The organism is Ancylobacter sp. SL191 (assembly GCF_026625645.1).
Taxonomy (GTDB): Bacteria; Pseudomonadota; Alphaproteobacteria; order Rhizobiales; family Xanthobacteraceae; genus Ancylobacter.
Window position 1 is genome coordinate 4498100 of record NZ_CP113056.1, and the last position, 113747, is coordinate 4611846.

A 113747-nucleotide genomic window follows, 5' to 3' on the forward strand; every position below is an offset into this window, starting at 1 on the left:
GCCGCAGCAGGCCCAGCGTCGAAATCAGCACCAGCGGCGTCCAGAGCATGGCATGGACCCAGAAGGGCGGAGCGAAGGCGATCTCCACCCAGAGCGCCAGCCCGACGACCAGCGAGCCGGCGAGCAGGATGATGAAGACCACTGGCCCATCGCCGGAGTCATCGAAGCTGTAGTCCAGGCCGCAGGACTCGCAGCTTGGCGCGACGGTGAGGAAGCCGTTGAACAGCTTGCCCCGCCCGCAGCGCGGACAGCGGCAGGTGAGCCCGGCCTGATAGGGCGAGACGCCCGAATGGAACGGTTGCAGGTCCATGTCCGGCTTCTACTCCGCTTGGCGTCAGAAGTGAAATCCCGACCATCGTCCCTGCCGCTATGCCGCAGGCAGGGCTGCCAGGGCGGCGACGGCTCATGCGCACACCCGCCAAAGAAAAGGGCGGCTCACGCCGCCCTGACCTCACGCGATGGGGGTCACCCTCAGGCAGCGGCAGCCGCCGCGCCCGCAGCGCCCCACACATAGATGAAGGTGAACAGGAACAGCCACACCACGTCGACGAAGTGCCAGTACCAGGCCGCCGCCTCGAAGCCGAAATGATGGGTCGGCGTGAAATGGCCCGCATAGATACGGCCCAGGCACACGGCGAGGAAGATGGTGCCGACGATGACGTGGAAGCCGTGGAAGCCGGTCGCCATGAAGAAGGTGGCGCCATAGATATTGCCCGAGAAGGCAAAGGCGGCGTGGCTGTACTCATAGGCCTGCAGCAGCGAGAAGATGAAGCCGAGGCCGACCGTGAGCCACAGGCCCCACTTGGCGCCCTGACGGTCACCATGCACCAGCGCGTGGTGCGCCCAAGTGAGCGTGGTGCCGGAGGTGAGCAGGATCAGCGTGTTCAGCAGCGGCAGGTGCCACGGGTTGAACACCTCGATGCCGGTCGGCGGCCAGTGCCCGCCGGTGAACTCGGCGCGGGTGTAATTGATTGCCTCGCCGGCGAAGAGCGAGGCGTCAAAGAACGCCCAGAACCACGCCACGAAGAACATCACCTCGGAGGCGATGAACAGGATCATGCCGTAGCGCAGATGGAGCTGAACCACCGGCGTGTGCGCGTGCTGGTGCTCGGCCTCGCGGATGATGTCACGCCACCAGACGATCATCGTGTAGATGACGCCGAGCAGGCCGACGATCATGACCAGCGAGGTGAGCTGGCCATGCATCCAGAAGACCGCGCCGACCGCCATGACGAAGGCGAAGACCGAGATGACGAAGGGCCACGGGCTCGGGTCGACGAGATGGTAGTCGTGGTGTTTCGCGTGGGCCTCGGCCATGGGTCGCGCTCTCCGTTCGGTCTTATTCTCGCGCCGTCACCGGGGTGGCGGCAAGGTGGCGTTCTGCTCGCATCACGTCGCGTCGCGCATTGTCCCCGGCACAGGGACACTGCGGGTCACAAGGGGGTCTTGCCCGCCTCCGGCTTGCCCGCGGCGACCGGAGCCGCCTTCGGGAAGAAGGTGTAGGACAGGGTGATCGTCTTGAGGCCCTTCATCTCCGGATCCTCGGCCAGCGAGGGATCGACGAAGAAGATGACCGGCATGTCGAGGCTCTCGCCCGGCTGCAGCGTCTGGTCGGTGAAGCAGAAGCACTGCATCTTCGCGAAATAGGGACCGGACTGCGCGGGCGTCACATTATAGGTGGCGGCGGCGGTGACGGGCGTCGTGCCCCGGTTCTTCACCCGGTAATAGGCGAGCTTCGTTTCACCGACGCGCACCTGCATGGAGCGCATTTCCGGGGCGAAGCTCCAGTTCAGGCCCGGCGCGACATTGGCGTCGAAACGCACCTCGACGGTCCGCTCCAGCGCTTCGGCCGGCGCGGCGGCAGCGACGACCGTCGCGCCGCCGAAGCCGGTCACCCGGCAGAACATCTCGTAGAGCGGCACCGCCGCGTAGGACGCGCCGACCATCGTGGCAACGAAGGCGACGCAGCTCAGCGCGACGATGCGGTGGCTGCGCGGCGTGCCGGCCCGTGGGGCGGGTTCAGCGGGGTGGATGTCGGGTTCGTTCGCCATGACGCCTCACAGCGGCCGGATCAGCACGGCCGGGCCGAGCTTCACGATGGTGACGACGTAGAACAGCACGCAGAGTGCCGCGAGAACAGCGGCGATGGCGACCGAACGCTGGCGGCGGCGGCGCTTCTGCTCGTCGGTGAGCACAATGCCGTCGATCTCCGGCCGGGGCCGCTTGTCCTTGTCCGCCATTACCGTTTCTCCCCGTGCCATGTGCTCACAGCCCGAACCCGGCCGGCGCGACGGCCTCGATGAGGAGGACGGCGAAGAGCAGGAAAAGATAAAGGATGGAGAAGGCGAAGAGCCGCTTGGCGGCCTGCTCCGCCGGAGCACCCTCGCGGCGGCGATAGACCTGGATGGCGAGCAACAGCATCAGCCCGCCAGTCACGCCGGAGACGATGCCATAGGCGAGGCCCGCCATGCCCAGGAAGAAGGGCGACATGGCCAGCGGCACAAGGATGAGCGTGTAGAGCAGGATCTGGCGGCGCGTCTCGGCCGTGCCGGCGACGACGGGCAGCATCGGCACGCCGGCGCGCGCATAGTCGGCGGACTTGTAGAGCGCCAGCGCCCAGAAGTGCGGCGGTGTCCAGAAGAAGATGATGAGGAAGAGCAGCACGCTCTCCAGCCCGATGCCGCCCGAGGCCGCGGCCCAGCCGACCATGGGCGGGAAGGCGCCGGCCGCACCGCCGATAACGATGTTCTGCGGCGTCCAGCGCTTCAGCCACATCGTGTAGACGACGGCGTAGAAGAAAATCGTGAAGGCGAGCAGCGCGGCGGAAAGCTCATTGACCAGCAGGCCGAGCACCAGCACCGAACCAACGGACAGCGTCATGCCAAAGGCCAGCGCCTCGCCCGGCGCCACACGCCCCGAGGGAACCGGACGGTTCTTGGTGCGGCTCATCACCGCGTCGATATCGGCATCCCACCACATGTTCAACGCGCCCGACGCGCCGGCGCCGATGGCGATGCACAGCAGGGCGGTGAAAGCGATCACCGGATGAACGTCGCCCGGCGCGCGCACGATACCCACAAGCGCGGTGAAGATGACGAGCGACATCACGCGCGGCTTCAGCAGCGCGACATAGTCCGACACCGACGCATAGTGCGGCGCCTCGAGCGGGCGCTGCTCCGTGCGGGTCAGGTCGTAATCGCGCGAGGCGAGGTCGGTCATCAGTTCACTCCGGCATCGCGCGGGGCGATGCGTCGCTGCGGGTCGGCACGGTGGAAAGGCACGTCCAGTCGGGGTGGGGAGCCTCCGGCAGGGAGATGCCGGAGGCCAGTCACGTCACATCCGGCCGATCACTTGATCTTCGGCAGGACGTCGAAGTGGTGGTAGGGCGGCGGGGACGGCAGGGTCCATTCCAGCGTGGTCGCGCCTTCACCCCAGGGGTTCGCACCCGCCGGCACCTTGGCGGCAAACATGCGGTACACGCCGTACAGGAACACCAGCACCGCGAAGCCCGAAATGTACGAGCCGATCGAGGAGATGAAGTTCCAGGCGTAGAACGCGTCCGGGTAGTCCGCATAGCGGCGCGGCATGCCGGCGAGGCCGAGGAAGTGCTGCGGGAAGAACACGAGGTTCACGCCCACGAAGGTCAGCCAGAAGTGCAGCTTGCCGATGCCTTCGCTGTACATGTAGCCGAACATCTTCGGCGCCCAGTAGTACCAGCCGGCGAAGATCGCGAAGACCGCGCCGAGCGACAGCACGTAGTGGAAGTGCGCCACGACGTAATAGGTGTCGTGCAGCGCGCGGTCGATGCCGGCATTGGAGAGCACGACGCCGGTGACGCCGCCGACCGTGAACAGGAAGATGAAGCCGATCGCCCAGAGCATCGGCACGCGGAACGAGATCGACCCGCCCCACATGGTCGCGATCCAGGAGAAGATCTTCACGCCCGTCGGCACCGCGATAATCATCGTGGCGGCCACGAAATAGGCCTGCGTCGAGGAGGAGAGGCCAACCGTGTACATGTGGTGCGCCCACACGACGAAGCCGACGACGCCGATCGCCACCATCGCATAGGCCATGCCGAGATAGCCGAAGATCGGCTTCTTCGAGAAGGTCGAGACGATGTGCGAGACGATGCCGAAGCCCGGCAGGATGAGAATGTACACCTCGGGGTGACCGAAGAACCAGAACAGGTGCTGGAACAGGATCGGGTCACCGCCGCCGGCCGGATCGAAGAAGGTCGTGCCGAAATTGCGATCCGTCAGCAGCATGGTGATGGCGCCCGCCAGAACCGGCAGCGACAGCAGCAGCAGGAAGGCGGTCACAAGCTGAGACCAGGCGAAGAGCGGCATCTTGTGCAGCGTCATGCCGGGGGCGCGCATGTTCAGAATCGTCGTGATCAGGTTGATCGCACCGAGGATCGAGGACGCGCCGGCGATGTGCAGCGAGAGGATCAGCAGATCCATCGCCGGGCCGGGGTGGCCGAGCTTGGAGGAGAGCGGCGGGTAGATCGTCCAGCCACCGCCGAAGCCGTTGGAACCGGCCGCGCCCTCAACGAACAGGGAGAGGATCGCCAGCGCAAAGGACGGCGGCAGCAGCCAGAAGGCGACGTTGTTGATGCGCGGGAAGGCCGTGTCCGGCGCGCCGATCATCAGCGGTATGAAATAGTTGCCATAACCGCCGATCATCGCCGGCATGACCATGAAGAAGATCATGATCAGACCATGGCCGGTGGTGAAGACGTTGAAGGTCTGCGGATCGGAGAAGATCTGGAGACCCGGCTCCTGCAGCTCGGCACGGATGCCGATCGAGAGGATGCCGCCCACGATCCCCGCCACGATGGCGAAGATCAGGTACATCACACCGATGTCCTTGTTGTTGGTCGAGTAGACCCAGCGCTTCCAACCCGTCGGATCGCCCGCGTGACCGGCTGCGTATGCCATGGAACCGTCCCTCATTCGCGCGCTTTCACACGCACCGAAACTCTGATTGCACGGGGCGACCGGCGCCCCGTGGGAGAGGCGCTCAACGCGCCTCGGCCGCGCCGGCCGGAACGACCTCGTTCTGCGCCACGACGCGGGCCGGCTGGTCGGCCGACGCGTACTTCTTCTTGGCATCCTCCACCCAGGTGGCGAAGTCAGCCTCGCTCACGACACGGATGGCGATCGGCATGAAGGCGTGGTCACGCCCGCACAGCTCCGAGCACTGGCCATAATAGACGCCTTCCTTGGTGGCCTGGAACCAGCTCTCGTTGAGCCGGCCCGGCAGGGCGTCGATCTTCACGCCGAAGGACGGCATGGCAAAGGAGTGGATGACGTCGGCGGCAGTGACCTGGATGCGCACGATCTTGCCGACGGGCACCACGACCTCATTGTCGACCGCCAGCAGACGCGGCTGGCCGGGCTGGAGGTCGGCGGTCTGCACCATCAGGCTGTCGAAGCTGAACTGGCCGTTGTCGGGATACTCATAGGACCAATACCACTGGTGGCCGGTCACCTTGACCGTCAGGTCCGCCTTGGGAATGTCGAGCTGCTGGAAGAGCAGCCGGAAGGACGGAATGGCGATGGCGACCAGGATCAGCACCGGCACCACGGTCCACACCACCTCGATCAGGGTGTGATGCGTGGTGCGCGAGGGCACCGGGTTGGCCTTCTCGTTGAACTTCACCGCCACGATGATCAGCAGCGCCAGCACGAGCAGCACCACCGCCACGATGATGGCGAGGAGGAAGGCGTGGAAGGAGTGCATCGTCTCCATCACCGGCGAGGCCGCGCCCTGCAGGTTGATCTGCCACGGCGAGGGCTGGCCCGTGCCGGCGACAGCGCCGCCCGTGGCGACAAGCGTCAGGCCCAGCGTGCCGACCATTGCACCGATAAAGCCAGTGGCGGTGCGTCCAGCGTTGCGGATCCACGATTTCATCGCGATCGTCACTCCCATCAACTCCCACTGTACCCCGGCTTCGGCACAACCAAGCCGCCCGTCGGGCCAGTGGCATTTGATCTTCATCAAACACAAAAAGAACACGCGGGCAACGCGCCTGGGGCCTTCTGCTCCTGCGACATGACGTCGGGTGCCTGGAACCGTTCTATCTGCAATGCCGCTGGGGCAAGGCTTGCTTTGCCGCATTGTTGACACGCATGTGATGCGAGGTGCCGCGCACCCCTCCTGTGCTGCTCATACGCAGCTCACGCACGATTCGCCTTGTCCCGCCGTGGCGATTCTTTAGAAGACTCCTCAGTCAGTTATTCGGGAGACAGCCCATGCGCGGTTTCGCGGCCCTCCGTTCGTCCTTTCTTGCGGCCTTCGCCGCCTTCGCCCTGATGGCGGTGGCTGGCGGTGGGGCGCAGGCGCAGGGGGTCGTGCGTTCGGTCCATGGTGAGTGGCAGATTCGTTGCGACACGCCGCCCGGTGCCCAGTCCGAGCAGTGCGTCCTGCTCCAGAGCGTGCAGGCCGATGACCGGCCGAATGTCGGCCTCACCGTCATCGTGCTGAAGACCGCCGACCAGCAGAGCCGCCTCCTGCGCGTCCTCGCCCCGCTCGGCGTGCTGCTGCCTTCCGGCCTCGGCCTCAAGATCGACGACACCGATGTCGGCCGCGCCGGCTTCGTGCGCTGCGTGCCCAATGGCTGCGTCGCCGAGGTCGTGATGGACGACAAACTGATCAACCAGCTCCGCAACGGCCAGAACGCGACCTTCATCGTCTTCCAGACGCCCGAGGAAGGCATCGGCATCCCGCTCAGCCTCAAGGGGTTCGGCGAGGGCTTCGACGCGCTTCCCTGAGGCGCAGCGATGGCACCCCCCTCACCCATCCGTCTCGTCATCTTCGACATGGACGACGTGCTGCTGCACTACGACGTCGCGGCACGGCAGTCTGCCATCGCCGCCTTGGCGGGGCTGACGGTCGATGAGGTGGCGCGTCTGATCTGGGACAGCGGCATCGAGGACGCCTCCGATGCGGGGCGGCTGTCGGCGGACGCCTACCTCGCCGCCTGCTCCCAGGCGCTCGGCATCCCCTTCGGGCGGGCGGACTGGTTCCGTACCCGCGCCCTCGCCATGACGCTGGACCTGGAGGCCATCGCGCTCGCGCAGGCCGTCAAGGACAAGGCCGCGCTGGCGCTGCTGACCAATAACGGCTTCATCATGGGCGAGCATTTCGACGCGCTGGTGCCGGAGCTTCGCGCCGTGTTCGGCCCGGCCATGCATGTCGCCGCCGAGTTCGGCACCAAGAAGCCGGATCCGGCGATCTATGCCCGCCTTGCCGCCCGCTACGGCGTCGCGCCCGCCGAGGCCGCGATGATCGACGACAAGCCCGTCAATATCGAAGGCGCCCGCGCGGCGGGCCTGACGGGCCACAGCTTCCGCAGCGCTGGCGAGCTGCGCTCGTTCCTCGCCGCTCTCTCTCTTATATAGAGGGACCGTCACCGCGAGCCGTGGACGCGCCAGTGCGCGTCAGCAGAAAACCCGCGCGCCAGCAGGAACCCCATGCCCGAGCTTCCCGAGGTCGAAACCGTCCGCCGTGGCCTCGCGCCGGTCATGGAGGGCCGCCTCATCCGCGAGGCCATTGCCCGCCGGCCGGACCTGCGCTGGCCGCTGCCCGAGCGCTTCGCCGAGCGGCTGACCGGCCGGCGCATCATCAGCCTCGGACGGCGGGCCAAGTACCTGCTGGCCGATCTCGATCCCGGCCCCGACGGCGAGGCGGAGGTGCTGGTGATGCATCTCGGCATGTCCGGCTCGTTCCGCATCGAGGAGGCGCACGCCCCGGCGCTGACCCCCGGCGACTTCCACGTGCCGCGCTCTCGGCTGGAGGTGCATGATCATGTGGTGTTCCGCCTCGAGGGTGGGCATGAGGTCGTCTACAACGATCCCCGCCGCTTCGGCGCCATGCTGCTCACCGCGCGCACGGCGCTGGAGAGCCACCCGCTCTTTGCCGCCCTGGGGCCGGAACCGCTCGGCAATGCCTTCGATGCGGACTGCCTCGCCCGCGCGCTGGCGGGGCGGCGCACGCCGATCAAGGCGGCGCTGCTCGACCAGAAGGTCGTGGCGGGGCTCGGCAACATCTATGTGTGCGAGGCACTGCACCGCGCCGGTATCGCGCCGGAGCGGCTGGCCGCCTCGCTGGTGACCGCCACGGGCAAGCCGACGGCGGCCACGCGGCGCCTCGTCGAGACCATCCGGCTCGTGCTGGAGGAGGCCATCGCGGCTGGCGGCTCCACATTGCGCGACCATGCGCAGGTCGACGGCACGCTCGGCTATTTCCAGCACACATTCCGCGCCTATGACCGCGAGCACGCGCCCTGCCTCACGCCGGGCTGCCGGGGCACCATTGCCCGGCTTGTGCAGAGCGGGCGCTCCACCTTCTATTGTGCATCCTGCCAACGCTAGGGAACGTCCATGGCCTATGAGAACATCCTGGTGGAGACCAATGGCCGGGTCGGCATCGTCACGCTGAACCGGCCCAAGGCGCTTAACGCCCTCAACGCGGCGCTGATCGCCGAACTGTCGCAGGCGCTGGACGGCTTCGAGGCGGATGCCGGCATCGGCTGCATCGTCCTCACCGGCTCCGAGCGCGCCTTCGCCGCTGGCGCCGACATCAAGGAGATGCAGGCGCTCGGCTTCCCCGCCACCTATACGGAGGACTTCATCACCTCCTGGGAGCGGCTGTCGCGCTGCCGCAAGCCGGTGATCGCCGCGGTGGCGGGCTATGCGCTGGGCGGCGGCTGCGAGCTCGCCATGATGTGCGACATCATCCTCGCCGCCGATAATGCGCGCTTTGGCCAACCGGAGATCCAGCTTGGCATCATGCCGGGCGCGGGCGGCTCGCAGCGCCTCACCCGCGCCATCGGCAAGGCCAAGGCGATGGAGATGTGCCTCACCGGCCGTCAGCTCACGGCGGAGGACGCCGACCGCTACGGCCTCGTCTCCCGCGTCGTGCCGCTGGCCGAGCTGAAGAGCGAGGCGATGAAGGTCGCGGACACCATAGCCGGCCTCTCGCTCGCCTCCGTGATGATGACGAAGGAGAGCGTCAACCGCGCCTTCGAGACCACGCTGGCCGAGGGCATCCGATTCGAGCGCCGGCTGTTCCAGGCGCTGTTCGCCACCGCCGACCAGAAGGAAGGCATGGCCGCTTTCGTCGAAAAGCGTTCTGCTTCCTTCACCAATGGGTAAAGGAAGCGTTGCCGGAGGGGCCGGGCCGGCGCTTACGTATTGACGTGGCGCCGGGCGCCGACTATAAGCCCGCCACTCGCGCGGGGCTCCTCCGGGTTGGCTCCGCTTTGTCTTTTGCAACCAAATTCTGGCAAGTAACGGTTCGTACCGGGCTTGCGATGATGAAGAGGACGGCCGATGGCCAATACGCCCTCCGCCAAGAAGGCGGCTCGCAAGATCGAGCGCCGTACCGAGGTCAACAAGAACCGCCGCTCGCGGATGCGGACCTTTGTGCGTAAGCTCGAAGACGCGCTCGCCACCGGCGATCGTGATGCCGCGACCACCGCGTTCAAGGTGGCCGAGCCCGAGATCATGCGGGCGGCCCAGAAGGGCGTGCTCCACAAGAACACCGCGTCGCGCAAGGTCTCCCGCCTTGCCAGCCGCGTGGCCAAGCTCGGCGCCTGACGGCACCCGACGCAAAGCAACTCCAAGTAGTTTGCAAGCCCGGCGCCCGCGCCGGGCTTTTTGCATTCCGGCGCTGCGCAACGCCTCCCCGACCGGGGCCGGGCCGCCTCTGTGCAGCAAGTTCACATGCCGCCACGCCGCAGCGCGGCACCGTCATGGCAGCGTTGCAAATTCGTCACATCACACCGTTGGATGTGGACGATTCACGGGATGCACAGGAGGCGCCGCTTGACTCGGTGAACCTCCCGACGCAGAGCCGAATCACCCCCGAAGGCCATCCGAGCCGGACTCGGGTGCGCAGAAATTCCCTATTTATTTCAACGTCTTGTATCCCACAGGCTAAGGCACCCCCGGAATCGCCACACCCGACCACCCCTCCCCGCCCGGGGGGTGAAAAATAGGTGAGGAAACACCCGTCATGGCGCCTCGGGGAATCTTGCAAGCGAGTCAGAGATTTGCCGACTGATGGAATAAATTTGGGCAGTCGATTCGCCCTCCGGGGCACCCCCTCACCCGCCAACGGCGTTGCACCACGGGGGGGCCCTGTGTATGGTGTGGTCATCCGGTTCTGCCGGACACTTCAGCGAAAAGTTGAGTTTAGGTTCAACTCATTCCGGCATGAGGAGGGTAGTTGCGTGGCTGTTTTACTACCCCTCCTCGCGGCACGGCCTCAGACGGCCAGCCATTACATGACATGTTCTGCGACAGGGGCAGACGCGTCAGGGGCAGACTTGGCGGAATGAGTTTTATCCGCGTTTGTTTCCAGTAGAATTTCAAAAAACGATATCTTGAGACGGGGACGGCAATACAATTGCCGCGAAGGGGCTGCTATGACTGCGCGAATGAGCGTGAGCGGAGATTCAGGATCAGGGCTGCTCCGCAGCCGGCCGGCATCGACCGGCGGGATGATCGAGTATCTGGATTTCTGCGCTTGTTCCCGGTCTCCGGAGGCAGGGCCTCCGACCTGATCGCGCCCTGTCGGGTCGCGCTGCTGATCTCATGAGTTAGACAGCCAACCGCGCCCCAGACGGCCATCACTTTCCATCGGCATCGCTTCTGGACACTCTCGGCCCTGCCGTGCTCGCACGGTGCTTCGGCCGTGGTGGGTCCATGACGTTGCCTTCCCAAGAACCGCAAAAAACCAGCGGAGCGACGATGTTCAAATCCAACAGCCTCCAGTCTTCGGACAGCGGAGCCTTTCCCGGTCCGGTCACGGCTTCCGGCCCCTCGGTCGATTTGGATACCGCACCCCGCGATGCCTGGGAAAAGGTGCGCCGGCGCCTGCGCGCCGAGATCGGCGAAGAGGTCTATTCGAGCTGGTTTCCGCGCCTCGAGCTGGACGGGATCTTCGGCGACACCGTGCGCCTCTCGGTGCCCACCCGCTTCCTGAAGACCTGGATCCAGCAGCACTATATCGAGCGCCTTTCCACGCTTTGGCTTGAGGAAATGGGCGTCGGCCGCGTCGACCTCATCGTGCGCACCGCCATGATGCGGGCGCCCAACGCGCCCGTCCGTGTCGCCGCCACGCCGATGATCCGTCCGGCCGCCGAGCCGCGCCTTGCCGCCAGCGCGCCCGTCGCGCCGGCCACCACCTCGGGCGACGTCGCCGGTGGCTCGCCGCTCGACCCGCGCCTCACCTTCGCGGCCTATCGGCTCGGCGATTCCAATCGCCTCGCCCATGCGGCGGCGCTCAAGGTCGCGGCCGCGCCCTCGGGCAGCGGTCCGGTGTTCAACCCGCTCTATCTCCACGCCGCCGTCGGCCTCGGCAAGACGCACCTCCTGCAGGCCATCGCCGCCGCCGGGCCGGAGCATGGCCGCCGCGTCGTGTACCTCACGGCCGAGCGCTTCATGTACGGCTTCGTCGCCGCGCTGAAGACCCAGTCGGCCATCGCCTTCAAGGAACAGCTGCGCGGTATCGACACGCTGGTGATCGACGACCTGCAGTTCCTGCAGGGCAAGAGCGTGCAGCAGGAGTTCTGTCACACGCTGAACGCGCTGATGGATTCCGGTCGCCAGGTGGTGATCGCCGCTGATCGCCCGCCGGCGGAGCTGGACGCGCTGGAAGAGCGCGTGCGCTCGCGCCTCGCCGGCGGCCTGGTGGTCGAGATCGCCCCGCTCGACGAAGAACTGCGCGTCGAGATCCTCGCCGCCCGCGTCGCCGCCCTGTCCCACCAGCATCCCGGCTTCAACGTGCCGCCGGATGTGCTGAGCTTCATCGCGCGCAATTGCGGCCAGAACGGCCGCGACCTCGACGGCGCGCTGAACCGGCTTCTGGCGCATAATCAGCTGACCTCGCGCGCCATCACGCTGGAGATGGCCGAGACCGCCGTGCGCGATCTCGTACGTTCCTCCGAGCCCAAGCGCGTGCGGGTGGACGACATCCTGCGCATCGTCGCCAAGCACTACAACGTCACCCGCGCCGACATCCTCTCGCAGCGCCGCACCGCCAATGTGGTGAAGCCGCGCCAGATCGCGATGTACCTCGCCAAGATGCTCACCCTGCGCTCCCTGCCGGAAATCGGCCGGCGCTTCGGCGGGCGCGACCACACCACCGTGCTGCACGCGGTGCGCAAGATCGAAGGCCTCGTCGGCAGCGACCGTGCGGTAGCCGATGAGATCGAGACGCTGAAGCGCCTCGTGAGCGACGAGTAGGCGCGAGCCCTCGTCGCCGGGGAGGCGGTATGCCCGCTATCCCCGCGACTATCCCCATTATTTCGCCGCATCGCAGCACCCCCCGCTTGCCTTGGCGGGGCCGGGGCGGCAATGTCGACGCCCCCGGCGGCGCGCCCGCGCCGTCCGCCCGGGGCGCGACGCGGGGCATGCCCTCGCCGGTGTGCCCCGTGCGTCTTCCGTTTCTCGTAATGCACGGGTGTCGCGGCCATGAAGGTCACTGTCGAGCGGGCCGAGCTGCTCAAGTCCCTCGCCCACGTTCATCGTGTCGTCGAGCGGCGCAACACCATACCGATCCTCGCCAACGTGCTGATGCGCACGGATGCGCGTGGCCTGGCGCTGCGGGCGACCGACCTCGATATCGAGATCGTCGAAACCATCTCCGCCGAGGTCGGGCAGGAGGGCGCCACCACGGTGCCCGCGCATACGCTCTATGACATCGTGCGCAAGCTGCCCGAGGGCGCGCAGGTTCAGCTTGAGACCTCCGGCGATCGCGGGACGCTCACCGTGCGCGCCGGCCGCTCGCGCTTCGCGCTGCAGACCCTGCCGGAGAACGAATTCCCGGACCTCGCCGCCGGCGAGATGACGCACCGCTTCACCCTGCCGGCCGGGGAGCTGAAGCGCCTCGTCGACAAGACGCAGTTCGCCATCTCGACCGAAGAGACCCGCTATTATCTCAACGGCATCTATTTCCATGTCGCCGAGGCCAATGGCCCGGTGCTGCGCGCGGTCGCGACCGACGGGCACCGCCTCGCCCAGGCGCAGACCGCCGCCCCCACGGGCGCGATCGGCATGCCGGGCGTCATCGTGCCGCGCAAGGCGGTGGCCGAGATCCAGCGCCTCGCCGAGGATGGCGATGCCGAGGTGACGGTGGAGCTCTCCACCGCCAAGATCCGCGTCTCGCTCGACCGCGTGGTGCTGACCTCCAAGCTGATCGACGGCACTTTCCCGGACTATGGCCGCGTCATCCCGGTCGGCAATGACAAGACGCTGGTGGTCGACAAGGCCGAGTTCGCCTCCGCCGTCGACCGCGTCTCCACCGTCGCCAGCGAGCGTGGCCGCGCGGTCAAGCTCTCCATCGCCGATGGCAAGCTGACGCTCTCCGTCACAAACCCGGATTCGGGCAGCGCGACGGAAGAGCTGGAAGTCGAGTACGGCTCCGAGCCGATCGATATCGGCTTCAACAGCCGCTACCTGCTCGACATCACCTCGCAGATCGAAGGCGGCACCGCCGAGCTCAAGCTCGCCGATCCGGGCTCCCCGACCCTGTTGCAGGATCCCGAGAAGCGCGGCGCGCTCTATGTGCTGATGCCGATGCGCGTGTGAGCGCGGCCGGGGGCCCGCGCGCCCGCATCACCCGGTTGCAGCTCACCGATTTCCGCAGCTACCACGCCGCGGAAATCCGCGCCGGCGATGGGCCGGTGGTGCTGATCGGCGCCAATGGCGCCGGCAAGACCAATCTCCTCGAGGCCATCTCGCTGCTCTCGCCCGGGCGCGGCCTGCGCCGGGCGAACCTCGACCAGTTCGCCGCCCGCGTCCCCGATGGCACGCGCGCCGCCGGCTGGGCCGTGTCGGCCCGTGTCGACGGCGCCTATGGCGAGGTGGCGCTCGGCACCGGCATCGAGGCCGGCGGTGAGGAGACGCGGGCCCGCCGCTGCCGCATCGACGGCGAGACCGTCGGCTCGGCCACCGCCTTTGCCGCCCATCTGCGCGTGGTGTGGCTGACGCCGGATATGGACGGACTGTTCACCGGACCACCCTCCGAGCGACGCCGTTTTCTCGACCGCCTGGTGTTGGCGGTGGATGCCGAGCACGGCGCCCGCGTCAACGCGCTGGAGCGCGCCCTGCGCTCCCGTAACCGGCTGCTGGAAGAGCCGGGCACCGACCCGCGCTATCTCGACGCCGTCGAGCAGGAGCTCGCCGCGCTGGCCATTGCGGTGGCCGCCGCGCGGCTGGAAACGGTGCGCCGCCTCGCCGCCGGCATCGCGCGCGGGCGGGACGATGCCTCGCTCTTTCCCTGGGCGAGCGTCGCGCTGGAGGGCGAGGTGGAGCGCGCGCTGGCCGAGCGCCCGGCGACGCTGGTGGAGGACGAGTACCGGCTGGCGCTCGCCGCCACCCGTCCTCGCGACCGCGCCGCCGGCCGCACGCTGGACGGCCCGCATCTGTCCGACCTCGCCGTCGGCCATGGGCCGAAAGGCATACCGGCTTCCCTCGGCTCCACCGGCGAGCAGAAGGCGCTGCTGATCGGCCTCGCCCTCGCCCATGCCCGCCTCGTCGGCGAGATGGCGGGGCTCGCGCCCGTCATGCTGCTCGACGACGTCGTGGCCTATCTCGACCCCGCCCGCCGCGCCGCGCTGTTCGAGGCGCTGGAGCGTCTGGGCGGGCAGGTGTGGATGACGGGGGCCGACCCCTCCGCCTTCGCGGCGCTGGGGGACCGCGCCGAGCGTTTCCTCGTCACGCCGGGCCGGGCAGAACGCGCGCCCGCATAGGTGGCCGGACAGCCCGTCGATATGAGCACTTGACCTCCTTCGCGCGTGCGCGCACGTAGTGCGCCATCATGAACCTGCTCGACCTTGCCGTCTTCGCCGCCGCCCTCGCTCTTGCCGCCGCCTCGCCGGGGCCGAGCGTCATCGCGCTGGTGGCCCGCACGCTGGTGCGTGGGCGCGAGGGAGCCGGCCCGCTGGTCGCCGGCATCGTGCTGGGCGACATGGTCTGGCTGGCGGCCGCCGTGATGGGCCTTGCCGCCCTTGCCGCCACATTGGGCTCGTTCTTCGTCGTCGTGCGGCTCGCGGCCGCCGCCTATCTGATCTATCTCGCCTGGAAGCTGTGGATGTCCACCGGCACCCCGGCCGAGGCCGTGCCGATCCGCGAGAGCGATTCCCGCCTCGGCCTGTTCCTTACCGGCCTCGGCATGACGCTCGGCAACCCCAAGGCGATGGCCTTCTACCTCGCCTTGCTGCCGACCATCGTCGACCTCAACCGACTGACCCTGCTTGGCTTTGCCGAATTGTGCGGCATCATCGCGCTGGTTCTGGCCGGCGTGTTCGGCAGCTATGTCGCCCTCGCCCACCGAGCGCGCGGCTTTGCCGGCAGTGCTTGGGGCGCCCGGCTGATCAACCGGGCCTGCGGCACCGCCATGGCCGGCGCGGCGGTGCTGGTAGCCACGAAATAAACGCGCGTTTGCGCTACAAAAGAACCTGTCAATTCAAGCGATTCGAAGGGCTGCACCCATGGCCGATTCCGACAACGCCGCCTCCCCGAACTCCGACGGGGAAGAGTATGGCGCGCAGTCGATCCAGGTGCTGCGCGGCCTCGACGCCGTGCGCAAGCGGCCGGGCATGTATATCGGCGACACCGATGACGGCTCGGGTCTGCACCACATGGTCTATGAGGTCGTCGACAACGCCATCGACGAGGCGCTGGCCGGCTATGCCGACAAGGTCACGGTCACGCTGAACGCCGACGGCTCCGTCACCGTCACCGACAATGGCCGCGGTATCCCGACCGACATCCATTCCGAGGAAGGCGTCTCGGCGGCGCAGGTCATCATGACCCAGCTCCATGCCGGCGGTAAGTTCAACCAGAACTCCTACAAGGTCTCCGGCGGCCTGCACGGCGTCGGCGTCTCAGTGGTCAACGCGCTCTCCACCACGCTCGACCTGACCATCTGGCGCAACGGGCTTGAGCACCACATACGCTTTCGCAACGGCGATGCCGAAGCGCCGCTGGCGGTGAAGGGTCCGGCGCCGGAAGGCCAGCGCGGCACCATGGTCACCTTCGTGCCCTCGCCCCTGACCTTCACCCACATCGAATTCGACTACGCTACGCTGGAGCACCGGCTGCGCGAGCTCGCCTTCCTGAACTCCGGCGTGCACATCGTGCTGACCGATGCGCGCCACGCCGAGGTGAAGCGCGAGGAGATGGTCTATGAGGGCGGCGTCGAGGCCTTCGTGCAGTATCTCGACCGCTCCAAGCAGGCCCTGCTGCCCAAGCCCATCGTGATCCGCGCCGAGAAGGACGGCATCACCGTGGAATGCGCCCTCTCGTGGAACGACAGCTACCACGAGAACGTGCTCTGCTTCACCAACAACATCCCGCAGCGCGACCGTGGCACGCACTTCACCGGCTTCGCCGCCGCCCTGACGCGCCAGATCATCGGCTATTCCGAGCGCTCGGGCATCGCCAAGAAGGAAAAGGTCGATCCGACCGGCGAGGATTGCCGCGAGGGCCTGACCGCCGTGCTCTCGGTGAAGGTGCCGGACCCGAAATTCTCCTCGCAGACCAAGGACAAGCTTGTCTCCTCGGAAGTCCGCCCGGTCGTCGAGGCGCTGGTGAATGAGGCGCTGAGCTCCTGGCTCGAAGAGCATCCCGGCGAGAGCAAGGCGCTGGTGACCAAGGTGGTGGAAGCTGCCGCCGCCCGCGAGGCCGCCCGCAAGGCCCGCGAACTCACCCGGCGCAAGAACCCGCTCGACGTCGCCTCCCTGCCCGGCAAGCTCGCCGACTGCCAGGAGCGCGACCCGGCCAAGTCCGAGATCTTCATCGTCGAGGGTGACTCGGCCGGCGGCTCCGCCAAGATGGGCCGCAACCGCGCCTTCCAGGCCATTCTGCCGCTGCGCGGCAAGATCCTGAATGTCGAGCGCGCCCGCTTCGACAAGATGCTGTCCTCGGACCAGATCGGCACGCTGATCACCGCGCTCGGCACCGGCATCGGCCGCGACGACTTCAACGTCGACAAGCTGCGCTACCACAAGATCATCATCATGACGGACGCGGACGTGGACGGCTCCCACATCCGTACCCTGCTGCTGACCTTCTTCTTCCGCCAGATGCCGGAGCTTCTGGAGCGCGGGCACATCTATATCGCCCAGCCGCCGCTCTATAAGGTCACGCGCGGCAAGTCCGAGCAGTACCTCAAGGATGAGCGCTCGCTGGAAGACTATTTGATCACCCAGGGCCTCGAGGATGCCTCGCTTGTGCTCGCCTCGGGCGAGGTGCGCGCTGGCGGCGACCTGCATCACGTGCTGGAAAGCACCCGCTCCTTCCGCAATGTGATGAACGGCCTGCACCCGCGCTACAACCGCGCCGTGGTGGAACAGGCGGCCATTGCCGGCGCCTTCGCTCCCGGCCTGCTGATCGACGAGGAGCGCGCCGCGGAAGTGGCGACCATCGTCGCCAAGCGGCTCGACGGCGTCGCCGATGACACCGAGCGCGGCTGGACCGGCACGGCGGATGCCGGCGGCTTCACCTTCTCGCGCGTGGTGCGTGGCGTGAAGGAAGTGGCGGTGCTTGACGCCACTCTGGTCGGCTCCGCCGAGGCGCGCCGGCTCGACGCCCTCGCTGCCGATCTCCAGGAAGTCCATGCCGAGCCCGCCACGCTGCGCCGCAAGGCCGCGGAGGCGCTGGTGCATGGCCCCATGGACCTGTTCGACGCCGTCACCGATGCCGGCCGCAAGGGCATCGCGCTCCAGCGCTACAAGGGCCTTGGCGAAATGAACGCCGAACAGCTGTGGGAGACGACGCTGGACGTCAACGCCCGCTCGCTGCTGCAGGTGAAGGTGAAGGAAGTGGCCGACGCCGACGACCTGTTCAACCGCCTGATGGGCGATGTGGTCGAGCCACGCCGCGAGTTCATCCAGGAGAACGCGCTGCGCGCAAGTGTTGACGTCTAGTGAGGTGGACGTCTAACGCGGTCTACGGCTGACGGGACTTCCCGTCAGCGCGAGGCAATCTGCCCGCCGATGCGGGCGGTGCCCTTCTCGCCATTGTCGCGCAGCCAGGCCACCTGCCCGTCGCCGAGGCGGGTAAGGACGAAGCACATCGGCTTGCTATCATACCAGGTCTCGAAGCGTTGGCAGAGCCGGTCCTCGGCGATCCACCAGCGGCCTTCATCCTTGGGCTGGGCGAGCCGGCCAAGCCCGACCGCGTCGCCATCCCCATTCACCCGTCCGTCCGGGAAATAGTTCAGCGGGAACTCGCCACCGAGTGGCACGGCGAGGAAGATCTGCCGGCCGATGATCTCGCGGCGGATGTCCTCCGCATTGAGTTCGGACGCGCGCGCGGGTGCGGTGGCGGCGGCACCGGCCAGAATGAGAGCGACACCTGCGAGCGTCTGTGCCTTCAGCGGCATGGGAACCTCCTGTGCAGCGTGATGGAACATGCCAACCCTGCTCTGCTACGCAGGATCGTCGGGTTTGGATCTCTGGCGGAAACGTGAGCACGCGCCCCCTCGCCGACAGCGCCGGGCGCGCCATAGTCTCCTGCGACCTTTCCGTTACGACAGGAGACGCGCCATGCTTCGCTTCACGCGGCCCCGCCCCACTCACACCCGCCTTGCCGCCGCCCTCGCCGCCGGCCTGATGCTCGCCGCCGCGCCCGCCATCGCTCACCACGGCTGGAGCTGGGCGGAATCGGAAAAGATGACGCTGGAAGGCACGATCACCGCCATCTCCATGGCGCCGCCGCACCCCACCCTGCGCGTGCGCGCCGCCGACGGGCGGGACTGGCAGGTCGATCTCGGCAATCCCCGCCAGACCGCCGCCTCCGGCTTCACCGGTGAGAGCGCGAAGACGGGCGACGCCATCACCGTCCTCGGCAACCGGTCACGCGAGACGAATGAGGCGCATATGAAGGCGGTGCGCATCACCATCGGGGATAAGAACTACGTCATGTATCCCGAGCGTCTCGGCAGCAACTGACGCGCCGTGGAGACGCAAGACGGCTTCCTCGGGGTACTCGCCGGCTGGCCCGGCGCGAGGGCGCTGCATGCGTCCTGGGTGGCCTATCTGCTGGTCAATGCCGCGCATATCCTCGGGCTGGCGCTGCTGATCGGGCCGATCCTGACGCTTGATGCGCGGCTTCTGGGGCTATGGCGCGGCTTGCCGCTGACGGTTCTGACGCCGCTGCTCACCCGCGTCGCCGCCGGCGGGCTGGGGCTGGCGCTGCTCTCCGGCGTCTGGCTGTTCACGGTCCGCCCGGCGGACTATCTCGCTAATCCGGCCTTTCTCACCAAGCTCGGCCTGCTCGCTCTCGCCATCGCCAATATCGCGCTCCAGCACAGGCAGGCGGGCTGGCAGGCGGTACGCGCGGGTGCCGAACCCGGCACGGCTGTGCGAGTTTGCGCCGCCCTCTCCACCCTGCTTTGGATCGCGGTCCTGGTCGCCGGGCGCTGGATCGGCTTCGCCTGAAGCCCTACTCGCCTCCTCTCCCATCCGGCTCTAAAGTGCCGGCCTTTCCGTCTGCCGTGAGTCCCGAGCCATCATGACCGTGTTCTCCGCCTCCGCCCGCACCGGCGCCCGCCTTCTCGTCGATGCGCTCGTCGCCAATGGCGTCACCCGCGCCTTCGGCGTGCCCGGCGAGAGCTATCTCGATGTGCTCGACGCCCTCTCCGACACCGACGTCGACTTCGTCATCTGCCGGCAGGAGGGCGGCGCGGCGATGATGGCGGAAGCGGTCGGCAAGCTCACCGGCCGGCCGGGGATCTGCTTCGTCACGCGCGGGCCGGGCTCGACCAATGCCAGCGCGGGCGTCCACATCGCCCAGCAGGATTCCACGCCGATGATCCTCTTCGTCGGCCAGATCGCCCGCTCCATGCGCGGGCGCGAGGCGTTTCAGGAGGTGGATTACCGCGCCGTGTTCGGCCCGCTGGCCAAATGGGCGGTGGAGATCGACGAGGCCGCCCGCATCCCCGAGATCATCGCCCGCGCCTTCCGCGTCGCGATGCAGGGGCGCCCCGGCCCGGTGGTCATCGCCCTGCCGGAAGACGTGCTGAGCGAGATCGCGGAAGTACCGGACGCCCCCGCTGTCGAGCCGGCCGAGACCTGGCCGGGCCTCACTGACATGATGCGCCTGCAGAAGATGCTCTGGGCGGCGCGAAAGCCGCTGATGATCCTTGGCGGCGCGCGCTGGAACCCGAAGGCCATCGCCTCGGTGACGCGCTTTGCCGAGCGCTTCGACCTGCCGGTCGCGGTGTCCTTCCGCCGGCAGATGCTGTTCCCAGCCGACCATGCGTCCTATGCCGGCGATATCGGCTTCTCGCTCAACCCGAAGCTCGGCGCGCGGCTGAAGGAGGCGGACCTCGTCATCCTCGCCGGCGGACGCTTTGGCGAGGTGCCCTCGCAGGGCTACAGCCTTCTGGGCATTCCCGATCCCGGCGTGCCGCTGGTCCACGTCCATGCCGACCCGGACGAGCTGGGCCGCGTCTATCAGCCGGCGCTCGCCATCAACGCCTCGTCTTCCGCCTTCGCCGCCGCGCTGGAAGGCGTGCAGCCGCCCAACTCCATCGTCTGGGGGCCGTGGCGGGAAAGCGCACGCGCCGATTATCTCGGCTGGACCGAGGCGCCGCCTGCCAATCCCGGCGCGGTGCAGATGGCGACGCTGGTGCATTATCTGCGCGCCCTGCCGCCGGAGACGACGATCTGCAACGGCGCCGGCAATTTCGCCATCTGGGTCCATCGCTTCCACCGCTTCCGCGCCTTCGGTTCGCAACTCGCGCCGACCTCGGGCTCGATGGGCTATGGCCTGCCGGCCGCCATCGCCGCCAAGCGCGCGCAGCCGGAACGCCCGGTGGTGGCGGTATGCGGTGACGGTGATTTCCTGATGACCGGGCAGGAATTCGCCACGGCCGTGCAGTACGACGTGCCCATCGTCGCGGTGGTCGTCGACAACGGTATGTACGGCACGATCCGCATGCACCAGGAGCGCGAATACCCCACCCGCGTCTTCGGCACGACACTGAAGAACCCGGACTTCGCCGCCTATGCTCGCGCCTTTGGCGGCTTCGGCGTGACGGTGGAGCGCGACGCTGACTTCGTGCCGGCGCTCGACGCCGCCTTCGCCTCGGGGCTGCCGGCGATTGTGCATGTGAAGCTCGACCCGGAGGCGATCACGCCCTCCACCACCCTCACCGCGCTGCGCGAGAAATCGCTGGGCGAGCGCTCGGTGAGCTAAAGCCGGGTCAGCTCCCGCCCTCCTCCGTGTCGAACATTGAGCCGGCGCCGCGCGCGCTGGCGCCGATCATGCGGGCAATGGCGGTGATATCCTCCTGCCCGCCCAGCGCGTCACGCGCGGCGGACCATGTCGCGAGCAGCGCCTCCAGCGCCGGGGTCTCCGTCTTCGCCCGCGCGGCGAGATCGACGGCGATGGAAATGTCCTTGCAGAACAGCTCCAGCGTCTGGCCGAAATCATAGGTGCCGGTCAGCACATGGTTGGGCAGCTTCACCTCAGTCGCATGGCTCTTGCCGGAACCGGCGCTCCAGACCTTGAGCATGACCGGCGGATCGAGCCCGAGCCGCTGGCCGATGATGAGCGCCTCCGTCGCGGTCCACAGCGTCGCCGCGGAGAGGTAGTTGTTCAGCGCCTTCAGCACATGGCCGGAGCCGACCGGCCCGACCCGCACCACCTCCCCGCACATGAGCGCCAGCAGCGGCTGCACGCGGGCAAAGCCTTCCGGCGTGCCGCCGCACATGGCGGTGAGCGTGCCGGCGCGGGCTCCCGCCATGCCGCCGCTCACCGGTGCGTCGACGACGGCGATGCCGCTCGGCGCCAGTTCGTCGGCAAGCGCGACGATGCTGGCGGGGGCGGCGGTGGACATATCCACCACAAGGGAACGCGGCGCCCCGGAGAGAGCACCCTGCGGGCCCAGCAGCGCCTCGCGCACATGGCGGTCGGTCGGCAGCATGGTGATGACAACATCGCCGGGCAGGTTCGCCGCCGCGGTCGCGACCGGGATGCCCCGCGCGCGGAATGGCGCCAGCGCCTCCTCGGCAAGGTCCACCACCGCCAGCCGCACACCGTGATCGGCCAGCCGCGCCGCCATCAGCCCGCCCATGCGGCCGGCGCCGATGAAGAGCACGCTATCCTTGCTCATGCTTGCCTCCCCTGCCCTGCGCGCGCTGTTCAATGCGCGCGTGCCGCCAGCGAGATCGCCATGGTGGCCACCGCGTTGCGCGCTTCCGTCTCGTCCGACAGGCCGGCGACCCGGCGCGAGAAGGCGCGCAGCAGGCGCACGGATTCGCCATCCAGCGCCGCGATGGTGCGGGCGAACTCGATGGCGCGGGCGAGCGCAGTGCCGCGCGGCACCACCTCGGTCAGGATGCCGATTTCCTTCGCTTCCGCCGCGCCGAAATGCCGGCTGGTCAGCGCCAGTTCGAAGGCGCGCTTGAACGGCACGAATTTGGCGAAATAGGACAGCACGATCAGCGGCGGCAGCCCGTGCGACATTTCCGGCAGGGCGAACACCGCATCCTCAGCGGCGATGGCGATGTCGCACTGGGTGGTGAAGCCGCAGCCGAAGCCGAGCGCCTTGCCCTCCACCGCCGCGATGAAAGGCACGGGCGAGGTGCGCAGCCGGGCGTTCACTTCGAGGATAAGGCCCAGATCATCGCGCACATCCGCCGCCGAGGTGAGGCCGCGCAGGCCGACGCGGCCGGCGCAGAAATGCTCGCCCTCACCCGCCAGCACCACGCTGGTGAGATCGGGCTTGGCCAGCACCTCGTCCAGCGCGGCCGCGAACTGCGCGAGCTGGGCGGAGGAGATGTGGTTGCCGTCCGCCGTGTGGGTGAAGGTGACGCCGTAAATGCCGTCGCCATGCGCCTCGATCTTCATTCTCACTCTCCTTGAACCGACCGGACGGTCGAACCGCCGGCATGTTTTCGCTTGTCGTATTGTACGACAGTAATATGCTACGCCGCGTTCGCCCCTCGGGGGCCGATGCGAGCGTGAAAGGACACGGGGCGATGGCGCTGATCGAGCTGAACGGGGAAAGCCTCGGCTATGACCGGGCGGGTGCGGGCGAAAAGCTCCTGCTGATCCATAGCCTTGGCATGGCCGCGTGGATGTGGCGCGAGCAGATCCGCCGCTGGTCCTCGTCCTTCGATGTCATCGCGGTGGATGCGCGGGGCCATGGCCGCTCCAGCCGTCGCGGCGGCTTCACCGTGCGCCATGTCGCCAGCGACCTCGCCGCCGTGCTGGAAGCCTTTGGCGGCACGCCGGCGCGCGTCGTCGCCATTTCCATGGGTGGGCCGATCGCCGCCCATCTCACCGATATCGCGCCGCATCTGGTCAGCCGGCTGGTGATCGCCGACAGTTTCGCCACGCAGGGCGAGGCGGGCGCCACCCGCGCGGCGGCCATCGCCAGCACCATCGCCACTGGCTCGATGGACGCCTATGCCCGCGCCTATGCCGCCGACACGCTGGTGGAGGACGACCCTACCCATGTCGCCGAGCTCGTCGCCAGCATCGCCGGCATGGAGCCCGCCGCCTATGTCGAGGCGGCACAGTCGGTGTTCACCGCCGATGTGGTCGAGCTCTACAAGGCGGTTAAGGTGCCGACGCAGGTCGTAGTGGGTTCGCGCGACAACCGCACACCGCCGCGCCTGTCGCAGGAGATCGTCCAGCTCATCCCCGGCGCCCTTTATGCCGAGATCGAGGGCGCGCGGCATCTGGCCAATCTCGACCGTCCGGCCGCCTTCCATGCGGCGGTCGATCCCTTCCTGCTGGGCTGAGCGGGCGTGATGAGCACACCGCTCGGCATCGGTCCCCTCAGTCAGGAAAGCGCGCCGCTGCGCCGCAAGCTGGTGGCGACGCTGCGCCGGCTGATCGAGACCGGCGTGCTCGCCGCCGGCCAGCGCCTGATCGAGAAGGATCTCACCGCCGAGCTGGGCGTCAGCCGCACCGTGCTGCGCGAGGCGCTGCGCGAGCTGGAGGCGGACGGGCTGCTCGCCGCCGGGCCGCGCGGGCTCTCCGTCGCGGTGCTCGCGCGGGGCGAGGCCGAGAACATCTATGCCGTGCGCGCCGCGCTGGAGGCGGTGGTCGCCCGCCAGTTCTGCCAGCGGGCGGAGGCGGCCGCCCGGGACGCGCTGACCGCCGCCCATGGCACGCTTGCCCGCTCCTATGCGGCGGGCGAGCTCGGCGCGATCCTCGATGCCAAGCTCGCCTTCTACGAGGCGCTGTGCGCCGGCGCGACGAACAGCGTGGCGCGCGATCTGCTGGGGCGCCTCAACGCCCGCATCAGCCTGCTGCGCGCCCGGTCCCTCGCCGACCCCGGCCGCAAAGTCGCTTCGGTCGCGGAAATCGACGCCCTCGTCAGCGCCCTTCTCACCCGCGACGCGGCCCGCGCGGCGTTGCTCGCCGAACGCCATGTGATGGCGGCCGCCGAGGCCGCGCTTGGCCCCGCCCCTTCTTCCCCATCCCATGATCCGGAGATCCCTCAATGACCGACGACCTTTTCGAGAAGGGCCTTGAAATCCGCCGCGCCGTGGTCGGCAGCGCCTATGTCGACAAGTCGCTGGCGGAAGCCGACGACTTCACCCGCCCGCTGCAGGAGCTGGTGACCAAATATTGCTGGGGCGAGGTGTGGGGCCGCGAGGGCCTGGCCCGCCGCGACCGCTCGCTGCTCAATCTCGGCATGATCGCGGCGCTGAACCGTCCTCATGAGCTGAAGCTCCATGTGCGCGGCGCCCTGAATAACGGGCTGACCCGCGACGAGATCCGGGAGGTGTTCCTCCAGGTGGCGATCTATTGCGGCGTCCCCGCCTCGCTCGACAGCTTCCGCATCGCCCGCGAGGTGTTCGCCGAGGAAGACGCCAAGGCCGCCGCCGCGAAGGGGTGAGCGTCGAGCGTCCCGGTGCGGAGCCCACCTTTCCCTCTCCCCGTCGGGGAGAGGTGGCCCGCGCAGCGGGTCGGTGAGGGGGGAGCCCGGTCGCGGGAGCGGTCGAAGGCCCCTCACCCCAACCCTCTCCCCGTCGGGGAGAGGGAGAAGCGGCCTCCCCTTACTTCTGATCCTCGGGGATCACCTTGCCGTCGATGGTCATCGGCTCGCCGTCCAGCGAGAGCGAGCAGCCGCGCAGCGGGATATCCATGTGGCAGGGCGTGTTGCGGGTGCCACCGGCCTCGGTGTTCGGGCCGCTCGACCACAGGAAATTGCCCCAGAAGGAGCGCGCATCCATGGAAAGCCCGGCCTCGCGGTCATAGAGGCCGAGCGTCGTCCAGTGCGCGCGCTTGTGCAGGCCCCAGCCGACATGCGCCATCGCATAGGCGTCGGGATCGTTGAAGCTGTCCATGTAGCTGCGCAGATATTCCGCCTCGAAGCCGCCCTCGATGGAGCGTATCCAGCCGCCCTCGATGCCGATGCGGATCGGCTCGCGGGCGTAGCGCTTGAAGGGCAGCAGGATGTCGCCGGTGTCGATGACGATGGTACCCTCACAGGAACCCTCATCCGGCCATGTGGCGACGAAGCAGCTCGGCCAGTGGTCCCAGCCGCCGCGCGTGTCGACGAAGCCCTGCTGCTTCAGCACCGGGTACTGGCCGATGGAGCAGCGGAAATCCGTGCCGGCCTTGGAGGTGACGGTGAGCGTCTTCGCCCGCTCGAGGCGGGCGGCGGCGTTGCTGGCGCGGCGCGCATCGTCCAGCGTCGGCTTCATGCGCAGCATCACCTCCGGCGGCTCGCAGGCGAGCAGCATCCGGGCGCCGGTTTTCAGGATCTCGTCCTGCTCGGGCGAGAACAGCAGCAGCATGGTGTCGATGACGAGGTCGGAATGCTTCATCGCCTCCAGCGCCGCGCGGTTGCCCTTCAGCGCGGTGTGGCCGACATAGCCGGACTTGTCGCGCGAGAGCGCCACGTCGCCATTGAGCGGCGGCAGGTGCAGGATGGTCAGCACGCCGCCGAGCTGGCCGACCGCCGTGCGGGCGGTGGCGACGAGCTGCGGGTTGCTGTCATCGCTGACCAGCAGGCAGACCTGCTCGCCCGCTGTCAGCTTCGACAGGGTGAGCACATCCTTCCACGCCTCGATGAGCGCCAGATCACTGATAGCCATGATTACCTTCCCTGTTGGGAATCCTGCGGAATGTCCGCGCCGCCGGTTCAGGCCAGCGAGCGATAGGCGCGGTCGAAATGGATGAGCGGTGGCTGCGCGCCGCCGAGGCGCACCGCGCGCACGGTGCCGAAGAACACGGTGTGGGTGTAGGCCTCGACGCTCTCGGCCAGCGTGCAGTCGATGCTGACCAGCGCGCCGTCGAGCGCCGGAGCGCCCGTGACCAGCGAGCGCCAGTCGGCCCCGGCGAATTTTGAAGCCCCGGCGAGGCCGTGCCGGCCGGCGAAACGATCGGCGACCGGGAGATTGGCTTCCGCCAGCACGTTCACGCAGAAGGCGCGGGAGCGGGCAATGGCGCGATGCGCATCGCCCTCGCGGTTGACGCAGACCAGCAGCGTCGGCGGGGCGATCGACACGCTGGCCACCGCCGTGGCGGTGAGCCCGCGCGCCTCCTCGCCCTGCCCGGCGGTGATGACCGTGACCGCGCTGGCGGTGAGGCCCATGGCGCGCTTGAACGCCTCGACCAGCGCCGGGTCGATCGGCTCCATCGGGGATATCGCCAGCGCGCCCATCACGCCCCCGCCTTCAGCGCGTCTTCGATGAAAGCGCCGAGCGCCAGCGTTTCCGCATCCGCGCCAATGCGCCCGACCACCTGCACGCCGACCGGCAGGCCGAGCGGGCCGACACCCGCGGGGACCGACAGCGTCGGCACATGCAGCAGCGTCCATGGCTTGTTGAACACCGGGTCGCCGGTGGCGGTGCCGCGCGGCGCCTCGCCGGGCGCGGCCGGGGTAATGAGGCCGTCGCAGCCGCCCAGCAGCTCCTCGACGATCGCCTCGCGCTGGCGGAGTACGGCAAGCGCGGCGTCGTACTCGGCCCGCGTCGCCCTGGAGAGCGTCTCGATGAAGCCCAGCGTGATCGGCGAGATGCGCGCGCCCATCACGCGATGCTCATAAGCCAGCGTGCGCGGCGTCTCGAAGCCCATCACCGCGTCGAACAGGGCATAGAGCCGCTCGAAATGGTCGGGAACCTCCAGCTCGCGCACCGTGCCGCCGGCCGCCTCGATGGCCGTCACGGTACGGGCGAGCGCGTCGCGGGTGGCGGGCTCGGCCTGCGCCCAGCGGGAGGTGCGGAACAGGCCGACCAGCGGCGCGCCGCCGGTCCGTCCCTGCGCCAGCGCCGGGCGCTCGGCCAGCGCCGCCACGGCGAAGGCGGCATCGCGCACATCGCGGGTCACCAGCCCGAGATGGTCGAGCGTGTCGGAGAGCGGCTTGATGCCGGCTCGGTTCAGCGTGCCGAAGCTCGGCTTGTAGCCGACCACGCCGCAATAGGAGGCCGGGCGCAGGATCGAGCCCGCCGTCTGCGTGCCGAAGGCGACCTGCACCATGCCCGCCGCCACCGCCGCGCAGGAACCGCTCGACGAGCCGCCGGGCGTGTGGGCAGGGTTGACCGGGTGGCGCGTCTTGCCGGGGCTCGACATGGCGAATTCGGTGGAGACGGTCTTGCCCATCACCACGCCGCCAAAGGCGCGGGTCAGCGCCACGGCGGGCGCGTCCCAGGCCGGTCGGTAGCCCTCATAGACCGCCGAGCCGTAGCCGGTCGGCATGTCCGCCGTGTCGATCACATCCTTGACGCCGAAGGTGACGCCGGCCAGCGGGCCAGCCGATGCGGCCTTGGCTTCCGCCAGCGCGCGCTCGCGGTCGAAAAAGGCGAAGGCCTGCACCTCGGGCTCGGCGGCCGTGATGCGATCCGCGAAGGCGGCGGCCACGGCTTCGGCCGTCACCTCACCCGCGCTCACACGACGTGCGGTCTCGCGGGCGGAGAGATCGGCGAGCGACATGTCGGTCATCAGGCAACTCCGGCGGAAAGGCGGGGCCGGGTGCGGAACCAGGGCCGCGCCCGCTCCAACTGCCCGGCGAGGCTGAACAGCAGGCCGTCCTGACCCAGCCCCGCGCCGAAGTGCACGCCGATGGGCAGGCCGCTGCCGGACATGCCGAGCGGCACGCTCATCGCCGGGCAGCCCGCGGCGTTGAAGGCGCAGGTGAAGGGCGCATGGGTCCAGAAGGCGTCGTAGAACGCATCGAGGCTCTTGCCCGCGCCCGCCAGCGTGCCAAGCGGCGGCGGCAGTTCGGCGGCGGTCGGCGAGAGCAGCACGTCATAGCGCGAGAAGAAGCGCCCGAGCGCGCGCGCCGTCTGGTGCAGCGTGTTGACCGCGCCGAGATAGGCGGTGGCCGGCAGAGCGCGCGCCTCGCGCACCCAGTCCGCGTTCACTGGCTCGATGGCGCCGAGCGGATCGGCGAGCCCCAGCGCACGGCCGCGCCCCTCCACCGCCGGGGCGACATTGACGCCGACGATGATGCGCCAGGCGGCTTTCAACGCATGGGCGTCATAGCCGGGCTCGCAGATCTCCACCGTATGGCCCAGCGCCTCGCACAGCCGCGCGGCGGCTTCCGCCACGCCGCGGCACTCGGGATCGACCGGCGTGCCGAGCGGCGAATCGGGGGTGAAGCCGATGCGCAGCGGGCGCGGATCGCGGGCGACCTGCGACAGGTAGCTTTCCTTGGGCACGGGCACGAAATAGGGGTCGCCCATGTCCGGCCCGGCGGTCGCGTCCAGCAGCGCGGCGTTGTCGCGCACGCTCCAGCTGGCAGCATGGGGGGTCGACATGCCAGCTATGGCCTCGACGACCACCGGGCCGAGGGGGTTGAGCATCCGGCTGGGCTTGAAGCCGAACAGCCCGCAATGCGAGGCCGGCAGCCGCGTGGAGCCGGCGCCGTCCGAGGTGTTGGCCATCGGCAGATAGCCCGCCGCCACCGCCGCCGTGGAGCCGCCGGAGGAGCCGCCGGGGCTGAGCCTCGTATCCCACGGGTTGCGCGAGGGGCCGAAGGCGTCGGGCTCGGTGGTGAAACTCAGCGCGAATTCCGGCGTGTTGGATTTGGCGAGGATCACCAGACCCGCCGCCTTGTAGCGGGCGACCAGCGTGCCGTCGCGGGCCGAGACATTGTCGCGAAAAAGGTTGGAGCCGGTGGACAGCACCGTGCCCGCCATTTCGAAGCCGGTGTTCTTCAGGATGAAGGGCACGCCGGTGAACGGCCCGTCCGGCAACCCCTCGGCAACGGCCTGGCGCGCCAGATCGTCGAAACGATGCACCAGGGCATGGAGCGTCGGCTCATGCGCCTCGGCGCGGGACAGGGCGGCGTCGAGCAGTTCAGCGGGCTTCACCTCGCCGGCGCGCACCAGCTCGGCGAGGCCGATGGCGTCATAGTCCTCATAGTCGGCGAAGCCGGCATAGGTGGGCAGCGTGCTCATGCCGTCATCCCCACCCGTGCCCCGGCGCCGCTGATCTGCCGCTGGAATTCGGCGGGATCCCAATAATCGCGCGTGCCGGCGATGGCGCCGTCGGCGAGGTCGAACAGGTGTACGCCGCGCAGTTCCACCGGCAGGCCACGCGTCGGCGCGCCGCGCAGATCGACGCCGAGCCGGCCGGTCAGCGTGTAGACGACGGCGACGCGCGGGCCGGAATCGATCCGCTCGCGCACCTGCCAATGGGCCTCGGTGATGAAGCCGAAGAAGCGCTCCAGCCCCTCGCGCAGCGCCTCGCGGCCCTGACGGCGCGTGCCGTTATGGGCTTCCTCATGCCAGCCATCGCAGAGATAGAGGCCGCTCGCGGCCTCGGCATTGCCCCGGTTATAGGCGGCGTAGAACACGTCCACGACGTCGGGCGCGTCAGCGGCGCGCCCGGCAGCGGGGGCGGCCGGGCTTGGGGCCATGGACGGTGCCATGTCGGCCTCCGGTCGGTTCAAGCGAAGGGGATGCCGGACCCTCAGCGAGGGCCCGGCGACGCGCACGGGGGGCGGGCGCGACAGGGAGCCCGGCCCGTCAGGCCGGGCGCACCCGATCAGGGCATGCCGGCGAGCTTCTTCACCTGGCCGATGAAGGCGTCGCGCTTCACCTCATTATAGAGGCGCTCGCGCAGGCGCGGGGCGGGGCTGGCATTGACGTTCTCGAACAGGGCCACGCGGCCGGCGAGCGAGGACGAGGTCATGTCCCAGATGAAGTTCATCAGCAGTTCCTTCACCTCGGCGCTGACGCCCTTGCCGGGCAGCAGGTCGTGGAGGTGATGGCCGATCTCCGGGTTGTCGAACGCCGCCTTGCCGAAGCGCATGACGAGACCCTGGCCGCACAGTTCCTGCAGCGTGTGGATGATGCGCGGATAGTGCTCGATCGAGTACAGACGGCCGGCGGTCAGCATGCCGACATCCGGCGCCATCACCTCGCCCTCGGTCGGCTTGGCCAGCGCCTCGGCGGCGGTCACGAAAGCGCGCAGCGTCTGGGCGTACTGGATGATCTCGCCGAGCATGCCCTGCACGGCCGGAATGTGCGAGGTGCCGAGAATGTCGAGCACCAGCTGGCCGGCGCCGACGAACAGCTCGGCCTTCACCGTGAGGCGGGTCAGCACGTGCCAGTGCGCGAAGACGCAGACCGGCCCGTAATAGGACATCGCCGTCGGGTCGCCGAGATTGAAGATACGGTCGGTCGGCACGAAGACGTTGTCGAAGATGATGAGCTGGTCGGCTTCCTCGCCGAGGCGCGCCACCGGATGGTCGAACGGGTCGGCGCCGGGATGGGAGACCATCTCGCGCGAGATCAGCTTGATGCCCTCGGCATTGATCGGCACCGAGGCCCAGATGCAGGCTTCCGCCGGGGTCTCGCGGATGCCGCCGAGATTGGTGAAGAAGATCTCGTTGGCCTGCGCCGAGATCGAGCCCACCGTCTTGGCGCCGGAGACGCGGATGCCGCCCTTCTCGACGCTCTTGACCTTGAGCAGCGAGGCTTCCGCGCCCTTGGCGCTGGAGCGGTCGTTCTGCGGGCCGGTCAGGCTTTCCGAGGCGGTGAGGTTGGTGTCGCGGCCATAGGCGACATAGCGCTCGATGTTCTCCGCGAAATCGGGATTGCAGCCCTCGATCATCGACTTCTTCGACTTGAAGGTCGGCAGATAGGCCAGCAGGCCCACCGCGATGGCAGGGGCGAGATCCGGCGGGCGGCCGAAGGTGCCGGCGGTCTTCAGGCTGGTGTACTCGATCATCTTGCGACGATCGGCGAGGTCTTCCTTGGTGCGCGGCACCTGCCAGGACCGGCTCGCCACCGCGCCGCTCTCGTCGATATAGGTCGTGGCGTCGGCGAATTCCGGCGTGAACTGGTCATCGAACATCGAGGCGATGAGGTCGACGCCGGCGGAGAGCGCCGGGTTGTCGAAGACGCGGGCGATGCGCTTGCCGCCGACCCACAAGGCGCGACCGTCATCGAGCGACTTCTTGAATTCCTCACCGGTCTTGAGCTTGTGGCCTACGGGCAGATCCCGCTTCGCCGTATGCGCGTTCATCGTCCGATCTCCTGTGGAAGGCCCGCCCCGGACGCTCTTCTTCATCCAACTCGTCGGCACATCGGCAACGCCGCAGACGGTAGGTCGAAACCTTGCGGTCGAAACCGTGGCCTGCGCCGCTTCTCGGGCTCGGGTGAGATGATCCAACCATTGATTGGCCGAAATGGTCAAGCCCCAAATCCAAGCCATCCCACGGCACAAAATTCGGGCATATACCGCCGAAACGAAAGATTATTATGCAGAAAGCCTTCCGATTGGCGGATTCCGCGCGAATCTCCGTTCGGGAAGCACCAAAATTTCGATCAAAAATGATGCAGTCGCTGCGATGCAGCAGCGAAATCTCCCTGAGAACGTCGCGCCTCAACCGTTTCGCCGCTTGACCAAAAAAATTGGTTCTGGCTTTTTGGTTGAGGACGACGGACAGTTTCAGCGCGGTGGACTCGCCACCGCCGGAGAGGTCGGCATGCGCAGCGCCGGACAGGGAACCGACCGATCACTCGGCCGCGCGCTGGCACTCCAGCGCCGGCGCACCCTTCTCCGCATCGCAGGTCAGGTTGATCGCCGGCTCGCCCGCTCCGGCGCGCCGCTGCAAGCCTATCACGCTGCGGGTGGAGACGTCCGCCCCCGCATAGCCGCACCAGAGCGACTGGATCGGCATCCGGTCCTGCTGCGGGTTGAGCAGGAACACCTCGCCGGTGGCCGGTTTCGACCAGAGCCGGGCGTCGAGACGCTGGCCGGGCGCGACGGTGCCGATGTCGGCGGAGTACCAGTGGGCGATGGCGGCGGCGCAGGTGAGCGGCCGGTCGCTCGCATTGCGCACCTGGAAGGGCACGGCGACCAGCCCCTCCACCCCGCGCTCGACCACCAGCGCCTCCTCGGCACCGGCGTGCGGCATGGGCGAAAGCATCAATCCGGCCAGACCGACAGTTACGGCAAACGCAAATCGATACATTTTACGTAATCTCCGACAAATCGACCTATCGATGATCGCAGAAACGTAGAAGTGCAACAGTAAAAATCAAATCATAACATAAAGAGGGCCTTCCATGGGAAAGTTTACCATCAAACGTGCCGCCCTGACCATTCTGAGCCTGACGTCGATTGCGCTGATGTCGACGGCGATGACGCCGATGTCGCAGGCCGCCGAGCTGAAGTCCATCGCCATCCTCACCCCTGAGCCGGGCACGGATTATGGCTGGAACCAGCAGGGCGTGGACGCCGCCAAGGCCGCCGGCAAGGCGGCCGGCGTCGAGGTGCTGGTGGCCGAAAATCTCGGCTATGGCGATGTGCGCCCCACCCTGCGCGAAATGGCGCAGGACGGCGCGGGCCTGCTGATCGCCCATGCCAGCGGCTACAACACCGCCGCCCCCGAAATCGGCGCCGAGATGAAGGTGCCGGTCGCCATCGTCGACCTGCCGGACGCGCGCAAGCCCGGAATGGTCGCCGACTACACAGCCAGCGGTCATGAGGGCGCGTATCTGGCCGGCCGCCTCGCCGCCAAGATGAGCAAGACCGGCACGGTCGGCATCGTGGTCTCCGGCGAGCCCCCGTCGTGGAACTCGCAGTCCTCCGCCTTCGCCGAGGGTGCCAAGGCCGAGAAGCCCGGCATCAATGTGCGCTACGCGGTGATCGGACCGGCGGCCTATTCGGACGCCGCGGGCGGCAAGCGCGTCACCGAGGCGCTGATTGCGGCCGGCGCCGACATCATCTTCGGCCAGGGCAACGGCTCGAGCTTCGGCATGCTGCAGGCGGTCGAGACCAACAAGGCGACCAATGGCGGCAAGGTCTATTTCATCGACGTGATCGGCGACAAGACCGCCATCGACAAGGGCAATCTGCTCTCCTCGGTGGTGTGGAACCTCACCCCGGTCTATGCGGCGATGATCGCCGACGTGAAGGCCGGCAAATACGGCTCGCACAACTACGACATCAACCTGAAGGACGGCTCGGTCACGCTGCTCAAGACCAAGCACATCCCGGATGATGTGTGGGCGCAGATCGAGGTGCTGAAGAAGGACATCATTGACGGCAAGATCAAGGTGACCGCGCATTACGACGCCGACACCGTGCACAAGATGGTGTCGCAGCTCACCACCGCGCCGTGAGGCGTTGGCCACGGCCCGCCGTCGGGCCGGCCGTGGCCTCCCGCTCTCGCCCGTCGGAACGCCTGGCGACGCCTCTCGCCCGGCATTCCCCACCGATTTTTGCCCTGCTCCCTCCGGCGCCGGGACGACCAGCAGCAGATCATGACCCAGCCCGCCCCCGCGCACCCACCGCACAGTGACCCATCGGCGCCGCCCCGCCCGATTGTCACCTTCGATCATGTGACCAAGCGCTTTCCCGGCGTGGTCGCCAATGATGGCGTGTCCTTCGATCTGTTTCCGGGCGAGGTGCATGTGCTGCTCGGCGAGAACGGCGCCGGCAAGTCGACGCTGGTCGGCATGCTCTCCGGCCTGCAGACGCCCGACGAGGGCGGCATTCTCATCGACCATCACGAGGTGCGCATCAATTCCCCCGCCCGCGCGCTGGAACTCGGCATCGGCACGGTGTTCCAGCATTCCATGCTGGTGCCCTCGCTGAGCGTCGCCGACAACATGGCGCTGGGCGGGCCCTGGTGGTCGCGGCCCGACCGCGCGGGCGTTGCCCGCCGCATGGCGCAGGTCTGCGCCGATATCGGCGTCACCATCGACCCCGAGGCCAAAGTCGGCACGCTCTCGCTCGGCGAGCAGCAGCAGGTGGAGATCGTCCGCGCGCTGATGCGCGGCTCGCGCGTGCTGATCCTCGATGAAGCGACCGCGATGCTGACGCCCAAGGGAGCGGAGGATCTCGGCGCGCTGATGGGCCGGCTGACCCGGCTCGGCATCGCCGTCGTCTTCATCACCCACAAGCTCAACGAGGCCCTGTCCTTCGGCAACCGCATCACCGTGCTGCGGCTCGGCCGCAAGGTGGGCGAGATCGCGCCGGAGCGGCTTGCCGCGCTCGGCCCGGCCGCAGCGACGGCGGAAATCATCCGACTGATGTTCGGCACCGATGCAAGCGCGCAGGCGAGCACCGCCCCGCGCGCGCGCCGCGCGCCCCAGCCGCCGCTTCTGGTGCTGGAAGGGCTGACGGTGGACGATCCCGCCGTGCCCGTCGAGCGCGTCGATCTCACCGTGGCACCGGGCGAAATTCTCGGCCTCGCCGGCATTGACGGCAACGGCCAGAAGCAGTTCGCCGAGGCACTCGCCGGCCAGCGCCCGCTCGCCGCCGGCCGTATTCTGCTCGGCGGCGAATCCATCGAGCGGCTCGATGTCGGCGCCCGGCGCGAGCGCGGCCTGCGCTATGTCACGGACGATCGTCTCGGCGAAGGCACGGTCGGCGGCTTCGCCATCTCGCTCAACCTTTTGCTGAAACAGGTGGGCGAGCCGCCCTTCTGGCGTGCCGGGCTCGACCAGCCCGAGGCCATCGCCGCCCATGCCCGCCGGCTCGTCGGCGAGTTCGACGTGCGCACGCCGGGCATCGAGACGCCCATCGGCAAGCTCTCCGGCGGCAACATCCAGAAGGCGCTGCTGGCCCGTGAGCTCTCCGGCGCGGCCAAAGCGGTGATCTTCGCCAAGCCGACCTATGGGCTGGACGTGAACAATATCCGCGCCACCCGCCAGCGCATCCGCGAGGCGGCGGATCGCGGCCTCGCCGTCATCCTGATCTCGACGGATCTTGAGGAGGTGCTGGAGCTTTCCGACCGCATCGCCGTGATGTCGCGCGGCGCGGTGGTCGGGGTGGTCGAGAACGATGCCGCGGCCCGTGGCCGGGTCGGTGAACTGATGAGCGGCGTGACGGCATGACGAACACCCACACTTCCACCCCCGATCTCACCGAGGCCGCCCGCCTCGCCCCGGCGGCACCCTCGGCCCGCGCCGAGCTCTGGCGCGCCCGTGGCCGCGTCGCCCTGCTGGGCATCGGCCCGGTCATCGGCGCGCTGCTGCTGTCGGCCCTCGTGCTGCTGGCGCTCGGCGTCGATCCGCTGGCCTATTACGGCTTCGTCATCGAGCGCGGGCTGATCAATCCTTACGGCCTTCAGGCGACGCTGACCCGCATGGGCCCGCTGCTGCTGCTCGCCGCCGGGCTCATCGTGGCGTTCCGCGCCGGCATCTGGAATCTCGGCGGCGACGGGCAGTTCCTGCTCAGCGCCGTGGTGGTCGCCGCGCTTTGCCCGCTGCTCACGCCGCATCTGCCGGCGTGGCTGGTGCTGGTGGTCGGCCTTCTCGTCGGCGCGCTCATCGGCGCGGTCTGGTCGGTGCTGCCGGCGCTGCTCAAGGCCTATCAGGGCGTCAACGAGATCATCACCACGCTGATGATGACCTTTCTCGGCGTCTCCTTCGCCAATGTGCTGGTGAAGCTCGCCTTCCGCGACCCCGCCACGACCGTGCCGCAGACCCGCACGCTGGCGGTCGCCGACCGTCTGCCGCGCCTGTTCGACACCACCGTGTCGAGCGGCCTCCTTATCGGCCTCGTCGCGGTCATCGCGGTGCATCTCGTCATGACCCGCACCGCTTTCGGGCTGAAGCTGCGCATCGTCGGCGCCAATCCGCGCGCGGCGATCCATGCCGGCCTGCCGGTGCCGGCGCTCACCGTCGCCGTCTTCGCCATTTCCGCCGCGCTGGCGGGCCTTGCCGGGGCGGTGGAGATTCTGGGCGTGCAGGGCAATGTGCGGGCCGACTGGAATCCCCATTACGCGATGACGGTGATCCCGCTGGTCTTCCTCGCCCGCTTCAACGGCTTCGCCACCATCGCCTTCGTGTTCCTGTTCTCGGTGCTGTCGATCGGCGGCGAGAGCGCGGCGCGGCGCACCGGCGTGCCGAATTTCTTCACCCTCGTCGTGGTGGCCATCCTGCTCGTGATGCTCGGCGTCGCCGAATATCTCGACCAGCGCCGCCGCGCCGCCGGTAAGTGAGGGGGAGAGACCATGTCCGCTCTGTTCACCGACGCCTTCCTCACCTCCCTCGTGCTCGGCGCGCTCACCGCCGGCATCCCGCTGATGCTGGCGGGCCTCGGCGAGCAGATCTCCGAGAAGGCCGGCGTGCTCAATATCGGCATTGAGGGGATGATGCTGTTCGGCGCCTATGCCGGCTTCCTCGTCGCCTATCACACCGGGTCCATCTGGCTCGGCTTTCTCGGTGGCGCCGTCGGCGGCATGGCGGTGGCGGTGCCGATGGCGGTGCTGTGCATCCGCATGGGGCTGAGCCAGATCGTCATCGGCATCGCGCTGACGCTCGGCGCGGAAGGGCTGACCGCCCTCCTGCATCATTTCCAGTTCGCGCAGAGCTACCCGCGCCTGCCGGCGGTGGAGACGCTGCCAATTCCCGGCCTGTCGAGCCTGCCGGTCGTCGGCCCGGCGCTGTTCGACCGGCCGCCCATCGTCTATCTCGCGGTGCTGGCGGTGGCGGTGACGGCCTATGTGTTCCGCTCGACCCAGTTCGGTCTCGCGCTGCAAGCGGCCGGCGACAAGCCGGCGGCGCTGGATGCGGCCGGCGTTGACGTGGTGCGCGTGCGCACCATCGCCGTGCTCACCACCGGCTTCCTCGCCGGGGTTGGCGGGGCCTTCATGGCCGAGGTCGGGGCCGGCATCTTCGTGCCCTTCATGACCAATGGCGCCGGCTTCATCGGCATCGTGCTGGCCATGCAGGCGCGCGGCAAGCCGCTCTGGGTCCTGTGCGGCGCGCTGCTGTTCGGCGCGTGCCTCTCCGCCACGACGGCGCTGCAGGTGGCGGGCGTCAGCATCCCGACCGACGTGATCCAGATGCTGCCCTTCGCCGCCGTGCTTACCGTGCTGGTGCTGTTCGGCCGCAAGGCGAGTCTGCCGCCGGCGCTCGGCACCCATTATGTGCGGGGCGCGCGATGAGCACGCCCCGCCCGCTCTCAGCCCGCATCGATCACCGCCAGCGCGGCGGCGACACCGGCGCCGACATCGACCGTGTGGCCGAGCGCCCCGAGCGCCCCGCCAAAGGCGGTCAGCGCCACCACGGCGTAGAGCGGCTGGGCGGTCGGGCCCATATGGCCGATGCGGGTGAGCTTGCCGAGCGTCTCGCCACGGCCGGAGGACAGCACGACGCCATAGCGCTCCCGGACGGTGGCCCGCAGTTCCGCCTCGTTGATGCCTTCGGGCGTGCGCACGGCGGTGGCGGTGGGCGAGGCGAAGGCGTCATCCGCCGCCCAGATCGCCAGCCCCATCGCCTTCAGCCCGGCGCGGCAGGCGGCGGCGGTGAGCGCGTGGCGGGCCCAGACCGTCTCCGGCCCCTCGGCGAGATAGAGGTCGATGGCCGCTTCCAGCCCGTTGATCTCGGCGACCGAGGGGGTGAAGGGGAAGGGCTTGTCGGCGCGCCAGGCGTCCTCCCAGTCGAGAATGCTCAGGATCGAGCCGCGCGGCGCGAGCTTGTTGGCCTTCATCTTGGCCCAGGCGCGGTTCGACACGCCGAGGATGGAGAGGCCGGGCGGGCAGCCCAGGCACTTGTTCGGGCCGGTGATCAGCAGGTCGATCCTGGCCGAGGCCGAATCAACCGCCATGCCGCCGAAGGACGAGACGGCATCGACCAGGAACAGCGCGCCATGGGCGGCCACCACCGCGCCGATCTCGGCGATCGGGTTGATGGTGCCCGAGGGCGTGTCGTGGTGGCAGGCCGCAACAATCGTGATGTCCGGCCGTTCGGCCAGCACGCGGGCGACCTCCGTGGGGTCGATCACCCGGTCATAGGGCACGGCGAGCTCAAGGATGGTGGCGCCGTTGCGCGCCGCCCAGGGCGCGAAGCCCTTGGAATAGACACCGTTGACGAGGTTCAGCACCACATCGTCCGGCCCGATCAGCGAAGCAGCGGCGGCCTCCAGCCCCAGCACCGGCTCGCCCTGCAGGATGACCGGCACGGTCTCCGCCTTGACGATGGTGGCCAGCTTCTCGCTGACGCGCTGGTAGGTCGCCTGGAAGGCCGGGTCGTAGTCGTACAGCACGGTCGCGGCGAGGCCGCGCAGCACCGCCGGATAGGCGTCGACGGGGCCCGTCGTCAGGGTGAAGACCGGAAGGTCGGAAGGCGCGTACCGCATGGCGTTGCTCTGGCTGTTCGACGGGATGGACACGCAGCCGGGGATGATTTCAACCAAAATCCAACCGAACCGGCTACAATGGTTCCAGATTGGCACCAGCCGGGTTGCGCCGCAACCGCGAACCGCAGCGCGCGGCTTTCATATGCAGAGCCTCGCTTCTGCACCGTGAAGCCGCCGGCGCCGGGCGCCCGCGGCCGGGGTCGCTCCTCCGCTTGGGCGGGCGAAATTGTACGCAATACCCCGCAAGCCCTCGACCAGAAGACAACCAATATTGTAACTGGGGCGCACCGCCCATACATTTGGCGGCGGGCCGGGGCTCGATGGAGCTTCGCGATCAGCCCTGCGCTCGCCCGTGTGGCGGCGCGGCGGGCCGGCCCAACAGCAGAACGGAAGTGACCTCGATGGACGCGATAGCGGACAAGACCGGACGCAGGACGCGCAGCGAAGCAGGGGTCGGCGCCGCCGAGGCCGCCGGCATCGAGGAACTCGTCGACTCGATCCGCGCCATCATCGCCCGCACCGGCGGCGTGCCGCCCGAGCGCGTGGTGGCGGAAGAACTGAGCGTGAAGCGCCACACGCTGCGCCGGGCGCTTGGCGTGCTCAGGGCGAGCGGCGAGCTGGAGCCGGCGCGGGCCGGAAGGCGCGCTTCCACCGCCATCGACAGCAACCGCAATCTCGTCAACTCCACCAACCCGCTGGAGGTGATGGAGCTGCGCCTGATGCTGGAGCCCTCGTTGGCCCGCCTCGCGGCGCTGCGGGCGAGCCCGGTCGAGATCGACCGCATCCTGCGCGCCGCCACCACCGCGCCCGATGCCGACCCGATCGACGCCGACATGGTGTTCCACAAATCCATCGCCGCCGGCGCCCGCAACGCGCTGGCCTCCGAGCTCTATGTGCTGCTGCACCGCGTCGCCAATGACGGGCGCCTGCGCTTCACCGACAGCGACGCCACGCTGCTGCCCGAGCGCGTGCGGCTGCGCGATGCCGAGCACCGGCAGATCGCCGAGGCCATCGCCGCCCGCGACCCGGAAGCGGCCGAGCGCGGCATGTGGCAGCACCTCGCGACCCTGCAGCAGAAGATCATGGGGCGCCTCGCGCCGGGCGGCGCCCTCTAGCCCGCCCACGCCCTTCCCTTTCCCGAGCCTTCCCCACTGCGCGCCCTCGCGCGCGGCACGCCCCCTCTTGTCCGTTCGCTCCCGGAGACGCCTTCGATGACTTCCTTCGACATCCTCATCATCGGCGCCGGCTCGGCCGGCTGCGTGCTCGCCGCCCGCCTGTCGGAGAACCCGGATATCTCGGTCGGCCTGCTGGAGGCCGGCGAGCACCCGAGCGACCCGGACATCGCCATTCCGCAGAAATGGCCGGCGCTGCAGGACCGGCCCTATGACTGGGCCTACCGCACCATCCCCCAGCCCGGCACGGCGAACCGCATCCACCCCTGGCCGCGCGGGCGCATCGTCGGCGGCTCAAGCTGCCTGCACGCCATGGCGCATGTGCGCGGCCATGCGGATGATTTCGCCCCCTGGGCCGAGGCGACCGGCGATGCGCGCTGGTCCTATGAGGGCCTGCTGCCGGGCTTTCGCCGCAGCGAGGCATTCTCGCGCGGCGCGGACGCCCAGCATGGCGCCGACGGCCCGCTCAGCGTCTATCTGCCCGATGAGGAAGTCAGCCCCGTGGTGCGTGCCTATATGGCGGCCGGCGTGGCGCGCGGCGTGCCTCTGATCGGCGACCACAATGCCGGCCCGCTCAATGGCGTCGCGCCCAACTCGCTGACCATCCGCGACGGCAAGCGGGTAAGCGCGGCGGACGCCTGGCTCGTGCCGGTGCTGGACCGGCCAAACCTGACCCTCATCACCGGCGTGCGGGTCCACCGGCTAATGCTCGCCGGCACGCGCATCACCGGCGTCGAGGCGGAGCTGGGCGGCGAGCGACAGGTGTTCTCTGCCGGCACGATCCTGCTCGCGGCGGGCGCCATCGCCTCGCCGCTGCTGCTCATGCGCTCGGGCATCGGCCCGGCGGCCGACCTCAAGGCGGCGGGCATCGCCTGCGTGGCGGACCGGGCGGGCATCGGCGGCAATCTGCACGACCACCTGCTCACCGCCGGCAATGTCTACCGCGCCAAGAAGCCCGTGCCGCCGTCAAAGCTCCAGCACTCGGAATCGCTTATGTATCTGAACGCGCAGGATCCGACGCGGGCGGAGGGCGCGCCGGATGTGGTCCTCGGCTGCGTTGCCGCGCCCACCGTCTCGGAGTGCTTCGAGGCCCCCGCCTATGGCTCAGCCTTCACCATTCTGTCCGGCGTCACCCACCCGACCAGCCGGGGGCGGCTCACCGTCACCGGGGCGAACCTCGACGACGCCCCGTTCATCGACCCGGCCTATCTCTCCACCGAGCACGACCGGCGCCTCGCCCGGCGCGCGCTGGAACTCGCCCGCGAGATCGGCCACGCGGCGGCGCTGGATGACTGGCGGGACGAGGAGATCTATCCGGGCATCGACGTGCGCGGCAAGGCCGACATCGACGCCTTTCTCGCCCGCGCGGTCATCACCCATCACCACCCGGTCGGCACCTGCCGCATGGGGGCGGATGAGGCGAGCGTGGTCGACGCGAACCTCAAGCTGCGCGGTTTTGACGGGCTGCACATTGTCGATGCCTCGGTGATCCCCGCCATCACCTCCGGCCCGGTCCACGCGGCGATCCTCGCCATTGCGGAGACCTTCGCCGCCGATTTCCGCCCGGCGTGACACGCGAACGGCGCGCCCTCGGGTGAGGACGCGCCGTTATTGTCGTCAATCGTCAGCGGGGCGAGCCGTATCAGGCCGCGCCCTTGGCGAGTTCGCCGGCCAGCGCGCGGGCGATCAGCGCGCGCGTCTCCGGGATGCCATAGGCAGCGACGAAGGAACCGAAGCGCGGGCCTTCCTTCTCGCCGAGCAGCAGCTCATAGAGCGCGCTGAACCAGGCGAAGGTGACGCCCGGCCCGCCGGTCGGGCTCTTGCGCTTGTGGTCCTGATAGCGCGGCTCGGCGCGGCCGACATCGAGCACGGCGTTCTGGATGGCGTCACGGTCCTCGCCATCCACCTGCGCCAGCGCGGCGTCGAGCGCGGCAAGCGCGCTCGCCTCCACCTCGTCCGGCAGGCGATAGGCGCGGCGCGGCTTCACCCGGTCGATGAAGTAGCGCACGGCATAGCCGGCGAGCTGGTCGAGCGTCGGGTGGGTTTCCGGCGAGGTGCCCGGCGCATAGCGCTCGATGAAGCGCCACAGCACCGCCTTGTCCTCGGCATTGGCGGCCGAGGCGAGCTTGAGCATGAGCCCGAAGGTGAGCGGGAGTTCCTCCACCGGCGGGTTGCCGGAGTGGATGTGCCAGACCGGGTTGCCGAGCCGGGTCTTCCAGTCCTGCTGGGGATAGCGGGCGAGGAAGTTGAAATACTCGTCCACCGCCTTCGGGATCACGTCGAAATGCAGCTTCTTGGCCGAGCGCGGCGACTGGAACATATACAGCGCCAGGCTCTCCGGGCTGGCATAGGTCAGCCACTCGTCGATGGTCAGGCCGTTGCCCTTGGACTTCGAGATCTTCTGGCCGTTCTCGTCGAGGAACAGCTCATAGACAAAGTGCTCGGGCGCCACGCCGCCGAGGATGTTGCAGATCGCGTCATAGATCGGCGCGTTGGTCTGGTGGTCCTTGCCGAACATCTCGAAATCGACGTCGAGCGCCGCCCAGCGGGCGCCGAAATCCGGCTTCCACTGCAGCTTCACATTGCCGCCGGTGACCGGGACGGTCTTGTCCACCCCGTCCTCGTCAGTGAAGGTGATGGTCCCGGCGGTGGCGTCCACCGCCTTCAGCGGCACATAGAGCACGCGGCCGGAGGTCGGCGAGATCGGCAGGAACGGCGAATAGGTCGCCTGCCGCTCCTCGCCGAGCGTCGGCAGCATCACCTCCATGATGGCCTCGTAATGCGCGGCCGCCTTCAGCAGGATCGGGTCCAGCTTGCCGGAGAAATAATAGTCGGTGGCGCTGGCGAACTCGTAGTCGAAGCCGAACGTGTCGAGGAAGCGCCGGAGCATGGCGTTGTTGTGGTGGCCGAAGCTCTCATAGCCGCCGCCGAACGGGTTCGGAACCTTGGTGAGCGGCATCTGCAGATAGGGCTTCAGCGCCACCGGGTCCGGCACGTTCTCCGGGATCTTGCGCATCCCGTCCATGTCGTCCGAGAAGCACAGCAGCCGCGTCGGAATCTTGCCCTCGGTCAGCACATGGAAGGCATGGCGCACCATGGTCGTGCGCGCCACCTCGCCAAAGGTGCCGATATGGGGCAGGCCCGAGGGACCGTAGCCGGTCTCGAACAGAACCTCGGCTTTGGGTTTCCGCTTCAGGCGCTCGACGATCTTGCGGGCTTCCTCGAACGGCCAGGCGCCGGCGGTCTCCGCCAGTTCGCGCAGTTCGGCTGCAACATCTTCGACCTGAGCGGTCGCCGTCATGGTCTGCCCTCCTGGGCTCTTGCGGGAAAAAACGGCATCCGGGCGGAGCCGGATGCGCGCGACATGCTCTAGGTAGTGCAGCCGCCCGCGTCAATAAACGCTGATCGGGAACCAGCGCAGATAGAGGTCGGTATAGACCCCCTGCTCCCACAGCCGGGCCAGCGCGTAGTTGAGCGACTGGCGCAACGCCTCGTTGCCGGGCTTCACCGCAATGCCCATGCCCTCGCCGAAATACAGGCTCTCGGTGAAGGGCCCGCCGACAAAGGCGCAGCAATTGGCGGAGGAGGTGCCGTTGAGCCACAGCGCGAGCTGCACGCCGTCGCCAAACAACAGGTCCACCTCGCCCTTCTGCAGCGCCTCGCGCGCCGCCTCGGGGGTGGGGAAGCCGCGCACTGCGGCTTCCGCGAAGAAATCGTGCAGATAGGCCTCATGCGCCGTGCCGGCGACCACCGCCACCTTGCGGCTCGCCACCGCGTCCGGCGACACGTCGCTCACGCCGTCGGCGCGCCGCGCCACGAAGCGGGCGGGCGAGCGGAAATAGCGGTCGCTGAAGTCGAGCACCTCGCGCGTCGCCGGCGTCACCGCGATGCCGGCGATGGCGGCGTCGGCCTTGCCCTCCGCGAGCGCCGGCACGAGCTGGTCGAAGGCCGTCACCTCCAGCGTGCAGGTGATGGCAAGCTCGGTGCAGATGGCGCGGGCGATGTCGACATTGAAGCCGGCCGGCCGGCCATTCTCGTCGCGGAAGCTGAAGGGCGGGAAATCATCGGTGGTGGCGAAGCGAATCTGCATCGGCAGGCGCGTCACGTCCGGCCGCTCGGGACGCCGGTTCGGATCCCAGAAGCCGGGCACCGCCACCGACGGCAAAGTAACCGACGGCGAGGCAACCGAGCGCGCGGCGGAGGGCGCCGGGCTCTGGGCATGCGCCGTCGCCAGTGCCATAATACCGGATACCAGCACCATCGCAGCCTGCTGCGCGAGCCGACGCCGTGCCGTTCGAGCGTTCAATCTGGCCTCGTCCTTGCCTTGCCACGCCACCACGCGCCGCTTGTATCGCGGCGCGGCGGCTTAGGCGAGTGCCCTCCAGCCCGCACGGGATTCGAAATGCGTCCGCAGATGGGAATGCGCGTTCCCGGCGACGATCTCGCCGCGTCGCTGCCGGTCGAGCTGGCGGGCCTTGCCGGGACGGTGGAGCCGGGCGATCTCGCCTATGCCCAGCGCCGGGCCCGCCTCATCGGCGTCGGCGCCGACGAGGTGCTGATCGCGGCCGGCGTCGTCACGCCCGATCGCGCCGCGCAAGCCGCCGCCCGCCGCCTCGGCATCGCCTTCACCCGGATCGATGGCGCCGAGGCGCCCGTTCCCTCGCGTCCCTCCGCTGCCGATCTGGTCGCGCTGCTGCGCACCGGAATTCTCCGCGCAGCGCCGGGGCGGCTGGTGCTGGCGGCCCGTGGCGACAGCCTGCGCCAGCTCGCCGCGCGCCTTGCCGCCCGGCCGGCGCTGCGCGAGGGGATCGCCCTGACCACGCCCGAACGCCTCGCCGCCCATGTGCGCCGCCGCCATGGCCCGACGCTGGCGCGGCAGGCCGCCTATGGGCTGATCGAGCGCAGCCCGCGGCTCAGTGCCGGCACGCTTGGGCCCTCCCGCCTCATCTTCGCCGTCGCCGCGCTCATCCTCGCGCTGGTGCCGCTGCTGCTGCACAGCGCGCCGGCGCCGCTCGCCATCGCCCTTGCGTTCGGCATCGGGTCGTTGCTGCTTGGCTGGAACTGCCTGCGCCTCGCCGCTGTCGTCAGCCCGCCCGCGCCGCCGGATCCGCCCTGGCGCGCCGACCGCTCCCTGCCGCGCTACACCCTCATCATCCCGCTCTACCGCGAGGCGCGGGTGGTGGCGCAACTGGTCGAGGCGCTGCTGGCGATCGACTACCCGCGCGAGAAACTGCAGGTGCTTCTGGTGGTGGAGGCGGACGATGGCGAGACCACGCGCGCCCTCGCCGGCCAGCATCTGCCGGCGCATCTGGAAATCATCACGGCGCCCGGCATCGGCCCGCGCACCAAGCCCAAGGCGCTCAACGCCGCGCTGCCCTTCGCCAGCGGCACGGTGATCGGCGTCTATGACGCGGAGGACCAGCCCGACCCGCTGCAACTGCGCCGGGTCTGCACGCGCTTCTTTCTGGCGCCCGATGAACGGCTCGGCTGCGTGCAGGCGCAGCTCGCCATCGACAATCTCGACGATGGGTGGATCACCCGGCAATTCGCCGCCGAATATGCCGGCCATTTCGACGTGCTGCTGCCCATGCTGGGGGCGAGCCGCATTCCCTTCCCGCTCGGCGGCACCTCGAACCATTTCCGCCGCGAGGCGCTGGAGGCGGTGGGCGCCTGGGATCCGCACAATGTCACCGAGGATGCCGATCTCGGCCTGCGCCTCGCCCGGTTGGGCTGGCGCACCGAGGTCACGGCCTCGACCACGGACGAGGAGGCCCCCCGCCGCTTCAAAGCCTGGCTGCGCCAGCGCACCCGCTGGTACAAGGGCTGGATGCAGACGCTGCTGGTGCATGGGCGCCAGCCGCAGGCCCTGCTGCGCGAGGCGGGCTGCGTCGCCACCATCGCCTTCCTGTTCCTCATGGCCGGCGGCGTGGGGGCGGCGCTGGTTCACCCCTTCTTCCTCATCGCCCTGCTGCGCGACATCACCCTCGCCCATGTGCGGGCGGGCTCACCCACACTGGCGGTGATCAGCGGGCTGGGCAGCCTCGTGCTGGTCATCGGCTATGCCAGCGCGCTGCTGTGCACCGGGCTCGGCATGCGCCGGCGCGGCATGGGGCGCATCGCCGGCACGCTGGCGCTGATGCCGCTCTACTGGCTGATGATGTCGCTGGCGGCGTGGCGGGCGGTGGGCCAGCTCGTCATCGCCCCCGAGCACTGGGAGAAGACCGACCACGGCCTCGCCCGCACCTCGCGCCGCCGGCCGCGCCGCCGGCGCCTCGGCCGGGTCACAAATAGCGGCGCAGATCGGCCGCGGCTTCAGCCGGCGGACGCTTGAGGTTGAAGGGCGCGATGAACTGGCCGTCCTTGCCCATGAGATAGACGATGGCGGTGTGGTCCATCGTGTAGTCGCCGCCCTGTGTCGGCACCTTCTTGGCATAAGCGCGGTAGGCCTTGATCGCCGCCGCGACCTGCTCGGGCGTGCCGGTCAGGCCCTGAATGCTCGGGTGGAAGCTGCCGAGATAGGCCTTCATGCTCTCCGGATTGTCGCGCTCCGGATCGACGGTGATGAACAGGCCGGCCACCTTGCGCGCGTCCGGGCCCAGCTCCTCGAACAGCTGCGACATCTCGAACAGCGTGGTCGGGCAGATGTCCGGGCAATGGGTGAAGCCGAAGAACACCAGCGTCGTCTCGCCGTTGAAGGTCTCCTGCGTCACCGTCTGCCCGTCCTGATCGACAAGCTGGAACGCGCCGCCGATGGCGACCGGGGTGGCGGGGGCCGGTCCGCGCGGCAGCAGCGCCAGGGCGCCGGCGACGATGATGACGGCACCCACGACGAAGGCCGAGAGAAGCAGGAGAACGCGGCGACTGGCCATGGCGGATGGGCCCCTCATCTTGATGCCTCGCCTGGCGCCGCGGAAGGCTGGCGCTCAGAAGCAGTAGGCTATACCGGCCGCCACGATGTCGAAGAAAACGGCGGCACCGTGGCGCGCCCATAGGCCGATCGCCGCAGCCAGCAGCAGGATGATGGTGGCTCCAAGGATCCAGCGCATGCGTATTCCCGCGTGCCGTATAATGTCATGGGGCACGCCGTGGGGTTACCCATGCCCAGGAAATGTGTAAACCTTGATGCCCTTAAATTCAAAACAATCCATCGTGGTTGGCTTGCTCCGCGTAACGATTAGTAATCAAATGCCTGCGCGGGTGGTTGTAGAGGCAACCGCCCCCTCAACGAGGATGCGCGATCGAAGGTCTTAACCACGGCCCATGAAGCGCGAGATGAGCAGGCGGTCCAATTGGTTATGGTCAAATCCGGGCAGACCAACAAGCCGGATCCGCAGCTGATGCGTGAAGGGCAGCCCGTCGATTCCCGCTTCACCATGCTGGTTGCCGCGCTGGACTCCCTGGCGGATGGCTTCGCGCTGTTCGACGCGCAGGACCGGCTGCTGATCCACAACCGCCGGTTCATCGAGCAGTTTCCCTTTCTCGACCAGCTCGGCGATCTGCACGGCTTCACCTTCTACGCGCTCGCCTCGGTGCCGAGCGGCGAGTGGGCGCGGGTGGAGCAGCCGGAGGCTTACATCGCCGAGCGCATGCGGCGCCACGCAGAGGCCGACGGCACGCCCTTCGAGATCGATCTGGAAAATGGCGGTGTCGTCCAGGTCCGCGAATGCCGCACGCCCGACGGCGGCATCATCTCGCTGTGGAGCGACGTCACCCAGATAAAGCAGGCCGAGGCCAAGCTGCTGGAAGCCATTGACGGCATCCATGAAGGCTTCCTCCTGCTCGACCCGGACGAGCGGATCGTGCTCTCCAACACCTGCCTGCGGTTGATCTTCGGCGCGGTGGGCCTCGAGCTCACCACCGGAGCCTCCCTCGCCGACCTGCTGCGGGAAGCGCAGCGTCGCGGCCTGTTCGCCGAGGGCACAAGCCCGGTCGACGACGTGCTGGAGCGCGCCCGGCGCTCGCCGGAGCTGCGCGCGGAAATCCCGCTGCGCGACGGCAACTGGATGCTCGCCAGCCACCGGCGCATCGCCAATGGCTGCACCGTCGGCGTCTGGACCGACGTGACGTCGCAGAAGCGCCGCGAGAGCGAACTCATCAATGTGCGCGAACAGCTGCGCCAGCAGACCGAGGCGCTGGCCGATTTCGCCCGCCTCGTCGCCCTGCAGGCGCGCAGCGACATGCTCACCGGCCTGCCGAACCGCTTCGCGCTGGAGGAGCGGCTCGACCAGCTTCTGCGCGACCGCGACCCGCGCAACATCTGGGTCGGCATCATCGACATCGACCATTTCAAGGGCGTGAACGACGCGGTCGGCCATGCGGCGGCGGATGAATTGCTGCGCGAGGTCGCCCAGTTCCTGCGCGGCCAGCTGCGCGGCGACGACCTGCTGGTGCGCGTCGGCGGCGACGAGTTCGCGATGATGCTGACCGACATCGACGAGCGCGACGCGCTGCGCATCGCCCGCCGTATCAACGCCGCCGTCCACAACAACCCGTTCCAGATCGGCGCGCGGTCCTTCACCCTCGGCCTCAGCATCGGCCTGGTGCGGGCGAACGGCACGCCCGGCTCGGTCTCCAGCCTGCTCGCCGCCGCCGACACGGCCTGCTACGTCGCCAAGGAATCCGGCCGCGACCGGGTGCAGCTCTACGATCTCGGCGACCCGAAGGTGAACAGCACGCGCCAGCGCATGAGCTGGGCCGAGCGCATCCAGCTCGGGCTGGAGCTCGACCGCTTCCACATGCACCTTCAGGCGATCGTCGATCATAACCACACGGTGCTCGGCTATGAGGCGCTGATCCGGCTGGTCGACGAGACCGGGAGCTGGTGCCAGCCGGCGCAGTTCCTGCCCGCCGCCCAGCGGCTCGGCCTGATGGGGCGGATCGACGCCTGGGTATGCCGCCACGCCATCGATTACGCCATGCGGCTGATCCAGCGCGGCGCCCATCAATATGTGTCGATGAACATCGGCGCGCATTCGCTGGCCGACGTCGCCTTCCAGCGCAACTTCATGGACATGCTGGACCTGCATCCCGGCGTCGAGGCGGCGCTGCGCATCGAGGTGACGGAGACCGAGGGCGTGGAAGATCTCGGCGAGATCGCCACCTTCCTCACCGAGCTGCGGGCGCGCGGCGTTCACGTCTATCTCGACGATTTCGGCAATGGCTACAACTCGTTCGAGTCGCTCAAGCGCCTGCCGGTGGACGGCATCAAGATCGACTGGACGGTGACGCGCGACCTGCTGCGCGACCCGATCGACAAGGCGCTGATGAAGGCCGCCATCTCCATCGCCAATTCGCTCGGCCTCGAACTGGTGGCCGAGGGCGTGGAGGACGAGGTGCAGCTCGCCAAGCTGCGCGAGCTTGGCGCCACCATGTATCAGGGCTTCCTGTTCCACCGCCCGGCCGACGCCGAGACGGTGCTGGCCTGACGTTTCGGCGGCGGCTCAGTAGCCGCGCGCCGGGTCCACCTCGTGCAGCGGCGGCAGGCCCTGGCGCACGCGGCGGATGCTCTCGGCGACATCGCGCGCGGCGAGCTTGGGCACGGTGATGCTCGCCATGTGCGGGGTGATCATCACATTCTCGAACGCCCAGAGCGGGTGGCCGGCCGGCAGCGGCTCGGTCTCGAACACGTCGAGCGTCGCCTCGCCAATATGGCCGGAGGCGAGCGCCTCGATCAGCGCCGCCTCGTCCACCACCGCCCCGCGCGAGGCGTTGACGAATTTCACGCCCTTGCGCATCAGCCCGAATTCGCCCGCGCCGAGGAGACGCTGCGTCTCCAGCGTCAGCGGCACGAGGCTGACGATGATCTCGTTCGTCGCCAGCACGTGCTCAAGCCCCTCCCGCCCGGTGTGGGAGGTAACGCCCGGAATGTCCTTGGGCGTGCGCGACCAGCCGCTCACCGTGAAGCCCATCTGCGCCAGCGTGCGCGCCGCCGGCCCGCCCAGTTCGCCAAGGCCGAGCACCGCCACCGTGATGTCGGACAAAGCGCGCGGATGGACATATTCCCACTCCCCCCGGCGCTTGGCGCGCTCATAGACCGGGATGTCGCGGGCATAGCGGGTGACCGCGAAGACGATGTAGCTCGTCATCATCTGCACCATGCCGGGATCGGACAGGCGCGAGAACTTCACCGGGGCGAGGTCGTCGCGGCGCACCAGCGCATCGACGCCGGCGCCGAGATTGGTCACGAGCTGGAGATTGGGAAAGCGCGCGAAAAAGCCCTTCGGCGGCGTCCAGCACAGCGCGTAGCGGATATCCGCCGGGTCGCCCAGATCCGGCTCGACGCGGAAATCGAGGTCCGGCAGCTCCGCCGCCAGCGCCTCGCGCCAGGCCACGGAATCATCGACCGCGCTGTAGAAGACGAGGGCGTCACGGCTCATGTCGGGCCTCAGGCTGTGGGGGGACGGGAGAAACGGGCGGGAGTGCGATCCTGTCGCCCCGCGCGGGCGGCGGCAAGGGAGATGTCAGTTGCGCAGACGTCACCGGTCAACGGGCGCCCGCGGGGGAGAGAAAGGCGATGATCGCCTCGCCCGAGGGGTCGCAGCTCGCGCGCAGCGTCGCGTCATCGCGCCCGACCAGTGTTTCTCCGGGGTGAACAAGCGCCGCGCCGAGCCGGTCGCCGACCTGCCAAATGCCGCTCACCGCGTGCAGCACGACCAGCCCGCCTTCGGGCGCGGCGAGCAGGGGCGCGTTGTCGCCCGTGGCGGGCATGACCTGCGCGTTCCAGCGCCCGCGCCGCGTCATGACATTGAGCACGCGCACCGCCCCGTCCGGCAGGCGCGAGACCGGCTGCTGCACGCTGTCGAAATGCAGCGGCTGCAGGCGCGCAAGGCTGCGGGTCTGCGCGGGAAACACCAGCTCCAGCCGCTCGGTCGTGAGCAGGGTGATGTGGCGGTCAATGCCGGGGAAGGAGGAGAACGGGCCTTCAGTGACGATGGGCGCGAGGCTCACGCGGATGTCGAAATCATCCTGGCTCGCGCCTTCCGGCAGCAGCAGCACGTCCTGGGTGATCCCGCCGCCATTCTTCCAGGGTGTCACCGTGTAGTCGGACACCGTGAGAACTCTCAATGCACTCATCGCCTGCCTTTGCCGGCCGCCCCTCATGTCCGGGAATCGAGGACGGCGGAGACTAGCGAGGCAACGGCGCGACCGGCAACGGCCCGGAGCCGGCAAAGTGCATAGGCGGCAGACAGATTGCCGATGATCTGCATCGGCACTGCCTATCAAGAACCCCTCAGCGCACCGTGCTGCGCGGGGTGAGCGTGCCCGGCTCGAACATGCCACCGGCCGAGAAGCTGGCCTTGAGGTGGCGGGCGAACACTTCCACCGCCGGGCGCGGCGCCTGCCGGCGCAGCTTCAGCGCGACGAGGCGCACCGGCTCCAGCGCATCGGTCAGCGGCACCGCGACGACGCGCCCGCCATCATGGGTCACCTGCGTGCGCGGCAGCACGTTCTGGATCGTATAGCCGCGCCCATGCCCGACGAGACCACGGGTCAGGTCATAGGCCCGCGAGCGGAAGGCGATCTTGGGGTCGATACCGAGCGTGTTGAACAGGCTCATGAAGTAGTCGCGCGAATGCGGCAGGTCGAGCAGGATGAACGGGTCGTCCCGCAGCTCCAGCAGGCTGATGCGCTCGCGCGCAGCCAGCGGGTGGTCGGGGTGCAGCACCGCATAGGGCGGCAGTTCGGTGAGCGGCTCGGCCATCACCTCGTCGGGCCGGGCGAATTCATAGGAGATCGCCAGCTCGGTCCGCCCCGAGATGATCGCGTCGAGAATCTGCTGCTGGTCGCCCTCGTCGAGGCTGATGCTGATACCCGGATGGGTCTCGGCGAAGCGCGAGAGCAGGCTCGGCATGAAATGGGTGGCGATGGTCCAGAAGCAGCCCACCGTGATCTCGCCGCGCACCTCGTCCGCCATGGCGCGGGCGTTATGGCCGAAGTCACGGGCATGGTTCAGCAGCAGCCGCGCCTCGTTGATGATGCGTGTGCCGGCGATGGTGGTCGTCACGCCTTTTGCATGGTGCCGGACGAAGAGCTGAACGCCGCAATCGGCCTCGAACTGGGCGATAGCCGCCGAGATGGAGGGCTGGGAGACGTTCAGATGCTTCGCGGCCTCGGTGAGGTTACCGAAGTCGGCGGTGGTCACGACGTAGCGCAGCGCGCGCAGCGAGACATTCATCGGTTTTTTCTATGCCAAACAACGGTTGAAAATATTTTACTGATCCATCCATGTCGCACAATATTTCCTCACAGGAAAAGGATGCACGAAATGATCCGTACAGGCGACGAATACCGGCAGGGGCTCCAGGACGGTCGCGAGATCTGGATGGATGGCGAGCGGGTGACCGACGTCACCCAGCACCCGTCCTTCAAGCCGATCGTCGACGTCCGTGCCCGCATGTACGACATGGCGCACGAGGCCCGGTATCAGGATCGCCTCACCTATGTTGAGGACAACAAGCGCAACACGATCTTCTACAAGCCGCCCCGCGAGACCAAGGACTGGACCGACAAGCTCACCGCCGTGGACACGGTGATGCAGGACATCGGTGGCGTCGTCACCCGCGTCGGCGACGAGACCATCGGCGAGGTGTGGTCCCTCATCGACGGCCGCGACGTTCTGGCGGAGTTCGACCCGCGCTTTGCCGAGAATGTCGACAGGCACGTTCAGAACATTTTCGACAACGACATCTTCCATATTTCGGCCAACACCGATCCGAAGGGCGACCGTTCCCTCCCGCCCCAGGAACAGGATCCCGACATGATGGTGCATGTCGTGAAGGAGACCGATGCGGGCATCGTGATCCGGGGCGCGAAGTACGAGACGGCGGCAGCTTACGCAGACCAAGCTTTCCTGAAGCCGACCGTCGGCGCGTGGACCAACGACAAGTTGTCCGATTATGCCGTGGGCGGCATCATCGACATGGGCGCGCCGGGCGTGAAGCAGATCTGCCGCTCCTCCTTCGCTGGCCGCACCAACCCGAAGGACTACCCGCTCGCCAACAAGTTCGACGAGGTCGAATCCCTCGTCATCTTCGACAACGTGCTGATCCCCTGGGAGAACGTGTTCTTCTACCGGCACACCAAGGCGGCGCAGTACATCCGCGCGACGCTGCACCGCTACTCGGCCTTCCCCTATGTCCACCGCCTGCTCTATGTCGCCGACATGATGATCGGCGCGGCGATGTGGAACGCCCGCCAGACCGGCCTCGACAAGCTCCAGTCGGTGCGCGAGAAGCTGGCCGATCTCGTCTGCTACCGCGAGGGCATCAACGCCCACCTCACCGCCTCGATCACGCTGGCGGAAAAAAGCCCCGGCGGGCTGCTCATGCCCAACCAGTCCATGCTCTATGCCGGGCGCGTGCATGCCTGCTCCAACCTTCCGGCGATGATGCACATCGCCCGCGAGCTGTGCGGCGGCCAGATCTGTGTCACCCCGAACTCGGCCGCCTTCGAGGCCGAGGGCTCGGGCCACTGGCTGAAGAAGTTCTACTCGCTGAACAAGCAGTGGGAATCGGAGGACCGGCGCAAGCTGCTCGCCTTCGCCCGCGACCTGCTCAACTCCGACTATGCCGGCCACCGCCTGACCTTCGTGCAGTTCGCCCAGGCGCCGCACTTCAACCATCTGAACGCGGTCTACAATTCCTTCGATTTCGACGGCCCGCTCGACTTCGTCCGCAAGGCCGCCGGCCTGTCGGACAAGGTGATGGGCGAGCCGATCAAGGCGTGAGCCTGCAAGGGACGCATCCGTTAGGGATAAGCACCATGAGCACGATCGACGCCGCCCAGTTCCGCAGCGCCATGGGGCGCACCGCCTCCGGCGTCACCGTGGTGACGACCGACGGCGCCGCCGGGCGTGGCGGCGTCACCGTCTCCAGCTTGTGCTCGCTCTCCATGGACCCGCCCTCGGTGCTGTTCTGCCTGCACAAGGAGGCCCGCGTGCTGGCGGCGCTGCTGGAAAACGGCGTGTTCGCCGCCAACATCCTCGCCCATGACCAGCACCGCATCGCCGACTGCTTCGCCGGGCTGATCCCGGAGCATCGCGAGGACCGCTTCGCCATCGCCGACTGGGACGCGCTCACCACCGGCGCGCCCCTGCTCAAGGGCGCGCTCTGCCGCTTCGACTGCAAGATCGCCAGCGTGTTCAACTTCGGCACGCACCACATCATCGCCGGCGAGGTGATGGCGCTGGAAACCGCCGAGGCCCGCCCGCTGGTCTATTCCAACCGCGCCTATCACCACCTTCAGGTCGCTTGAGACGCATGAGCATTCAGGCCGTCGCCGCCGCCCCCGCCGCTGGCTCGCCCGCGGATGCGGCGACGCGTGACGCGGCGACGCTTGATGCCTCCATGCTTGACCGCACGGTGCGCCTCCTCGCCGATCTCGTCGCCTTTCCCAGCGAGAGCGCGCGCTCCAATTTGCCCATCGTCGCCTATATCGAGGCCTATCTGGCGCGCGAGGGCATAAGCGCCCGCCGCATCCCCAATGCGGACGGCACGAAAGCCTCGCTGCTCGCCACCATCGGCCCGGCGGACCAGCCGGGCATCGCGCTCTCCGCCCATACCGATGTCGTGCCGGTCGCCGGGCAGGACTGGATGAGCGATCCGTGGACGCTGACCGAGCGCGACGGCCGGCTCTATGGGCGCGGCAGCAGCGACATGAAGGGTTTCCTTGCCGTCGTGCTCGCTTATGTGCCGCTGTTCCGGCAGGCGGCGACGCACACGCCTATTCACCTCTGCTTCTCCTATGACGAGGAGCTGGGCTGCCTCGGCGCGCCCGATCTGGTGGGCGAGGTCGCCGCCCTCCCGGTGCCGCCGGCGCTCTGCATCGTCGGCGAGCCGACCGCGCTCAAGGTCGCCCGCGCCCATAAGGGCAAGTTCGCGCGACGGCTGACCCTCACCGGGCGCGGCGGGCATTCGGCGCTGGTCAACCGCGCGGCCAATGCGGTGGAGGCGGCGGCCGAGATCACCGTCGGCCTCGGCGTGCTCGGCCGCTCGCTGCGCACCGAGACCAACGACGCCTTCGACCCGCCCTGGACCAGCGTGCATGTCGGCTCGCTGCATGGCGGCAGCGCGCTCAACCTCGTGCCGGACCGGGCGGTGATGGAATTCGAGGCGCGCACTTTGCTCGGCACCGATCTCGACGCGCTCAATGCCCGCATCGCCCTCATCATCGACGAGGCCCGCGCCCGGCTGGTGGCGCAGGCGCCGGAGGCGGGGATCGCGGTCACGACGCTCAGCGACTATCCCGGCCTCGACACCCCCGAGGGCAGCCCCGCCACCCGCCTTGTCGCCGCGCTCGCCGGGGACAACGCCGCGCCCGTCACCCTCGCCTTCGGCACTGAAGCGGGGCTCTATGCGCGCGCCGGCATCCCCACCCTCGTCTGCGGTCCCGGCGACATCGGCCGCGCCCACAAGGCGGATGAGTGGATCGGCCGGGACGAGCTTGGCGCCGCCGGCACCATGATGACCCGCCTCGCCGGCCATCTCGGCCGCCCTTTTGCATCCATTTTCGCCTGAACCGGAAAAGAGTGACCGACATGCCGACCCATACCCGCATCCGCCCGTTCAACACCAAACAGACCTATCCCGAGCAGAAGCTGAACAACGACCTCAGCCAGGGCGTCGTGGCGCGCGGCACCATGGTGTTCCTGCGCGGCCAGGTGGCGCAGGATCTCGACACCCGCGAGAGCGTCCACATCGGCGATGCCGGCAAGCAGGCCGAGAAGGCGATGGCCAACATCAAGATGCTGCTGGAAGAAGCCGGCAGCGAGCTCGGCCATATCTGCCGCATCGTCGTCTACCTCACCGACATCCGCTACCGCGAGGCGGTGTATCTGGAGATGGGCAAGTGGCTCGGCGGCGTGTTCCCCTGCTCCACCGGCCTCGTCGTGCCCGCGCTCGCCCGGCCGGAATGGCTGGTCGAGATCGAGGTGACCGCCGTCATCCCCGACGCCGCCTGACCGGAGAGCGCGCGTGACCTTCTCCATCTCCGCCCGCTGCCCCCGCACCGGCATGTTCGGCATCGCCGTCTCCTCCTCCTCGCCGGCGGTGGCGGCGCGCTGCGCCCATGCCCGCGCCGGCGTCGGCGTGGTGGCGACGCAGAACATCACCGACCCGATGCTCGGCCCGCGCGGGCTCGATCTGCTGGCTGAGGGCCTGCCGGCGGCCGAGGTGCTGGAAAGGCTGCGCGCGACCTCCGATTTCTTCGAGTACCGGCAGGTGGTCATCCTCGGGCGCGACGGTCCCGCCGCCGGCCATTCGGGGGCGAAAACGCTCGGCACCCACGCCATCGCCTATGGCGCGGATGCCGCCGCCGCCGGCAATCTGCTGGCCTCCCCGGAGGTGCCCACAGCGATGATCGCCGCCTTCGAGGCGCGCCCCGAGGCCGGCCTCGGCGACCGGCTGGTCGCCGCCATGCAGGCGGCGGTGGCGGCGGGCGGCGAGGAAGGCCCGGTCCATTCGGTCGGCATGCTGCTGGTCGACACCGTCGGCTGGCCGGTGGCCGATCTGCGCATCGACTGGTCGGACGGCGACGTCATGGCGGAGTTCGCCGCCCTCTGGGCGCTCTGGGTGCCGCAGATGGACGCCTATGTCACCCGCGCCCTCGACCCCTCCACCGCCCCCGCCTATGGCGTGCCGGGGGACGAGTAAGGGACGTATTGCCGGGATCGCGTGCCGCTCCTGTCCCACGATCCCGGATCGGGCCGATGGCCCGTCCGGGATGACGACCACCAGAAAAGCGAGGCCCGCATGTCCGGCAGTTCTCCCCACACCCGCCCGGCCCTGAAGCTCACCCATGAGGGCGCACTCACCATGCTCGCCGCCGCCGTCGCCCGAGCGACCGAAATGGGCGTGCCGCAGAACATCAACATCGTCGATGAGGGTGGCAATCTCCTCGCCTTCGTGCGCATGGACGGGGCCAAGCTGCTGTCGCGCGAGACCTCGCTGTCGAAGGCCATCACCGCCGCCTCGCACCGCCAGCCGACCTCGCGGCTGAACCCGGCGGACGAGATCAAGCTCTCGCTCGCCGGCGGCCAGCGCCTGACCAATCTGGAAGGCGGCCTGCCCATCATCATTGACGGCGTCTGCGTCGGCGGCATCGGCGTGGGTTCCGGCAAGGGCGCGGAGGATGTCGAGGTCGCCCGCGCGGCGCTGGCCGCGATCGGCGCGCTGGATCAGGTGCCGTGAGCGCACCCCGCATCCTCGTCCTCAGTGGCGCCAACACGAACCTCTATGGCCTCGATCCGGCCGGCCCCTATGGCACGCTGACCCTCGACGATATCGGGGACGCCTGCCGCGCCCGCGCCGAAAGCCTCGGCGGCACGGTGGATTTCCGCCAGTCCAACCATGAGGGCGTGCTGGTGGACTGGATTCAGGAAGCCCGGACGCAGGCGGACGGCATCGTCATCAATGCCGGGAGCCTGTCCTACACCTCCATCGCCATTCTCGACGCGCTGTCGGCGGTGAACAAGCCGGCCATCCAGGTGCATGTCAGCAATGTCTTCACCCGCGAGAGCTTCCGCCACCACGCCCCGCTCGCGGCGGCGGTGACCGGCTGCATCATCGGCCTTGGGCCGGAGGGCTACCCCGCCGCCGTCGAGGCGCTGATCCGGCGCATCCGCGCCGGGTGACCGGAGCGGCGCGGGGAGAACCGCCGCATGGAACGAGTCCCGGTCATGACGCCTTAATGAGGTAGCGTCACCCCGTGGAGGCCGTCCCATGCCCCTCGCCCGCCCGAACCGCCGCCCCGGCGCGCGCCACAGGGTGCTGCCATGAGCCCGCGCGCGACGTGGAAGGGCTTCCTCAAGCTCGATGAGCTGGTGTGCGGCATCGGCCTCTACACGGCGGTGTCGGCCAATGAGCGCGTCAGCCTCAACATGGTCAACCGCAAGACCGGCCATCGCCTGCGCCGCCGCTTCATCGATCCTGAAACCGAGGAGACGGTGGAGCGCGAGGATCAGGTGAAGGGCTATGAGGTGGCGTCCGGCGAGTACATCGTGCTGGAGCCGGAGGAAGTGGCGGAGGCGACCCCGCAGGGCGACAAGACGCTCGCCATCGAGACCTTCCTGCCCTGCGCGCAGGTGGACGACCTCTATTTCGACAAGCCCTATTATGTCCGCCCGACCGACGATGCCTCGGAAGCGACCTTCGCCGTCATCCGCGAGGGGCTGCGCCGCCGCAAGGTGGTGGCGCTCGCCAGCGCCGTGCTGTTCCGACGCCCGCGCACCGTGCTGATCCGCGCCTATGATGACGGCATCATCGCCACCACGCTGAACCATGATTACGAGGTGCGCTCGGCGCAGGACGCGTTCGCGGACATCAAGGAGGTGAAGATCGAGGGCGAGATGCTCGATCTCGCCCGGCACATCATCTCGACCAAGGCCGGCACCTTCCAGCCCGAGACGTTCCACGACGCTTATGAAGCGGCGCTGGCCGAGCTGGTGCGCGCCAAGATCGAGGGCCGCCCAATCAAGGCGCCGAAGGCCCCGAAGAAGGGCAAGGTGGTCGATCTGATGGAGGCGCTGCGCCAGAGCGCGCTCATGGGCAAGGACAAGGGCGGCGGCGACGCGGCTGCGAAGGCCCCCGCCCGGAAGTCCACCCGGAAGACGGCAAAGGCCGGGACCAAGGGCGCCGAGAAAAGCACGCCCAAGACCGGCACCGCCAAGACCGGCAGCGCCAAGACCGGCACCGCCGCCCGGCGCCGCGCCTCGGCCACCACGCGCAAGGCGGGCTGACGCGCCATGGCCCTCGACACCTACCGCGCCAAACGCGACTTCACCGTCACCGCCGAGCCGAAGGGTGAGACCGCAGTTGGCAAGGGCCACGCCTATCTCATCCAGAAGCACGCCGCCCGCCGTCTGCATTACGATTTGCGGCTGGAAATGGACGGCGTGCTGAAGAGCTGGGCGGTGACGCGCGGCCCCAGCCTCGTGCCCGGCGAGAAGCGCCTTGCCGTGCATGTGGAGGACCATCCGCTCGCCTATGGCAGCTTCGAGGGCACCATCCCCAAGGGCCAGTATGGCGGCGGCACGGTGATGCTGTGGGATAGCGGAAGCTGGATTCCCAAGGGCGACCCGCGCAAGGGCTACAAGAAGGGCCATCTCGACTTCGAGCTGCGCGGCGAAAAGCTCTCCGGCCACTGGCATCTCGTGCGCATGCCCAAGCGGCGCGGCGAGACGCAGGAAAGCTGGCTGCTCTTCAAAGCCGACGACGCCGCCGCGCGGACCAAGGACGCGCCCGACATTCTGGAAGAAGCCCCGGATTCGGTGAAGACCGGCCGCACGCTGGACGAGATCGCCGAGGACGCGCCGGCGCATAAAAGCAGGACGAAGACAGCGACCAAGACGGCAAAGGCGGCCACGACCACCAAGACGGCCAAGGGCACCGAAGCCAAGGCCAGCGAGGCCGAAACCATGGCCGAAGCCACGCGCCCATCGACGGCCGCGAAATCCGCGACACCTCCCGCCCCCGCCCAACCTTCCCCCACCCCCGCGCGCGCCAAGGCGCGCGGCAAGCAGGCGCGCGGCAAGCAGGCGGCCGCCGCCAAGCTGCCCGATTTCCTCGCGCCGCAGCTGGCGACGCTGGTGGCCAAGGCCCCGGCGGGGGCGGGCTGGATCCACGAGATCAAGTTCGACGGCTACCGGCTTCAGGTCCGCATCGACCACAACGCCAGTGGCAAGGGCCGGTTGCGCCTGCTCACCCGTTCGGGCCTCGACTGGACGGAACGCTTCGGCACGGCCCTCGCCGACGCGCTCCTCGCCTTGCCGGCTCAGACCGCGCTGATCGACGGTGAACTCGTGGTGGAGACGCCGTCGGGCGCCTCGCATTTCGCCGCGCTTCAGGAAGACCTGTCGGAAGGGCGCAGCGACCGCTTTGTGTTCTACGCCTTCGACCTGCTGCATCTCGACGGGCGCGACCTCACGGGCGCCAAGCTGCTCGCCCGCAAAGCGGCACTGGCCGGGCTGTTCAAGGACGCGCCGGCCCCGCTGCGCCTCAGCGAGCCCTTCGAGGTCGACGGCGCGACCCTGCTGCGCCATGCCTGCCGCCTGAGCCTCGAAGGTCTGGTGTCGAAGCGCGCGGATGGGCGCTACCGCTCCGGGCGCGGCAAGGACTGGGTGAAGTCGAAATGCGCCGAGCGGCAGGAATTCGTCATTGCCGGCTTCGTGCCCTCCACCGCCATGGCCAACGCCATCGGCTCGCTGGTGCTGGGCGTGCATGAGGACGGCAAGCTGCGTCCTGTCGGGCGGGTCGGCACCGGCTTCTCCCATCGCGTGGCCGCCGAGCTCTACCGCGACCTCTCCACCCTCACCCGCACCCGCAGCCCCTTCGCCGACAAGCTGACGGCGGAAGCGCGGCGCGGCGTCACCTTCGTGAAGCCCGAGCGTGTGGCCGAAGTGGAGTTCCGCGGCTGGACCGGTGACCAGAATCTGCGCCACGCCGCCTATCGCGGGCTGCGGGAGGACAAGCCGGCCAGCGAGATCGTCCGCGAGGCGCCGGCGCCGGACACATCGGCCACGGGGTCGGACACATCGGCCTCATCGTCCACCTCACTGCACTCATCGGCCATCGGCAAAAGTGCAATCAAGCTCACCCATCCCGACCGAATCTACTGGCCCGAGGACGGCATCACCAAAGAGGGGCTGGCGGCATATTACGCGGAAATCTGGCGCTTCATCGCCCCGCACATCGTCGCCCGTCCGCTCGCCTTGCTGCGCTGTCCTGATGGAATTTCAAAGGCTTGCTTCTTCCAGAAGCACAGCTGGCGCGGCATGAACACGGCGATCAAGGTGGCCCGGGACACCGATGGCGAGGAGATGCTGTTCATCGAGGACCGCGACGGCCTCCTCGCGCTGGTGCAGGCCGGCGCGCTGGAAATCCACCCCTGGGGCGCCCCCCTCGGAGGCCTGGAAACCCCGGATACCATGATCTTCGACCTAGACCCCAGCCCGGAGCTTGGCTGGGCGGATGTCGTCGCGGGGGCGAAAGAGGTGCGGTGGCGGCTGGAGCAGGCGGGGCTGCCGGCTTTCGTAAAAACCTCTGGTGGCAAGGGGTTACACGTCGTCGTGCCGCTGGAGCCCAAGGCCGGATGGGACGCCGTGAAGGGTTTCGCCAAGGCCATCGCCGAGGCCATGGCGGGCGATGATCCCGACCGCTACATCGCCGTCGCCACCAAGGCGAAGCGCGAGGGGCGCATCTTCATCGACTATCTCCGCAACGGCCGCGGCGCCACCGCCATCGCCCCCTATGGCACCCGCGCCCGCGCGGGAGCGGGCGTCGCCATGCCGGTGGCGTGGGAGGAGATCGACAGCCTCTCGGGCGCCGCGCAGTACACGCTGGAGAACGCCCCCGCCCGGCTCGCCCATCTCGACCGCGACCCGTGGGAGGATTTCCGCGCCAGCGCCACGCCACTGCCCGAGTTGGCCAAGCGCCGGCGGGGACGGCGCTAAACCCATGACTGATATCAGTTTCTTCCTACCGCCCGAAGATCTGGAAGCGCTGCTGCGGCTGCTCATGGCGGTCGCCTGCGGCATGCTGATCGGCATCAACCGCGATCTGCGCGGCAAGCCGACGGGCATGCGCACGCTCGGCCTCGTCTGCATGGGCGCGGCGCTGATCTCGCTCACCGCCGTGCGCGTGGAGGGCATGGCCGAGGATCCCGACGCCATGAGCCGCGTCGTGCAGGGCATCATTCAGGGCGTGATGACCGGCATCGGCTTTCTCGGCGCCGGCGTCGTGCTGCGCAATCACCGCGATCTGGAAATCCATGGCCTGACCACCGCCGCCACGGTCTGGGTGACCGCCGCCCTCGGCGTCGCCTGCGCGCTGGCGTCTTGGCACCTCATCGTCCTTGCGCTGGTGGTGACGCTGGTGCTGCTCGCCCTCGTCCTGCCGCTGGAGCGGGTTCTGGAATCGCGCGCCGACCAACCGCACAATACGGAGCCACCGAGCCGGGAAACCTCCGATGGGTAATATAATGCTTCTTCGCTATTTGCGCGGCCGGGCAGCACCCTTCTCGCTGGCGAGGCTTTTCTTCAACGCGTCCATGATATTGACGACATTCGTCGGCGCGTCCGGTTCCTCCTTGCCCTTGCGGGGCGCGGAGCGGCGGCGGTTCTTTTTCTTGGAGGCGATCAGCGCCTTGAGACTGTCCTGCAGCGGGTCATGGACGAGGCTCGGCTCCCATTTCCGCGTGCGTTTGTCGATCAGCTTGGCGACGAGATCGACCAGCGGCGCCTCGGGTTTGGCGTCGATATCCTCGAAATAGCCTTCGGCCGGGCGCACCTCGTCGGCATAACGCAGGGTCCACAGCACGATGCCACGCCCGCGCGGCTCCAGCATCACCGGCCGCTCGCGCCGGTAGAGCACAAGGCGGGCGATGCCGACCGTGCCGGTCGCCGCCATCGCCTCGCGGATAACGGCAAAGGCCTCCTCGCCGACGGGATCGTTGGGCGTCAGGAAATGCGGCGTGTCGTACCAGAGCCATTGCACGCTGTCGGCCGGCACGAACATCTCGATGTCGATGGTGCGCGTGCTCTCCAGCGCCACCGCCGCGAGATCCTCGTCCTCCAACAGGACGAACTCGCCCGGCCCGCGCTCATAGCCGCGCGCCTGATCGTCCTCCTCCACCGTGCGGCCGGTCTCGTCATCGACATAGATGCCCTCGACCCGATTGCCGGTAGCGCGGTTAAGCGTATGAAAACGCACCTTTTCGGACCCGGACGTGGCCGTCATCATCGTCACCGGGCAGGTGACGAGGGACAGTTTCAGATAGCCCTTCCAGAAACTGTGCTGCGCCATGAGGCCGGCCCTTTCGACGGGAGGTCGCCCCGCCTCAACGTGGCGGTGCCGGCGCCGGTTCCCCGGCCAGCGGACAGGCTTTGTGACAGGCAGTTGACAGCGACTTATGCTCAGTCCTAGCATAAGCCTATGTGCCGGGCGTGAGCCCGGTCTTCTTTGGCCCGAGTTATACTCATACCGAGCATAAGGGAGGACGCGATGCTGGACGTAACCGCCACCCGCGCCGACACCGATTTCAGCGCCGCCGCCTTCACCGGCGAGGCGGCCTCCGGCCTGCCGCTGCCGCATCTTTATGCCCGCGTGGCCAAGCACATAACGCCCGCCGAATGGCCGCTCATCGCCCATGAGGTCGCGGCCATCGAGCGCCTGAAGCGCGAGAAAAACGCTGTGATCCTCGGCCACAACTACCAGGCGCCGGAGATCTTCAACACGGTGGCGGACATTGTCGGCGACAGCCTGGCGCTCGCCCGCGAGGCGGTGACGGTGGATGCCGACGTCATCGTCATGGCCGGCGTGCACTTCATGGCCGAGACCGCCAAGCTGCTGAACCCGTCAAAGACCGTGCTGATGCCGGACATGGCGGCCGGCTGCTCGCTCGCCGAGAGCATCACGGCGGAGGATATCCGCCTGCTGCGCAAGCATTATCCCGGCGTGCCGGTGGTCACCTATGTCAACACCTCCGCCGAGGTGAAGGCCGAGAGCGACTATTGCTGCACCTCCGGCAACGCCGTGAAGGTGGTGCGCGCCGTGGCGAAGGAATGGGGCGTCAGCCGCATCCTCATGCTGCCGGACGAGTATCTCGCGCAGAACGTCCAGAAGGAGGTTCCCGAGCTGGAGCTGATCGCCTGGAAGGGCCATTGTGAGGTGCATGAACGCTTCACCCCGCAGGACATTCGCGACCTGCGCGAGGCCCATCCCGGCGTCATCGTGCTCGCCCATCCCGAATGCCCGCCGGAGGTGGTGGCGGAGGCCGATTATGCCGGCTCGACCGCCGGCATGGCCGATTATGTCCGCGACGAGAAGCCGGCCCGCGTGGTGCTCATCACCGAGTGCTCGATGGCCGACAATGTGGCGGTGAACCACCCGGATATCGAGTTCGTGCGCCCCTGCAATCTCTGCCCGCATATGCGCCGCATCACCCTGCCGGCCATCCGCCGCGCGCTGGAGACGATGGGCCCGCAGGTGGAGATCGACCCCGCCGTCGCCGACCGCGCCCGCGCGGCGGTGGAGCGCATGCTCGCCATCCGCTGAACCTTTGCGCTGAACCCTTGGCCGAACCCCGCTCGGGAGTGCCGCTTGTGACCCTTTCGCCTGACACCATCGTCGTTGTCGGGGCCGGCGTCGCCGGTCTGGCGACCGCGCTGCGCCTCGCACCGCTTGCCGTCACGCTGGTCACCGCCGCTCCCCTCGGCGCAGAGGCCGCCACCGGCTGGGCGCAGGGCGGCATCGCCGCCGCCATTGGCGACGACGACCGGCCGGACTTCCACGCCATCGACACGCTGGCCGCCGGCGCCGGGCTGTCCGAGCCGCTGGTCGCGCGCCGCGTCGCGGGCGCCGCTCCCGCCGCTATCGACTGGCTGGTCGCGATCGGCACGCCCTTCGACCGCAACGCCAATGGCAGCCTCGCTTTGGGGCTGGAAGCCGCGCATTCGCGCCGGCGCATCGTCCATGCCGAAGGCGACGGCACCGGCCGCGTGGTGCTCGAAACGCTGGCCCGCGCCGCCCGCGCCTGCCCGTCCATCACCGTGATCGAGGGCCGTCGCGCCGCCGAATTGCTGCGCGACGACACGGGCCACGTCGCCGGCATCGCGCTGCGCGACCGGAACGGAGCCATCGAGGCCCTGCCGGCCCGCGCCGTGGTGCTGGCGACCGGCGGGCTCGGCGGGCTCTATGGCTCGACCACCAACCCGCTCGGCGCCACCGGCTCCGGCCTCGCCCTCGCCGCCCGCGCGGGGGCGGTGCTGCGCGACATGGAGTTCGTGCAGTTCCACCCGACCGCCATGGCGGTCGGCGCTGACCCGATGCCGCTCGCCACCGAGGCGCTGCGCGGGGAAGGCGCCAAGCTGTTCAACGCGCGCAGCGAGCGCTTCATGCTGGACGTGCCCGGCCAGGAGCTCGCCCCGCGCGACGTGGTCGCCCGCGCCATCTTCTCCGAGATCGCCGCCGGTCGCGAGGTGGTGCTGGACGCACGGCTGCGGGACATCGAGCACCGCTTTCCCGGCGTGGTCGCGCTGTGCCGCGCCCATGGACTCGACCCGGCGACAGCGCCCATCCCCGTGCGCCCGGCGGCGCATTACCATATGGGCGGCATCCGCGTGGACGAGACCGGGCGCTCCAGCCTGCCGGGCCTATGGGCCTGCGGCGAGGTGGCGTCCACCGGCCTGCACGGCGCCAACCGGCTCGCCAGCAACTCGCTCCTGGAAGCCCTCGCCTATGCCGGCTGGATCGCCGACGACATCGGCGCCGAGACGGCGACTGTCGGCCGCATCGCCCCGCCCGCGCCGGCCCGCCCGCTCTCTCCGGCCCGCGCCGAGATCCGTGCGCTGATGGACCTGAAGGTCGGCGTGGTCCGCGAGGCCGCCGGGCTGGAGGAAGCCGCCGCCCGCCTCGGCACGCTGGCCGACCGCGACGGCGACGATCTTTCCCTTGTCGCGCTCATGGTCGCGGAAGCGGCGCTGCGCCGGGTGGAAAGCCGGGGCGGCCATTACCGCGCCGACCATGCCAGCCCGGCCGCAGTGGCCCGCCATTCGGAGACCCGGCTCGACGACCTCCGCCACGCCGAGGTGCGGCGGGTGGCGTGAACCTTCTTTGTCATGCCCGGGCTTGGCCCGGGCATCCACGACTTCGGAACCACGCCCACAATAAGGCGTGGATGGCCGGGCTAAACCCGGCCATGACGGCGAGCCCTTGCGAGTGATTCCCATGCCCCTTTCCCCCCTTCCCCGCCTGCTAGTGGAGCCCGTCGTGCGCGCCGCGCTCCTGGAAGATCTCGGCCGCGCCGGCGATATCACCAGCGAGGCCGTGATCCCCACTGAAGCGCGGTTCACCGCGGTGATGGCGGCGCGGCAGAACGGGGTGCTCGCCGGCATCGACGCGGCGGTCATCGCCTTCAACCTTGTCGACCCCGCGCTCACGGTCACGGTGGAGCGCGGCGACGGCCACGCGGTCGCACCGGGTGACGTGGTGCTACGGGTGGAAGGCTCGGCCCGTGCCATCCTCACCGCCGAGCGGGTGGCGCTCAACATCGCCTGCCGCATGTCCGGCATCGCCACGGCGACGGCGGGGCTCGTGGCCATCGCCCGCGCGAACGGCAAGGCGCAGATCGTCTGCACCCGCAAGACCACGCCCGGCCTGCGCGCGCTGGAAAAGCATGCGGTGAAGGCGGGGGGCGGCTCCAACCACCGCTTCGGCCTCGATGATGCCGTGCTGATCAAGGACAACCACATCGCCGTCGCCGGCGGCGTCGTCCCGGCCATCCGCGCCGCCAAGGCCTTTGCCGGGCACATGGTGAAGATCGAGGTCGAGGTCGACACGCTCGCCCAGTTGCACGAGGCGCTGGCCGAAGGCGTCGATGCCGTGCTGCTCGACAATATGACCCCCGCGCAACTCACTGAAGCCGTCGCGCTCGTCGGCGGGAGGGCGATCACCGAGGCGTCGGGCCGCGTTTCCGCCGAGACCGTCGGCCCCATCGCCGCGAGCGGGGTGGACCTGATCTCTGTCGGCTGGATCACCCACTCCGCGCCGATCCTCGATCTGGGGCTCGACGCAGCGGAGGCGTGAGATCTCCGCGCGCGAAGTGCGCACCCCTCCCCCTCCCAAGGTCGCAGCCTCAACTCGGCGCGAGGGCGCGTGCCTGCCCTTGAATGAGGCATGCTTTTGTGCGATGCATATAGTCGTCTGATAATGATTATGCGGGAGAGACCGACAGTCCTCCCGGACATGTGTCGGCGCCGACGGAGCAACCCCCCAGGAAACTCTCAGGCACCAGGGACCGCATAGTCAGGACATCTGGAGAGAGGCGTCGGCGCCATAGGGCCGCTGGACGTCCACCGAAGGGGAAGCCCGAGGCGGCATGGCGCGAGCCAGGTCATCACGGGGCGAGCTCTCAGGTACCGCGACAGATTGGGGACAGCCGGCCGGACTAGCGCTTTGTCGCGCGCCCGGTCATGTCGTCCTCAAGCGCGGGAGCCTCCCATGCGCCAGATTGCCGTTGTCGGCGCCGGTATCACCGGCATCACCACCGCTTACGCCCTCCTTGAGAAGGGTTATGACGTCACCGTCATCGATCGCCAGCGTTACGCGGCGATGGAGACCTCCTTTGCCAATGGCGGGCAGCTCTCCGCTTCCAATGCCGAGGTCTGGAACTCGTGGTCCACGGTGCTCAAGGGCATCAAGTGGATGTTCACGCCCGACGCCCCGCTGCTGATGAACCCCAAGCCCTCCTGGCACAAATATAGCTGGATGGCCGAGTTCCTCGCCAACATCCCGAACTACACCGCCAACACGGTCGAGACCACGCGCCTCGCCATCCAGGCGCGTCAGTTCATGTTCGACATCGCCGCGCGCGAGAGCATCGACTTCAACCTCGAGAAGCGCGGCATCCTGCACATCTACCGCGACAAGGAAGCCCAGGATCATGCCCGCATGGTCTCCGGCCTCTACGCCAAGGGCGGTCTCGCCCGCCGCGAGGTGACGCCGACCGAGATCCGCGCCATCGAGCCGACCCTGCACGGCCAGTTCTATGGCGGCTTCTACACCGAGTCCGACTCCACCGGCGACATCCACAAATTCACCTTCGGCCTGGCGGAAGTCTGCCGCGCCCGCGGCGTGCGCTTCGTCAATGAGGCGTCGGTCGAGAGCGTCGTCCACACCGGCAAGGGCAAGGGCGGCACGGGCGTCGACATCACCCTCACCCTCGCCCCGGATGCGGAAGACGCCGCTCCGCGCCGCGAGGTGCTCGGCTTCGATGCCGTCGTGGTCTGCGCCGGCATCGGCTCGCGCGCCATCGCCGCCGGCCTCGGCGACCGGGTGAACATCTATCCGGTCAAGGGCTATTCGATCACGGTCCAGCTCGACGACGAGCGCAGCCAGCGGTCCGCCCCCTGGGTGAGCCTCTTGGACGACAAGACCAAGATCGTCACCTCGCGCCTCGGCAAGGATCGTTTCCGCGTCGCCGGCACCGCCGAGTTCAACGGCGAGAACCGCGACATCCGCGCCGACCGCATCCGCCCGCTCACCGACTGGGTGCGCAAGCTGTTTCCGGGCGTGTCGACCGAGAAGGTCGTGCCCTGGGCCGGCCTGCGCCCGATGATGCCGGACATGATGCCGCGCGTCGCGGCCGGTGCGAAGCCCGGCGTGTTCTACAACACCGGCCATGGCCATCTCGGCTGGACGCTCTCCTGCGCCACCGCCGAGATCATCGCCGCCAAGGTCGCCGACGCGCTGCCGGTGGAAGCCCCCGCGCCGCTGCTGCGCATGGCCGCCGAGTGATTGCCGCCGAGTAAGGCGACCTTACGAGACCCCGCCCCGGGCCCTCCACCCGTCCGGGAAAATCGGAGCCGTACTTCCCTTCCGGCTCCCGCCCCGCCTCCGGCGCACATCCCGGAGGCGGGGTTTTTCTTGTGAAGCTCTCCCCGCTACCGGACCGCTCTACAGCCGCACGCCCCGCAGCCGCAGCGCGTTGGCGATGACGCTGACCGAGGAGAGCGACATGGCGAGCGCCGCCACCATGGGGGAGAGCAGCAGGCCGAAGATCGGGTACAGCACGCCCGCCGCGATCGGCACGCCCGCCGAGTTATAGGCGAAGGCGAAGAACAGGTTCTGCCGGATGTTGCGCATCGTCGCCTGCGACAGACGGCGCGCGCGGACGATGGCGCCAAGGTCGCCGCGCAGCAGCGTGACGCCCGCGCTCTCGATGGCGACATCCGTTCCCGAGCCCATGGCGATGCCGACATCCGCCCCGGCCAGCGCGGGCGCGTCATTCACCCCGTCGCCGGCCATGGCGACGACGCGCCCCTCGGCCTTGAGCCGCGCCACCACCGCCGCCTTCTGGTCCGGTGCCACCTCGGCCTCGACCTCGGTGATGCCAAGACGCCGCGCGACCGCTTGCGCCGTCGTGCGGTTGTCGCCGGTGAGCATGACCACGCGGATGCCTTCCGCCGCGAGATCCTTGAGCGCCTGCGGCGTCGTCGCCTTGATCGGATCGGCGATGGCGAGGGCCGCCGCCAGCTTGCCGTTGATCGCCATGAGGATAGCGCTCGCCCCCTCGCGGCGCAGCTCGTCCGCTTGTGTGGCCAGCGGGGCCGGGTCAATGCCCAATTCCTTCAGGAAGGCCGCGCTGCCGAGCACGACGCGCTTGCCCGCCACCAGCCCATAGGCGCCCTTGCCGATGGGGCTGTCGAAGCCGCGCACCCTGGCGATCTCCAGCCCGCGCGCCTGCGCCGCCGCCACCACCGCCCGCGCCAGCGGGTGCTCGGAGGGGCGCTCCACGGCGGCGGCGAGGGCGAGCACCTCGTCCTCCGCGTAACCTTCAGCGGTAACGATCTGGGTCAGCGACGGCGCGCCCTCGGTCAGCGTGCCGGTCTTGTCGACCACCAGCGTGTCGACCCGCTCCAGCCGTTCCAGCGCCTCGGCATTCTTGATGAGGACGCCCATCTGCGCGCCCCGCCCCATGCCGACCATGATCGACATCGGCGTGGCGAGGCCTAGCGCGCAAGGGCAGGCAATGATCAGCACCGCCACCGCCGCCAGCAGCGCATGGGAGAAGCGCGGCTCCGGGCCGAAGGTGGCCCAGGCCGCGAAGGCGAGCAGCGCGCAGGCGACCACCAGCGGCACGAACCAGCCGGCGACGCGATCGGCCAGACGCTGGATCGGCGCGCGCGAGCGTTGCGCCTCCGCCACCATCTGCACGATGCGCGCGAGCAGGGTGTCGCGGCCGACCTTCTCCGCGACGATGACGAGGCCGCCCGAACGGTTCAGCGTGCCGCCGATCACGGCGTCGCCCTCCGCCTTGGTGACCGGCATGGATTCGCCGGTAACCAGCGCCTCCTCCACCGCCGAGCGACCCTCGATCACCCGCCCGTCCACCGGCACCTTCTCGCCCGGCCGCACCCGCAAATGGTCGCCCACCAGAATCTCCGCGAGCGGCACCTCCGCCTCGCTGCCATCTTCGTTGAGCCGTCGCGCGGTTTTCGGCGCGAGGTCGAGCAGGGCTTTGAGCGCCCCTGAGGTCTGTTCGCGCGCCCGCAACTCCAGCACCTGGCCAAGCAGCACCAGCACGGTAATGACCGCCGCCGCCTCGAAATAGACGGCAACCGTCCCGTCCGGCCCGCGGAAGGTCGCCGGGAACAGGCCGGGCGCGAACACGGCCATGAGGCTGTAGCCATAGGCGACGCCGGTGCCGATGGCGATCAACGTGAACATGTTGAGATGGCGCGTCACCACCGACTGCCAGCCACGCACGAAGAACGGCGCGCCGGCCCAGAGCACCACGGGCGTCGCCAGCACGAGTTGCACCCAGGCGGAGATGCCGGGCGGCACGAGATGATGCAGCGCGGGGATGAGATGCGCGCCCATTTCCAGCGCGAACACCGGCAGGGTCAGCGCAAGGCCGATCCAAAACCGCCGGGTCATGTCGATCAGTTCATGGTTCGGCCCATCATCGAGGCTGACCAGCATCGGCTCCAACGCCATGCCGCAGATCGGGCAGGTGCCCGGCCCGACTTGCACGATCTCCGGGTGCATCGGGCAGGTGAATTCCGTGCCCTCCGGCACCGGCTCCACATCCGCGCGCCCTTCCAGATATTTGCCGGGATCGGCGGCGAATTTGGTGCGGCAGCCATTGCAGCAGAAATAATAGGTGCGCCCGCCATGCTCGGCCCGGTGCTGCGCCGTGTGCGGGTCGACATCCATGCCGCAGACCGGATCCTTGGCCATGTGGGTGTGCCCGCAGGAGGCGTGGTCATGAGAGGCGTGATCGTGGGACGCGTGCGCGCCGGCATCATGCCCCTTCCCGCCGCCGCAGCATGAGGAATGCTGCGAATGGTCGTCGCCTGTGCCGGGATGATGATGGGCGGCGTGCGGCGGGTTCGCCGAATCGTGCGGCTCCTTGCCACCGCAGCACCCGCCAGCCTCGCCGCGCGACGATCCGTCCGCGTGGTGGGCGTGATCCTTCTGGATGTGGCTCATCGCATCCTCCGTAGGCCGGGCGCGGCCGAACGCGCCACATATACCCCATATGGGTATCTACAGCTTGCGATATATACCCCACATGGGTATATGACAAGCATGCAGAACGACACACGCACCGCCTGCCTGAAACGGCTGAACCGCATCGAGGGACAAGTGCGCGGCCTCTCCCGCATGGTCGAGGACAACCGCTACTGCATCGACATCGTCACCCAGGTGGCGGCGGTGCGGGCGGCGTTGAAGAAGGTGGAGGAAGAGGTGCTGCGCGATCACGTCGCGCATTGCGTCGAGCACGCCATCACCTCCGGCGACGCGGACCAGCAGAGGGCCAAGGTTTCCGAGCTGATCGAGGTTCTCGGCAAGCTGAAGGGCTGAGCGCGCGCACCGCCCTCACGCCGTCATCCCCGGGCTCGACCCGGGGATCCACGACTTTGGCTGGGGGCGACAGTTGGGAAGTCGTGGATGGCCGGGTCAAGCCCGGCCATGACGGCCGGTAGACGGCGCGGGCGAGCAGAAGGCAGCTGGCATCCGGGGCAATCTTTCAGCGGTCGGTAAGCTGAAGCGTTCGGCCCCACATTGACGCCGTCATCCCCGGGCTTGACCCGGGGATCCACGACGTCCTCACGCGCGAAGCCGCGTCGTGGATAGCCGGACCGAGCGGCGCAGATGAGGTGGGAGCCGGCCGCCGGCCCTACCCGCCATACAGCCCCTTATACTGCTCGCGCAGCACGTTTTTCTGCACCTTGCCCATGGTGTTGCGCGGCAGGTCGTCGACGAAGAACACCCGCTTGGGCAGCTTGTAGCGGGCGAGCCGGGTTTCCAGCGCGGCGAGCACGGCGGCCTCGCTGAGGGTGGCATCGGGGCGGGCGACCACCACCGCCGTCACCCCCTCGCCGAAATCGGGATGGGCGACGCCGATCACCGCGCTCTCGATCACGCCGTCGAGCGCGTCGATCTCGCTCTCGACTTCCTTCGGATAGACATTGTAGCCGCCGGTGATGACGAGATCCTTGCCGCGCCCGACGATGTGGACATAGCCGCGTTCGTCGATCAGGCCGAGATCGCCGGTGACGAACCAGCCGTCATGGAACTCCGCGGCCGTCTTCTCCGGCATCCGCCAATAGCCCTTGAAGACGTTCGGCCCCTTCACCTCGATCATGCCGATGGCGCCATGGATCAGCTCGCGCCCGTTCTGCGGGTCGACGACGCGCACGCTCACCCCCGGCAGGGGAAAGCCCACCGTGCCGGCGCGCCGCTCGCCCTCATAGGGGTTGGAGGTGTTCATATTGGTCTCGGTCATGCCATAGCGTTCGAGAATGGCGTGGCCGGTACGGGCCTGCCAGTCGCGATGCGTCTCGGCCAGCAGCGGCGCCGAGCCGGAAATGAACAGCCGCATCCCCGCCGCCGCCTCGCGCGTCAGGTTCGGCGCCTTCAACAGGCGGGTGTAGAAGGTCGGCACCCCCATCAGCACGCTCGCCCGGTCCATCAGGCGGATGATGAGGTCCGGGTCGAGCTTCGGCAGGAAGATCATCGAAGCGCCGGCCGCCAGCGTCACATTGGTGGCGACGAACAGGCCGTGGGTGTGGAAGATCGGCAGCGCGTGGATCAGCACGTCATCCGCCGTGTAGCGCCACGCCTCCACCAGCGCGCGCGCATTGGAGACGAGGTTGCCCTGCGTGAGCATCGCGCCCTTGGAACGGCCCGTCGTGCCGGAGGTGTAGAGCAGCGCGGCGAGGTCATCCTCCGCGCGCGGCACGTCCTCGAAGCGCTCGCCGGCCGCATCGGCGGCATCCGCCAGCGTGCCGCGCCCGTCCGCGCCCAGCGTGAGCCGCCGCGCGACGCCCTGCGCCTGTGCCACCGGGGCCAGCGCCGCCTCCTGCGCGGGATCGCAGACGAAAAGGGCCGGCTGCGCATCGCCGAGAAAATAGGCGATCTCCGGCCCGGTATAGGCGGTGTTCAGCGGCAGGAACACGCCGCCGGCCCGCACCGTGCCGAGATAGGCGAAGATCGCCTCGGCGCTCTTTTCCACCTGCAGCGCCACCCGGTCGCCAGGCTGAAGCCCCAGCCCGACCAGGGCATTGGCGTATTGCGCCGAGCGCCGGTCGAGATCGCCATAGGTGAAGACGCGGCCCTCCGCCGTCTCCAGGAAGGGGCGGGTGAGGTCGGGCTGGCCGGCGCGGATCAGGTCAAAAAGCGGGTTGGTCACGGAAGGGCGTTCCTCTTTCAGCCCCTCACGGCGCGGTCAGGCCGAGCGAGGCGACATAGCCGCGATTGACGGTGGCGTTGGCGAATTTGGCGTTCTCGATATAGGCGTCGAGCGTTGCCTTCACCTGATCGCGCGAGGGCTTCGGCATCGCGTCCCACTCATCGCGCGGGGCCGAGCCGAAAGCGGCGATAGCGTCCCAGCCCTCCGGCTTGGTGATGGAGACGACGGTCGAGCGGGAGTCGAGGTTCTTGAAGGTCCAGAAGCTCCAGCCGATGCCGAAGCGCTCATTCATCGCCCGGTACTTGGCGTTCCACTCGTCGGTCAGCTCGCCGGTCTCGCCGAGGAAGATCGGCACGCCCCAGCGATTGGCGAAGTTCACATAGTCCTGCACCTCGCGCCGCTCCGGGCTCGCCCAGAACTTATGGTAGGTGTAGGCGAGGTTGTCGTCGAAGGGCGGGCCGAACACCCCAAAATTCGTGCTCCACTGCGCCGCCGCCAGAATGATCGGGTGGTTGGGATCGACCGCGCGGATGGCCGCGGCGATCTTCTGGTAGAGCGGCTCGAGGCGCGGGTTCAGAAAGTCCGTGTCGTGATAGGGCGAGATCGGCTCGTTGAGCAGGTCATAGGCCAGCACCGTCGCGTCATCGCGGTAGCGCTCGGCGATGGCGCGCCAGAGCGTGATGGTGCGGCGCTGGAATTCCGGCACGTAGAAGGTCAGCGGGTAGCCGACGCCGTCATCATGGTTCACCCCGGTCTGCCCGCCCGGCGCGGCGTGGATGTCGAGAATGACCTTGATGTCATGCGCCTTCGCCCAGCCCAGCATGCGGTCGATCAGCGCCCAGCCCTCGCCGGTCGGGTCGATTTTTGAGGGGTCGGCCGGGTCGAGGAAGAACTTCCAGTGCAGGGGAATGCGCACGGTGGTGAAGCCCGCCGCCTGCATGAAGGCGAGGTCCGGCTCCTGGATATAGACCTCGCGGAACGCCTTCCAGAAGCGCGCGGCCTCCTCCGGGCCGGCGAGATAGGAAATCACGTCCTCGATCTCGCGCGGCGAGCGGTGGACTTTGAACTTGAACATATAGCCTTCGGGCAGCAGCCAGTTGCCGAAGCTCATGCCGCGCACCGGGAAGGTGGTGCCGTCCGGCCGCACGAAGCGCGTGCCCTCCGTGCGGATGAAGCCGGCCGCCGGCGCGGGGGAGGCTATGGGCGCTGCGGCCGGCGTGCTCGCTCCAGCGGGCGTCGGGGATGTGCCAACTCCCGCGCCATCCTGCGCCCGCACCGGCACGCCCGCCAGCATCAGCGCGGCAAGGCCCGCGAGGAGAACGCCCGAACGGGAACGGGTTTTGAGACGGGGAAGAGTCGTCGAGACCATGCGCGCGGAAACCGATGCCTGCGGCCAATGTCTGCCGCCACGGCCGGCAACCTAGTCAAGCCGCCGCGCGCGGGCAATGGCGCGGTGAGCGGCGTACCGGCCGCCGCCCCCCCAACAACGTCATCGCCGTCCCCGGACGTGATCCGGGGATCAGATCGGTCATCCACGTCTTGCCCCGTAGCGCCCGGCCCGAAGTCGTGGATCCCCGGATCAAGTCCGGGGATGACGGCGTGGAGGGTCATGGCCGCGCCGCCATTTCCGCCCCCACCCCCAACGACGTCATGGCCGTCCCTGGACTTGATCCGGGGATCAGCCCGGCCATCCACGCCTTGCCCCGCAGCGCCTGGCCCGAAGTCGTGGATCCCCGGGCCAAGCCCGGGGATGACGGCGTGAGGGGTGGAGAGCGCGACCCACGCCGGAACGCCCGGCCCCTCCCCCGCTCCACCCAAGGGCACATGGACACCCGGCGCGGGGCGGGCTAAGCGAGGGGAAGTGTCCCGCCCGGCTTTTCCCGCACATGTCGCTTCAGCAGGCCGCCTTCTTCGCCCTCGCCGTCCTCGCGCTGGTGCTGCTCGCCCAGCGCGGACGGGTCCAGCCCTTCCTCGCCTTGACGCTGTCCGCCATCGGCTTCGGCTATGCGGCGGGGATGTCGACCAGCCATGTGGCGAAAGCGTTCAGCCTCGGCTTCGGCCAGAGCCTGAACGCGCTCGGCCTCATCGTCGTCGGCGCCGCCTTCATGGCCGAGATCGCCAACGCGACAGGGGCCACCGCGCGGTTGCAAGCGCGCGCCGCCGGGCGCACCCACCGCGCGCTGCCGCTGGCGGTACTCGGCCTCGTCGCCAGCGTCGCCTCCGCGCCAGCCGCCGCCTTCGCCCTACTCAACCCGCTGCGGCGCGGCCTTGGTGGGGATAGCCCGCGCTCGGCTCTGGTGCTCGGCCTCTCGCTCTCCGCCGGCCATGGCCTCTTGGTCCCCGCCCCGGTCATGCTGGCGAGCTTCACCATTCTCGGCGCCGACTGGCGGCTGACGCTGGCCATCGGCCTGCCGCTCGCCATCCTGCTGACGCTGCTCGGCGTGGCCCTCGCCCGCGCCACCACCAGCGACGTGCCGGTGCCGGTCGATACCGCCCCGCTGATCGACGGCGAGACCATGCACGCCCCCCGGCGCGGCGCGTTGGCGCTGTGGGTCGTCAGCCTCGGGCTCGTCGCGCTGCTCGTCACCCAGTCGCTCGGCGACATCGCTTCGGAGCCCTTGGGCGGCGGGTCGAACCGCGAATTCCTCATCGCGCTCGGACGCCCCGTCGTGCTGCTGCTGGCCGGCACCGGCGCGCTGCTGCTGCTCAGCTGGCACTGGGAGCGCGGCGGGCTCACCGAGAGCGGCTGGGCCGGGCGGGCGATCACCCGCGTCGCCGGCCTCGTCCTGCTCATCGGCGCGGCCGGCGGCCTTGCCAAGATCGCGCAGGAAACCGGCATGGCGGAAATGAACGCCGAGCGGCTGATCCCCTACGCCCCCGCCGGCGCGCTGGCGCTGCTGCTGCCCTTTGCGCTGGCCGCCGTCGTGAAGACGTTGCAGGGCTCGTCGCTCGTCGCCGCCATAACCGCCGCCGGCATGATGATGGAGCTGGTCGCCCCGCTCGGCCTCGGCGATCCGATGGGCCGGGCGCTCGCCGCGCTGGCCATCGGCGCGGGGGCAATGGGCGCCTCGCACATTAATGACGGATTCTTCTGGCTGGTTGGGCAGGCGGCGCGGCTTCCCGCCGGCAGCGTGATCGCGCGCTTCTCGCTGGTCACGCTGGCGCAGGGGCTGGTTGCCGCGATCCTGCTGGTGGCGCTGCGCGCCATCACCGCCTGATCCCTTTCGAGGCCCCGAAGGAGCACCGATGCTTCGACGCCGTGACTTCCTCGCCTCCGCCGCCGCGACCGCCGCTCTCCCTGCGCTGGCGGGCGCGGGTCTCGCCCAGACCACCGCCCTGCCCGCCGCCCAGCCCGCCGGTGCCGCGCGCATCCCGCCCGGCTTCGTCTGGGGCGCGTCGACCTCGTCCTACCAGATCGAGGGCGCGGTGACGGCGGATGGCCGCAAGCCCTCCATCTGGGACATTTTCTCGCACACGCCGGGCCGCATCGCCGACGGCACCAATGGCGATGTCGCCTGCAACCACTACAACCTCTATGCCGAGGATGTGGGGCTGATGGCGAAGATGGGCTTTCAGGCCTATCGCTTCTCCATCGCCTGGCCGCGCGTGATGCCGGACGGCACCGGCGCGGTGAACGCCAAGGGGCTGGATTTCTACGACCGACTGGTCGACCGGCTGCTCGCCAACAACATCCTGCCCATGGCCTGCCTCTATCATTGGGATCTGCCGCAGGCGCTGCAGGACCGGGGCGGCTGGCACAATCGCGACATCGCCAACTGGTTCGCCGATTATGCCCGCGCCTGCGTCGAACGGCTCGGCGACCGGGTGAAGCCGTGGGCGATGCTGAACGAGCCCTCGGTCCACGCCATTTTCGGCCATGGCTTCGGCAATCACGCGCCGGGCCTCACCGGCTGGGACAGCTATGTCCGCGCCCAGCACCACCAGAATCTCGCGCAGGGCGTCGGCATCACGGCGCTGCGCGCCCAGCGCTCGGATCTCAAGCTCGGCACGGTGTTCTCGCTGCAGCCGATCTTCCCCTCCTCGCAGCAGCCGCAGGACATCGCCGCCGCCCAGCGTTTCGACGCCTGCTGGAACACGATCAATCTCGACCCGCTGTTCCTCGGCCGTTACCCCGCCGCCTTCGAGCAAACCTTCGCCCCGCTGGTGCAGGCCGGCGACCTGCAGGCGATCCGCGTGCCCGTGGATTTCCTCGGCGTGAACTATTACGGCCCGTCCTGGATCAAGCACGACCCCGCCGCCTTCCTCGCGCAGGCCGGCTATGGCGCGGTGCCCGAGGGCACGCCGCGTACCTTGCTCGGCTGGCCGATCAGCGCCGACGGGCTGGTCGCGGTGCTCGCCCGGCTGCGCGACCAGTATGGCAACCCGCCGGTGTTCATCACCGAGAACGGCGCCTGCTACGAGGATCCCGCCCCCGCCAACGGCGTGGTGGCCGACCCCGAGCGCACCGCCTACATCAAGGCGCATCTCGACGCCTGCGCCCGCGCCATCGGCCAGGGCTGCGCGTTGAACGGCTATTTCGTCTGGTCGCTGCTCGACAATTTCGAGTGGGCGGAAGGCAAGAAGCGGCGCTTCGGCGTCACCCATGTGGATTTCGACACGCAGGTCCGCACGCCGAAATCCTCGCTGCTCTATCTCTCCCAGCTCATGCGCGCCCATGCCAGCGGCGCCGTGCCGTGAGCACCCGGCCGCTGTCGCGCAACGGACATGAGGCTCGCCTATGCCCGTGTGTTCCCGTGGGTTCTTGCACCCGCCCTGTTTGTGCTACCACACCTCATGGGAAGGCCGTCCGGGGCGGACGGCGCTCCGCAACGTTTGAACCCAGGCAGACCGATGCAGACTGACGACCCCGCCATTGCCGAAATCGTCGCGTATCTTGCGGGCGAAGTGGGCGTCGACCCGAGCCTGCTGACGGCGGACACGCCGATCGCCGAGCTCGGCATTTCCTCGCTTGACCTGATCGAGACCATCTTCAAGCTGGAAACCCATTTCGGCATCGAAGTGCCGAATGACGGCCCGCTCAACGGCACCGAGGTGACCGTCGGCACGCTGGTCGAGCATGTGGCTGCCCTGCTGGCCGCGAAGAAGGCGCGCAGCGCCGCCTCGGCCGGATGAGCGCCCGCGTCGCCGTTACCGGGCTGGGTTCGCTCTCGGCCCTCGGTCTCGATGTCGCCGCCCATCTCGCGGGGCTGCGTGCCGGCACGGTCGGCATCGGCCCGACGCAGGGTGTCGACGTCTCCGCCATGAAGACCAAGATCTCGGCCGAGGTGCGGGGTTTCGTGGCGGAAGACCATTTCGACCCGCGCCAGCTCGGCCTGCTCGACCGCACCTCGCAATTCGCCGTCGTCGCCGCGCGCCAGGCGCTGGCCGATGCCGGCCCGGCGCTGGAGGGCGTCGCGCGCCACCGTGTCGGGGCGATCTACGCCGCCTCGGTCGGCTTCCACGCGGTCGATGACAGCTACCGCAAGCTCTATCTCGAGCAGGCCCCGCGCCCGCACCCCTTCACCGTGCCGCGCGCCATGCCGAGCGGGCAGGTGAGCCATGTGACGATGGATCTCGGCATCCACGGCCCGGCCTTCGCCATCGCGTCCGCCTGCTCGTCGGCCGCCCATGCCATCGGCACCGCCTTCCAGATGATCCGTGGCGGGATGCTCGATGTCGCCATCGCCGGCGGGGGCGAATCGCAGCTTACCTACGGCATGTTGAAGAGCTGGGAAGCGCTGCGCGTGCTGGCCCCGGAAGCCTGCCGCCCCTTCTCCAAGGACCGCGCCGGCCTCGTCATCGGCGAGGGCGCCGGCGCCGTGGTGCTGGAGAATATGGACCGGGCGCTGGCGCGTGGCGCCACCATCCATGCCGAGCTGGTCGGCTTCGGCATGAGCGCGGACGGCAAGGACATCACCGCCCCCGACCGCGACAGCGCCGCCGCCGCCATGGGCTTTGCCCTTGAGGATGCCGGCCTCGCCCCGGAGCAGGTCGATTATGTCAGCGCCCATGGCACCGCCACGGCGCTGAACGACAAGACCGAGACCGCCGCGCTGCGCCAGGTGTTCGGCGCGCATCTCGACAAGCTGCCGGTGTCCTCGTCGAAATCGCAATATGGCCACACGATGAACGCCTCGGGCGCGCTGGATTTCGTCACCAGCGTGCTGGCGCTGCGCGAGGGATTTCTGCCGCCGACCATGGGCTTCACCGAGCCCGACCCGGACTGCGACCTCGACTGCGTGCCCAACGCCTCGCGCCCGGCGGCGATCGAGACCGCCATCTCCTCCAGCTTCGCCTTTGGCGGCCTCAACGCCGTGCTGGCGCTGAAGCGGTATGGCGGGTGAACCACGTGTCCCGGACAAGCCACGCAAAGTGTGGCGCTGATCCGGGACCCAGGAGAAACGTCGCGAAGCGGCAAGACCTCTGTTGAAGCGCCTGCGGCGGAGTTTTGCCCTGGGTCCCGGCTCGGCGCTCCGGCTTCGCCTCCGCTGGGCCGGGAAACGCGGCTCTCCCATCACACCGTCATCCCCGGTCTTGGCCCGGGGATCCACGACTTCTTGCCGGCCCAGACGTGGATGGCCGGGTCAAGCCCGGCCATGACGGCGCGTGGGGTGGAGAGCGCGCCCGGCCGCTCAATCCCGGCTCAAGCTTCTCACCCCTCCACCCGGAACTCCCGCGCCAGCGCCTCACCCGCCAGCGCGATAACCGCCGGGCGCAGCGCTTCCAGCTTGTCGCGGCAGACGCCGGCGATCTCGCGCGGCAGGCGGCCCAATTCCTGCCGGCGGGCGATCAGCGTGAGATGGCGCGTCAGGCCCGGCCCGGGCAGCGGCCGGCAGACGAAGCCGTCCAGCGCCAGCCCCGCTTCCACCAGGCAGAGCGGCGTGGTGATGGCGAAGCCCGCCCCGTCGGCCACCGCCGCCGTCACCCCATAGGGCGTGTCGAATTCCAGCGGGCGCGGCAGGTCGAGCCGCAGGCGGCGCAGATGGCGCTCGATCTCCATGCCGGTCTTGGACCGCGCGGAATAGCGCACCAGTGGCAGCGCCCGCGCCAGGTCTTCCAGATCGCCCGCGCGGGCGGGGACGGGGGCGCTGGCCGGCATCAGCAGCACATAGGGCTCGGAGAGCAGCGGCCAGCGTTCCAGCCCCTCGATCTCGTCGAGATCGTCGGCTCCTACCAGAAGGTCGAGCTGGCGGGTCAGCAGCGCCCCGGCATGGGAGGCGGTGAGGCCCGAGAGCAGCGAGACCTGCTCGGCCCGCTCGCCCAGCGCCCGCGACAGCGGCCCCATCAGCGCGCGCGAGAGCGAATCGACCAGCCCGGCGCGCAACAGCGGCAGGCGGGCATGCTCGGCCTCGCGCAGCAGCGGGGCGATCTGCCGGGCTTCCGAGAGCAGCGCGCTCGCCCGCTGGCGCAGCGCCCCGCCCGCGCCGGTGAGCGCGAGGGGCCGGGCCGAGCGGTCGAACAGCTGCACGCCGATGCGCTTTTCCATCTCCGCCACCGCCTGCGAGATCGCCGGCTGCGTCAGCCCCATCCGCCGCGCCGCCTCCGCCATGGAGCCGGCGTCGCAGACGGCGAGGAAGATCTCAAGCGCCCGCAGATCGAAGGGAAGCGTGTCGGCCATGATCCTGTTCTTTCGTCATGCCCGGCCTTGGGCCGGGCATCCACGCCTGCTCTCAACTCCTGGCGGTCGGCCAAAGTCATGGATGGCCGGGTCAAGCCCGGCCATGACGACACTGGGGGCAGACTATAACTCAAACTTATATTACCAGCGCAATCAGCTCGTACTATAGCTTTCACAACCCTTCAGCGAGCCGTCCATGCGCTATTCCTTCCTGAGCCTCCTCACCAATGGCCTCACCGGGCAGAAGGGCTGGAAACCGGCCTGGCGCGATGCCGCGCCGAAGCCCGCCTATGACGTCATCATCGTCGGCGGCGGCGGGCATGGGCTGGCGACCGCCTATTACCTCGCCCGCGTCCACGGCATCCGCAATGTGGCGGTGATCGAGAAGGGCTATATCGGCTCCGGCAATGCCGGGCGGAACACCACCATCATCCGCTCCAACTATCTCCTGCCGGGCAATGAACCGTTCTACGAATGGTCGATGAAGCTCTGGGAGGGGCTGGAGCAGGAGCTGAACTATAACGCGATGGTCAGCCAGCGCGGCATCCTCAACCTCTATCACTCCGACGCCCAGCGCGACGCCTATGCGCGACGCGGCAATGCCATGCGGCTCAACGGCGCCGATTCCGAGCTGCTCGACCGCGACGGCGTGCGCGCCATGTACCCCTTCCTCGATTTTGACAATGCGCGCTTCCCCATCCAGGGCGGGCTGATGCAGCGCCGCGCCGGCACCGCGCGGCACGACGCGGTGGTGTGGGGCTATGCCCGCGGGGCGGACAGGCTCGGCGTCGACATCATCCAGAACTGCGAGGTCACCGGCTTCATCCGCGAGGGCGAGGCCATCACCGGGGTCGAGACCACGCGCGGCGCCATTCGCGCCAAGAAGGTCGGCCTCGCGGTCGCCGGCTCCACCTCGCGCGTCGCCGCGCAGGCCGGGCTCACCCGCCTGCCGATCGAGAGCCATGTGCTGCAGGCCTTCGTCTCGGAAGGGCTGAAGCCGATGGTGGACGGCGTCATCACCTTCGGCGCCGGGCATTTCTATATCAGCCAGTCCGACAAGGGCGGCCTGGTCTTCGGCGGCGACATTGACGGCTATAATTCCTACGCCCAGCGCGGCAACCTGCCGGTGGTGGAGGATGTCGCGGAAGGCGGCATGGCCTTGATGCCGCGTATCGGCCGGCTGCGCCTCCTGCGCATGTGGGGCGGCATCATGGACATGTCGATGGATGGCTCGCCGATCATCGACCACACGCCGATTCCCGGCCTCTATCTCAATGCCGGCTGGTGCTATGGCGGCTTCAAGGCGACCCCGGCCTCGGGCTGGTGCTTCGCCCATCTGCTGGCGACCGACGCCCCGCACAAGGTCGGCACCGCCTTCCGCTTCGACCGCTTCCGCACCGGCCACCTCATCGACGAAAAGGGAGTCGGCGCCCAGCCGAACCTGCATTGAGGACGGTAATGCTGACGCCTGCGCTCCCGTATGAGCCGCCGTCATGCCCGGCCTTGGGCCGGGCATCCACGCCTTTGGCTGGACGGGCATCGCCCGCCTCCGCACGGACGTCCAAGTCGTGGATGGCCGGGACAAGCCCGGCCATGACGCCCCATCATCCCATTACCGGCCCGCTGGCGCGGGGAGAGATGTACTGATGCGCATTCCCTGCCCCTATTGCGGCGCGCGCGACGCCCATGAATTCGCCTATCTCGGCGACGCCACGCTGACGCGCCCCGACACTAACGGTCCGGACGCGGAAGGCCGCTTCTTCGACTATGTCTATCAGCGCACCAACCCGGCCGGGGCGCATGAGGAGTGGTGGTACCACGCGCAAGGGTGCCGCCAGTGGGTGAAGGTCGCCCGCGACACCCGCACCCACGCGATCGGCGGCGCCACGCTGGCGCGCGACGTGGCGACCTCGGGAGAGCCCGCATGAGCCGCCTTCCCGTCGGCGGTCTCATCGACCGCGCCCGCCCGCTCGCCTTCACCTTCGACGGCACGCTCTATCGCGGCCATGAGGGCGACACGCTCGCCTCGGCGCTGCTGGCGAACGATGTGCGCCTCGTCGGCCGCTCCTTCAAATATCACCGCCCGCGCGGCATCTTCTCCGCTGGCGTCGAAGAGCCGAACGCGCTGGTCGAGCTGCGCTCCGGCGCGCGGCGCGAGCCCAACAGCCGCGCCACCGTCGCCGAGCTCTATGACGGGCTGGAAGCGACGAGCCAGAACCGCTGGCCCTCGCTCGATCACGACCTGCTCAGCATCAACGGGCTGCTTTCGCCCTTCCTCGGCGCCGGCTTCTACTACAAGACCTTCATGTGGCCGGCCGCGCTGTGGGAAAAGCTCTACGAGCCGGTGATCCGCCGCGCCGCCGGGCTCGGGCGCGCTGCGGAAAGCGCGGACCCCGACCATTACGAGAAGCTCACCACCTTCTGCGACGTACTCATCATCGGCGCCGGCCCGGCCGGGCTGATGGCGGCGCTCGGCGCCGGCCGCGCCGGGGCCCGCGTCATCCTCGCCGATGAGGACTTCCTGCCCGGCGGCCGGCTCAATGCCGAGGCGCTGGAGGTGGACGGCATGGCGGGCGCGGCCTTCGCCGCCCGTATTCGCGCCGAGCTGGAGAGCTTGCCCAATGTGCGGGTGATGACCCGCACCACGGTGTTCGGCGTCTATGATGCCGGCACCTATGGCGCGCTGGAGCGCGTCGCCGACCATCTGCCCACGCCCGGCCCGTTTCAGCCGCGCCAGCGGCTCTGGCGCATCGTCGCCACCCGCGCCGTGCTGGCGGCCGGCGCGACCGAGCGGCCCATCGTGTTCGGCGGTAATGACCGGCCGGGCGTGATGCTGGCGGGCGCCGTGCGCGCCTATGCCAACCGCTTCGGCGTGGCGACGGGCGCGAGCACCGTCGTCTTCGCCAATAATGACGACGCCTGGCGTGGCGCCTTCGAGGCGCAGCGGGCCGGGGCGCGCGTCACGACCATCGTCGATGTGCGCCGCGACGTCGCTCCCGCGCTCACCACCGAGGCCGCCCGGCTCGGCATCCGCACACTGCTCGATGGCCGCATCACCGGCACCAAGGGCAAGCTCCTCACCCATGTCGATGTGATCGCCAATGGGCGCCGCGAGCGCTTCGCCACGGAGACGCTCGCCGTCTCCGGCGGCTGGTCGCCCTCGGTGCATCTGACCTGCCACCATGGTGGCAAGCCGGTGTGGAACGAGGCGCTCGCCGCCTTCGTGCCCGGCACCTGCCCGCCCGGCCTCGAGGTCGCGGGCGCGGCGGCCGGCACGTTCAGCCTTGGCGGCGCGCTGCGTGAGGGCCTCGCCCTCGGCGCGAAGGCCGCCGCCGATGTCGGGCGCACGTCGCCGATGATCGAGGCGCCCAAGGCGCAGGACACGCCCGGCGCGGCCAGCGCCTTCTGGCATGTGGCGGAGTCGGTCGGCCCGGCCTTTGTCGACCTGCAGAACGACGTGACGGCGAAGGACGTCGCCATCGCCCACAAGGAAGGCTTCCGCTCGGTCGAGCATCTCAAGCGCTACACCACGCTGGGCATGGCGACCGATCAGGGCCGCACCTCCAATGTGACCGGCCTCGCCATCATGGCCAGCCTCACCGGGCAGGGCATCAGTGAGACCGGCACCACCATCTTCCGCCCGCCCTACACGCCGGTCTCGCTCGGCGCGCTGGCGGGCCACCATCGGGGCAAGGATTTCCGCCCCGTCCGCCTCACCCCCACCCATGAATGGGCGCGGGCGCAGGGCGCGGTCTTCATCGAGACCGGGGCCTGGCTGCGCGCGCAATATTTCCCCCGCGCCGGGGAAAAGGACTGGCTGGAAAGCGTCTCGCGCGAGGTGACGGCGGTGCGGGCGTCCGTGGGTCTCATCGATGTCTCGACCTTCGGCAAGATCGACCTGCAGGGCCCGGATGTCGGCGCCTTCCTCGACCGGGTCTACATCAACGGCTTCGCCCAGCTCGGCGTCGGCAAGGCGCGCTACGGCGTGATGCTGCGCGAGGACGGCATGGTGATGGATGACGGCACCACCGCCCGCTTGTCACCTGAGCACTATGTCATGACCACCACCACGGTGAACGCGGCCAAGGTCTATCAGCACCTCGAATTCTGCCTGCAGGTGCTGTGGCCGGAGCTCGATGTCACCATTGCCTCGGTCTCCGACCAGTGGGCGCAGATCGCGCTGGCCGGCCCGCGTGCGCGGGAGGTGCTCGCCCGCATCGTCAATGCCGGCGTGGATGTCTCGAATGAGGGCCTGCCCTTCATGGGCGCCATCGAGGGCGCGGTGATGGGCGGCGTGCCGGCCCGGCTGTTCCGCCTCTCCTTCTCCGGCGAGCTCGGCTATGAGATCGCCGTCCCCGCCCGCCATGGCGCGGCGCTCGCCGACGCGCTGATGACCGCCGGCGCGGATTTCGGCATCACGCCCTATGGCATCGAGGCGCTGGGCGTGCTGCGCATCGAGAAGGGCCATGTCTCCGGCAATGAGCTGACCGGCCAGACCACGGCGCGTGATCTCGGCATGGGGCGGATGGCCTCGACCAAGAAGGACTATATTGGCCGCGTCATGGCGGCGCGTCCCGGCCTCACCGATCCTGACCGGCCCAGTTTCATCGGCTTCAAGCCGGTGAACCGCGCCGACCGCCTGCGCGCCGGGGCGCATTTCCTGTCGCCCGGCGCTGTCACGCGGGTGGAGAATGACGAAGGCTATATGAGCTCGGTCGCCTATTCGCCGCATCTCGGCCACTGGATCGGGCTCGGCTTCCTGAAGAACGGCCCGGCGCGCATCGGCGAGCGGGTGCGGGCCTTCGATCCGGTGCGCGGCAATGATTTCGAGGTCGAGGTCTGCGCGCCCGGCTTCATCGATCCGGAAGGGGAGCGTCTGCGTGGCTGAACTTTCGACCCATGACCCGCTCGCCGGCATCCCCATCGACCGGGTGCCGCCCTCCAGCCATTACGGCCGGCCCGGAACGCCGGGCGCCACCGCCCGCCTCGTCGAGGGCCTCGCCCTCGCCACCCTGGTCGCCCGCAAGGGGCAGGCGCCGGCGCTCGGCCGCACGCTGGCGGCGACCTTCGGCGTCCCGGTGGCGGACGCCCCGCGCCTCAGCGGCACCGCGCCGAGCTTCATCGGCATGGGCCCGGGCCGCTGGATCGCGCTGGCGGAGGATGCCGCGCTCGCCACCCGCCTGCGCGAGGCGGCCGGTTCGCTCGCCGCCGTGACCGAGCAGTCGGACGGCTATATCGTGCTCGACCTCGCCGGCCCGAAGGTGGAATGGCTGCTCGCCAAGGGCGCGCTGATCGACCTCGATACCAGCGTGTTCCGCGAGGGCGATGTGGCGACCACCGTGCTCGCCCATATCGGCGTCACGCTCTGGCGCACCGGACCGGAGAGCTTCCGCCTCCTCGTGCTGCGCTCCTATCTCGCGGCATTCTGCCGCTTTCTCGTCGCCTCCGGCGCGGAATTCGGCCTCCGGCTCGATGTCCGAGGTTGAAGGCGGCGCGCCGCGCGCTTCCCTGAGCCCCGCATCTCCCTTAAAAGCCCGCCGAGCGCGCCGCCGTGCCGCGGGCCTTGCGACGAGAGTACCGATGACTGACGCCCAAGAAATTCGCGCGAAAGAAACCTACGTCCTCACCCTCTCCTGCCCCGACCGGCCGGGCATCGTGGCCGCTGTCGCCACCTTCCTGTTCGAGCGCGGCGGCAACATTCTGGAAGCGCAGCAGTTCGACGACACCGAGAGCGGCCGCTTCTTCATGCGCGTCATGTTCTCCGCCCCGGCCGGCACGCTGGAGGCGCTGAAGGGCGAGTTCGAGCCGGTGGCGCAGAATTTCGGCTTCGCCTGGCGCATCCGCCCGCGCGGCGGCAAGCGCAAGGTGATGCTGCTGGTCTCCAAATTCGACCACTGCCTCGCCGACCTGCTCTATCGCTGGCGCATCGGCGAGATCCCGATGGACATTGTCGGCATCATCGCCAACTACCCGCGCGAGACCTACGCGCATCTGGATTTCGACGGGATCCCCTTCCATTATCTGCCCATCACCAAGCAGACCAAGATGGAGCAGGAAGCCCAGCTCTGGGAGACATTCCAGAAGTCCGGCGCCGAGATCGCCGTGCTCGCCCGCTACATGCAGGTGCTCTCGGACGGGCTGTCGGCCAAGCTGTCGGGCCGCTGCATCAACATCCACCACTCCTTCCTGCCCGGCTTCAAGGGCGCCAAGCCCTATCACCAGGCCCATGCGCGCGGCGTGAAGCTGATCGGCGCCACCGCCCACTATGTCACCTCCGATCTCGACGAAGGCCCGATCATCGAGCAGGATGTGGAACGCATCACCCATCAGGACTCGGCCGAGGATCTCGTGCGCAAGGGCCGCGACATCGAGCGCCGCGTGCTCGCCCGCGCGCTGGCCTGGCACCTCGACGACCGCGTGCTGATCAACGGCCACAAGACCGTGGTCTTCCGCGACTAAAGATTGCGCGACTGAGGAGCAGGCCATGACCGAGACCCGCCTGATCGACGGCAAGGCCTTCGCGGAAGGCTTGCGCGGCCGCATCGCCACCGAGGTCGCCGCCTTTGAAGCCCGCACCGGCGTGAAGCCCGGCCTCGCCGTGGTGCTGGTCGGGGAAGACCCGGCGAGCGCGGTTTATGTGCGCAACAAGGGCAAGCAGACGCTTGAGGCCGGCATGGCCTCGATCGAGCACAAGCTGCCGGCCGAGACCTCGCAGGACGCCGTGCTCGCGCTGGTGCGCCAGCTCAACGCCGACCCGGCGGTGCACGGCATCCTCGTGCAGCTCCCCCTGCCCGGCCATATCGACGCGCAGGCGGTGCTCGCCACCATCGACCCGGCCAAGGATGTGGACGGCTTCCATGTGGTGAATGCCGGCCGCCTCGCCGTCGGGCTGGAGGCGCTGGTGCCGTGCACGCCGCTCGGCTGCGTGATGCTGCTGAAGGACCAGCTCGGCAGCCTCGCCGGGCTGGAGGCGGTGGTGGTCGGGCGCTCCAACATCGTCGGCAAGCCGCTCGCCCAGCTCCTGCTGCGCGAGGACTGCACCGTCACCATCGCCCATTCGCGCACCCGCGATCTGCCGGAGGTGTGCCGGCGCGCCGACATCCTCATCGGCGCGGTTGGCCGGCCGGAGATGATCCGCGGCAGCTGGATCAGGCCCGGCGCGACCGTCATTGATGTCGGCATCAACCGCGTCGAGAAGCCCGGCGGCGGCACGCGCCTCGTGGGCGACATCGCCTTTGACGAAGCGCAGGGCATCGCCGGCGCCATCACCCCGGTCCCCGGCGGCGTCGGCCCCATGACCATCGCCTGCCTCTTGCAGAACACGCTGACGGCGGCGACGCGGCTGGTGGGGTGAACACCAGGGACGTCATTGAATTAGCTTTTTTGGAGCGCTATCTTTTAGCCATGAACAAGCGTCCGAAGAGCAATCATCCGAAGACTGAAGGCGGTGCTTTTTCTGTGAAGTCGAGAGATGCGACTTCCGGGAGATACCTAACAGTGAGTTCGGCAAATAGGCTTTCCGGGGGCTATGTCGCTGAGCGTTCGGGGACTTCAGTATCAGAAGGCAGCGCTCCTCTCGAAAGAAAGAGCCGAACCACCACAAATCCACGATCCGCTGATCCCGCTCGTACCAACGCCGCCCTTCGCGAAGGCGGCATCGATTATCAGGTTGAACCCGGTCAGGACTTCGACGCCAAGGCCTTCACCAAGGCCGCGCTCAAGCGCTGGCAGAAGGTAGCCGCGCGCCTGGCCGAATAATGCCGTCAGAGCCGCGCTGGCTTGAGATCGCAGAGGTCGAGGACGTCGCCCGTGGGGTCGTCGAAGACACGGGTGAACCGTTTCTCCTGCGCGACGAGGGCCTGCTGGAATCTGCGGTGATGGCGCCCCGCCAGCGTTGGCACTATTGCGCCGAGGATGACCCAGCCGCGCTTGGCCTGCATCTCGCTTTGGCGATTGCCCGCAATCACCCTTTCGAACAGGGCAACAAGCGCGCGGCATGGTTTTCCATGCTCGCCTTCTTCGCGCTGAACGGATTGGCTCTGAAAAATGAAGACGATCCAGCGTTCGCCGATCAATTCGTCGCTGTCATCACCGGCGAACTCGCGGCGGACGATCTGCTGAGTCGCCTCGACGTCACTCGTCTTTAGCCCCCTCACACCTTCGGCATGCGGTTCCAGGCATCCAGACCGGCGATCTTGTAGGCTTCGGCCAGCGTCGGGTAGTTGAAGGTGTTCTCGATGAAGTAGTCGATCGTGCCCTTCAGGTTCAGCACCGCCTGGCCGATATGGATGAGCTCGGTCGCGCCTTCCCCAACAATGTGCACGCCGAGCAGGCGGCGGGTCTTGGTCGAGAAGATCATCTTCATCATCCCGTTATTCAGCCCCATGATGTGGCCGCGCGAGGTCTCGCGGAAGCGGGCGATGCCGCATTCATAGGGAATCTCGCGCCGGCGCACCTCTTCCTCGCTCATGCCGACGGTGGAGATTTCCGGCACCGCATAAATGCCATAGGGGAAGAACTCGGGCGGCGGCGGCGGCTCCAACCCGAAGGCGTGGCAGGCGGCAAGGCGGCCCTGCTCCATCGAGGTGGAGGCGAGGCTCGGAAAGCCGATCACGTCGCCGGCGGCGTAGATGTGCGGCACGGCGGTCTGCAGCGTCTTCGGCTCGACCGTGACGCGCCCGCGATGGTCGACCGACAGCCCGGCGGCGCCGAGGTTCAGCCGGTCGGTGGCGCCGACGCGCCCGGCGGCGAAGAGCAGCATGTCGGTCTGCACGGTGCGCCCGTCGGCCAGCTTGCAGATCGGCCGGTCGTCCTTGCCGAGCTCGATCGAGGTCACCGCCGAGCCGAGCCGCAGCCCGACATTGCGGTCGCGCAGCTCATGCACGAATTCCTCGATCAGCTCCTTGTCGATGAAGTCGAGGAAGGTGGCGCGCGGCTCGATCAGCGTGACCGCGACATCGAGCGCGCTGAAGATGCTGGCATATTCGACGCCGATCACCCCGGCGCCGATCACCGCGAGGCTGCGCGGCAGGCGCGGCAGCTCGACGATCTCGTCGCTGTCGAACACGCTCGTGCCGTTGAAGGGCACATAGTCCGGCCGGAAGGGCCGGGTGCCGCAGGCGATCAGCACATGCGCGCCGGTGACGCTGGACACCTCGCCGCTCTCGGTGGTGATCTCGATGCGGTGCGGGTCGAGAAAGCGCGCCTCGCCGCGCGCCGTCTTCACGCCATTGCGGCTGAACTGGTGCTCAAGCACCTCGACCTCGTGGTCGAGCGTCTTGTGCAGGCGGATCATCAGATCGGGCGCGCCGATATCCTGCTTCACCCGGTAGCCACGGCCGTAGAAGCCGCGCTCGCGCCAGCCGGAGAGGTTCAGCACCGTCTCGCGCAGCGTCTTGGATGGGATGGTGCCGGTGTGGACGGACACACCGCCGACCCGCCGGCCCTTTTCCACCACCAGCACGGATTTGCCGATCTTGGCGGATTGCACGGCGGCGCGTCTTCCGGACGGGCCGCTGCCGATGACAATCATGTCGAAGTCGTACATGGAAGCGCCACTACCTGGAGGAAGCCGGGGATAGTTGAACCAAGTCGATGCACGATGAATGCCAAGGACCGATGACAGTCTTCAGCCCGCACCATTTCATCGCACCTAGCGGATTGGGCTTGCATTGGGCTTGCTTTTGCCGGCGAAACGTTTCCCATCGGGTGGGGCGGCGTGAGGGAGCAGGGCATTGACCGAGGCGAAACGGGGCAAGGGCAGGATCGAGGATGTGGTGGAGGAACTGAGCACGGGTTCCGGCGCGCCGAACGCCAATGAGCGCACGCTGGAACAGGCGCTCGGCCTTCAGGTCCGCACCATCCGCCGCGATCTCGACCTCACCGTCTCCGATCTCGCCGCCGCCGCCGGCATCTCGGTCGGCATGCTCTCCAAGATCGAGAACGGGCTGATCTCGCCCTCGCTCTCGACGCTGCAGTCGATCTCCAACGTGCTGAACGTGCCGATCTCGACGCTGTTCTCCAGCTTCGAGGAGAAGCGCGACTGTTCCTTCGTGCCGGCCGGCCAAGGTGTGCATATCGAGCGGCGCGGCACCAAGGTCGGCCATCAATATGAGCTGCTCGGCCATGCGTTGGGCGGCGAGGTGGTGGTCGAGCCCTATCTCATCACGCTGAGCGAGGAAGCCGTGCCCTATACTGGCTTCCGCCATGCCGGGGTGGAGTTCATCCACATGCTCACCGGCGAGGTGATGTACCGCCATGGCGACCGCAATTATCACCTGCGGCCGGGCGATTCGCTGCTGTTCGATTCCGCCGCCACGCATGGGCCGGAGGAATTGCTGGTGCGGCCGATGACCTATCTGTCGATCATCATCTACCCCCGCGAGCCGCGCTGAGGCGGGGCAACGGTTTTGCTCGCCGTCATGGCCGGGCTTGGCCCGGCCATCCACGCCTTGGCCGGGTGCACGGAGAAGTCGTGGATCCCCGGATCAAGTCCGGGGATGACGGCGTTCAGGGATAAGGGCCCGCGACGGGTAAGGCTATGCGCCCCCTCACCCCTCCCTGACCGCGAAGGGCACCACGCCCCGGCGGTCCGGGTCGAGCACGATGTCGCGGTCGAGCGGGGGGAAGGCACGTTCGGGGCAGTTGGGGCGCGGGCAGATGCGGCAATTCACGCCCAGCAGCGCCGGAGCGGCGCTGCGCAGATCGAGCCCGTCGGCATAGACGAGTTCGGCCGCGTAGGAGAGCTCGCAGCCAATGCCCAGCGCGAAGCGGCGTTCGCGGGCGCCAAAGCGGGTGGCGGGCTTGGAGGCGCCGCGGGCGAGGCACAGATAGCGCACCCCGTCCGGCATGGCACCGATCTGCACCAGCGTGCGGGCCGGCTGCTCGAACGCCTCATGGACATTCCACACCGGGCAGGCGCCGCCATAGCGGGCGAACTGGAACCGCGTCGCGCTGTGCCGCTTGATGACGTTGCCGGCGCGGTCGACCTTGAGGAAGTAGAACGGAATGCCCTTCTCGCCCGGCCGCTGCAGGGTGGAGAGGCGGTGGCACACCTGTTCCAGGCTCGCCCCGGTGACGAGGCTGAGGAGATCGAGATCGTGCCGCTTGTCGCGCGCCAGCCGGGCGAAGCGCCGATAGGGCAGGATCAGGGCACCGGCATAGTAGTTCTGCAACGAAAGCCGGCAGACCTCGCGCGCGGTCGGCGAGCGAAAGCCGGCGTCGATCACATGCTTGTCGATGAGCTCGCTCTGCTCGAAGCGGGCGATCAGCGCGGCGAGGCGGAAGGCGCGGCTTGCCGGATCGAGCGTGCGCGCCAGCGTCGCCACCCGGCGGTAGCGGTCATAGGTGACGAGCGGGGCGTCGGCCTCCTCGGCCGGGGTGAGGTCCACCGTGATGTCGTGGCGCTGGCGCAGATGCTGGGCGAGCACGCGCGCCGCATCCTCGCGGGCGAACAGGTCAAGCGCCTCCGCCCGCTCCTCGGCCGCGCGGTCGAGCCCGTCGACGTAATTGTCGATGTAATGGAAATGGTCGCGCACCTCCTCATAGGGGGCGAGGCTGCGCGTCTCGCCATCCACCTCGCGGGCGACCGAGACCACCGCGTCATCCAGAGCCGCGCGCCGCTCCTCCATGCGCCGCAGCGCGCCATGCAGGCGCAGAAAGGCATGGGCGAAGGCGGGCGCATGGGTGGTGGCGTTCTTCAGATCCTGCAGGCTCGGCTCCAGCCCGCGAAACACCGGGTCGGCCAGCGCCTCGCGCAGATCGGCGACGATGCGGTCGAGGTCGTCGGCGCCGAAGCGGGTGATGTCGAGATCAAAGGTGCGGCTGATGGCGAGCAGCACCGCCGCCGTCACCGGGCGCTGGTTGCTCTCGATCTGGTTGATGTAGCTCGGCGACAGCGAGAGCCGCCGGGCGAAATCCATCTGTGTCAGCCCCTGCCGCTCGCGCAGATTGCGCACTGCATGGCCGGCGAAGACTTTCTTGGACATGATGGGCCTGCGGCGTGGACGGCGGCGCGTCGATTTTGTGAAATTTTTACAGTTTCACGATCCGCATTTTCACAGCTTATGTTTTGTCCCGCAAGGGCCTAGAACATCCTCACAGCACCGCCGCCCAAGGAGCCCGCGCCCATGAAGCATATTCTGGATGAGCTGGAACAGCGCCGCGCCGGCGCCCGCCTCGGCGGCGGCGAGAAGCGCGTCGCGGCCCAGCACAAGCGCGGCAAGCTCACCGCGCGCGAGCGCATCGAGCTCCTGCTCGACACCGGCTCCTTCGAGGAATTCGACACCTTCGTGCAGCACCGCTGCACCGATTTCGGCATGGAAAAGGTGAAGACCCCCGGCGATGGCGTGGTCACCGGCTGGGGCACGGTGAATGGCCGCAAGGTCTTCGTCTTCGCCAAGGACTTCACCGTGTTCGGCGGCTCGCTGTCGGAAGCCCATGCGGCGAAGATCACCAAGATACAGGACATGGCGCTGAAGACCCGCGCGCCGATCATCGGCCTGTTCGATGCCGGCGGGGCGCGCATCCAGGAAGGTGTCGCCGCGCTCGGCGGCTATGGCGAGGTTTTTCGGCGCAACGTGCTGGCCTCCGGCGTCATCCCACAGATTTCCGTCATCATGGGCCCCTGCGCCGGCGGCGACGTCTATTCCCCGGCCATGACCGACTTCATCTTCATGGTGCGCGACAGCTCCTACATGTTCGTCACCGGGCCGGAGGTGGTGAAGACCGTCACCAACGAGACCGTGACCTCCGAGGAACTCGGCGGCGCCAAGGTCCACACCTCGAAATCCTCGGTGGCGGACGGCGCCTATGAGAATGATGTCGAGTGCCTGTTGCAGATGCGCCGGCTGATCGACTTCCTGCCCGCCAGCAACCTCTCCGGCGTGCCGGCATGGCCGAGCTATGATGATGGCGAGCGGCTCGACCCCTCGCTCGACACGCTGGTGCCGGATAATCCGAACAAGCCCTATGACATGAAGGAGCTGATCGGAAAGGTGGTCGACGAGGGCGACTTCTTCGAGATTCAGGCGGCCTTCGCCAAGAACATCCTCACCGGCTTCGGCCGCGTCGAGGGCAAGACGGTCGGCATCGTCGCCAACCAGCCCATGGTGTTGGCCGGCGTGCTGGATTCCGATGCTTCGCGCAAGGCCGCCCGCTTCGTGCGCTTCTGCGACGCCTTCGAGATCCCGATCGTGACCTTCGTCGACGTGCCCGGCTTCCTGCCCGGCACGGCGCAGGAATATGGCGGGCTCATCAAGCACGGCGCCAAGCTGCTCTTCGCCTATTCGCAGGCCACCGTGCCGCTGGTCACCGTCATCACCCGCAAGGCCTTTGGCGGCGCCTATGACGTGATGGCCTCCAAGCATGTCGGCGGCGATGTGAACTATGCCTGGCCGACCGCGCAGATCGCGGTGATGGGCGCCAAGGGGGCGGTGGAGATCATCTTCCGGGCCGATATCGACGACCCCGAAAAGATCGCCGCGCGCACCAAGGAGTATGAGGAGCGCTTCCTCTCGCCGTTTGTGGCGGCCGAGCGCGGCTATATCGACGAGGTGATCGCCCCCCGCTCCACCCGCAAACGCATCGCCCGCGCGCTGTCCATGCTCGCCTCGAAGAAGGTCGAGACGCCCATGAAGAAGCACGACAATCTGCCGCTCTAGCGCAACGTCATGCCCGGGCTTGGCCCGGGCATCCACGACGTCCGCCTGAGCAGCGACAAGACATGGATGGCCGGGCCAAGCCCGGCCATGACGACCGGACCGAGTGAAGCCGCGCTACCAGAGGCCGCAGCCCATGTTCTCCAAGATCCTCATCGCCAACCGTGGCGAAATCGCCTGCCGGGTCATCAAGACCGCGCGGCGCATGGGCATCAAGACCGTCGCGGTCTATTCCGATGCCGACAAGGACGCGCTGCATGTGGAGATGGCGGACGAGGCGGTGCATATCGGCCCCGCCCCCGCCGCGCAGTCCTATCTCGTCATCGAGAAGATCATCGACGCCTGCCGGCAGACCGGGGCCGAGGCGGTGCATCCCGGCTATGGCTTCCTCTCCGAGCGCGCCGCCTTCGCGCAGGCGCTGAAAGAGGCCGGCATCGTCTTCATCGGGCCGAACCCGCAAGCCATCGAGGCGATGGGCGACAAGATCGAATCCAAGAAGGCGGCGGCGGCGGCTGATGTTTCCACCGTGCCGGGCTATCTCGGCGTGATCGAGGATGCCGGGCACGCCGCCCGCATCGCCGACGAGATCGGCTATCCCGTGATGATCAAGGCCTCCGCCGGCGGCGGCGGCAAGGGCATGCGCATCGCCCATTCCCGCGACGAGGTGCAGGAAGGCTTTGACCGCGCCCGCTCGGAGGCCAAGTCCTCCTTCGGCGATGACCGGGTGTTCGTCGAGAAGTTCATCGTCGAGCCGCGCCACATCGAAATTCAGGTGCTCGGCGACAAGCACGGCAATGTCATCTATCTCGGCGAGCGCGAATGCTCGATCCAGCGCCGCAACCAGAAGGTCATCGAGGAAGCGCCCTCCCCGCTGCTCGACGAGGCCACCCGCCGCAAGATGGGCGAGCAGGCGGTCGCGCTGGCCAAGGCGGTGAATTACGATTCCGCCGGCACGGTGGAGTTCGTCGCCGGGCAGGACAAGTCATTCTACTTCCTGGAAATGAACACGCGCCTTCAGGTCGAGCACCCCGTCACGGAACTCGTGACTGGCATCGACCTCGTCGAGCAGATGATCCGCGTCGCGGCGGGCGAGCCCCTGTCGATGACGCAGGACGCGGTGAAGCTCACCGGCTGGGCGGTGGAAAGCCGCGTCTATGCCGAGGATCCCTATCGCGGCTTCCTGCCCTCCATCGGCCGGCTCACCCGCTACCGTCCCCCGGCGGAGAGCGTGAGCGAGGGCGTCATGGTGCGCAACGACACCGGCGTCTATGAGGGCGGCGAGATCTCGCTGTTCTACGACCCGATGATCGCCAAGCTGGTGACCCACGCCCCGACGCGCGCCGCCGCCATCGCCGCGCAGGCGGACGCGCTCGACGCCTTCGTGATCGACGGCATACAGCACAACATCCCCTTCCTCGCCGCGCTGATGGACCATCCGCGCTGGAAGGAAGGGCGCCTCTCCACCGGCTTCATCGCCGAGGAATATCGCGCGGGCTTCCTAGGTGCGGCGCTGACCCCGGCGCTCGCCCGCAAGCTGGCGGCGGTGGCGGCCGTGATCGACAATGTCGGCAATGCGAGGAAGCGCAAGATCAGCGGCCAGCTCGCGGGCCGGGCGGTGGTGTTCGAGCATCAGCGCGTGGTGCGCATCGGTGATCTCGCCCTGCGCTGCGAGGTCGACCGCGCGGCCGGCGGCTTCATCGTCACCTTCCTGGATGAATCCGGCCGCCCCGCCGGCACGCATGAGCTGCGCTCCGGCTGGCATCCGGGCGAGCCGGTGTGGAACGGCGTCTATGATGAAGAGGCGCTGGCCGTGCAGGTGCGCCCCCGCCTCAACGGCGTCACCCTCGCCCATCGCGGCGTCGCGGTGGAGGCGGTGGTCTACACCAACCGCGAAGCCGAGCTTGCCGCCCTCATGCCGGAGAAGCAGCAGGCCGGCAGCTTCAAGCAGCTGCTCTGCCCGATGCCCGGCCTCGTCGTCTCCATCGCGGTGAGCGAGGGGCAGGAGGTGAAGGCCGGCGAGGCGCTCGCCATCGTCGAGGCGATGAAGATGGAAAATGTGCTGCGCGCCGAGCGCGACGCGACGGTGAAAACCATCCTCGCCAAGGCGGGCGACAGCCTCGCCGTCGACGCCGTCATTCTGGAGTTCGCCTGAGCCTGCACACACTGCACTGACACGCCGCTTTTCCTGGACGGACTGCACTGATGCTCCACCTCACTGCACCGACACTCCACGACATTCCGCCCGCCACACGGGCCGATTGGCTGAAGCTCGTCGAGGCTGTTCTGAAGGGCGCGCCCTATGAAAAGCGGATGCAGACGGTAACATATGACCGTATCACACTTGATGCGTTGCCCGAGCGCCGGCGCGACGCCGCCCCCATCGGCGGGCGGCCCGCCGGGGCGCCGTGGCAGGTGATCACGCGGGTCGATCACGACGACCCGGCTTTGGCAAATCAGCAGATATTGGAAGACCTTAACGGTGGCGCCGGTGGCGTCTGCCTGGTTTTCGCCTCCGCTCCCTCCGCCCGTGGCTTCGGCCTGCCCTTAACTTATGAGGCGCTGACGGGCACCCTCAAGGACGTGCTGCCGGAACTGGTTACCATCCGCATCGAGGCGGGCCGCTATCAGGGCCGCGACGTCGCGCTGGCGCTGGCCCGCCTCTATGAAGGAGTAGCGACGGACCGGCTCGACATCCGCTTCGGCCTTGATCCCATCGGCGATTTCGCCGCCCTAGGTGCCGCCCCGATCGAATGGGACGGGCTCTCCGCGCGTCTCGGCCAGACCGTCAACACGCTGATATCGCGTGGCTTTTCCAAGCCGATGGTGCGCGCGGACGGACGCCTGCACCATGAAGGCGGGGCGAGTGACGCGCAGGAACTCGCCGCCGTTCTCGCCACCACTCTGGCCTATCTCAGGGCACTGGAAGCCGCCGGGCTCACCCTTGAACAGGCCGCCGCCTGTATCGAGGTCACGTTGATCGCCGATACCGACCAGTTCGCCACCCAGGCCAAGCCCCGCGCCTTCCGCCAGCTCTGGGCGGCGCTGCTAAAGGCCTGCGGCGTCGAGGGTGTGCCGGTCGCGATCCATATGGAAACCGCGTGGCGCTCGCTCACCCGCTTCGACCCCTATGTGAACCTCCTGCGCGGCACCATCGCCGCCTTCGCGGCCGGTGTCGGCGGCGCTAACAGCTTGAGTGTGCTGCCTTTTACGCAAGTGCTCGGCCTGCCTGACGCCAGCGCCCGGCGGCTCGCGCGCAACACGCAGATCATCCTCATCGAGGAAGCTAACATCCACCGCGTCGCCGATCCCGGCGCCGGCGCGGGCGCCATCGAGGAACGCACCGAGCAGCTCGCCGCCACCGCCTGGGAGCTGTTTCGCGCCCTTGAGCGCGAGGGCGGCATGGTGGAGAGCCTCACCTCCGGCGCCTGGCAGCGCCGCCTCAACGCGACCCGCGAGCAGCGGACAAAAGACATCGCCACGCGCCGCTTACCCCTTACGGGAACGTCGGAATTTCCGCTTTTGGGGGAGGCGGTGCCCCCCGTTCTCGCGCCGCTGCGGCGCCGTCCTCACGAGGCGCCTACGGAAGGCGCGCTGTTGAGCGATCCGGTGTTATCCTACCGCGACGCCGAACCCTTCGAGGCGCTGCGCGCGGCGGCGCTCGCCACCCATCCGGCGCCGACCGTCTTCCTCGCCCCGCTCGGCACCCCCGCCGACTACACCGCCCGCCTCGGCTTTGCCCGCGCCGCCTTCGAAGCCGGCGGCATTGCCACGGTGACCACGGAGGTGCCGGCGGACCTCGCGGCGGCCTTCCGCGCCTCCGGCGCCCGCATCGCCTGCCTGTGCGGCTCGGACGAACTCTATGAATCGCAAGGACTTGAGGTAGCTGCCGCGCTGAAGGAGGCCGGCGCGACGGCGCTCTATCTCGCCGGCCGGCCGGGCGCGCAGGAAGCGGCGTGGCAGGCGGCGGGCGTTGACGGGTATTTTTATACCGGATGCGATCTGCTGGCGGCGCTGCGTGCCGTGCAGTCACGGCTCGGTGTGCGGCGGGGAGCGGAACCATGATCCCCGGCACCGGTTTCCCTCAGGGCGGGCGCAAGTCCGCAAACTCAGGGAAATGCCATGACCACGCTGAAACACGCCTTGGGCGGCGCGGCGATCGGGGCCATGTTGCTGGTGGCCCCGGCGATGGCCCAGAACACGACCGCGTCCGCCGATATCGGCCGACACGACGGCATCTGGCAGGTCGCCACCGAGCCGGCCACCGGGCCGTGCTCGAAGCGCCTGGAATTCACGCTGGCGGTGGAAGACGGCCAGATCAGCTATGGTGGTATGTTACCGGTTGCGGAGGCCAGCGGCTCGGTCAACCCTTTGGGCGCCATTGTCATTCGCGTGGTGCGCGGGGACGAGACGGTGGACGCCACCGGGCTGGTGCGCGGCGATACGGCCTCGGGCCAATGGGTCTCGCCGGTGAAGAACTGCACGGGGTCGTGGGTGGCGCGCAAGGCTTGAGGCGCCCGGCTCACCGCCCTCAGGAGGGCGTCCGATGAGCCGCATCCCCGATTTCTCCAGCCTCGGCTGGACACCCCCCCGGCTCGACGCCCCGGCGTCGGGCGAGGTCTGGATGACCCCGGAACACATCCCGGTCAAGCCCGCCTATGGCCCCCAAGATATTGAGGGACTTGGCTTTATCGACAGCTATCCCGGCCTCGCGCCCTTCCTGCGCGGGCCGTACCCGACCATGTTCGCGACCCAGCCCTGGACCATCCGGCAATATGCCGGCTTCTCCACGGCGGAAGATTCCAACGCCTTCTACCGGCGCAACCTCGCCGCCGGGCAGAAGGGCCTGTCGGTCGCCTTCGATCTCGCCACCCATCGCGGCTATGACAGCGACCATCCGCGCGTCGCCGGCGATGTCGGCATGGCAGGCGTCGCCATCGATTCCATCTATGACATGCGCACGCTGTTCTCCGGCATCCCGCTCGACCAGATGAGCGTGTCGATGACGATGAACGGTGCGGTGTTACCCGTTCTCGCGCTCTATGTCGTCGCGGCGGAGGAGCAGGGAGTGCGGCCCGCCCAGCTCTCCGGGACCATCCAGAACGACATCCTCAAAGAGTTCATGGTCCGCAACACCTATATCTACCCGCCGACGCCTTCCATGCGCATCATCTCCGACATTTTCGCCTTTACCTCCAAGGAGATGCCGCGCTTCAACTCGATCTCGATCTCCGGCTATCACATGCAGGAAGCCGGGGCGACGCAGGATCTGGAACTCGCCTACACGCTCGCCGACGGGCTGGAATATGCCCGCGCCGGCATCAAGGCGGGCCTGCCCATCGACGCCTTCGCGCCGCGCCTGTCCTTCTTCTGGGCGATCGGCATGAACTTCTTCATGGAAGTGGCGAAGCTGCGCGCCGCCCGGTTGATCTGGACCCGGCTGATGACGGATCTCGGCGCGCAAAACCCGAAGTCGCTGCCGCTGCGCACCCATTCGCAGACCTCCGGCTGGAGCCTCACCGCGCAGGACGTGTTCAACAATGTCATGCGCACCATGGTGGAGGCGATGGCGGCGACGCAGGGCCACACCCAGTCGCTGCACACCAATGCGCTCGACGAAGCCCTTGCCCTGCCAACGGATTTTTCCGCCCGCATCGCCCGCAACACGCAGATCCTGCTGCAACAGGAGAGCGGCACCACGCGCGCCATCGACCCCTGGGGCGGCTCCTTCTATGTGGAAAGGCTGACCGCCGACCTCGCCACCAAGGCCCTCGCCCACATCGCCGAAATCGAGGCGCTCGGCGGCATGGCCAAGGCCATCGACGCCGGCATCCCCAAGCTGCGCATCGAGGAAGCCGCCGCCACCACGCAGGCGCGGATCGATTCCGGCATGCAGACCGTCGTCGGGGTAAATAAATACCGCTCCGAGCGCGAGACGCCCATCGACGTGCTCCGGGTCGATAACTCCGCCGTGCGCGGCGCCCAGCTGGAGAAGCTGCGGCGCCTCAAGGCCGAGCGCGATCCCGCCGCCTTGAACGCCGCGCTTGAGGCGCTGCAGAATGGCGCCGCCGGCAATGGCAACCTGCTGGCGCTCGCCATCGACGCCGCCCGCGCCAAGGCGACGGTGGGCGAGATTTCCGATGCGCTGGAACGCGTCTTCGGCCGGCATCGCGCGGAAATCCGCGCGGTGACAGGGGTTTACAAGAGGGAGGCCGGCGCCATGACCGACAAGGTGGCCCGCGTGCGGGCGCGCGTCGACACCTTCGAGCACGAGGAAGGCCGGCGCCCGCGCATCCTCGTCGCCAAGGTCGGGCAGGATGGCCACGACCGCGGCCAGAAGGTCATCGCCTCCGCCTTCGCCGATCTCGGCTTCGACGTCGATATCGGCCCCCTCTTCGCCACTCCCGAGGAAGCCGCGCGGCAGGCGGTGGAGAATGACGTGCATGTCATCGGCATCTCGTCGCTGGCCGCCGGGCATCTCACACTGGTGCCGCAGGTAAAGGCGGCGCTGGCGGCGGAAGGGCGACCGGACATCATGATCGTCGTCGGTGGAGTCGTACCTCCGCAGGATTACCACGCCGTCTTCGCCGCCGGCGCCGAGGCCATCTACCCGCCCGGCACCGTCATCGCGGATGCCGCGGCAGAGCTGGTGGAGAAGCTGGCCGACCGGCTCGGGCATGCCAGGGTGGCGGCGGAGTGAACATCTGTCCGCTGGGTACTGACCGAAAACGCGCCATGAGCGACGCGCAAACGCGCAGGCCCCTTTCCGGCCCGAATGACGCCCCGGCGTCCGCGCTGGCACGTTCCATGCCCAACGCATTGTAATTTTTGAGGATTTAGCGCCCGGCGCCCGCCATCCGCATGGGCGGGTACCTCCTTGGCACGCCCGTTGCTTACAAGGCTTGTATACAAGTTTTGTAGGCAAGCGTGATGAACCCGGCCACGGCCAATATCGAAGAAGCTATCCTCTCGGCCATCCTTGCCGGGCGCATCGCGCCGGGCACGCGGCTGGGCGAGCAGAAGCTGGCGGACCTGTTCAGCGTGTCACGCACCCGCGTGCGCGAGGCGATGATGCGGCTGGAAACGCGCGGCGTGGTGCAGGTCAGCGCCCGGCGCGGCTGGTATGTCGTCGAGCCCTCGGCGGAGGAGGCGCGCGAAGCCTTCCAGACCCGCCGGGTGATCGAGGTCGGCCTCCTTCAGACGCTTCAATCCGTGCCGCCGGCGGTGCTCGAAAGCCTCCAGGCCCATATCGCCATCGAGCGTGATGCCGTCGCCTCGGGCGACGTTCATGCCCGCACCTGCCTGCTCGGCGACTTCCACATCCATCTGGCGGATGCGCTGGGCAATCGCCTGCTGACCGAGATCATCCGCGACCTCACCGCGCGCACCACGCTGATCTCAATGCTCTACCAGCCGACCGAGAAAGCCGAGGAATCCAGCCACGACCATGAGGACATCGTCGCCGCCATGGCGGCGGGCGATCTCGCCCGCGCGGCGCGGCTGATGGGCGAGCACATCGCAAAGGTCGAGGCCGGGCTCGACCTGACCACCAAGCCGGACCCGCTGGCGGGCCTGCGCGAGCTGCTCTCGCCGACCACCTTCACGGGCAACGCCCCGTCCGTACCGCACGCCCATCCGCATCATCATACCGCACCTAGAGAGGACTGAGTCATGAACCGTCGTACCCTTCTCGCCCTCGCCGCCGGCGCGCTGGTCGCCGCCGCCGCGCAGCTCCCGCTTCCGGCGCAGGCCGACGCGCTCGCCACCATCGAGACCAACAAGGTCATCCGCATCGCCGTCCCGCAGGACTTCCCGCCCTTCGGCAGCGTCGGCGCCGACATGCAGCCCAAGGGGTATGATGTTGATGTCGCCAAGCTGATCGCCGACAAGCTCGGCGTGAAGCTGGAGCTGGTGCCGGTCACCAGCGCCAACCGCATTCCGTACCTGCAGACCAACAAGGTCGATCTGGTCATTTCCTCGCTCGGCAAGAACCCGGACCGCGAGAAGGTGATCGACTTCTCCGCCGCCTATGCGCCTTTCTACAATGGCGTTTTCGGCCCGGCCGACGTTGCGGTGAAGGATGCGGCGGGCCTTGCCGGCAAGACGGTGGGCGTGACGCGCGGCGCGGTGGAGGATCTGGAGCTCACCAAGATCGCCCCGGCGGATGTCACCATCAAGCGGTATGAAGATAACAACGGCACCATCTCCGCCTTCCTGTCGGGCCAGGTCGAGCTGGTCGCCACCGGCAATGTGGTCGCCGCCGCGATCCTGGAGCGCAACCCGCCCAAGCGCCCGGAGATCAAGTTCCTCATCAAGAACTCGCCCTGCTACATCGGCCTGAACAAGAACGAGCCGGCTCTGCTCGCCAAGGTGGACGCCATCATCGCCACCGCCAAGAAGGACGGCGCGCTCGAGGCGATCGCCCAGAAGTGGCTCGGCACCAAGCTCCCCGCCGATCTCTGATCCGCACCGCCGGGTCGCCGCCCTGGCGGCCCGGCGCACCCGCTCGGGAGGCTCCGGCATGGCATATAGCTTCGATTTCGGCTGGATCGGCGCCTATTGGCCGGTCCTCGCCAAGGGCATCGGCATTACCGTTGAACTCACGCTGGTCGGCGGCCTGCTGGGCGTCACCTTCGGCATCTTCTGTGCCTGGGCCCGCGCGCTGGGGCCAAGCTATCTGCGCCCGCTCGTTGCCGCCTATGTCGAGCTGATCCGCAACACGCCCTTCCTGATCCAGCTCTTCTTCATCTTCTTTGGCCTGCCCGCGCTCGGCCTGCGCATGGGCGAGCTGCCGGCGGCCAACCTCGCCATGGTGATCAATCTCGGCGCCTATAGCTGCGAGATCATCCGCGCCGGTATCCAGGCGACGCCGCGCGGCCAGTTCGAGGCGGGGGCGAGCCTCGGCATGAGCCGGATCGAGACCTTCCGCCATGTCGTGCTGATCCCGGCGCTGCAGCGCATCTGGCCAGCGCTGTCCTCGCAGGTCGTCATCGTCATGCTCGGCTCGGCGGCTGTGTCGCAGATCGCGGCGGAGGATCTGACCTTCGCGGCCAATTTCATCCAGTCCCGCACCTTCCGCGCCTTCGAGGCCTATTTCGTCTCGACGCTGATCTACCTCGCCCTCGCCATCCTGCTGCGGCAGGCGCTGCGCGGGCTTGGCTGGGTGCTGTTCCCCAAGCGCGCGGCACGGTGAGGAGGCGGCGATGAACGATTTCACCACCTGGGACATCCTGCGCAACCTGCTGCTCGCGGCGCGCTGGACCGTGCTGCTCTCTCTCGTCTCCTTCATCGGCGGCAGCCTTATGGGCGCGCTGCTCCTGCTGCTTCGTATCGGCAACAACCGGGCGGGGCAGGCCTTCGTGAAGGTCTATGTCGAGCTCTTTCAGGGCACGCCGCTGCTGATGCAGCTCTTCCTCGCCTTTTTCGGCCTCGGCCTGTTCGGTATTGATGTACCGGCCTGGCTCGCGGCGGCTGTCGCGCTGATCCTGTGGAGCGCGGCCTTCCTCACCGAGATCTGGCGCGGCTGCGTGGAATCGATCACGCGCGGCCAGTGGGAAGCGTCCGCCAGCCTCGGCATGGGCTACATGCAGCAGATGCGCTGGGTAATCCTGCCGCAGGCGCTGCGCATCGCCGTGCCGCCCACCGTCGGCTTCTCCGTGCAGGTGGTGAAGGGCACGGCGCTGACCTCCATCATCGGTTTCGTGGAGCTCTCCAAGGCCGGTACGATGGTAACGAACGCCACCTTCGAGCCCTTCACCGTCTATGGCTTCGTGGCGCTGATCTATTTCTGCCTGTGCTGGCCGCTGTCCAAATCCTCGCAAATCCTCGAGAGGAAGCTCAATGTCGCTCATCGAAATCACTGAAGTGAAGAAGCGCTTCGGCGACAACGAAGTGCTGAAGGGCATCAATATCGACGTCGAGCCGGGCGAGGTGATCGCCATCATCGGCAAGTCGGGTTCCGGCAAATCGACGCTGCTGCGCTGCATCAACGGACTGGAGACCATCGACGAGGGCTCGATCTCGGTCGCCGGCGCGCAACTGCTGCCGGACGAGCTGCACCTCAAGGCGCTGCGCCTCAAGGTCGGCATGATCTTCCAGAGCTTCAACCTGTTCCCGCACCTCACCGCCGGGCGCAACGTCATGCTCTCGCAGATGGTGGTGAAGAAGACGCCGAAGGCTGAAGCCGAGGAGATGGCGAAGAAGATGCTCGAGCGCGTCGGCCTCGGGCACAAATTCGACGCCTATCCCGACCAGCTCTCCGGCGGCCAGCAGCAGCGCGTCGCCATCGCCCGCGCGCTCGCCATGCAGCCCATCGCGCTGCTCTGCGACGAGATCACCTCGGCGCTCGACCCGGAACTGGTCAACGAGGTGCTGGCGGTGGTGAAAGAACTCGCAAGCGAGGGCATGACGCTGATGATGGTGACGCACGAGATGCGCTTCGCCCGCGACGTCTGCTCGCGCGTCGTCTTCATGCATCAGGGCCGCGTGCACGAGATCGGACCGCCCGGCGAGGTGTTCGCCAACCCGAAGACGCCGGAGCTGCAGCAGTTTCTTGGCGTCACGCACTGATGCTGGGGACGGCGAAAAGCGACATCGCCGTGCCCGGCCGGCGATAGACCCGGTTGGTGGTGAACAGATCCGCCACCCAGTCGACAAAGACGCGCAACCGGCTGCTCAGATGCCGGTTCGGCGCATAGACGACGTGCAATATGAGCGGGGTGCTGGTCCACTCCGGCAGCACGCGCACCAGAGCGCCGGACTCGATATAGGGCAAGATGGTCGGCTCGATCGCCTGCGCGATGCCGAGGCCCGCGAGAGCCGCCGCGAGATAGGCGGTGGAATCGTTGGTCGCCATCGCATAGGGCAAATCGAGGTCATAGCTCTCGTCGCCGCGCATCACATCGAAGGCGATGCGCCGGCCGGTGCGGGCGCTGAAATAGCCGACCACTTTGTGGCCATGGGCCAGTTCGTCGGGGTGGGTGGGCATGCCGTGATCGGCGATGTAGCTGGGGGCGGCGCACAGCACGAGCCGGACCTCGCCGATGCGCCGGGCGATCAGGCTGGGGTCGACGAGATCGCCGCCACGAATGGCGCAGTCGACATTCTCCGCCACGAGATCCACCGGCCGGTCGGACACGCCGAGATCAAGCGTGATGTCGGGATAGCGCGCGTGGAAATCCGGCAGCGCCGGGATCAGCGCGAACAGCGCCAGCGATGAGGGCACATCGACCCGCAGCCGCCCGGCGGGGCTGGTCTGCGAGCGCGTCATCGAGCCGTCGAGTTCGTCGAGATCAGAGAGCAGAGTTAGCGCGCGTTCGTAGTAAGCGGCCCCGTCGGGGGTCACGCCGACCCGACGCGTCGTGCGATTGAGCAATTTGGTGCGCAGATGTGCCTCAAGCTGCTGGATCAGCTTGGTGACGGTGGGCTTTGGCATATCGAGCAGATCGGCGGCGCGGGTGAAACTCCCCGACTCGACCACCCGCACATAGGCCCGCATTGCCGCAATCTGGTCCATTGGGAGCCCACATTATTTCTGTAGGTGAATAATGTAATCACACAGCTGCTATTTTTTCGCTAGATGCCTTGTCCTAAATGATGCTGCACCGCAATGCGGAAATCGGGTGGCCGAATTGTGCCATCCGCCGAAGGGTTGGCTTATGGAAACGCATTGGCAGGAACGCACCCTCGACTGTGGCGGCACGCCGCGGCAGGTGCGCGTCTATGCGCCAGCCAGCCCTGTGTCAGCCCCGGAACGGCCGAAAGCACCGCCCGCCATCGTGCTGCATCTGCATGGCGGCACTTTCACCTGTGGCGATTTCGATTGCAGCGTCGCCATCTGCCGAAGTCTTGCGGCGGCGGGCGCGACGGTGGTGTCGCTCGACTACCCCCTCGCCCCGGAGCACCCCTTCCCGGCCGCACTCAATGTCAGCTACGCCGCGCTCGAGCTGCTGCATCGGCAGCGGGCGACATGGGCCGGTCGCGGCGCCCGGCTGTTCGTCGCCGGCGAGGAGGCCGGCGCGAACATCGCCACCGCGCTGACCCTCATGGCGCGCGACCAGCACCACCCGCCCATCGCCGGACAGATCCTCATCTCCCCCATGCTGGACCCCTGCCTCGGCACAGGTTCGGTGCGGGCCGCCGGGGTCGGCGAAGCCGGCTGCCGCTGGGCGGATGGCTGGCATCTCTATCTCGGCTCGGCCGACAAGGCCGCCCACCCTTACGCCGCCCCACTCGGCTCGCGCCGCCTCGGCGGCATTCCGCCGGCGCTCATCGTCACCTCCGATACCTGCCCGATGCGGGATGAGAGCGTGGCCTATGGGCGCCGCCTTGCCGAATGCGGCGTCCAGGTCGCGGCGCATGTCGTGCGGGAGGACGGAGCCCCCGTGACTCCCGGCACGGACCTGCCGCTCTGGGCCCGCGACCTGACCTCGCTTTTCACCGCCTTTCTCGCCGGGGGATGCGTCCCGGCCGCCGCCACAATTCAGGCCTGAGGCCTTTGGAGACCGCCATGAGCATGCTCGACGCTCGTACACCTCAACCCATTGCCCACGCGAAGATCGCCCGCGATGGTCGCAACGTCGTCGCACCGCGCCGGCCGTGGCTGGAGCGCGGCGCGGTTCTGAGCCTGGCCGCGCTGGCCACCGCCGCTGCCGTCTGGGTGGCTTGGCCGATCAGCACCGCGCTCGCCACCGACCCAGCCGCCGCCGAGGCCGGCGCGCCGCCGGCCATGCCGGTCTCCGTCGCGGTGCTGAAGTCGCGCGACACCATGCGCTGGGACGAGTTTTCCGGTCGTCTCGTGGCGGTGGAGCGTGTCGAGCTGCGCCCCCGAGTCGGCGGGGCGGTGAAAGCGGTGCATTTCCGCGAGGGCGCGCTGGTCAAGCAGGGCGACCTGCTCGTCACCATCGACCCGGAGCCCTATGTCGCCGCGCTGAACCGCGCCGAAGCCATGCGCGATTCCTCCGCCGCGCAGGTCGATTTCGCCAAGACCGAGCTGGATCGCGGCAAGCAGCTGGTCGACAACCGCGTCGTCTCGGTGCGCGATCTCGACCAGCGCACCAACACCTACCGCGAGGCGGTCGCCAATCTGCGCGCGGCGGAAGCCGCCGTGCAGACCGCCAAGCTCGATCTCGGCTACACCGAGGTGCGCGCTCCCGTGGACGGGCGCATCGGCCGGCTCGACGTCACCGTCGGCAATCTGGTGGTGGCCGGCCCGACCTCGCCGGTGCTGAGCACGCTGGTGTCGGTCGATCCGATCTATGTCGGCTTCGACGCGGACGAGAACGCGGTGGCCGACGCACTCAGCTCCATCGGCGAGGCCGATGTGCTCAGCCATATCGACCAGATCCCGGTGGAGATCACCACCGCCAGCACCGGCGGCAAGACGGTGCGCGGCAAGCTGCAATTCATCGACAATCAGGTGGACGCGGCCACGGGCACGTTCCGCGTGCGGGCCGTCTTCGACAATCCCGACGGACGCCTCGTGCCTGGCCAGTTCGCCCGCGTTCGCATGGGCCGCGCCAAGACCGAGCCGGCCCTCGTCATCAATGAGCGCGCCATCGGCACCGATCAGGACAAGAAGTTCGTCTTCGTGGTCGGCGAGGACAACAAGGCGACGTACCGCGAAGTGAAGCTCGGTGCGGCGAGCGAAGGCCTGCGGGTGGTCACGCGCGGCCTGAAGGATGGCGAGCGCGTCGTGGTCAACGGACTCCAGCGCGTCCGGCCGGGCGCAGTGGTCGCCCCCGAAGTGGTGCCGATGGAAACCGCCTCCGCCGCGCCGACCGATCCCAACACCTCGGTGGCGGCGCGCTGAGCGCTGCCTGAACGGGGGGAGGACACCATGAATTTTTCGCGATTCTTCATCGACCGACCGATCTTTGCGGGCGTGCTGTCGGTGCTCATCTTCGTCGCCGGCCTGCTGGCGCTGCGCGTCATGCCGATTTCCGAATACCCGGAGGTCGTGCCGCCGCAGGTCATCGTGCGCGCGCAATATCCCGGCGCCAGCCCCAAGGTCATCGCCGCCACCGTGGCGACGCCGATCGAGGAGCAGATCAACGGCGTCGAGGACATGCTCTACATGTCCTCGCAGGCGACGACGGATGGCGTGATGACGCTAACCGTCACCTTCAAGCTCGGCACCGATCCCGACAAGGCGACGCAGCTCGTGCAGAACCGCGTCGCGCAGGCCGAGCCGCGCCTGCCGGAAGAAGTGCGCAGCCTCGGCATCACCACGGCGAAGAGCTCGCCGAACTTCATCATGGTGGTGCATCTGGTCTCGCCGAATGACCGGTACGATATCACCTATCTGCGCAACTACGCCGTGCTGAACGTGAAGGACCGGCTCGCCCGCATCTCCGGCGTGGGACAAATCGAGATCTTCGGCGCCGGCGACTACTCCATGCGCGTCTGGCTCGACCCGCAGAAGATCGCCGAGCACGGCCTCTCCGCCGGCGATGTGGTGAGCGAGATCCGCGCCCAGAACGTGCAGGCCGCCGCCGGCATTGTCGGCGCCTCGCCCTCCATGCCGGGCGTCGATCTCCAGCTCTCGGTCAATGCTCAGGGCCGTCTGGAGACCGAGGAGGAATTCGGCGACATCGTCGTGAAGACCGGTGCCAATGGCCAGGTGGTGCGGCTGCGCGATGTCGCCCGCATCGAGCTCGGTGCCGCCGACTACGCGCTGCGCTCGCTGCTCGACAACAAGGCGGCGGTCGGTATCGGCGTGTTCCAGGCGCCCGGCTCCAATGCGCTGGAAATCGCCGACAATGTCCGCGCGACCATGGAAGAAGTGAAGAAGACCATGCCGGAAGGCGTGGACTACGCCATCGTCTATGACACCACACGCTTCGTCGACGCCTCCATTGAGGCGGTGATCCACACGCTGTTCGAGGCGGTGCTGCTGGTCGTCATCGTCGTGGTGGTGTTCCTCCAGACCTGGCGCGCCTCGATCATCCCGCTGCTGGCCGTGCCGGTCTCCATCGTCGGCACCTTCGCGGTGATGTATGTCTTCGGCTTCTCGATCAACGCGCTGAGCCTGTTCGGCCTCGTGCTCGCCATCGGCATCGTCGTCGACGATGCGATCGTCGTGGTGGAGAATGTGGAGCGCAACATCGAGAACGGCCTGTCGCCCCGCGCCGCCGCCTATCAGGCGATGAGCGAGGTGTCCGGCCCGATCATCGCCATCGCCCTGGTGCTGGTCGCGGTGTTCGTGCCGCTCGCCTTCATCTCCGGCCTCTCCGGCCAGTTCTACCGGCAGTTCGCGCTGACGGTCGCCATCTCGACGGTCATCTCGGCGATCAACTCGCTCACCCTCTCTCCGGCGCTCGCCGCGCTGCTGCTGAAGGGCCACCATGCCGAGCCCGACGCGCTGCAAAGGGTGATCAACGCGCTGTTCGGCTGGTTCTTCCGGGGCTTCAACTGGGCCTTCTCGCGCGGCTCGCACGGCTATGGCCGGGGCGTCGGCGGCGTGCTGAAGGGCAAGAGCCTGGTGATGATCGTCTATGCGCTCATGCTGGGGGCGACCTGGTGGCTGTTCCAGGCGGTGCCGGGCGGCTTCGTGCCGATGCAGGACAAGCAGTATCTCGTCGGCTTCGCGCAGCTCCCCGACGGCGCGACGCTCGACCGGACGGAGGACGTGATCCGCCGCATGACCGAAATCACGCTGGCCGAACCCGGCGTGGAAAGTGCGGTCGCCTTCCCGGGCCTGTCCATCGCCGGCTTCTCCAACTCGTCCAATGCCGGCATTGTCTTCTCGGTGCTGAAGCCCTTCGAGGAACGCACCACGCCGGAGCTTTCGGCCGGCGCCATCGCCATGTCGCTGAACCAGAAGTATGGCGCCATCCAGGATGCGTTCATCGCCATGTTCCCGCCCCCGCCGGTGCAGGGGCTGGGCGTGGTCGGCGGCTTCAAGCTGCAGATCGAAGACCGGGCCGGACGCGGTTATGAGCAACTGGCGGAAGTGACCAACGCCTTCATGGCCAAGGCCATGCAGGCGCCGGAACTGGTCGGCCAGTTCACCACCTTCCAGATCAACGTGCCGCAGCTTTTCGCCAATGTGGACCGGACCAAGGCCCGCCAGCTCGGCGTGCCGATCCAGTCGGTGTTCGAGACGCTGCAGGTCTATCTCGGCTCGCTCTATGTGAACGACTTCAACAAGTTCGGCCGCACCTACTCGGTCCGCGCGCAGGCGGATGCCGCCTATCGCGCCAAGCCCGAGGATATCGGCAAGCTCAAGGTCCGCTCGCTCACCGGCGAGATGATCCCGCTCGCCGCGCTGCTGAATGTCGAGGCCACCGCCGGGCCGGAGCGCGCCATGCGCTATAACGGCTTCCTCACGGCGGATGTGAACGCCTCGCCCGCGCCGGGCTATTCCTCCGGCCAGGCGCAGGCCGCCGCGCAGCGCATCGCCGCAGAGGTGCTGCCGCCGGGCTTCGAATATGAATGGACCGACCTCACCTATCAGGAGATCCTCGCCGGCAACTCCGCCGTGCTGGTGTTCCCGCTCGCCATCCTGCTCGTCTTCCTGGTGCTGGCCGCGCAATATGAAAGCCTGACGCTGCCCATCGCGATCATCATGATCGTGCCGACCGGCATCCTCGCGGCGCTGTTCGGCGTGTGGCTCGGGGGTGGGGACAACAACATCTTCACCCAGATCGGCCTCGTCGTCCTCGTCGGCCTCTCCGCCAAGAACGCCATCCTGATCGTGGAATTCGCCCGCGAGCTGGAATTCGCCGGGCGCAAGCCGGTCGAGGCGGCGATCGAGGCGAGCCGGTTGCGCCTGCGGCCGATCCTGATGACCTCCTTCGCCTTCATCATGGGTGTGCTGCCGCTGGTGCTCTCCACCGGCGCGGGCGCCGAGATGCGGCACGCGATGGGCGTCGCGGTGTTCGCCGGCATGATCGGCGTGACCTTCTTCGGCCTGTTCCTCACGCCGGTCTTCTACGTCCTGCTTCGCAGGTTGGCGGGCAACCGCCCCCTGCGCCAGCATGGCGAGGCCCATCCCGCACCTCTCCCCGCGGAGTAAGCCTCGCCGCCGGCCGGGAGGAGGCGTCGCGCCTCATCCCGCCCCCCTTGAGGTTCGATGCGAGCCTCCCGGCCGGCCACCCTTCATAACGTGCAACTCACGCTGGTTGCCTTCACGCCGTCTTGGGCGCGACCGCCTTCGGGTTGAACGCCCAGACCAGCACCGTCATGATGCTCACCCCGATGATGATGCCGACCAGCCGCTCCACCGGCGGCGCCATCGAGGTCGGCGGGCCTGCGCCGACCATCGTCACCAGATAGGCGATGGCCGACTGCGTGCCGATATAGGCCTGCGCCGATTTGGTGAGGTGGATGCGGGCGAAGCTGAACACGCCGAGGAACAGCATCGCCGTCCACCACCATTGCAGCGCCGCGTCCACCGCGATCACCAGCAGCGCCGCCGTGCCACCAATGATGCAGCCGAAGATGCGCTGCGCGCCGCGATGGCGGGTCGCCACGGGGTCGCTGTCCACCACGATGAGACTGGAAATCAGAACCTGTGGCAGTTGCGGCAGGTCGAACTGCGACCAGGTGAGGACGATGGTCAGCGCACCCACTGCCGCGACGATGGCCTGCCACAGCGCATTCGCCGCCGTCGTCGCCGCCGGTTGGGCCAGGAGATGGGCGGGAAGCTCGCCCGCGCGCGGCCCCAGCGCCCAGTTTGCCAGCGTGCCGCAGGTCACCCCGATGACGATCTCGTAGCAGCGGTAATGCGCGAAGCTGTAGAGATCCTGCGGCTGGACCATGGTGTAGAGCATCACCAGCGCGAAGGTGAGCGCACCATAGAACCAGGCATAGCCATAGGCGCTGCGCTGGCGGCCATAGGTGCCGATGCCCGCGGCGATCATTACCAGCGCAGCCTGCTGAAACGGCAAACCCTCCATGAACTGGCCGATGGCATAGCCGGACGATACCCCGATGAAGGTCCCGGCAATGCGCAGCACGCCCTTGGTGAACAGCGCGTCGCGGTCGACATTGGCGATGATCATCACGCTCAGCGCCGCCCAATAGGGCTCGTCCAGCCCCATATGCAGCGCGATGTAGACGGCGGCGAGGACACCCGAGGCGGTTGCGAAAGCCTGTCGGGTGACGTCATCGACCCCCTTGTCCATGGCATCAGAACCAGATCAGGACGCGCGCATCCGCGCCATTGAACAGGCCGAGCGTCGCCGGCCAGTCGTCAACCGTGATTTCGATGGGGAAGCGCCGCGGCAGGCGCACCCAGTCGGTGGTCGGATCGACATAGGGCAGAACCTGAGGGTTGTCCTGTGAGCGGGCCACGCCGGCGGCGATGCCGCTGACCCGGCCATGATGGATCACCCAGGGATCCGAGCCGAGCGTGAGCCAGACGCGCTGGCCGGGGAGGATGCGCGCGAGATGGCGCTCGGTCATGTTGGCCACCACGCGGCGGCGATGACCGGTGACAACCGCCAGCACCTCGGTGCCGGGCTGGAGATAATCGCCCACGCGCGTGGTGAACGGCGCCACGCGGCCCGGCTCCGGGGCCGAGACCGTGGTCTTCGACAGATCATACTGCGCCTTGGCGAGCGCCGCTTGCGTCGCCGCGATGGTGGCGCTGGCGACCGCGACGCGGCGGCTCGACACGGCGAGCGCCGCCTGCGCCGTCTGCACATTGGCGGTGGCGGTGGCGACGTCGCGGGTGGCGACATCAAGACTCGCCTCGGTGGAGAAGCCGTCGGTAGAGAGCGACTTCACCCGCGCGAGCTGCGCCTGCGCATTGGTGAGCACGGCCTGCGCGGAGACGATGCCGGCCTGCGCCGATTTCACCTCGTCGCGGTTGAGGTCGAGATCGGCCTGCGCCTGCTGGAGCGCGGCCTGCGTCTCCTGCACCTTGAGCTGATAGGGCGTCTTCTCGATCTCGAAGAGCAACTGCCCGGCGGTCACGCTGTCATTGTTCTGCACGGCGAGGCGCGAGACCGGCCCCTCGATCTCCGAGGAGATGACGATGATGTCGCTCATCACATAGGCATCGGCCGTATAGGCGAAATAGCGCACGCTGATCTCGTACAGCGCGAACAGCGCCAGCACGACACCCACGATCAAGGTGACCGGATGGCGCAGCAGGCCATTGAGCATAGGAACGAATCTCCGCCGCCCCGGCCGCCGGGGCGCGGCATCATCGCGGCTTTGGCGGGTGATCTCAATGCGGGGTGGGAACGCGCCTGCGGAGAGGCACCGCCCCTCATTGGCGCGGCTCTTCCAGGCTTGGCAGCAGGCTACCCTCGCCCTCCTCGTCGCTGCGCTCGCGAGCGCCGGGATGCTCCTCGATGAGCGGCCCCGGCGTGCGGGCGGCACGCGCCGCCTCGGCACGGCGGGTCTGCGGCCGGGCTACCTCCTCCGTGCGCTGGTTGAGCACGCGCAGCGGGGGGGCCATGCCCTTCCGGTCCGTCCCGAAATAGACGGTGTGGTGCGGGTACGGAATCTCGATGCCGCGCGCCTCGAAGGCGGCCTTGATGCGGCGGTAAAACTCGCGTTTGACGTTCCACTGGCCGAGCGGGCGCGTCTTGAAGCGGCCGCGCAGCCAGACATGGGACTG

The 113747-nt window shown here is 68.4% G+C and carries 102 protein-coding genes and 1 riboswitch (2 of these 103 running past the window's edge); of the genes, 66 read left to right on the top strand and 36 right to left on the bottom strand.

The window, feature by feature from the left end:
* The 7 genes from OU996_RS20625 to coxB form a co-directional block, all read right to left on the bottom strand.
* Positions 1–310: the 5' portion of a DUF983 domain-containing protein gene (locus tag OU996_RS20625; RefSeq protein ID WP_267583466.1), read on the bottom strand. Its footprint begins 77 nt before the window's first position; the window shows 310 of its 387 coding nt (coding positions 1–310); the start codon lies at positions 308–310; its stop codon lies off the left edge, out of view.
* 161 nt (positions 311–471) lie between these two features.
* Complete coding sequence (locus OU996_RS20630) at positions 472–1317, bottom strand: cytochrome c oxidase subunit 3 (protein ID WP_267583467.1); 846 nt, start codon at positions 1315–1317, stop codon at positions 472–474.
* Positions 1318–1433: 116 nt separating this feature from the next.
* Positions 1434–2051: a cytochrome c oxidase assembly protein gene (locus OU996_RS20635; RefSeq protein WP_267583469.1), complete on the bottom strand. Its 618-nt coding sequence runs from the start codon at positions 2049–2051 to the stop codon at positions 1434–1436.
* Between the two features lie 6 nt (positions 2052–2057).
* On the bottom strand, positions 2058–2240 hold the full coding sequence (locus OU996_RS20640; protein ID WP_267583470.1) for a hypothetical protein: 183 nt from the start codon (positions 2238–2240) through the stop codon (positions 2058–2060).
* Between the two features lie 25 nt (positions 2241–2265).
* The gene (locus tag OU996_RS20645; protein ID WP_267583471.1) at positions 2266–3219 is read right to left on the bottom strand and encodes a heme o synthase; all 954 of its coding nucleotides are present in this window, start codon (positions 3217–3219) and stop codon (positions 2266–2268) included.
* Positions 3220–3347: 128 nt separating this feature from the next.
* The gene (gene ctaD / locus OU996_RS20650; protein ID WP_267583472.1) at positions 3348–4940 is read right to left on the bottom strand and encodes a cytochrome c oxidase subunit I; all 1593 of its coding nucleotides are present in this window, start codon (positions 4938–4940) and stop codon (positions 3348–3350) included.
* An 82-nt stretch (positions 4941–5022) separates the two neighbouring features.
* Positions 5023–5916, bottom strand: coding sequence for a cytochrome c oxidase subunit II (gene coxB / locus OU996_RS20655; protein ID WP_420712659.1), 894 nt, complete (start codon positions 5914–5916; stop codon positions 5023–5025).
* 341 nt (positions 5917–6257) lie between these two features.
* Here coxB and OU996_RS20660 point away from each other — a divergent pair, with 341 nt between their 5' ends.
* The 10 genes from OU996_RS20660 (at position 6258) to gyrB (ending at position 17944) form a co-directional block, all read left to right on the top strand.
* On the top strand, positions 6258–6776 hold the full coding sequence (locus OU996_RS20660; RefSeq protein WP_267583473.1) for an invasion associated locus B family protein: 519 nt from the start codon (positions 6258–6260) through the stop codon (positions 6774–6776).
* A gap of 9 nt (positions 6777–6785) precedes the next feature.
* A complete protein-coding gene (locus tag OU996_RS20665; RefSeq protein WP_267583475.1) occupies positions 6786–7406 on the top strand; it encodes an HAD family hydrolase in 621 nt (206 codons plus the stop codon).
* Positions 7407–7478: 72 nt separating this feature from the next.
* Entirely contained in the window at positions 7479–8378 is a 900-nt protein-coding gene (gene mutM / locus OU996_RS20670; protein ID WP_267583476.1) for a bifunctional DNA-formamidopyrimidine glycosylase/DNA-(apurinic or apyrimidinic site) lyase, read from the top strand.
* A gap of 9 nt (positions 8379–8387) precedes the next feature.
* A complete protein-coding gene (locus OU996_RS20675; protein ID WP_267583477.1) occupies positions 8388–9161 on the top strand; it encodes an enoyl-CoA hydratase in 774 nt (257 codons plus the stop codon).
* Positions 9162–9338: 177 nt separating this feature from the next.
* Positions 9339–9605 carry a 30S ribosomal protein S20 gene (gene rpsT / locus OU996_RS20680; protein ID WP_267583478.1) on the top strand — a complete coding sequence of 89 codons (267 nt, stop codon included), beginning with the start codon at positions 9339–9341 and terminating at the stop codon, positions 9603–9605.
* Positions 9606–10760: 1155 nt separating this feature from the next.
* Positions 10761–12257, top strand: a complete 1497-nt coding sequence (dnaA, locus tag OU996_RS20685) for a chromosomal replication initiator protein DnaA (RefSeq protein ID WP_420712660.1) — start codon at positions 10761–10763, stop codon at positions 12255–12257.
* A 228-nt stretch (positions 12258–12485) separates the two neighbouring features.
* Positions 12486–13601: a DNA polymerase III subunit beta gene (dnaN, locus tag OU996_RS20690; protein WP_267583479.1), complete on the top strand. Its 1116-nt coding sequence runs from the start codon at positions 12486–12488 to the stop codon at positions 13599–13601.
* Entirely contained in the window at positions 13598–14764 is a 1167-nt protein-coding gene (gene recF / locus OU996_RS20695) for a DNA replication/repair protein RecF (protein ID WP_267583481.1), read from the top strand. Before dnaN ends, recF begins: the two co-directional genes overlap by 4 nt.
* Positions 14765–14832: 68 nt before the next feature.
* Complete coding sequence (locus OU996_RS20700) at positions 14833–15447, top strand: LysE family translocator (RefSeq protein ID WP_267583482.1); 615 nt, start codon at positions 14833–14835, stop codon at positions 15445–15447.
* A gap of 58 nt (positions 15448–15505) precedes the next feature.
* Positions 15506–17944: a DNA topoisomerase (ATP-hydrolyzing) subunit B gene (gene gyrB / locus OU996_RS20705; RefSeq protein ID WP_267583483.1), complete on the top strand. Its 2439-nt coding sequence runs from the start codon at positions 15506–15508 to the stop codon at positions 17942–17944.
* A 44-nt stretch (positions 17945–17988) separates the two neighbouring features.
* On the opposite strand, the gene OU996_RS20710 is transcribed toward gyrB, so the two are convergent.
* Positions 17989–18402 (bottom strand): hypothetical protein, encoded by a 414-nt coding sequence (locus OU996_RS20710; protein ID WP_267583484.1) that lies wholly within the window; start codon positions 18400–18402, stop codon positions 17989–17991.
* A 163-nt stretch (positions 18403–18565) separates the two neighbouring features.
* Here OU996_RS20710 and OU996_RS20715 point away from each other — a divergent pair, with 163 nt between their 5' ends.
* From OU996_RS20715 to OU996_RS20725, 3 genes are all read left to right on the top strand, one after another.
* Positions 18566–18970, top strand: a complete 405-nt coding sequence (locus OU996_RS20715) for a DUF6152 family protein (RefSeq protein WP_267583485.1) — start codon at positions 18566–18568, stop codon at positions 18968–18970.
* 6 nt (positions 18971–18976) lie between these two features.
* On the top strand, positions 18977–19459 hold the full coding sequence (locus OU996_RS20720) for a DUF6644 family protein (protein WP_267583486.1): 483 nt from the start codon (positions 18977–18979) through the stop codon (positions 19457–19459).
* Positions 19460–19532: 73 nt separating this feature from the next.
* Entirely contained in the window at positions 19533–21221 is a 1689-nt protein-coding gene (locus OU996_RS20725) for a thiamine pyrophosphate-binding protein (RefSeq protein WP_267583487.1), read from the top strand.
* A 7-nt stretch (positions 21222–21228) separates the two neighbouring features.
* On the opposite strand, the gene OU996_RS20730 is transcribed toward OU996_RS20725, so the two are convergent.
* The gene (locus tag OU996_RS20730) at positions 21229–22140 is read right to left on the bottom strand and encodes an NAD(P)-dependent oxidoreductase (protein WP_267583489.1); all 912 of its coding nucleotides are present in this window, start codon (positions 22138–22140) and stop codon (positions 21229–21231) included.
* A gap of 29 nt (positions 22141–22169) precedes the next feature.
* Complete coding sequence (locus tag OU996_RS20735) at positions 22170–22877, bottom strand: enoyl-CoA hydratase/isomerase family protein (RefSeq protein ID WP_267583491.1); 708 nt, start codon at positions 22875–22877, stop codon at positions 22170–22172.
* A gap of 131 nt (positions 22878–23008) precedes the next feature.
* Here OU996_RS20735 and OU996_RS20740 point away from each other — a divergent pair, with 131 nt between their 5' ends.
* The 3 genes from OU996_RS20740 to pcaC are packed head-to-tail and all read left to right on the top strand — an operon-like array spanning position 23009 to position 24882.
* Positions 23009–23776: an alpha/beta fold hydrolase gene (locus tag OU996_RS20740; RefSeq protein ID WP_267583492.1), complete on the top strand. Its 768-nt coding sequence runs from the start codon at positions 23009–23011 to the stop codon at positions 23774–23776.
* 9 nt (positions 23777–23785) lie between these two features.
* The gene (locus OU996_RS20745) at positions 23786–24487 is read left to right on the top strand and encodes a GntR family transcriptional regulator (protein WP_267583493.1); all 702 of its coding nucleotides are present in this window, start codon (positions 23786–23788) and stop codon (positions 24485–24487) included.
* Positions 24484–24882: a 4-carboxymuconolactone decarboxylase gene (pcaC, locus tag OU996_RS20750; RefSeq protein ID WP_267583494.1), complete on the top strand. Its 399-nt coding sequence runs from the start codon at positions 24484–24486 to the stop codon at positions 24880–24882. The genes OU996_RS20745 and pcaC overlap by 4 nt, the downstream gene beginning before the upstream one ends.
* Positions 24883–25042: 160 nt before the next feature.
* On the opposite strand, the gene OU996_RS20755 is transcribed toward pcaC, so the two are convergent.
* The 7 genes from OU996_RS20755 to OU996_RS20785 all read right to left on the bottom strand — a co-directional run bounded on the left by OU996_RS20755 (position 25043) and on the right by OU996_RS20785 (position 32361).
* Complete coding sequence (locus OU996_RS20755; RefSeq protein ID WP_267583495.1) at positions 25043–26086, bottom strand: 2,5-dihydroxypyridine 5,6-dioxygenase; 1044 nt, start codon at positions 26084–26086, stop codon at positions 25043–25045.
* Positions 26087–26133: 47 nt separating this feature from the next.
* Complete coding sequence (locus OU996_RS20760; protein ID WP_267583497.1) at positions 26134–26631, bottom strand: flavin reductase family protein; 498 nt, start codon at positions 26629–26631, stop codon at positions 26134–26136.
* A 23-nt stretch (positions 26632–26654) separates the two neighbouring features.
* Positions 26655–27932 carry an amidase gene (locus OU996_RS20765; RefSeq protein WP_267583498.1) on the bottom strand — a complete coding sequence of 426 codons (1278 nt, stop codon included), beginning with the start codon at positions 27930–27932 and terminating at the stop codon, positions 26655–26657.
* Positions 27932–29392: an amidase gene (locus OU996_RS20770; protein WP_267583499.1), complete on the bottom strand. Its 1461-nt coding sequence runs from the start codon at positions 29390–29392 to the stop codon at positions 27932–27934. Before OU996_RS20770 ends, OU996_RS20765 begins: the two co-directional genes overlap by 1 nt.
* Complete coding sequence (locus OU996_RS20775; RefSeq protein WP_267583500.1) at positions 29389–29865, bottom strand: nuclear transport factor 2 family protein; 477 nt, start codon at positions 29863–29865, stop codon at positions 29389–29391. The genes OU996_RS20770 and OU996_RS20775 overlap by 4 nt, the downstream gene beginning before the upstream one ends.
* A 116-nt stretch (positions 29866–29981) precedes the next feature.
* The gene (locus OU996_RS20780) at positions 29982–31466 is read right to left on the bottom strand and encodes a 4-hydroxyphenylacetate 3-hydroxylase N-terminal domain-containing protein (protein WP_267583501.1); all 1485 of its coding nucleotides are present in this window, start codon (positions 31464–31466) and stop codon (positions 29982–29984) included.
* A gap of 493 nt (positions 31467–31959) precedes the next feature.
* Positions 31960–32361, bottom strand: coding sequence for a hypothetical protein (locus OU996_RS20785; RefSeq protein WP_267583502.1), 402 nt, complete (start codon positions 32359–32361; stop codon positions 31960–31962).
* A gap of 151 nt (positions 32362–32512) precedes the next feature.
* On the opposite strand from OU996_RS20785, the gene OU996_RS20790 reads away from it, so the two are divergent.
* From OU996_RS20790 to OU996_RS20805, 4 genes are all read left to right on the top strand, one after another.
* Positions 32513–33571 (top strand): putative B6 ABC transporter substrate-binding protein, encoded by a 1059-nt coding sequence (locus tag OU996_RS20790; protein ID WP_267583503.1) that lies wholly within the window; start codon positions 32513–32515, stop codon positions 33569–33571.
* Positions 33572–33712: 141 nt separating this feature from the next.
* Positions 33713–35290 carry a putative B6 ABC transporter ATP-binding protein gene (locus tag OU996_RS20795; protein WP_267583505.1) on the top strand — a complete coding sequence of 526 codons (1578 nt, stop codon included), beginning with the start codon at positions 33713–33715 and terminating at the stop codon, positions 35288–35290.
* Positions 35287–36399, top strand: coding sequence for a putative B6 ABC transporter permease subunit 2 (locus OU996_RS20800; RefSeq protein WP_267583506.1), 1113 nt, complete (start codon positions 35287–35289; stop codon positions 36397–36399). Before OU996_RS20795 ends, OU996_RS20800 begins: the two co-directional genes overlap by 4 nt.
* Before the next feature lie 12 nt (positions 36400–36411).
* Positions 36412–37347, top strand: a complete 936-nt coding sequence (locus OU996_RS20805) for a putative B6 ABC transporter permease subunit 1 (protein WP_267583508.1) — start codon at positions 36412–36414, stop codon at positions 37345–37347.
* A 17-nt stretch (positions 37348–37364) separates the two neighbouring features.
* Here the strand turns inward: OU996_RS20805 and ppaT are convergent, their stop codons facing one another.
* Positions 37365–38540, bottom strand: coding sequence for a pyridoxamine--pyruvate transaminase (ppaT, locus tag OU996_RS20810; RefSeq protein ID WP_267583510.1), 1176 nt, complete (start codon positions 38538–38540; stop codon positions 37365–37367).
* On the opposite strand from ppaT, the gene OU996_RS20815 reads away from it, so the two are divergent.
* From OU996_RS20815 to OU996_RS20825, 3 genes are all read left to right on the top strand, one after another.
* Positions 38539–38709 carry a hypothetical protein gene (locus OU996_RS20815; protein WP_267583511.1) on the top strand — a complete coding sequence of 57 codons (171 nt, stop codon included), beginning with the start codon at positions 38539–38541 and terminating at the stop codon, positions 38707–38709. The two genes, ppaT and OU996_RS20815, sit on opposite strands and share 2 nt — an antisense overlap.
* A 232-nt stretch (positions 38710–38941) precedes the next feature.
* Entirely contained in the window at positions 38942–39655 is a 714-nt protein-coding gene (locus OU996_RS20820) for a FadR/GntR family transcriptional regulator (protein ID WP_267583512.1), read from the top strand.
* A gap of 96 nt (positions 39656–39751) precedes the next feature.
* Entirely contained in the window at positions 39752–41284 is a 1533-nt protein-coding gene (locus OU996_RS20825; protein ID WP_267583513.1) for a GMC family oxidoreductase, read from the top strand.
* Between the two features lie 70 nt (positions 41285–41354).
* Here OU996_RS20825 and OU996_RS20830 read toward each other — a convergent pair whose 3' ends face one another.
* Positions 41355–43013 (bottom strand): lysine--tRNA ligase, encoded by a 1659-nt coding sequence (locus tag OU996_RS20830; protein WP_267583514.1) that lies wholly within the window; start codon positions 43011–43013, stop codon positions 41355–41357.
* Positions 43014–43103: 90 nt separating this feature from the next.
* Positions 43104–43973 carry a transporter substrate-binding domain-containing protein gene (locus OU996_RS20835; RefSeq protein ID WP_267583516.1) on the bottom strand — a complete coding sequence of 290 codons (870 nt, stop codon included), beginning with the start codon at positions 43971–43973 and terminating at the stop codon, positions 43104–43106.
* A 159-nt stretch (positions 43974–44132) separates the two neighbouring features.
* Here OU996_RS20835 and OU996_RS20840 point away from each other — a divergent pair, with 159 nt between their 5' ends.
* Positions 44133–46043, top strand: a complete 1911-nt coding sequence (locus tag OU996_RS20840) for a glycosyltransferase (protein ID WP_267583517.1) — start codon at positions 44133–44135, stop codon at positions 46041–46043.
* Here OU996_RS20840 and OU996_RS20845 read toward each other — a convergent pair.
* A complete protein-coding gene (locus tag OU996_RS20845; RefSeq protein WP_267583518.1) occupies positions 45994–46581 on the bottom strand; it encodes an SCO family protein in 588 nt (195 codons plus the stop codon). The two genes, OU996_RS20840 and OU996_RS20845, sit on opposite strands and share 50 nt — an antisense overlap.
* A gap of 54 nt (positions 46582–46635) precedes the next feature.
* A complete protein-coding gene (locus tag OU996_RS20850; RefSeq protein ID WP_267583520.1) occupies positions 46636–46758 on the bottom strand; it encodes a hypothetical protein in 123 nt (40 codons plus the stop codon).
* Between the two features lie 291 nt (positions 46759–47049).
* Between OU996_RS20850 and OU996_RS20855 the strand changes: the two genes are divergently transcribed.
* Positions 47050–49137, top strand: coding sequence for a putative bifunctional diguanylate cyclase/phosphodiesterase (locus tag OU996_RS20855; protein WP_267583521.1), 2088 nt, complete (start codon positions 47050–47052; stop codon positions 49135–49137).
* A 15-nt stretch (positions 49138–49152) separates the two neighbouring features.
* Here the strand turns inward: OU996_RS20855 and OU996_RS20860 are convergent, their stop codons facing one another.
* From OU996_RS20860 to OU996_RS20870, 3 genes are all read right to left on the bottom strand, one after another.
* Entirely contained in the window at positions 49153–50088 is a 936-nt protein-coding gene (locus tag OU996_RS20860) for a 2-hydroxyacid dehydrogenase (protein WP_267583522.1), read from the bottom strand.
* 106 nt (positions 50089–50194) lie between these two features.
* A complete protein-coding gene (locus tag OU996_RS20865) occupies positions 50195–50761 on the bottom strand; it encodes a HutD family protein (protein ID WP_267583523.1) in 567 nt (188 codons plus the stop codon).
* Between the two features lie 181 nt (positions 50762–50942).
* The gene (locus tag OU996_RS20870; RefSeq protein WP_267583524.1) at positions 50943–51887 is read right to left on the bottom strand and encodes a LysR family transcriptional regulator; all 945 of its coding nucleotides are present in this window, start codon (positions 51885–51887) and stop codon (positions 50943–50945) included.
* A 90-nt stretch (positions 51888–51977) separates the two neighbouring features.
* On the opposite strand from OU996_RS20870, the gene OU996_RS20875 reads away from it, so the two are divergent.
* From OU996_RS20875 to OU996_RS20920, 10 genes are all read left to right on the top strand, one after another.
* Positions 51978–53438 carry a 4-hydroxyphenylacetate 3-hydroxylase family protein gene (locus tag OU996_RS20875; protein ID WP_267583525.1) on the top strand — a complete coding sequence of 487 codons (1461 nt, stop codon included), beginning with the start codon at positions 51978–51980 and terminating at the stop codon, positions 53436–53438.
* A gap of 35 nt (positions 53439–53473) precedes the next feature.
* On the top strand, positions 53474–53965 hold the full coding sequence (locus OU996_RS20880) for a flavin reductase family protein (protein WP_267583526.1): 492 nt from the start codon (positions 53474–53476) through the stop codon (positions 53963–53965).
* Positions 53966–53970: 5 nt separating this feature from the next.
* On the top strand, positions 53971–55227 hold the full coding sequence (argE, locus tag OU996_RS20885; RefSeq protein ID WP_267583528.1) for an acetylornithine deacetylase: 1257 nt from the start codon (positions 53971–53973) through the stop codon (positions 55225–55227).
* A gap of 20 nt (positions 55228–55247) precedes the next feature.
* Positions 55248–55670, top strand: coding sequence for a RidA family protein (locus OU996_RS20890; RefSeq protein WP_213756682.1), 423 nt, complete (start codon positions 55248–55250; stop codon positions 55668–55670).
* 13 nt (positions 55671–55683) lie between these two features.
* Positions 55684–56361, top strand: a complete 678-nt coding sequence (locus OU996_RS20895; RefSeq protein ID WP_267583529.1) for a DUF1028 domain-containing protein — start codon at positions 55684–55686, stop codon at positions 56359–56361.
* Between the two features lie 99 nt (positions 56362–56460).
* Positions 56461–56898: a GlcG/HbpS family heme-binding protein gene (locus OU996_RS20900; protein WP_267583530.1), complete on the top strand. Its 438-nt coding sequence runs from the start codon at positions 56461–56463 to the stop codon at positions 56896–56898.
* Positions 56895–57341, top strand: coding sequence for a type II 3-dehydroquinate dehydratase (locus OU996_RS20905; protein WP_267583531.1), 447 nt, complete (start codon positions 56895–56897; stop codon positions 57339–57341). The genes OU996_RS20900 and OU996_RS20905 overlap by 4 nt, the downstream gene beginning before the upstream one ends.
* A gap of 141 nt (positions 57342–57482) precedes the next feature.
* Positions 57483–58445 carry a Ku protein gene (locus tag OU996_RS20910; RefSeq protein ID WP_267583533.1) on the top strand — a complete coding sequence of 321 codons (963 nt, stop codon included), beginning with the start codon at positions 57483–57485 and terminating at the stop codon, positions 58443–58445.
* Between the two features lie 6 nt (positions 58446–58451).
* Positions 58452–61157: a DNA ligase D gene (gene ligD, locus OU996_RS20915; protein WP_267583534.1), complete on the top strand. Its 2706-nt coding sequence runs from the start codon at positions 58452–58454 to the stop codon at positions 61155–61157.
* Between the two features lie 4 nt (positions 61158–61161).
* Positions 61162–61680 (top strand): MgtC/SapB family protein, encoded by a 519-nt coding sequence (locus tag OU996_RS20920; RefSeq protein ID WP_267583535.1) that lies wholly within the window; start codon positions 61162–61164, stop codon positions 61678–61680.
* A gap of 15 nt (positions 61681–61695) precedes the next feature.
* On the opposite strand, the gene OU996_RS20925 is transcribed toward OU996_RS20920, so the two are convergent.
* Positions 61696–62508 carry a Ku protein gene (locus OU996_RS20925; protein ID WP_267583537.1) on the bottom strand — a complete coding sequence of 271 codons (813 nt, stop codon included), beginning with the start codon at positions 62506–62508 and terminating at the stop codon, positions 61696–61698.
* Positions 62509–62706: 198 nt separating this feature from the next.
* On the opposite strand from OU996_RS20925, the gene nadA reads away from it, so the two are divergent.
* The 4 genes from nadA (at position 62707) to OU996_RS20945 (ending at position 67998) form a co-directional block, all read left to right on the top strand.
* Positions 62707–63759: a quinolinate synthase NadA gene (nadA, locus tag OU996_RS20930; protein ID WP_267583538.1), complete on the top strand. Its 1053-nt coding sequence runs from the start codon at positions 62707–62709 to the stop codon at positions 63757–63759.
* A gap of 38 nt (positions 63760–63797) precedes the next feature.
* Entirely contained in the window at positions 63798–65309 is a 1512-nt protein-coding gene (locus tag OU996_RS20935) for an L-aspartate oxidase (protein WP_420712661.1), read from the top strand.
* A gap of 121 nt (positions 65310–65430) precedes the next feature.
* Positions 65431–66288, top strand: coding sequence for a carboxylating nicotinate-nucleotide diphosphorylase (nadC, locus tag OU996_RS20940; protein ID WP_267583540.1), 858 nt, complete (start codon positions 65431–65433; stop codon positions 66286–66288).
* 122 nt (positions 66289–66410) lie between these two features.
* Positions 66411–66512: riboswitch (glycine riboswitch) on the top strand.
* Between the two features lie 190 nt (positions 66513–66702).
* Positions 66703–67998 (top strand): D-amino acid dehydrogenase, encoded by a 1296-nt coding sequence (locus tag OU996_RS20945; RefSeq protein ID WP_267583541.1) that lies wholly within the window; start codon positions 66703–66705, stop codon positions 67996–67998.
* Positions 67999–68157: 159 nt separating this feature from the next.
* Here the strand turns inward: OU996_RS20945 and OU996_RS20950 are convergent, their stop codons facing one another.
* Positions 68158–70443: a heavy metal translocating P-type ATPase gene (locus OU996_RS20950; protein ID WP_267583543.1), complete on the bottom strand. Its 2286-nt coding sequence runs from the start codon at positions 70441–70443 to the stop codon at positions 68158–68160.
* A 351-nt stretch (positions 70444–70794) separates the two neighbouring features.
* On the opposite strand from OU996_RS20950, the gene OU996_RS20955 reads away from it, so the two are divergent.
* The gene (locus OU996_RS20955) at positions 70795–71070 is read left to right on the top strand and encodes a metal-sensitive transcriptional regulator (protein WP_267583545.1); all 276 of its coding nucleotides are present in this window, start codon (positions 70795–70797) and stop codon (positions 71068–71070) included.
* Between the two features lie 316 nt (positions 71071–71386).
* On the opposite strand, the gene OU996_RS20960 is transcribed toward OU996_RS20955, so the two are convergent.
* Complete coding sequence (locus OU996_RS20960) at positions 71387–72901, bottom strand: malonate--CoA ligase (protein ID WP_267583547.1); 1515 nt, start codon at positions 72899–72901, stop codon at positions 71387–71389.
* Positions 72902–72926: 25 nt separating this feature from the next.
* A complete protein-coding gene (locus OU996_RS20965) occupies positions 72927–74270 on the bottom strand; it encodes a glycoside hydrolase family 5 protein (protein WP_267583548.1) in 1344 nt (447 codons plus the stop codon).
* A gap of 517 nt (positions 74271–74787) precedes the next feature.
* Here OU996_RS20965 and OU996_RS20970 point away from each other — a divergent pair.
* The 4 genes from OU996_RS20970 (at position 74788) to OU996_RS20985 (ending at position 79245) form a co-directional block, all read left to right on the top strand.
* A complete protein-coding gene (locus OU996_RS20970) occupies positions 74788–76119 on the top strand; it encodes a GntP family permease (protein ID WP_267583549.1) in 1332 nt (443 codons plus the stop codon).
* 28 nt (positions 76120–76147) lie between these two features.
* Positions 76148–77599: a GH1 family beta-glucosidase gene (locus OU996_RS20975; protein ID WP_267583550.1), complete on the top strand. Its 1452-nt coding sequence runs from the start codon at positions 76148–76150 to the stop codon at positions 77597–77599.
* A gap of 153 nt (positions 77600–77752) precedes the next feature.
* Positions 77753–78034, top strand: coding sequence for an acyl carrier protein (locus OU996_RS20980; RefSeq protein WP_267583551.1), 282 nt, complete (start codon positions 77753–77755; stop codon positions 78032–78034).
* Positions 78031–79245 carry a beta-ketoacyl-[acyl-carrier-protein] synthase family protein gene (locus OU996_RS20985; protein WP_267583553.1) on the top strand — a complete coding sequence of 405 codons (1215 nt, stop codon included), beginning with the start codon at positions 78031–78033 and terminating at the stop codon, positions 79243–79245. Before OU996_RS20980 ends, OU996_RS20985 begins: the two co-directional genes overlap by 4 nt.
* 308 nt (positions 79246–79553) lie before the next feature.
* On the opposite strand, the gene OU996_RS20990 is transcribed toward OU996_RS20985, so the two are convergent.
* Positions 79554–80519, bottom strand: a complete 966-nt coding sequence (locus OU996_RS20990; RefSeq protein WP_267583554.1) for a LysR family transcriptional regulator — start codon at positions 80517–80519, stop codon at positions 79554–79556.
* Positions 80520–80715: 196 nt separating this feature from the next.
* On the opposite strand from OU996_RS20990, the gene OU996_RS20995 reads away from it, so the two are divergent.
* The 8 genes from OU996_RS20995 to OU996_RS21030 all read left to right on the top strand — a co-directional run bounded on the left by OU996_RS20995 (position 80716) and on the right by OU996_RS21030 (position 88666).
* Complete coding sequence (locus OU996_RS20995) at positions 80716–81969, top strand: sarcosine oxidase subunit beta family protein (protein WP_267583555.1); 1254 nt, start codon at positions 80716–80718, stop codon at positions 81967–81969.
* A gap of 196 nt (positions 81970–82165) precedes the next feature.
* A complete protein-coding gene (locus tag OU996_RS21000) occupies positions 82166–82447 on the top strand; it encodes a sarcosine oxidase subunit delta (RefSeq protein WP_267583556.1) in 282 nt (93 codons plus the stop codon).
* Complete coding sequence (locus OU996_RS21005; RefSeq protein ID WP_267583557.1) at positions 82444–85407, top strand: sarcosine oxidase subunit alpha family protein; 2964 nt, start codon at positions 82444–82446, stop codon at positions 85405–85407. The genes OU996_RS21000 and OU996_RS21005 overlap by 4 nt, the downstream gene beginning before the upstream one ends.
* Positions 85400–86005 carry a sarcosine oxidase subunit gamma gene (locus tag OU996_RS21010; RefSeq protein WP_267583558.1) on the top strand — a complete coding sequence of 202 codons (606 nt, stop codon included), beginning with the start codon at positions 85400–85402 and terminating at the stop codon, positions 86003–86005. The genes OU996_RS21005 and OU996_RS21010 overlap by 8 nt, the downstream gene beginning before the upstream one ends.
* Positions 86006–86099: 94 nt before the next feature.
* Positions 86100–86978 (top strand): formyltetrahydrofolate deformylase, encoded by an 879-nt coding sequence (gene purU / locus OU996_RS21015; protein ID WP_267583559.1) that lies wholly within the window; start codon positions 86100–86102, stop codon positions 86976–86978.
* A gap of 25 nt (positions 86979–87003) precedes the next feature.
* On the top strand, positions 87004–87873 hold the full coding sequence (gene folD / locus OU996_RS21020) for a bifunctional methylenetetrahydrofolate dehydrogenase/methenyltetrahydrofolate cyclohydrolase FolD (protein WP_267583560.1): 870 nt from the start codon (positions 87004–87006) through the stop codon (positions 87871–87873).
* Entirely contained in the window at positions 87870–88277 is a 408-nt protein-coding gene (locus OU996_RS21025; protein ID WP_267583562.1) for a hypothetical protein, read from the top strand. Before folD ends, OU996_RS21025 begins: the two co-directional genes overlap by 4 nt.
* On the top strand, positions 88277–88666 hold the full coding sequence (locus OU996_RS21030; RefSeq protein ID WP_267583563.1) for a type II toxin-antitoxin system death-on-curing family toxin: 390 nt from the start codon (positions 88277–88279) through the stop codon (positions 88664–88666). The genes OU996_RS21025 and OU996_RS21030 overlap by 1 nt, the downstream gene beginning before the upstream one ends.
* 5 nt (positions 88667–88671) lie before the next feature.
* Here the strand turns inward: OU996_RS21030 and sthA are convergent, their stop codons facing one another.
* Positions 88672–90066, bottom strand: a complete 1395-nt coding sequence (gene sthA / locus OU996_RS21035; protein WP_267583564.1) for a Si-specific NAD(P)(+) transhydrogenase — start codon at positions 90064–90066, stop codon at positions 88672–88674.
* Between the two features lie 187 nt (positions 90067–90253).
* On the opposite strand from sthA, the gene OU996_RS21040 reads away from it, so the two are divergent.
* On the top strand, positions 90254–90913 hold the full coding sequence (locus tag OU996_RS21040; protein WP_267583565.1) for a helix-turn-helix domain-containing protein: 660 nt from the start codon (positions 90254–90256) through the stop codon (positions 90911–90913).
* A 156-nt stretch (positions 90914–91069) separates the two neighbouring features.
* On the opposite strand, the gene OU996_RS21045 is transcribed toward OU996_RS21040, so the two are convergent.
* The gene (locus OU996_RS21045; RefSeq protein ID WP_267583566.1) at positions 91070–92506 is read right to left on the bottom strand and encodes a helix-turn-helix domain-containing protein; all 1437 of its coding nucleotides are present in this window, start codon (positions 92504–92506) and stop codon (positions 91070–91072) included.
* A 141-nt stretch (positions 92507–92647) separates the two neighbouring features.
* On the opposite strand from OU996_RS21045, the gene OU996_RS21050 reads away from it, so the two are divergent.
* The 10 genes from OU996_RS21050 (at position 92648) to OU996_RS21095 (ending at position 104743) form a co-directional block, all read left to right on the top strand.
* On the top strand, positions 92648–94180 hold the full coding sequence (locus OU996_RS21050) for an acyl-CoA carboxylase subunit beta (protein WP_267583567.1): 1533 nt from the start codon (positions 92648–92650) through the stop codon (positions 94178–94180).
* A 133-nt stretch (positions 94181–94313) separates the two neighbouring features.
* Complete coding sequence (locus tag OU996_RS21055) at positions 94314–96329, top strand: acetyl-CoA carboxylase biotin carboxylase subunit (protein ID WP_267583568.1); 2016 nt, start codon at positions 94314–94316, stop codon at positions 96327–96329.
* A gap of 50 nt (positions 96330–96379) precedes the next feature.
* Positions 96380–98239 (top strand): methylmalonyl-CoA mutase family protein, encoded by a 1860-nt coding sequence (locus OU996_RS21060; RefSeq protein ID WP_267583570.1) that lies wholly within the window; start codon positions 96380–96382, stop codon positions 98237–98239.
* 57 nt (positions 98240–98296) lie between these two features.
* Positions 98297–98686 carry a hypothetical protein gene (locus OU996_RS21065; protein WP_267583572.1) on the top strand — a complete coding sequence of 130 codons (390 nt, stop codon included), beginning with the start codon at positions 98297–98299 and terminating at the stop codon, positions 98684–98686.
* A 34-nt stretch (positions 98687–98720) separates the two neighbouring features.
* Positions 98721–100874, top strand: a complete 2154-nt coding sequence (gene scpA, locus OU996_RS21070) for a methylmalonyl-CoA mutase (protein WP_267583573.1) — start codon at positions 98721–98723, stop codon at positions 100872–100874.
* A 230-nt stretch (positions 100875–101104) separates the two neighbouring features.
* Positions 101105–101842: a GntR family transcriptional regulator gene (locus OU996_RS21075; RefSeq protein ID WP_267583574.1), complete on the top strand. Its 738-nt coding sequence runs from the start codon at positions 101105–101107 to the stop codon at positions 101840–101842.
* Between the two features lie 3 nt (positions 101843–101845).
* Entirely contained in the window at positions 101846–102637 is a 792-nt protein-coding gene (locus OU996_RS21080) for a transporter substrate-binding domain-containing protein (protein WP_267583576.1), read from the top strand.
* Between the two features lie 58 nt (positions 102638–102695).
* A complete protein-coding gene (locus OU996_RS21085) occupies positions 102696–103367 on the top strand; it encodes an amino acid ABC transporter permease (RefSeq protein WP_267583578.1) in 672 nt (223 codons plus the stop codon).
* 10 nt (positions 103368–103377) lie between these two features.
* On the top strand, positions 103378–104037 hold the full coding sequence (locus OU996_RS21090) for an amino acid ABC transporter permease (RefSeq protein WP_267583579.1): 660 nt from the start codon (positions 103378–103380) through the stop codon (positions 104035–104037).
* Positions 104015–104743, top strand: a complete 729-nt coding sequence (locus OU996_RS21095; protein WP_267583581.1) for an amino acid ABC transporter ATP-binding protein — start codon at positions 104015–104017, stop codon at positions 104741–104743. Before OU996_RS21090 ends, OU996_RS21095 begins: the two co-directional genes overlap by 23 nt.
* On the opposite strand, the gene OU996_RS21100 is transcribed toward OU996_RS21095, so the two are convergent.
* Positions 104733–105689: a LysR family transcriptional regulator gene (locus tag OU996_RS21100; RefSeq protein WP_267583583.1), complete on the bottom strand. Its 957-nt coding sequence runs from the start codon at positions 105687–105689 to the stop codon at positions 104733–104735. The two genes, OU996_RS21095 and OU996_RS21100, sit on opposite strands and share 11 nt — an antisense overlap.
* 142 nt (positions 105690–105831) lie before the next feature.
* On the opposite strand from OU996_RS21100, the gene OU996_RS21105 reads away from it, so the two are divergent.
* The 3 genes from OU996_RS21105 to OU996_RS21115 are packed head-to-tail and all read left to right on the top strand — an operon-like array spanning position 105832 to position 111191.
* Positions 105832–106665, top strand: coding sequence for an alpha/beta hydrolase (locus OU996_RS21105; RefSeq protein WP_267583584.1), 834 nt, complete (start codon positions 105832–105834; stop codon positions 106663–106665).
* 23 nt (positions 106666–106688) lie between these two features.
* A complete protein-coding gene (locus tag OU996_RS21110; RefSeq protein WP_420712778.1) occupies positions 106689–107984 on the top strand; it encodes an efflux RND transporter periplasmic adaptor subunit in 1296 nt (431 codons plus the stop codon).
* A gap of 27 nt (positions 107985–108011) precedes the next feature.
* The gene (locus OU996_RS21115; protein ID WP_267583586.1) at positions 108012–111191 is read left to right on the top strand and encodes an efflux RND transporter permease subunit; all 3180 of its coding nucleotides are present in this window, start codon (positions 108012–108014) and stop codon (positions 111189–111191) included.
* A 112-nt stretch (positions 111192–111303) separates the two neighbouring features.
* Here OU996_RS21115 and OU996_RS21120 read toward each other — a convergent pair whose 3' ends face one another.
* The 3 genes from OU996_RS21120 to OU996_RS21130 form a co-directional block, all read right to left on the bottom strand.
* Entirely contained in the window at positions 111304–112302 is a 999-nt protein-coding gene (locus OU996_RS21120; protein ID WP_267583587.1) for an FUSC family protein, read from the bottom strand.
* Between the two features lie 4 nt (positions 112303–112306).
* On the bottom strand, positions 112307–113287 hold the full coding sequence (locus OU996_RS21125; protein WP_267583588.1) for an HlyD family secretion protein: 981 nt from the start codon (positions 113285–113287) through the stop codon (positions 112307–112309).
* 106 nt (positions 113288–113393) lie between these two features.
* Positions 113394–113747, bottom strand: partial view of a mechanosensitive ion channel domain-containing protein gene (locus tag OU996_RS21130; RefSeq protein ID WP_267583589.1) — the final stretch only. 1965 nt of this gene lie beyond the right edge of the window; 354 of the gene's 2319 nt are visible here — the last part of the coding sequence; its start codon lies beyond the right edge, outside the window; the stop codon is at positions 113394–113396.

Coding starts and splice junctions, on each gene's coding strand:
- OU996_RS20630 (WP_267583467.1), bottom strand. CDS start 1,317: ATGGCCGAGGCCCACGCGAAACACCACGACTACCATCTCGTCGACCCG.
- OU996_RS20635 (WP_267583469.1), bottom strand. CDS start 2,051: ATGGCGAACGAACCCGACATCCACCCCGCTGAACCCGCCCCACGGGCC.
- OU996_RS20640 (WP_267583470.1), bottom strand. CDS start 2,240: ATGGCGGACAAGGACAAGCGGCCCCGGCCGGAGATCGACGGCATTGTG.
- OU996_RS20645 (WP_267583471.1), bottom strand. CDS start 3,219: ATGACCGACCTCGCCTCGCGCGATTACGACCTGACCCGCACGGAGCAG.
- ctaD (WP_267583472.1), bottom strand. CDS start 4,940: ATGGCATACGCAGCCGGTCACGCGGGCGATCCGACGGGTTGGAAGCGC.
- coxB (WP_420712659.1), bottom strand. CDS start 5,916: ATGAAATCGTGGATCCGCAACGCTGGACGCACCGCCACTGGCTTTATC.
- OU996_RS20660 (WP_267583473.1), top strand. CDS start 6,258: ATGCGCGGTTTCGCGGCCCTCCGTTCGTCCTTTCTTGCGGCCTTCGCC.
- OU996_RS20665 (WP_267583475.1), top strand. CDS start 6,786: ATGGCACCCCCCTCACCCATCCGTCTCGTCATCTTCGACATGGACGAC.
- mutM (WP_267583476.1), top strand. CDS start 7,479: ATGCCCGAGCTTCCCGAGGTCGAAACCGTCCGCCGTGGCCTCGCGCCG.
- OU996_RS20675 (WP_267583477.1), top strand. CDS start 8,388: ATGGCCTATGAGAACATCCTGGTGGAGACCAATGGCCGGGTCGGCATC.
- rpsT (WP_267583478.1), top strand. CDS start 9,339: ATGGCCAATACGCCCTCCGCCAAGAAGGCGGCTCGCAAGATCGAGCGC.
- dnaA (WP_420712660.1), top strand. CDS start 10,761: ATGTTCAAATCCAACAGCCTCCAGTCTTCGGACAGCGGAGCCTTTCCC.
- dnaN (WP_267583479.1), top strand. CDS start 12,486: ATGAAGGTCACTGTCGAGCGGGCCGAGCTGCTCAAGTCCCTCGCCCAC.
- OU996_RS20700 (WP_267583482.1), top strand. CDS start 14,833: ATGAACCTGCTCGACCTTGCCGTCTTCGCCGCCGCCCTCGCTCTTGCC.
- gyrB (WP_267583483.1), top strand. CDS start 15,506: ATGGCCGATTCCGACAACGCCGCCTCCCCGAACTCCGACGGGGAAGAG.
- OU996_RS20710 (WP_267583484.1), bottom strand. CDS start 18,402: ATGCCGCTGAAGGCACAGACGCTCGCAGGTGTCGCTCTCATTCTGGCC.
- OU996_RS20715 (WP_267583485.1), top strand. CDS start 18,566: ATGCTTCGCTTCACGCGGCCCCGCCCCACTCACACCCGCCTTGCCGCC.
- OU996_RS20725 (WP_267583487.1), top strand. CDS start 19,533: ATGACCGTGTTCTCCGCCTCCGCCCGCACCGGCGCCCGCCTTCTCGTC.
- OU996_RS20730 (WP_267583489.1), bottom strand. CDS start 22,140: ATGAGCAAGGATAGCGTGCTCTTCATCGGCGCCGGCCGCATGGGCGGG.
- OU996_RS20735 (WP_267583491.1), bottom strand. CDS start 22,877: ATGAAGATCGAGGCGCATGGCGACGGCATTTACGGCGTCACCTTCACC.
- OU996_RS20740 (WP_267583492.1), top strand. CDS start 23,009: ATGGCGCTGATCGAGCTGAACGGGGAAAGCCTCGGCTATGACCGGGCG.
- OU996_RS20745 (WP_267583493.1), top strand. CDS start 23,786: ATGAGCACACCGCTCGGCATCGGTCCCCTCAGTCAGGAAAGCGCGCCG.
- pcaC (WP_267583494.1), top strand. CDS start 24,484: ATGACCGACGACCTTTTCGAGAAGGGCCTTGAAATCCGCCGCGCCGTG.
- OU996_RS20755 (WP_267583495.1), bottom strand. CDS start 26,086: ATGGCTATCAGTGATCTGGCGCTCATCGAGGCGTGGAAGGATGTGCTC.
- OU996_RS20760 (WP_267583497.1), bottom strand. CDS start 26,631: ATGGAGCCGATCGACCCGGCGCTGGTCGAGGCGTTCAAGCGCGCCATG.
- OU996_RS20765 (WP_267583498.1), bottom strand. CDS start 27,932: ATGACCGACATGTCGCTCGCCGATCTCTCCGCCCGCGAGACCGCACGT.
- OU996_RS20770 (WP_267583499.1), bottom strand. CDS start 29,392: ATGAGCACGCTGCCCACCTATGCCGGCTTCGCCGACTATGAGGACTAT.
- OU996_RS20775 (WP_267583500.1), bottom strand. CDS start 29,865: ATGGCACCGTCCATGGCCCCAAGCCCGGCCGCCCCCGCTGCCGGGCGC.
- OU996_RS20780 (WP_267583501.1), bottom strand. CDS start 31,466: ATGAACGCGCATACGGCGAAGCGGGATCTGCCCGTAGGCCACAAGCTC.
- OU996_RS20785 (WP_267583502.1), bottom strand. CDS start 32,361: ATGCCGCACGCCGGTGCCGAGGAGGCGCTGGTGGTCGAGCGCGGGGTG.
- OU996_RS20790 (WP_267583503.1), top strand. CDS start 32,513: ATGGGAAAGTTTACCATCAAACGTGCCGCCCTGACCATTCTGAGCCTG.
- OU996_RS20795 (WP_267583505.1), top strand. CDS start 33,713: ATGACCCAGCCCGCCCCCGCGCACCCACCGCACAGTGACCCATCGGCG.
- OU996_RS20800 (WP_267583506.1), top strand. CDS start 35,287: ATGACGAACACCCACACTTCCACCCCCGATCTCACCGAGGCCGCCCGC.
- OU996_RS20805 (WP_267583508.1), top strand. CDS start 36,412: ATGTCCGCTCTGTTCACCGACGCCTTCCTCACCTCCCTCGTGCTCGGC.
- OU996_RS20815 (WP_267583511.1), top strand. CDS start 38,539: ATGGCGTTGCTCTGGCTGTTCGACGGGATGGACACGCAGCCGGGGATG.
- ppaT (WP_267583510.1), bottom strand. CDS start 38,540: ATGCGGTACGCGCCTTCCGACCTTCCGGTCTTCACCCTGACGACGGGC.
- OU996_RS20820 (WP_267583512.1), top strand. CDS start 38,942: ATGGACGCGATAGCGGACAAGACCGGACGCAGGACGCGCAGCGAAGCA.
- OU996_RS20825 (WP_267583513.1), top strand. CDS start 39,752: ATGACTTCCTTCGACATCCTCATCATCGGCGCCGGCTCGGCCGGCTGC.
- OU996_RS20830 (WP_267583514.1), bottom strand. CDS start 43,013: ATGACGGCGACCGCTCAGGTCGAAGATGTTGCAGCCGAACTGCGCGAA.
- OU996_RS20835 (WP_267583516.1), bottom strand. CDS start 43,973: ATGGTGCTGGTATCCGGTATTATGGCACTGGCGACGGCGCATGCCCAG.
- OU996_RS20840 (WP_267583517.1), top strand. CDS start 44,133: ATGCGCGTTCCCGGCGACGATCTCGCCGCGTCGCTGCCGGTCGAGCTG.
- OU996_RS20845 (WP_267583518.1), bottom strand. CDS start 46,581: ATGGCCAGTCGCCGCGTTCTCCTGCTTCTCTCGGCCTTCGTCGTGGGT.
- OU996_RS20850 (WP_267583520.1), bottom strand. CDS start 46,758: ATGCGCTGGATCCTTGGAGCCACCATCATCCTGCTGCTGGCTGCGGCG.
- OU996_RS20855 (WP_267583521.1), top strand. CDS start 47,050: ATGCGTGAAGGGCAGCCCGTCGATTCCCGCTTCACCATGCTGGTTGCC.
- OU996_RS20860 (WP_267583522.1), bottom strand. CDS start 50,088: ATGAGCCGTGACGCCCTCGTCTTCTACAGCGCGGTCGATGATTCCGTG.
- OU996_RS20870 (WP_267583524.1), bottom strand. CDS start 51,887: ATGAATGTCTCGCTGCGCGCGCTGCGCTACGTCGTGACCACCGCCGAC.
- OU996_RS20875 (WP_267583525.1), top strand. CDS start 51,978: ATGATCCGTACAGGCGACGAATACCGGCAGGGGCTCCAGGACGGTCGC.
- OU996_RS20880 (WP_267583526.1), top strand. CDS start 53,474: ATGAGCACGATCGACGCCGCCCAGTTCCGCAGCGCCATGGGGCGCACC.
- argE (WP_267583528.1), top strand. CDS start 53,971: ATGAGCATTCAGGCCGTCGCCGCCGCCCCCGCCGCTGGCTCGCCCGCG.
- OU996_RS20890 (WP_213756682.1), top strand. CDS start 55,248: ATGCCGACCCATACCCGCATCCGCCCGTTCAACACCAAACAGACCTAT.
- OU996_RS20900 (WP_267583530.1), top strand. CDS start 56,461: ATGTCCGGCAGTTCTCCCCACACCCGCCCGGCCCTGAAGCTCACCCAT.
- OU996_RS20910 (WP_267583533.1), top strand. CDS start 57,483: ATGAGCCCGCGCGCGACGTGGAAGGGCTTCCTCAAGCTCGATGAGCTG.
- ligD (WP_267583534.1), top strand. CDS start 58,452: ATGGCCCTCGACACCTACCGCGCCAAACGCGACTTCACCGTCACCGCC.
- OU996_RS20920 (WP_267583535.1), top strand. CDS start 61,162: ATGACTGATATCAGTTTCTTCCTACCGCCCGAAGATCTGGAAGCGCTG.
- OU996_RS20925 (WP_267583537.1), bottom strand. CDS start 62,508: ATGGCGCAGCACAGTTTCTGGAAGGGCTATCTGAAACTGTCCCTCGTC.
- nadA (WP_267583538.1), top strand. CDS start 62,707: ATGCTGGACGTAACCGCCACCCGCGCCGACACCGATTTCAGCGCCGCC.
- nadC (WP_267583540.1), top strand. CDS start 65,431: ATGCCCCTTTCCCCCCTTCCCCGCCTGCTAGTGGAGCCCGTCGTGCGC.
- OU996_RS20945 (WP_267583541.1), top strand. CDS start 66,703: ATGCGCCAGATTGCCGTTGTCGGCGCCGGTATCACCGGCATCACCACC.
- OU996_RS20950 (WP_267583543.1), bottom strand. CDS start 70,443: ATGGCCAAGGATCCGGTCTGCGGCATGGATGTCGACCCGCACACGGCG.
- OU996_RS20955 (WP_267583545.1), top strand. CDS start 70,795: ATGCAGAACGACACACGCACCGCCTGCCTGAAACGGCTGAACCGCATC.
- OU996_RS20965 (WP_267583548.1), bottom strand. CDS start 74,270: ATGGTCTCGACGACTCTTCCCCGTCTCAAAACCCGTTCCCGTTCGGGC.
- OU996_RS20970 (WP_267583549.1), top strand. CDS start 74,788: ATGTCGCTTCAGCAGGCCGCCTTCTTCGCCCTCGCCGTCCTCGCGCTG.
- OU996_RS20975 (WP_267583550.1), top strand. CDS start 76,148: ATGCTTCGACGCCGTGACTTCCTCGCCTCCGCCGCCGCGACCGCCGCT.
- OU996_RS20980 (WP_267583551.1), top strand. CDS start 77,753: ATGCAGACTGACGACCCCGCCATTGCCGAAATCGTCGCGTATCTTGCG.
- OU996_RS20985 (WP_267583553.1), top strand. CDS start 78,031: ATGAGCGCCCGCGTCGCCGTTACCGGGCTGGGTTCGCTCTCGGCCCTC.
- OU996_RS20990 (WP_267583554.1), bottom strand. CDS start 80,519: ATGGCCGACACGCTTCCCTTCGATCTGCGGGCGCTTGAGATCTTCCTC.
- OU996_RS20995 (WP_267583555.1), top strand. CDS start 80,716: ATGCGCTATTCCTTCCTGAGCCTCCTCACCAATGGCCTCACCGGGCAG.
- OU996_RS21000 (WP_267583556.1), top strand. CDS start 82,166: ATGCGCATTCCCTGCCCCTATTGCGGCGCGCGCGACGCCCATGAATTC.
- OU996_RS21005 (WP_267583557.1), top strand. CDS start 82,444: ATGAGCCGCCTTCCCGTCGGCGGTCTCATCGACCGCGCCCGCCCGCTC.
- purU (WP_267583559.1), top strand. CDS start 86,100: ATGACTGACGCCCAAGAAATTCGCGCGAAAGAAACCTACGTCCTCACC.
- folD (WP_267583560.1), top strand. CDS start 87,004: ATGACCGAGACCCGCCTGATCGACGGCAAGGCCTTCGCGGAAGGCTTG.
- OU996_RS21030 (WP_267583563.1), top strand. CDS start 88,277: ATGCCGTCAGAGCCGCGCTGGCTTGAGATCGCAGAGGTCGAGGACGTC.
- sthA (WP_267583564.1), bottom strand. CDS start 90,066: ATGTACGACTTCGACATGATTGTCATCGGCAGCGGCCCGTCCGGAAGA.
- OU996_RS21045 (WP_267583566.1), bottom strand. CDS start 92,506: ATGTCCAAGAAAGTCTTCGCCGGCCATGCAGTGCGCAATCTGCGCGAG.
- OU996_RS21050 (WP_267583567.1), top strand. CDS start 92,648: ATGAAGCATATTCTGGATGAGCTGGAACAGCGCCGCGCCGGCGCCCGC.
- OU996_RS21055 (WP_267583568.1), top strand. CDS start 94,314: ATGTTCTCCAAGATCCTCATCGCCAACCGTGGCGAAATCGCCTGCCGG.
- OU996_RS21060 (WP_267583570.1), top strand. CDS start 96,380: ATGCTCCACCTCACTGCACCGACACTCCACGACATTCCGCCCGCCACA.
- OU996_RS21065 (WP_267583572.1), top strand. CDS start 98,297: ATGACCACGCTGAAACACGCCTTGGGCGGCGCGGCGATCGGGGCCATG.
- scpA (WP_267583573.1), top strand. CDS start 98,721: ATGAGCCGCATCCCCGATTTCTCCAGCCTCGGCTGGACACCCCCCCGG.
- OU996_RS21075 (WP_267583574.1), top strand. CDS start 101,105: ATGAACCCGGCCACGGCCAATATCGAAGAAGCTATCCTCTCGGCCATC.
- OU996_RS21080 (WP_267583576.1), top strand. CDS start 101,846: ATGAACCGTCGTACCCTTCTCGCCCTCGCCGCCGGCGCGCTGGTCGCC.
- OU996_RS21085 (WP_267583578.1), top strand. CDS start 102,696: ATGGCATATAGCTTCGATTTCGGCTGGATCGGCGCCTATTGGCCGGTC.
- OU996_RS21090 (WP_267583579.1), top strand. CDS start 103,378: ATGAACGATTTCACCACCTGGGACATCCTGCGCAACCTGCTGCTCGCG.
- OU996_RS21095 (WP_267583581.1), top strand. CDS start 104,015: ATGTCGCTCATCGAAATCACTGAAGTGAAGAAGCGCTTCGGCGACAAC.
- OU996_RS21100 (WP_267583583.1), bottom strand. CDS start 105,689: ATGGACCAGATTGCGGCAATGCGGGCCTATGTGCGGGTGGTCGAGTCG.
- OU996_RS21105 (WP_267583584.1), top strand. CDS start 105,832: ATGGAAACGCATTGGCAGGAACGCACCCTCGACTGTGGCGGCACGCCG.
- OU996_RS21110 (WP_420712778.1), top strand. CDS start 106,689: ATGCTCGACGCTCGTACACCTCAACCCATTGCCCACGCGAAGATCGCC.
- OU996_RS21115 (WP_267583586.1), top strand. CDS start 108,012: ATGAATTTTTCGCGATTCTTCATCGACCGACCGATCTTTGCGGGCGTG.
- OU996_RS21120 (WP_267583587.1), bottom strand. CDS start 112,302: ATGGACAAGGGGGTCGATGACGTCACCCGACAGGCTTTCGCAACCGCC.
- OU996_RS21125 (WP_267583588.1), bottom strand. CDS start 113,287: ATGCTCAATGGCCTGCTGCGCCATCCGGTCACCTTGATCGTGGGTGTC.